Annotated in this window: 116 protein-coding genes and 1 pseudogene (2 of these 117 running past the window's edge); 48 read left to right on the top strand and 69 right to left on the bottom strand. The window is 34.7% G+C overall.

The genetic code is table 11. The features are described from left to right. From NBRC110019_RS03750 to NBRC110019_RS03775, 6 genes are all read right to left on the bottom strand, one after another. Window positions 1-483: the 5' end (the start) of a DUF2586 family protein gene (locus tag NBRC110019_RS03750; RefSeq protein ID WP_281752523.1), read on the bottom strand. 699 nt of this gene lie to the left of the window's left edge; only the first 483 of its 1,182 coding nucleotides appear in the window; the start codon lies at window positions 481-483; its stop codon lies beyond the left edge, outside the window. Between the two features lie 2 nt (window positions 484-485). Continuing rightward, window positions 486-854: a hypothetical protein gene (locus NBRC110019_RS03755; RefSeq protein WP_281752525.1), complete on the bottom strand. Its 369-nt coding sequence runs from the start codon at window positions 852-854 to the stop codon at window positions 486-488. Further along, on the bottom strand, window positions 851-1,345 hold the full coding sequence (locus tag NBRC110019_RS03760; RefSeq protein ID WP_281752526.1) for a hypothetical protein: 495 nt from the start codon (window positions 1,343-1,345) through the stop codon (window positions 851-853). Before NBRC110019_RS03760 ends, NBRC110019_RS03755 begins: the two co-directional genes overlap by 4 nt. 3 nt (window positions 1,346-1,348) lie before the next feature. Then, window positions 1,349-1,747, bottom strand: coding sequence for a YcbK family protein (locus NBRC110019_RS03765; RefSeq protein ID WP_281752528.1), 399 nt, complete (start codon window positions 1,745-1,747; stop codon window positions 1,349-1,351). 86 nt (window positions 1,748-1,833) lie between these two features. Beyond that, a complete protein-coding gene (locus tag NBRC110019_RS03770) occupies window positions 1,834-2,850 on the bottom strand; it encodes a hypothetical protein (protein WP_281752530.1) in 1,017 nt (338 codons plus the stop codon). A 70-nt stretch (window positions 2,851-2,920) separates the two neighbouring features. Next, entirely contained in the window at window positions 2,921-4,057 is a 1,137-nt protein-coding gene (locus NBRC110019_RS03775; RefSeq protein WP_281752532.1) for a Clp protease ClpP, read from the bottom strand. 156 nt (window positions 4,058-4,213) lie between these two features. Here NBRC110019_RS03775 and NBRC110019_RS03780 point away from each other — a divergent pair, with 156 nt between their 5' ends. The 8 genes from NBRC110019_RS03780 (at window position 4,214) to NBRC110019_RS03815 (ending at window position 10,622) form a co-directional block, all read left to right on the top strand. Further along, on the top strand, window positions 4,214-4,747 hold the full coding sequence (locus NBRC110019_RS03780; protein ID WP_281752534.1) for a terminase gpP N-terminus-related DNA-binding protein: 534 nt from the start codon (window positions 4,214-4,216) through the stop codon (window positions 4,745-4,747). Beyond that, complete coding sequence (locus tag NBRC110019_RS03785) at window positions 4,744-5,010, top strand: hypothetical protein (RefSeq protein ID WP_281752536.1); 267 nt, start codon at window positions 4,744-4,746, stop codon at window positions 5,008-5,010. The genes NBRC110019_RS03780 and NBRC110019_RS03785 overlap by 4 nt, the downstream gene beginning before the upstream one ends. After that, on the top strand, window positions 4,994-6,529 hold the full coding sequence (locus tag NBRC110019_RS03790; RefSeq protein WP_281752538.1) for a hypothetical protein: 1,536 nt from the start codon (window positions 4,994-4,996) through the stop codon (window positions 6,527-6,529). The genes NBRC110019_RS03785 and NBRC110019_RS03790 overlap by 17 nt, the downstream gene beginning before the upstream one ends. Beyond that, window positions 6,526-6,945 (top strand): phage protein Gp36 family protein, encoded by a 420-nt coding sequence (locus tag NBRC110019_RS03795; protein ID WP_281752540.1) that lies wholly within the window; start codon window positions 6,526-6,528, stop codon window positions 6,943-6,945. The genes NBRC110019_RS03790 and NBRC110019_RS03795 overlap by 4 nt, the downstream gene beginning before the upstream one ends. A gap of 2 nt (window positions 6,946-6,947) precedes the next feature. Then, complete coding sequence (locus tag NBRC110019_RS03800; protein ID WP_281752542.1) at window positions 6,948-8,207, top strand: phage portal protein family protein; 1,260 nt, start codon at window positions 6,948-6,950, stop codon at window positions 8,205-8,207. Between the two features lie 151 nt (window positions 8,208-8,358). Beyond that, window positions 8,359-9,546, top strand: coding sequence for a phage minor head protein (locus NBRC110019_RS03805; protein ID WP_281752544.1), 1,188 nt, complete (start codon window positions 8,359-8,361; stop codon window positions 9,544-9,546). A gap of 65 nt (window positions 9,547-9,611) precedes the next feature. Beyond that, the gene (locus NBRC110019_RS03810; protein WP_281752546.1) at window positions 9,612-10,100 is read left to right on the top strand and encodes a phage virion morphogenesis family protein; all 489 of its coding nucleotides are present in this window, start codon (window positions 9,612-9,614) and stop codon (window positions 10,098-10,100) included. A gap of 6 nt (window positions 10,101-10,106) precedes the next feature. Beyond that, window positions 10,107-10,622 carry a hypothetical protein gene (locus NBRC110019_RS03815; RefSeq protein ID WP_281752548.1) on the top strand — a complete coding sequence of 172 codons (516 nt, stop codon included), beginning with the start codon at window positions 10,107-10,109 and terminating at the stop codon, window positions 10,620-10,622. Here NBRC110019_RS03815 and NBRC110019_RS03820 read toward each other — a convergent pair. The 14 genes from NBRC110019_RS03820 to NBRC110019_RS03885 all read right to left on the bottom strand — a co-directional run bounded on the left by NBRC110019_RS03820 (window position 10,619) and on the right by NBRC110019_RS03885 (window position 16,610). Beyond that, a complete protein-coding gene (locus NBRC110019_RS03820; protein ID WP_281752550.1) occupies window positions 10,619-10,837 on the bottom strand; it encodes a hypothetical protein in 219 nt (72 codons plus the stop codon). The genes NBRC110019_RS03815 and NBRC110019_RS03820 overlap by 4 nt on opposite strands. A gap of 81 nt (window positions 10,838-10,918) precedes the next feature. Beyond that, a complete protein-coding gene (locus tag NBRC110019_RS03825; RefSeq protein ID WP_281752552.1) occupies window positions 10,919-11,614 on the bottom strand; it encodes a hypothetical protein in 696 nt (231 codons plus the stop codon). Between the two features lie 16 nt (window positions 11,615-11,630). Beyond that, window positions 11,631-11,855, bottom strand: coding sequence for a hypothetical protein (locus NBRC110019_RS03830; RefSeq protein ID WP_281752554.1), 225 nt, complete (start codon window positions 11,853-11,855; stop codon window positions 11,631-11,633). 17 nt (window positions 11,856-11,872) lie between these two features. After that, window positions 11,873-12,250, bottom strand: a complete 378-nt coding sequence (locus tag NBRC110019_RS03835) for a hypothetical protein (RefSeq protein WP_281752556.1) — start codon at window positions 12,248-12,250, stop codon at window positions 11,873-11,875. Continuing rightward, complete coding sequence (locus NBRC110019_RS03840; RefSeq protein ID WP_281752558.1) at window positions 12,247-12,594, bottom strand: hypothetical protein; 348 nt, start codon at window positions 12,592-12,594, stop codon at window positions 12,247-12,249. The genes NBRC110019_RS03835 and NBRC110019_RS03840 overlap by 4 nt, the downstream gene beginning before the upstream one ends. A gap of 207 nt (window positions 12,595-12,801) precedes the next feature. Beyond that, window positions 12,802-13,326, bottom strand: coding sequence for a hypothetical protein (locus NBRC110019_RS03845; RefSeq protein WP_281752560.1), 525 nt, complete (start codon window positions 13,324-13,326; stop codon window positions 12,802-12,804). 2 nt (window positions 13,327-13,328) lie between these two features. Further along, complete coding sequence (locus tag NBRC110019_RS03850) at window positions 13,329-13,706, bottom strand: hypothetical protein (RefSeq protein ID WP_281752562.1); 378 nt, start codon at window positions 13,704-13,706, stop codon at window positions 13,329-13,331. A gap of 21 nt (window positions 13,707-13,727) precedes the next feature. Beyond that, a complete protein-coding gene (locus NBRC110019_RS03855; RefSeq protein WP_281752563.1) occupies window positions 13,728-14,123 on the bottom strand; it encodes a nucleoside triphosphate pyrophosphohydrolase family protein in 396 nt (131 codons plus the stop codon). A gap of 290 nt (window positions 14,124-14,413) precedes the next feature. After that, the gene (locus tag NBRC110019_RS03860) at window positions 14,414-14,863 is read right to left on the bottom strand and encodes an LvrA C-terminal domain-related protein (protein ID WP_281752565.1); all 450 of its coding nucleotides are present in this window, start codon (window positions 14,861-14,863) and stop codon (window positions 14,414-14,416) included. Next, a complete protein-coding gene (locus NBRC110019_RS03865) occupies window positions 14,860-15,171 on the bottom strand; it encodes a hypothetical protein (protein WP_281752567.1) in 312 nt (103 codons plus the stop codon). The genes NBRC110019_RS03860 and NBRC110019_RS03865 overlap by 4 nt, the downstream gene beginning before the upstream one ends. Next, window positions 15,168-15,503: a hypothetical protein gene (locus tag NBRC110019_RS03870; protein WP_281752569.1), complete on the bottom strand. Its 336-nt coding sequence runs from the start codon at window positions 15,501-15,503 to the stop codon at window positions 15,168-15,170. The genes NBRC110019_RS03865 and NBRC110019_RS03870 overlap by 4 nt, the downstream gene beginning before the upstream one ends. Window positions 15,504-15,506: 3 nt before the next feature. Then, on the bottom strand, window positions 15,507-15,686 hold the full coding sequence (locus NBRC110019_RS03875; RefSeq protein WP_281752571.1) for a hypothetical protein: 180 nt from the start codon (window positions 15,684-15,686) through the stop codon (window positions 15,507-15,509). A gap of 128 nt (window positions 15,687-15,814) precedes the next feature. Beyond that, window positions 15,815-16,228, bottom strand: coding sequence for a hypothetical protein (locus NBRC110019_RS03880; RefSeq protein WP_281752573.1), 414 nt, complete (start codon window positions 16,226-16,228; stop codon window positions 15,815-15,817). Between the two features lie 178 nt (window positions 16,229-16,406). Next, window positions 16,407-16,610 (bottom strand): hypothetical protein, encoded by a 204-nt coding sequence (locus NBRC110019_RS03885; protein WP_281752575.1) that lies wholly within the window; start codon window positions 16,608-16,610, stop codon window positions 16,407-16,409. 130 nt (window positions 16,611-16,740) lie between these two features. On the opposite strand from NBRC110019_RS03885, the gene NBRC110019_RS03890 reads away from it, so the two are divergent. Continuing rightward, window positions 16,741-16,881, top strand: coding sequence for a hypothetical protein (locus NBRC110019_RS03890; RefSeq protein WP_281752578.1), 141 nt, complete (start codon window positions 16,741-16,743; stop codon window positions 16,879-16,881). Between the two features lie 31 nt (window positions 16,882-16,912). Here the strand turns inward: NBRC110019_RS03890 and NBRC110019_RS03895 are convergent, their stop codons facing one another. From NBRC110019_RS03895 to NBRC110019_RS03930, 8 genes are read right to left on the bottom strand one after another with little or no spacing between them, the layout of a single operon-like run. Then, window positions 16,913-17,593, bottom strand: coding sequence for a DUF3164 family protein (locus NBRC110019_RS03895; protein WP_281752580.1), 681 nt, complete (start codon window positions 17,591-17,593; stop codon window positions 16,913-16,915). A gap of 1 nt (window position 17,594) precedes the next feature. Beyond that, window positions 17,595-17,804 carry a hypothetical protein gene (locus NBRC110019_RS03900; protein WP_281752582.1) on the bottom strand — a complete coding sequence of 70 codons (210 nt, stop codon included), beginning with the start codon at window positions 17,802-17,804 and terminating at the stop codon, window positions 17,595-17,597. Between the two features lie 5 nt (window positions 17,805-17,809). Next, window positions 17,810-17,956: a hypothetical protein gene (locus NBRC110019_RS03905; protein WP_281752584.1), complete on the bottom strand. Its 147-nt coding sequence runs from the start codon at window positions 17,954-17,956 to the stop codon at window positions 17,810-17,812. A gap of 2 nt (window positions 17,957-17,958) precedes the next feature. After that, window positions 17,959-18,333, bottom strand: a complete 375-nt coding sequence (locus NBRC110019_RS03910; RefSeq protein WP_281752586.1) for a hypothetical protein — start codon at window positions 18,331-18,333, stop codon at window positions 17,959-17,961. 3 nt (window positions 18,334-18,336) lie between these two features. Beyond that, window positions 18,337-18,951: an ATP-binding protein gene (locus NBRC110019_RS03915; RefSeq protein ID WP_281752588.1), complete on the bottom strand. Its 615-nt coding sequence runs from the start codon at window positions 18,949-18,951 to the stop codon at window positions 18,337-18,339. 14 nt (window positions 18,952-18,965) lie between these two features. Continuing rightward, window positions 18,966-19,919, bottom strand: a complete 954-nt coding sequence (locus NBRC110019_RS03920) for an AAA family ATPase (RefSeq protein ID WP_281752590.1) — start codon at window positions 19,917-19,919, stop codon at window positions 18,966-18,968. Then, complete coding sequence (locus NBRC110019_RS03925; RefSeq protein WP_281752592.1) at window positions 19,919-22,021, bottom strand: hypothetical protein; 2,103 nt, start codon at window positions 22,019-22,021, stop codon at window positions 19,919-19,921. The genes NBRC110019_RS03920 and NBRC110019_RS03925 overlap by 1 nt, the downstream gene beginning before the upstream one ends. A gap of 3 nt (window positions 22,022-22,024) precedes the next feature. Further along, entirely contained in the window at window positions 22,025-22,207 is a 183-nt protein-coding gene (locus NBRC110019_RS03930) for a hypothetical protein (RefSeq protein WP_281752594.1), read from the bottom strand. 60 nt (window positions 22,208-22,267) lie between these two features. Between NBRC110019_RS03930 and NBRC110019_RS03935 the strand changes: the two genes are divergently transcribed. Then, the gene (locus NBRC110019_RS03935) at window positions 22,268-22,978 is read left to right on the top strand and encodes a LexA family transcriptional regulator (RefSeq protein WP_281752596.1); all 711 of its coding nucleotides are present in this window, start codon (window positions 22,268-22,270) and stop codon (window positions 22,976-22,978) included. A gap of 682 nt (window positions 22,979-23,660) precedes the next feature. Then, entirely contained in the window at window positions 23,661-24,278 is a 618-nt protein-coding gene (locus NBRC110019_RS03940; protein WP_281752598.1) for a YceI family protein, read from the top strand. A 104-nt stretch (window positions 24,279-24,382) separates the two neighbouring features. Here the strand turns inward: NBRC110019_RS03940 and NBRC110019_RS03945 are convergent, their stop codons facing one another. The 5 genes from NBRC110019_RS03945 to NBRC110019_RS03965 all read right to left on the bottom strand — a co-directional run bounded on the left by NBRC110019_RS03945 (window position 24,383) and on the right by NBRC110019_RS03965 (window position 32,797). Further along, the gene (locus tag NBRC110019_RS03945) at window positions 24,383-26,191 is read right to left on the bottom strand and encodes an acyl-CoA dehydrogenase FadE (protein ID WP_281752600.1); all 1,809 of its coding nucleotides are present in this window, start codon (window positions 26,189-26,191) and stop codon (window positions 24,383-24,385) included. 461 nt (window positions 26,192-26,652) lie between these two features. Further along, complete coding sequence (locus tag NBRC110019_RS03950; protein ID WP_281752602.1) at window positions 26,653-27,834, bottom strand: acetyl-CoA C-acyltransferase; 1,182 nt, start codon at window positions 27,832-27,834, stop codon at window positions 26,653-26,655. Window positions 27,835-27,929: 95 nt separating this feature from the next. Next, entirely contained in the window at window positions 27,930-30,335 is a 2,406-nt protein-coding gene (locus NBRC110019_RS03955; protein ID WP_281752604.1) for a 3-hydroxyacyl-CoA dehydrogenase/enoyl-CoA hydratase family protein, read from the bottom strand. Window positions 30,336-30,359: 24 nt separating this feature from the next. Further along, window positions 30,360-30,818, bottom strand: coding sequence for a MarR family winged helix-turn-helix transcriptional regulator (locus tag NBRC110019_RS03960; RefSeq protein ID WP_281752606.1), 459 nt, complete (start codon window positions 30,816-30,818; stop codon window positions 30,360-30,362). A 209-nt stretch (window positions 30,819-31,027) separates the two neighbouring features. Next, window positions 31,028-32,797: an AMP-dependent synthetase/ligase gene (locus tag NBRC110019_RS03965; RefSeq protein WP_281752608.1), complete on the bottom strand. Its 1,770-nt coding sequence runs from the start codon at window positions 32,795-32,797 to the stop codon at window positions 31,028-31,030. A 308-nt stretch (window positions 32,798-33,105) separates the two neighbouring features. On the opposite strand from NBRC110019_RS03965, the gene NBRC110019_RS03970 reads away from it, so the two are divergent. Both NBRC110019_RS03970 and NBRC110019_RS03975 read left to right on the top strand, forming a co-directional pair. After that, window positions 33,106-34,707 (top strand): aspartate:alanine exchanger family transporter, encoded by a 1,602-nt coding sequence (locus NBRC110019_RS03970; protein WP_281752610.1) that lies wholly within the window; start codon window positions 33,106-33,108, stop codon window positions 34,705-34,707. Between the two features lie 87 nt (window positions 34,708-34,794). Further along, complete coding sequence (locus tag NBRC110019_RS03975) at window positions 34,795-35,529, top strand: M15 family metallopeptidase (protein ID WP_281752612.1); 735 nt, start codon at window positions 34,795-34,797, stop codon at window positions 35,527-35,529. Between the two features lies 1 nt (window position 35,530). Here the strand turns inward: NBRC110019_RS03975 and NBRC110019_RS03980 are convergent, their stop codons facing one another. The 9 genes from NBRC110019_RS03980 to NBRC110019_RS04020 all read right to left on the bottom strand — a co-directional run bounded on the left by NBRC110019_RS03980 (window position 35,531) and on the right by NBRC110019_RS04020 (window position 44,580). Then, the gene (locus tag NBRC110019_RS03980) at window positions 35,531-38,443 is read right to left on the bottom strand and encodes a serine hydrolase domain-containing protein (RefSeq protein ID WP_281752615.1); all 2,913 of its coding nucleotides are present in this window, start codon (window positions 38,441-38,443) and stop codon (window positions 35,531-35,533) included. Between the two features lie 148 nt (window positions 38,444-38,591). Continuing rightward, window positions 38,592-39,077, bottom strand: a complete 486-nt coding sequence (locus tag NBRC110019_RS03985) for an ABC transporter ATPase (RefSeq protein ID WP_281752617.1) — start codon at window positions 39,075-39,077, stop codon at window positions 38,592-38,594. Between the two features lie 3 nt (window positions 39,078-39,080). Next, window positions 39,081-39,539: a hypothetical protein gene (locus NBRC110019_RS03990; RefSeq protein WP_281752619.1), complete on the bottom strand. Its 459-nt coding sequence runs from the start codon at window positions 39,537-39,539 to the stop codon at window positions 39,081-39,083. 53 nt (window positions 39,540-39,592) lie between these two features. Next, complete coding sequence (locus NBRC110019_RS03995; protein ID WP_281752622.1) at window positions 39,593-39,724, bottom strand: hypothetical protein; 132 nt, start codon at window positions 39,722-39,724, stop codon at window positions 39,593-39,595. A 3-nt stretch (window positions 39,725-39,727) separates the two neighbouring features. Beyond that, window positions 39,728-40,522 (bottom strand): (Fe-S)-binding protein, encoded by a 795-nt coding sequence (locus tag NBRC110019_RS04000; RefSeq protein ID WP_281752624.1) that lies wholly within the window; start codon window positions 40,520-40,522, stop codon window positions 39,728-39,730. Between the two features lie 50 nt (window positions 40,523-40,572). Then, a complete protein-coding gene (locus NBRC110019_RS04005; protein WP_281752626.1) occupies window positions 40,573-41,022 on the bottom strand; it encodes an HAD family hydrolase in 450 nt (149 codons plus the stop codon). A 33-nt stretch (window positions 41,023-41,055) separates the two neighbouring features. Next, on the bottom strand, window positions 41,056-42,390 hold the full coding sequence (locus tag NBRC110019_RS04010) for a 4Fe-4S dicluster domain-containing protein (RefSeq protein ID WP_281752628.1): 1,335 nt from the start codon (window positions 42,388-42,390) through the stop codon (window positions 41,056-41,058). Window positions 42,391-42,398: 8 nt separating this feature from the next. Continuing rightward, on the bottom strand, window positions 42,399-43,346 hold the full coding sequence (locus tag NBRC110019_RS04015) for an MlaD family protein (protein ID WP_281752631.1): 948 nt from the start codon (window positions 43,344-43,346) through the stop codon (window positions 42,399-42,401). Between the two features lie 52 nt (window positions 43,347-43,398). Next, window positions 43,399-44,580, bottom strand: a complete 1,182-nt coding sequence (locus tag NBRC110019_RS04020; RefSeq protein WP_281752633.1) for an N-acetylmuramoyl-L-alanine amidase family protein — start codon at window positions 44,578-44,580, stop codon at window positions 43,399-43,401. A 245-nt stretch (window positions 44,581-44,825) separates the two neighbouring features. Here NBRC110019_RS04020 and NBRC110019_RS04025 point away from each other — a divergent pair, with 245 nt between their 5' ends. Together NBRC110019_RS04025 and NBRC110019_RS04030 are read left to right on the top strand one after the other, a co-directional pair. Beyond that, a complete protein-coding gene (locus tag NBRC110019_RS04025; protein ID WP_281752635.1) occupies window positions 44,826-47,531 on the top strand; it encodes a putative LPS assembly protein LptD in 2,706 nt (901 codons plus the stop codon). A gap of 10 nt (window positions 47,532-47,541) precedes the next feature. Further along, a complete protein-coding gene (locus NBRC110019_RS04030; RefSeq protein ID WP_281752637.1) occupies window positions 47,542-47,928 on the top strand; it encodes a RidA family protein in 387 nt (128 codons plus the stop codon). Window positions 47,929-48,020: 92 nt separating this feature from the next. Here the strand turns inward: NBRC110019_RS04030 and NBRC110019_RS04035 are convergent, their stop codons facing one another. From NBRC110019_RS04035 to pfkA, 3 genes are all read right to left on the bottom strand, one after another. After that, the gene (locus NBRC110019_RS04035; protein WP_281752639.1) at window positions 48,021-48,878 is read right to left on the bottom strand and encodes an N-acetylglucosamine kinase; all 858 of its coding nucleotides are present in this window, start codon (window positions 48,876-48,878) and stop codon (window positions 48,021-48,023) included. 79 nt (window positions 48,879-48,957) lie between these two features. Beyond that, window positions 48,958-49,959 carry a type I glyceraldehyde-3-phosphate dehydrogenase gene (gene gap / locus NBRC110019_RS04040; RefSeq protein WP_281752641.1) on the bottom strand — a complete coding sequence of 334 codons (1,002 nt, stop codon included), beginning with the start codon at window positions 49,957-49,959 and terminating at the stop codon, window positions 48,958-48,960. 47 nt (window positions 49,960-50,006) lie between these two features. Beyond that, window positions 50,007-50,993, bottom strand: coding sequence for a 6-phosphofructokinase (pfkA, locus tag NBRC110019_RS04045; protein WP_281752643.1), 987 nt, complete (start codon window positions 50,991-50,993; stop codon window positions 50,007-50,009). Between the two features lie 116 nt (window positions 50,994-51,109). Between pfkA and NBRC110019_RS04050 the strand changes: the two genes are divergently transcribed. Continuing rightward, window positions 51,110-52,846: a sodium:solute symporter family protein gene (locus NBRC110019_RS04050; RefSeq protein ID WP_281752645.1), complete on the top strand. Its 1,737-nt coding sequence runs from the start codon at window positions 51,110-51,112 to the stop codon at window positions 52,844-52,846. 6 nt (window positions 52,847-52,852) lie between these two features. On the opposite strand, the gene NBRC110019_RS04055 is transcribed toward NBRC110019_RS04050, so the two are convergent. After that, a complete protein-coding gene (locus NBRC110019_RS04055) occupies window positions 52,853-57,418 on the bottom strand; it encodes a translocation/assembly module TamB domain-containing protein (RefSeq protein WP_281752647.1) in 4,566 nt (1,521 codons plus the stop codon). A 25-nt stretch (window positions 57,419-57,443) separates the two neighbouring features. On the opposite strand from NBRC110019_RS04055, the gene tsaD reads away from it, so the two are divergent. From tsaD to NBRC110019_RS04090, 7 genes are read left to right on the top strand one after another with little or no spacing between them, the layout of a single operon-like run. Then, window positions 57,444-58,466, top strand: coding sequence for a tRNA (adenosine(37)-N6)-threonylcarbamoyltransferase complex transferase subunit TsaD (gene tsaD / locus NBRC110019_RS04060; protein WP_281752650.1), 1,023 nt, complete (start codon window positions 57,444-57,446; stop codon window positions 58,464-58,466). A 29-nt stretch (window positions 58,467-58,495) separates the two neighbouring features. Beyond that, the gene (locus NBRC110019_RS04065) at window positions 58,496-59,203 is read left to right on the top strand and encodes a 16S rRNA (uracil(1498)-N(3))-methyltransferase (protein WP_281752653.1); all 708 of its coding nucleotides are present in this window, start codon (window positions 58,496-58,498) and stop codon (window positions 59,201-59,203) included. Next, window positions 59,203-59,844, top strand: coding sequence for a DUF4159 domain-containing protein (locus NBRC110019_RS04070; RefSeq protein ID WP_281752655.1), 642 nt, complete (start codon window positions 59,203-59,205; stop codon window positions 59,842-59,844). The genes NBRC110019_RS04065 and NBRC110019_RS04070 overlap by 1 nt, the downstream gene beginning before the upstream one ends. Beyond that, window positions 59,844-60,356, top strand: coding sequence for a TrmH family RNA methyltransferase (locus tag NBRC110019_RS04075; protein WP_281752657.1), 513 nt, complete (start codon window positions 59,844-59,846; stop codon window positions 60,354-60,356). Before NBRC110019_RS04070 ends, NBRC110019_RS04075 begins: the two co-directional genes overlap by 1 nt. Window positions 60,357-60,376: 20 nt before the next feature. Next, on the top strand, window positions 60,377-61,465 hold the full coding sequence (locus tag NBRC110019_RS04080; RefSeq protein ID WP_281752659.1) for an AI-2E family transporter: 1,089 nt from the start codon (window positions 60,377-60,379) through the stop codon (window positions 61,463-61,465). Between the two features lie 5 nt (window positions 61,466-61,470). Further along, window positions 61,471-62,652 carry a THUMP-like domain-containing protein gene (locus tag NBRC110019_RS04085; protein WP_281752661.1) on the top strand — a complete coding sequence of 394 codons (1,182 nt, stop codon included), beginning with the start codon at window positions 61,471-61,473 and terminating at the stop codon, window positions 62,650-62,652. A gap of 7 nt (window positions 62,653-62,659) precedes the next feature. Further along, on the top strand, window positions 62,660-63,568 hold the full coding sequence (locus tag NBRC110019_RS04090) for an alpha/beta hydrolase (RefSeq protein WP_281752663.1): 909 nt from the start codon (window positions 62,660-62,662) through the stop codon (window positions 63,566-63,568). Window positions 63,569-63,612: 44 nt separating this feature from the next. On the opposite strand, the gene NBRC110019_RS04095 is transcribed toward NBRC110019_RS04090, so the two are convergent. From NBRC110019_RS04095 to NBRC110019_RS04110, 4 genes are all read right to left on the bottom strand, one after another. After that, the gene (locus NBRC110019_RS04095) at window positions 63,613-64,395 is read right to left on the bottom strand and encodes a hypothetical protein (protein WP_281752665.1); all 783 of its coding nucleotides are present in this window, start codon (window positions 64,393-64,395) and stop codon (window positions 63,613-63,615) included. A gap of 21 nt (window positions 64,396-64,416) precedes the next feature. Beyond that, window positions 64,417-65,148 (bottom strand): MIP/aquaporin family protein, encoded by a 732-nt coding sequence (locus tag NBRC110019_RS04100; protein ID WP_281752667.1) that lies wholly within the window; start codon window positions 65,146-65,148, stop codon window positions 64,417-64,419. A gap of 21 nt (window positions 65,149-65,169) precedes the next feature. Beyond that, a complete protein-coding gene (gene glpK / locus NBRC110019_RS04105; RefSeq protein WP_281752669.1) occupies window positions 65,170-66,669 on the bottom strand; it encodes a glycerol kinase GlpK in 1,500 nt (499 codons plus the stop codon). A gap of 79 nt (window positions 66,670-66,748) precedes the next feature. Further along, the gene (locus NBRC110019_RS04110) at window positions 66,749-68,329 is read right to left on the bottom strand and encodes a glycerol-3-phosphate dehydrogenase/oxidase (RefSeq protein WP_281752671.1); all 1,581 of its coding nucleotides are present in this window, start codon (window positions 68,327-68,329) and stop codon (window positions 66,749-66,751) included. 248 nt (window positions 68,330-68,577) lie between these two features. On the opposite strand from NBRC110019_RS04110, the gene NBRC110019_RS04115 reads away from it, so the two are divergent. The 6 genes from NBRC110019_RS04115 to NBRC110019_RS04140 all read left to right on the top strand — a co-directional run bounded on the left by NBRC110019_RS04115 (window position 68,578) and on the right by NBRC110019_RS04140 (window position 73,013). Next, window positions 68,578-69,348 carry a DeoR/GlpR family DNA-binding transcription regulator gene (locus tag NBRC110019_RS04115; protein ID WP_281752673.1) on the top strand — a complete coding sequence of 257 codons (771 nt, stop codon included), beginning with the start codon at window positions 68,578-68,580 and terminating at the stop codon, window positions 69,346-69,348. 282 nt (window positions 69,349-69,630) lie between these two features. Next, window positions 69,631-70,257 (top strand): carbonic anhydrase, encoded by a 627-nt coding sequence (locus NBRC110019_RS04120; RefSeq protein WP_281752675.1) that lies wholly within the window; start codon window positions 69,631-69,633, stop codon window positions 70,255-70,257. Window positions 70,258-70,337: 80 nt separating this feature from the next. Further along, entirely contained in the window at window positions 70,338-71,465 is a 1,128-nt protein-coding gene (gene bshA / locus NBRC110019_RS04125) for an N-acetyl-alpha-D-glucosaminyl L-malate synthase BshA (RefSeq protein WP_281752677.1), read from the top strand. Then, window positions 71,440-71,889 carry a protease complex subunit PrcB family protein gene (locus NBRC110019_RS04130; RefSeq protein WP_281752679.1) on the top strand — a complete coding sequence of 150 codons (450 nt, stop codon included), beginning with the start codon at window positions 71,440-71,442 and terminating at the stop codon, window positions 71,887-71,889. The genes bshA and NBRC110019_RS04130 overlap by 26 nt, the downstream gene beginning before the upstream one ends. Window positions 71,890-71,928: 39 nt before the next feature. Continuing rightward, window positions 71,929-72,378, top strand: coding sequence for a hypothetical protein (locus NBRC110019_RS04135; protein WP_281752681.1), 450 nt, complete (start codon window positions 71,929-71,931; stop codon window positions 72,376-72,378). Then, window positions 72,375-73,013 carry a SanA/YdcF family protein gene (locus NBRC110019_RS04140; RefSeq protein WP_281752684.1) on the top strand — a complete coding sequence of 213 codons (639 nt, stop codon included), beginning with the start codon at window positions 72,375-72,377 and terminating at the stop codon, window positions 73,011-73,013. Before NBRC110019_RS04135 ends, NBRC110019_RS04140 begins: the two co-directional genes overlap by 4 nt. Window positions 73,014-73,052: 39 nt before the next feature. On the opposite strand, the gene NBRC110019_RS04145 is transcribed toward NBRC110019_RS04140, so the two are convergent. Then, entirely contained in the window at window positions 73,053-74,807 is a 1,755-nt protein-coding gene (locus NBRC110019_RS04145; protein WP_281752686.1) for an alkaline phosphatase D family protein, read from the bottom strand. A 239-nt stretch (window positions 74,808-75,046) separates the two neighbouring features. Between NBRC110019_RS04145 and NBRC110019_RS04150 the strand changes: the two genes are divergently transcribed. The 4 genes from NBRC110019_RS04150 to NBRC110019_RS04165 all read left to right on the top strand — a co-directional run bounded on the left by NBRC110019_RS04150 (window position 75,047) and on the right by NBRC110019_RS04165 (window position 77,240). Beyond that, complete coding sequence (locus tag NBRC110019_RS04150) at window positions 75,047-75,844, top strand: HAD-IIA family hydrolase (protein WP_281752688.1); 798 nt, start codon at window positions 75,047-75,049, stop codon at window positions 75,842-75,844. Between the two features lie 145 nt (window positions 75,845-75,989). Further along, window positions 75,990-76,598, top strand: a complete 609-nt coding sequence (locus NBRC110019_RS04155; RefSeq protein WP_281752690.1) for an Ig-like domain-containing protein — start codon at window positions 75,990-75,992, stop codon at window positions 76,596-76,598. Next, the gene (locus NBRC110019_RS04160; protein WP_281752692.1) at window positions 76,582-76,788 is read left to right on the top strand and encodes a hypothetical protein; all 207 of its coding nucleotides are present in this window, start codon (window positions 76,582-76,584) and stop codon (window positions 76,786-76,788) included. The genes NBRC110019_RS04155 and NBRC110019_RS04160 overlap by 17 nt, the downstream gene beginning before the upstream one ends. Beyond that, window positions 76,758-77,240: a hypothetical protein gene (locus NBRC110019_RS04165; RefSeq protein ID WP_281752693.1), complete on the top strand. Its 483-nt coding sequence runs from the start codon at window positions 76,758-76,760 to the stop codon at window positions 77,238-77,240. The genes NBRC110019_RS04160 and NBRC110019_RS04165 overlap by 31 nt, the downstream gene beginning before the upstream one ends. Here the strand turns inward: NBRC110019_RS04165 and NBRC110019_RS04170 are convergent. From NBRC110019_RS04170 to NBRC110019_RS04200, 7 genes and pseudogenes are all read right to left on the bottom strand, one after another. Beyond that, window positions 77,233-78,096, bottom strand: coding sequence for an aldo/keto reductase (locus NBRC110019_RS04170; protein WP_281752695.1), 864 nt, complete (start codon window positions 78,094-78,096; stop codon window positions 77,233-77,235). The two genes, NBRC110019_RS04165 and NBRC110019_RS04170, sit on opposite strands and share 8 nt — an antisense overlap. A 176-nt stretch (window positions 78,097-78,272) precedes the next feature. Continuing rightward, entirely contained in the window at window positions 78,273-78,407 is a 135-nt protein-coding gene (locus NBRC110019_RS04175; protein ID WP_281752697.1) for a hypothetical protein, read from the bottom strand. A gap of 320 nt (window positions 78,408-78,727) precedes the next feature. After that, window positions 78,728-79,954 carry a DUF3999 family protein gene (locus NBRC110019_RS04180; RefSeq protein ID WP_281752699.1) on the bottom strand — a complete coding sequence of 409 codons (1,227 nt, stop codon included), beginning with the start codon at window positions 79,952-79,954 and terminating at the stop codon, window positions 78,728-78,730. Further along, complete coding sequence (locus NBRC110019_RS04185) at window positions 79,947-82,322, bottom strand: DUF2339 domain-containing protein (protein ID WP_281752701.1); 2,376 nt, start codon at window positions 82,320-82,322, stop codon at window positions 79,947-79,949. Before NBRC110019_RS04185 ends, NBRC110019_RS04180 begins: the two co-directional genes overlap by 8 nt. 155 nt (window positions 82,323-82,477) lie before the next feature. Continuing rightward, window positions 82,478-83,659: pseudogene (locus NBRC110019_RS04190) on the bottom strand (carbohydrate-binding domain-containing protein); the annotation flags it as partial. 149 nt (window positions 83,660-83,808) lie between these two features. Further along, window positions 83,809-84,255, bottom strand: coding sequence for a hypothetical protein (locus NBRC110019_RS04195; RefSeq protein WP_281752703.1), 447 nt, complete (start codon window positions 84,253-84,255; stop codon window positions 83,809-83,811). Beyond that, window positions 84,252-84,812: a hypothetical protein gene (locus NBRC110019_RS04200; RefSeq protein WP_281752705.1), complete on the bottom strand. Its 561-nt coding sequence runs from the start codon at window positions 84,810-84,812 to the stop codon at window positions 84,252-84,254. The genes NBRC110019_RS04195 and NBRC110019_RS04200 overlap by 4 nt, the downstream gene beginning before the upstream one ends. A 256-nt stretch (window positions 84,813-85,068) precedes the next feature. On the opposite strand from NBRC110019_RS04200, the gene NBRC110019_RS04205 reads away from it, so the two are divergent. From NBRC110019_RS04205 to NBRC110019_RS04220, 4 genes are all read left to right on the top strand, one after another. Further along, window positions 85,069-85,770, top strand: coding sequence for a type 1 glutamine amidotransferase (locus NBRC110019_RS04205; protein ID WP_281752707.1), 702 nt, complete (start codon window positions 85,069-85,071; stop codon window positions 85,768-85,770). Between the two features lie 167 nt (window positions 85,771-85,937). Then, window positions 85,938-86,828: a helix-turn-helix domain-containing protein gene (locus NBRC110019_RS04210; RefSeq protein ID WP_281752709.1), complete on the top strand. Its 891-nt coding sequence runs from the start codon at window positions 85,938-85,940 to the stop codon at window positions 86,826-86,828. A gap of 93 nt (window positions 86,829-86,921) precedes the next feature. After that, entirely contained in the window at window positions 86,922-87,776 is an 855-nt protein-coding gene (locus tag NBRC110019_RS04215; protein ID WP_281752711.1) for an SDR family oxidoreductase, read from the top strand. A gap of 11 nt (window positions 87,777-87,787) precedes the next feature. Next, entirely contained in the window at window positions 87,788-88,621 is an 834-nt protein-coding gene (locus NBRC110019_RS04220; RefSeq protein WP_281752713.1) for an SDR family oxidoreductase, read from the top strand. A gap of 9 nt (window positions 88,622-88,630) precedes the next feature. Here NBRC110019_RS04220 and NBRC110019_RS04225 read toward each other — a convergent pair whose 3' ends face one another. Further along, on the bottom strand, window positions 88,631-89,011 hold the full coding sequence (locus tag NBRC110019_RS04225; protein ID WP_281752715.1) for a ribosomal maturation YjgA family protein: 381 nt from the start codon (window positions 89,009-89,011) through the stop codon (window positions 88,631-88,633). 153 nt (window positions 89,012-89,164) lie between these two features. Here NBRC110019_RS04225 and NBRC110019_RS04230 point away from each other — a divergent pair, with 153 nt between their 5' ends. Then, window positions 89,165-90,031: a helix-turn-helix domain-containing protein gene (locus NBRC110019_RS04230; RefSeq protein ID WP_281752717.1), complete on the top strand. Its 867-nt coding sequence runs from the start codon at window positions 89,165-89,167 to the stop codon at window positions 90,029-90,031. A gap of 35 nt (window positions 90,032-90,066) precedes the next feature. After that, window positions 90,067-90,696, top strand: coding sequence for a nitroreductase family protein (locus NBRC110019_RS04235; protein ID WP_281752718.1), 630 nt, complete (start codon window positions 90,067-90,069; stop codon window positions 90,694-90,696). Between the two features lie 84 nt (window positions 90,697-90,780). Here the strand turns inward: NBRC110019_RS04235 and NBRC110019_RS04240 are convergent, their stop codons facing one another. Further along, the gene (locus NBRC110019_RS04240; RefSeq protein WP_281752720.1) at window positions 90,781-92,559 is read right to left on the bottom strand and encodes a hypothetical protein; all 1,779 of its coding nucleotides are present in this window, start codon (window positions 92,557-92,559) and stop codon (window positions 90,781-90,783) included. Between the two features lie 185 nt (window positions 92,560-92,744). On the opposite strand from NBRC110019_RS04240, the gene NBRC110019_RS04245 reads away from it, so the two are divergent. Beyond that, entirely contained in the window at window positions 92,745-94,616 is a 1,872-nt protein-coding gene (locus tag NBRC110019_RS04245; RefSeq protein WP_281752722.1) for a M1 family metallopeptidase, read from the top strand. A 48-nt stretch (window positions 94,617-94,664) separates the two neighbouring features. On the opposite strand, the gene NBRC110019_RS04250 is transcribed toward NBRC110019_RS04245, so the two are convergent. Further along, window positions 94,665-95,249, bottom strand: coding sequence for an acyl carrier protein phosphodiesterase (locus NBRC110019_RS04250; RefSeq protein ID WP_281752724.1), 585 nt, complete (start codon window positions 95,247-95,249; stop codon window positions 94,665-94,667). A gap of 76 nt (window positions 95,250-95,325) precedes the next feature. Here NBRC110019_RS04250 and glmM point away from each other — a divergent pair, with 76 nt between their 5' ends. Beyond that, a complete protein-coding gene (glmM, locus tag NBRC110019_RS04255) occupies window positions 95,326-96,717 on the top strand; it encodes a phosphoglucosamine mutase (protein WP_281752727.1) in 1,392 nt (463 codons plus the stop codon). Window positions 96,718-96,783: 66 nt separating this feature from the next. On the opposite strand, the gene NBRC110019_RS04260 is transcribed toward glmM, so the two are convergent. Together NBRC110019_RS04260 and NBRC110019_RS04265 are read right to left on the bottom strand one after the other, a co-directional pair. Beyond that, window positions 96,784-97,467 (bottom strand): SIMPL domain-containing protein, encoded by a 684-nt coding sequence (locus NBRC110019_RS04260; RefSeq protein ID WP_281752728.1) that lies wholly within the window; start codon window positions 97,465-97,467, stop codon window positions 96,784-96,786. 41 nt (window positions 97,468-97,508) lie between these two features. After that, window positions 97,509-98,159 carry a rhomboid family intramembrane serine protease gene (locus NBRC110019_RS04265; protein ID WP_281752730.1) on the bottom strand — a complete coding sequence of 217 codons (651 nt, stop codon included), beginning with the start codon at window positions 98,157-98,159 and terminating at the stop codon, window positions 97,509-97,511. 62 nt (window positions 98,160-98,221) lie between these two features. On the opposite strand from NBRC110019_RS04265, the gene NBRC110019_RS04270 reads away from it, so the two are divergent. Next, the gene (locus NBRC110019_RS04270) at window positions 98,222-99,118 is read left to right on the top strand and encodes a lysophospholipid acyltransferase family protein (RefSeq protein ID WP_281752732.1); all 897 of its coding nucleotides are present in this window, start codon (window positions 98,222-98,224) and stop codon (window positions 99,116-99,118) included. Window positions 99,119-99,136: 18 nt separating this feature from the next. On the opposite strand, the gene NBRC110019_RS04275 is transcribed toward NBRC110019_RS04270, so the two are convergent. Further along, window positions 99,137-100,624: an aminotransferase class V-fold PLP-dependent enzyme gene (locus NBRC110019_RS04275; RefSeq protein WP_281752761.1), complete on the bottom strand. Its 1,488-nt coding sequence runs from the start codon at window positions 100,622-100,624 to the stop codon at window positions 99,137-99,139. Between the two features lie 171 nt (window positions 100,625-100,795). On the opposite strand from NBRC110019_RS04275, the gene NBRC110019_RS04280 reads away from it, so the two are divergent. Then, the gene (locus NBRC110019_RS04280) at window positions 100,796-101,245 is read left to right on the top strand and encodes a VOC family protein (RefSeq protein ID WP_281752734.1); all 450 of its coding nucleotides are present in this window, start codon (window positions 100,796-100,798) and stop codon (window positions 101,243-101,245) included. Between the two features lie 86 nt (window positions 101,246-101,331). On the opposite strand, the gene deoC is transcribed toward NBRC110019_RS04280, so the two are convergent. Next, entirely contained in the window at window positions 101,332-101,994 is a 663-nt protein-coding gene (gene deoC / locus NBRC110019_RS04285; RefSeq protein WP_281752736.1) for a deoxyribose-phosphate aldolase, read from the bottom strand. A 223-nt stretch (window positions 101,995-102,217) separates the two neighbouring features. On the opposite strand from deoC, the gene NBRC110019_RS04290 reads away from it, so the two are divergent. Then, window positions 102,218-103,195 carry a bile acid:sodium symporter family protein gene (locus NBRC110019_RS04290; protein ID WP_281752738.1) on the top strand — a complete coding sequence of 326 codons (978 nt, stop codon included), beginning with the start codon at window positions 102,218-102,220 and terminating at the stop codon, window positions 103,193-103,195. Between the two features lie 36 nt (window positions 103,196-103,231). On the opposite strand, the gene NBRC110019_RS04295 is transcribed toward NBRC110019_RS04290, so the two are convergent. After that, window positions 103,232-104,770: a SulP family inorganic anion transporter gene (locus NBRC110019_RS04295; RefSeq protein ID WP_281752740.1), complete on the bottom strand. Its 1,539-nt coding sequence runs from the start codon at window positions 104,768-104,770 to the stop codon at window positions 103,232-103,234. Window positions 104,771-104,944: 174 nt separating this feature from the next. Between NBRC110019_RS04295 and NBRC110019_RS04300 the strand changes: the two genes are divergently transcribed. After that, complete coding sequence (locus NBRC110019_RS04300; protein ID WP_281752743.1) at window positions 104,945-105,391, top strand: hypothetical protein; 447 nt, start codon at window positions 104,945-104,947, stop codon at window positions 105,389-105,391. 347 nt (window positions 105,392-105,738) lie between these two features. Here NBRC110019_RS04300 and NBRC110019_RS04305 read toward each other — a convergent pair whose 3' ends face one another. Continuing rightward, entirely contained in the window at window positions 105,739-108,291 is a 2,553-nt protein-coding gene (locus NBRC110019_RS04305) for an ATP-dependent Clp protease ATP-binding subunit (protein ID WP_281752745.1), read from the bottom strand. A 258-nt stretch (window positions 108,292-108,549) separates the two neighbouring features. Between NBRC110019_RS04305 and gyrA the strand changes: the two genes are divergently transcribed. Together gyrA and NBRC110019_RS04315 are read left to right on the top strand one after the other, a co-directional pair. Next, the gene (gyrA, locus tag NBRC110019_RS04310; protein WP_281752747.1) at window positions 108,550-111,075 is read left to right on the top strand and encodes a DNA gyrase subunit A; all 2,526 of its coding nucleotides are present in this window, start codon (window positions 108,550-108,552) and stop codon (window positions 111,073-111,075) included. 28 nt (window positions 111,076-111,103) lie between these two features. Then, window positions 111,104-112,375, top strand: coding sequence for a tetratricopeptide repeat protein (locus NBRC110019_RS04315; protein ID WP_281752750.1), 1,272 nt, complete (start codon window positions 111,104-111,106; stop codon window positions 112,373-112,375). A gap of 54 nt (window positions 112,376-112,429) precedes the next feature. On the opposite strand, the gene NBRC110019_RS04320 is transcribed toward NBRC110019_RS04315, so the two are convergent. After that, window positions 112,430-113,176 (bottom strand): C40 family peptidase, encoded by a 747-nt coding sequence (locus NBRC110019_RS04320; protein WP_281752751.1) that lies wholly within the window; start codon window positions 113,174-113,176, stop codon window positions 112,430-112,432. A 90-nt stretch (window positions 113,177-113,266) separates the two neighbouring features. Continuing rightward, window positions 113,267-114,445 (bottom strand): acetyl-CoA C-acyltransferase, encoded by a 1,179-nt coding sequence (locus NBRC110019_RS04325; RefSeq protein ID WP_281752753.1) that lies wholly within the window; start codon window positions 114,443-114,445, stop codon window positions 113,267-113,269. Between the two features lie 126 nt (window positions 114,446-114,571). Between NBRC110019_RS04325 and NBRC110019_RS04330 the strand changes: the two genes are divergently transcribed. Continuing rightward, window positions 114,572-115,343, top strand: the start of a protein-coding gene (locus tag NBRC110019_RS04330) for an HD family phosphohydrolase (protein ID WP_281752755.1). The gene runs 1,271 nt beyond the window's last position; the window shows 772 of its 2,043 coding nt (coding positions 1-772); its start codon is at window positions 114,572-114,574; its stop codon lies off the right edge, out of view.

Here is a 115,343-nt window from a genome sequence, read left to right on the forward strand (position 1 = left end):
ATCGTCCAAGCCATTGGCACCAATCAAAGCGAAATCTAGTAAACGGTTTTGTGCTGCAAAGCCATTGATAATGGTTTGCTGTCCGTTAATAGTGGTTACTAAGTTTGGTGTTTCACTATCATAGGTCATGTAAATACCGTAACCTTTTACCTCTTTGTTTTGGCTGATGAATGCCTGAATATCTGCCACCACATCACTGTTGAACAAATACAACGTTGCTTCTGGTGCTAAACGGAAAAACTCCGTAATATCCTGGTGCAGCGTTAAACTGTTGTTGGCATCATAACTTTCATTGATGCCTAACTGTTCAGCATCGTATACTGCAGTAATAGCCACACCTTTTCCACCATTGTTCACAGCAGTTGCAACGGCGTCTGCAGGCATACCAATTACAATAAGGCCTACATGGTTGTCTGTACCATTGGCCAAACGTTGTAACCCGCCCTGTAGTTTTTCAATATTTACCCCGTCTAACTTTGCCATGTTTACTCGTTGGTATTAGTGGTGAATTCTTCTTTCTTTTTAGCGTAAGCAGCTGCTACTGTTTTACGATCATCAGCTTCAAAACCTAACGCCTCAAGCTCTTCAATAGTTGCAGCGTTTTCAATCAAACCAATAGCATCTACTGCAGACACTTTGGTTTTAGTTTCGTCTGCATTCGTATCCTCTTTTGTAGGCGTTTCGCGTTCAAAAGTGTATACAGTTCCTTTAGCACCTGCATGCAAGCCCGCATGGTTTTTATTGCGGAAAATGTTCCCATCTACCGTAGCAAACACTTCTTTATCATTTGGGTACTGTTCTAAAACTTTAGCGGCCTTTTCCTTGAGATCCGCTTTGGAATATGTTTTTTTCATCCTCTTATGTTGTTAATGATTTTAAATATGAAATAGCCAACAATACAGGCTATGATAATTAGGAATAGTTTTCCCATTGTGAGGTATAGTTTTTGAAACCAGGATAGCTCCGCAGGAACGATCACCGGCACTTCAATTTCTATCTTCTCTTTTTCATAGGTACTTTTCCATTGTGCAAAAAGCTCTTCCGCTTCCGCTTCACAGTCTACGTTTAAATTGCCCTGATCATCTAGGTTAACCTTTGGCTCTTTTAATTTGCGCCCTGGTTTACTTTCCGGATCTTTTAAAACAGGTTTACCATTTACACAATCAATATAGGCGCGGTAATAGCTGCTATCTTTCTCTACTTGAAAAACCGTATCGTGTACCGTTTCGGTAATGGTTTTGGTGATTTCCTTTTCAATGATCATTGGCTTTTTAGTTCCACAGCTTACCATCCATAAGACGGTAAACAAGAACAAAAACCATATAGCTATAACTCGCTTTTTCATAGTTTAACGATAATCCCATCTTGCACGATATCCGCGGATATCGTAGTGAATAAATGTTTTATAGATACCTACACCTCCTTGCTTCATCTTACCAGTAGCAATTAAATGTTCAATAGCGCTTTTAACTTGCAAAGGAGACTTTCCTTGAGCTTTTATATCACCAGCCTTACCTTTTTTATGTTGGCTGTTTTTAGAGGTTTTATAACCTCTTGATGGAAGTACTACATCATTGTAATGTGGACTTCTATAACCGTTGGTAAGAGTGATTGGAACTCCTAAATAGTCTCTTAAAACTTGAAGGTTTTTTGCTAGCTCCTTTACATTCTGCAATACACTATAAGGCATCACGGAACCATCTTTACATTCAAACTCGGACTTATTGAAATTCTCTGTTAATTGCATCTGTGATTGTTTTATTCCCCCTTGAGGGAGCGGCCGAGGGCTCTACCTACAGCCGCCTGGCTAATTCAGAAATCTAGTTTATAACTCTATGCTGCTTTCCCCGAAATGATTGCAGCAGACCCTTCAATTCCATAGGCAACAATGATGTTGTACAATCTGAAGCCTATTGTGTTTTCTCTGTTTTCTGGATCTTCTGTATCGGCACGTGCAAAACGCTTGACAGTTCCGTTTGCTTTGGCAGTTGATCCTTTGTGGAATACTACAGAACTCTTACGTCCGGAAGTCTCAGAACCAAAAGGTATTTTTTCTAAGGTAGTATCATCGTACTCTGGAGTCGTTGAATCTTCATAGATGATGAATCCGTAGTAATTACGGCTAATAGCACCTTCTTTGTGGTTATGATATTGCGTGTAGAACTTTCTATCTTCATCTAATAGATCAGAACAATGATCATCTGACAATACTAGAATGCGCCCTTTCTTGGAAATACCGGCCTTATTCATTTTGGCTTGTAAAGTTCTCAAGTCTTTACTAGTCAATTTTAAGCGCCCGGTTCCATCATCTTCACCAGTGGTTTCTAATACAAAAAGGTTTTCCGTTTCATCAGCTGCTTGTGGCGCTAAACCATGCAACCCATATTCTGCAGTGGTATCCTCTAAAGTTTCACGGTGCTGCATTTGCACATCGTTTACTTTTTCATAAGGTAAGGCGTTTAGTTCGTCATCAGTCACTATAGTGTTTTCGGTATCGAACTTGTGCAAAGCCACTACTACATGGCTGTCATCTCTTTGGTTGCTAACAATAGGATAATTGGTATTATCAATTAAGACTTTAGGCGCTGCACCTCGTTTGGGAATTTTAATGGTATCGTTGTTTACCCAACTTTGTTTAGATCGTATTTCGCTTACCCACGTATGCTCATGGCGTAATTGTTTGATCATTTCCCGCTCGGCTAATTCATTTTTAACCGGTAATGCTACCGTAGTAGCAGCTGCCATTGATACAGTGCCGCCTGAATGCGCGTCTCCTGTAAAGGCATAACTAGCACCTGTAGCAATGGCTACAATTGCAATAAATAATAGAACTCTTAAGAACTTTTTCATCTGTTTTAAATTAAAGTTTAGTTTAAGTGGTTAGGCTGTTGTAAGATTTTGTTATATGTTTCTTAGCTTTTTAGTTACCGAAGTAAGCAGCTTCTAAGGCTTCCGCTTTCTCAGGATCATCTACCTTCATTTGTTCGTAAGCTTCCGGGTCTTTGCTGATGTAGTCATCCAACGTCCAATCTTTACGAGCTGCCTCAAGGTTTTTATCAGCTGGCTTTTTGGTTTTGTTGCTTAGTTTCTCTAAAGATTCAAGCCCATCAATCAACTCTTCAGTTGCTTTGTAATCGGCAGCGGCCAATTTCTCATACTGCGAAACCTGTGCTGCAGTAATCTTTTTGTCTTTTAAAGCACCGGCAACAAGTGTTTTGGCTTTGTCCTTTTTCTTGTCGTCGTCTTTTTGCTTTTTACTAGCCACAGCATCTACATGTTTAGCAGCATTCACCTTCATTTGGTTTTTAGCAGCTTCTATCTGTGCATCGGTGGCGTCTGCAGGCAATCCTAGCCATGCAATTAACTCCTCTCTGTTCATATGATAATCTTCGTTTTTGTTTGAATTAGGTTTACGTAGCTCAGGAATATTAGGAGCTCCACAAGCGACTAATGCTTGTTTCATTTCGGCATTGATTTCTTCCTCTTCATCCAAAATGAAATCAATAAGCCCTTTTTCTTTGGCCTCGGTTGCGGTCATCCAGTAATCACCTTTTGCCCATAGTTCTTCAACTTCGTCTTCAGAAATACCCATCTTTTTGGCATAGGCCTTTTTGTAAGCAGTAGTAGTATTACGCAACATTTTAAGATCGCGCTCTACTTCATCTTCATTACCACCGGTCATAAGCATTGGCTTATGAATCATAAATTGGCTATTTAAATATGCGCTTGTGGGGAAACAAGCAGCGAGGTAAGTTCCGGCACTGGCACACAATGCACCCACCGTAATTTGTACACTTTTAAAGCGCTTTAATTGGTTTACAATTTCATTAGCTTCAAACACACTACCGCCTTCTGTATTCAAATACAAATCGGCATGCGTATGTTTTTTTAGTAAATCATCTACCAAACGAGTAAATTCTTTACCGTTGTTTTCGTTCCAATTGCTAATTGCGCCTACAATGCGTAGGGAAGCTTTTCCGGCTTTACTTTCTGCAAATAGTTCTAGTTTTCTGCCTGCAGCGCCACTACCTATTATGAGTACTTTTCGACTTTTCACATGACAAAATTGAGCCTTAAAAAGGAGGCTTGAAAATTGCTATTTCTTATTAGTGGTAAATCACACCTAATTTATTTACAACCACTTACCAAATAGAAACTATAAATTTCAAGGGCGGTATTATATGTAGACTTTTGTCTTGTAAAACAGTGATACATGGCAAAAGATTCTGAAAGAAGTGTCGCCCGAATTCTATACATAGACCAGGGAAAAAGCAATAAGGAAATTGCAGAGAAACTTGGTGTACAAGAAAAAACGGTTGGCAACTGGGTTAAAAAATACGGTTGGAAAGAAGAGCGTGATGCTCGAGATAATAACGTAGATGCGCGTATTGAAAATATCAAGGCGGTAATAGATGATATTATTGCAGATAGAACAAGTGCTAGGTTAAAAATTAAGCAAGTTAAAATAGACTTAGAACACCCAAGAACTCCAGAAGACGAGGCCAAAACATTACGAGATGAATTGAGCACTTTAAAAAAAGAAATTGTTGGCTACGATGATTCCATTAGCAAATGGAATAAAACGCTTGACAACTTCAACAAAGAAAACAAGGTTTCTTTAGCCACGTATTTACATGTGATGGATGAGCTGTTTAAAGACATGCAAGCTCATAACCAGGACCTATATTTAAAAACGCTCGATTTTCAAGAGCAACACATTAGCAAAGTAAGCGTACAATTAGGATGATACTAAAAAGACTCATAGGCCTTTTAATACAAAAGGCACCGAAGGAACAATTCTATCTTGAATTAGGTTCATACTTTATAAGAAAGGGAACCGGCTACCAAGTTGGAGATGCTTTTGAATACAAACAACGTAGAACTGGCAAAGCCAAAACACTACGCATTCAAAACCTATTCTACAACTTTAAAGAAAACCGAATCACATACCGATTCGATAAGAAACCCATTTTAAACAGCGAAGCAGCAGGAGTTGAAGAGAGAGGATAAAATAGCATTAGAACGGTATAAGAAACGTTTGGAGTTTGCGCGATCAGCAGGACAAATAAATCCTTATGAAACAAAAGATGAGCAAAAAGCACGTATAGAACGTGCTAAACGTGATCCTGAATATTTAGTACAGGAGTATTTTCCTCATTATGCAACTGCAGCATGTGCAGACTTTCAAATAGAGAGTGCCATGTTAACTCTTAAAAATCCTACTATTAAATTATTTGACCAATGGGGTCGCGGTTTAGCCAAATCTGTCTGGGATGATATTATAAAACCTTTTTGGTTATGGATTCAAAATGAAGCTCATTATATGGTTGTTGTAACCGTAAATAAAGATAGAGCCGCAGAACTTGCTGAGGATTTGCGGGCAGAGTTTGAAGCTAACCCTAAAATAATACATGATTTTGGGGAACAATCTAAATCAGGCCAATGGGAAAAAGGCTTCTATATTACTAAAGACGGATTCATTGTTAAAGGGTTAGGTGCTGGGCAAAGTGTACGGGGACTTAGGGTAAAAAGTCGTAGACCTGATTACATTGTAGTTGACGATTTAGAGACAAAAGAAACAGTAAAAAACCCAGCAAGGCAAGATGAATATGTTAAATGGATAGAACGGGATTTGATACCAACAATGGACGGAAAAATCCGTCGATTTTTGTATGCTAATAATAGGTTTGCTCCGGTAATGATCCAAACTAAACTACAGGAAAAGCACCCTAAATGGAAGGTGCTACAAGTTAATGCTTATGACCCAGTGACGTATAAACCTACTTGGTGGCAAAAATATGATGACGATTATTACAGAGAGCTTGAAGACCCCGATGAAGGAATCGGAATTTTAGCTGCTCAAGCCGAATATAACAATAAACCTCATGTTGAAGGAACAATTTTTAAACAGGAAAATGTACAATGGGGAAAAATGCCTAAAATCAATCATTTCAATATCATTTTTGGTTTTTGGGATATAGCCTATGCAGGTACTAAAACAAGTGATTACAATGCTATTGTTTTACAAGGCGTAATTAATGGTGATTATTGGATTATTGATAATTTTTGTAAGCAAAGCAAAATGGCTGAAGCCGTAGCTTATATGTGTAATATTACTAAAGATTGGCTTAAACGTGCACCAACTGTAACCATACACTGGAGGTATGAGGCGCAATTTTGGAATGATGAAGTTGAACGTATTATACAAGAAGGGCAAAAACTATACAATGTAAAACTTAACATCTCTAGGTTTGATGGTCCTAAAACAAAAAAGTACGATCGTATTTTACGCCTACACCCATATTACCAAAGTGGACGTATTTATTATTCCGATAAGCTGAAAAGTAACAATGATACCCAAACCGGTATTGCTCAATTAATGGGAATAGAGCCGGGTTACAAAACACATGACGACTGGCCAGACGCCCACCAACAAGGTATTGCTTTACTAGAACCTTACAACGGTAAAGGCAAAGGAAATGGTAAAATGAAACAAGGCCGTATGAAGCCAAAACACGCTAGAATATGATCTACTTAACCAACGATGATTTAAAAGCAGATAGCATACAGCGCTATATTGATGAAAGTACAGCCGACTATACTGATGCTATAGATAAAGCTGAAGAAAAAGCAATTTCTCTGGCTAAAACGTATTTGTCCGGACGGTATGATGTAGCCACCATTTTTGATGAAGATTCACCCGTCATTGATGGGTTGTTGGTTGATATCCTGGTGAAGATTACATTGCATAAAATCTTTGGTAGAAATGCAGCGCGTAGACTTCCAACCGATATCAAAGAAGAATATGATTGGGCGGTAGCAACCTTGGAGAAAATAAACTCAGGGAAGCTTACCATTCAACTACCCAAAGCCACCGATGAAAGTGGTAATACCAAAAGCACTTCCATGTTTGGGAGCAACCGAAACGATAATTATTTCATATAACTATGTGGATACCAAAAACTATACATAACGCCATTGTTCGCTATACTTTTAAAAACACTAGTGAAGCAGCATTACGTGTCATGGCCGAAACAAAAAGTGGATCAAAAAAAGCATTGTCTGATAAGTACAATAAAGAAGCCATTACCATGGGCGTGAAAACTTTGGAAGATTGGAAGATGGGGCTATTGTTGGCAAGTGATCCTGATTCGCCTTCCTGGTACCAGTTGCAACAAGTGTATGACAACATGAAGTTAGATTTACACTTGATGGCAACAATCGACAACCGCGTGGAACCGGTACAAGCTACTCCGTTTAAATTTACGGACAAAGATGGCAATGAGGTTGAAGAGGTTAAAGAACTCTTCGAAAACATGTGGTTTATTGATTGGATTGGAATAGCACTACGCTCTAAATTTGAAGGTGTCAAAGTAATTGAAATGTTTGATCTTGATGACAACTTAGAGCTGAAGGAAGTTACCGAAATTGATATGGGAAATGTGATCCCACAAAAAGGAATTGTTACCGAAGATGCTGGAGGAGAAAGCGGATGGAACTATAAAGAAGGAATCTTGGCTAACAATTATATGCAAATTGGAGGCGATAACTATTTAGGTATGTTTGCCCAATTAACTCCTATTGTACTTGCTAAAAAACTCGGTCTTGGTTCCTGGTTAGATTACATTGATAAGTTTGGAGTTCCGGCGGTGTTTGCTATCACAGATCGTGAGGATCAAACCCGACTTGATGAACTGTTTGAGGCGCTTTCTAACTTCAAAAGCAACAATTTCATGGTTGGCCGTGGTAACGAGAATTTTCAAACCATGGAAAGCGGCAAAACTGATGCCTACAACACATTTGATAAATTGATTGATCGTGCTAACTCAGAATTGAGTAAGCGTATTTTGGGCGGTACTGGTATTACCGATGAAAAGAGTTTTGTAGGTGCTGCAACTGTACAGGAAAAAGGACTGCAAGCAAAAATCAAACTCGATAAGTTTTTCATAAGAGTATTAATCAACAAAGAATTAATACCGCGATTAGTAAAGCTTTCACCTGTTTATAAACCTTTGGAAAACCTAAAGTTTGAGTGGGATGATGCAGAATCGCTCAGCATCAAAGAATACATAGAAGCTATAAAAGACTTGTCTCAATTCTATGAGTTTGACTTGGAAGAAGTATCTCAATTGTTAGGTATGACCATCACCGCAGTAAAAAATCAATTAAACACCGATCCTCAAGACGGTGAAAAAAAAAAAGCCTGAACCAGACGTAAGCGCAATTCTTAAAGAGATTACTGCAACCTATCATGGAGCAGATTGTACTTGCGGTATGTGTTCTGGTTCTGGAGCTGCTACCATTGAAGCGCTGAGCATTGGTCAGTACGAAAAATTGATCGATACCATTGCAAAGCAATTGCATGAAGGAACTTTGAAGCCTGAACAATTAAACCAGGAACTCATTACCGAAACTTACAATGATATTGCCAAAGCAGCTAAACAAGGCTACGGGAAAGAATGGACAAGCTTTCCTGCAGATGGCAAAGGCAGCTTACCAGCCGAGCTGAAGAAAAACATTTATGCGTTTTCAGGTGTCAAAACCTATGCACAGTTAGAAGCTATCAATGAGCTGTTATACGATAAGGACGGAAAGTTACGTCCTTACAATGAGTTTGAAGTGTTGGCACGCAAACACAACCGCCAATACAATAAAAACTACCTGCAGGCAGAATACCAGACTGCAAGAACCGCAGCGCAAATGGCTGAAAAATGGGAACGCCTTCAGGAAAGTAAACACTTATTTCCAAACCTCAAATATCAAACCGTTGGTGATGATCGTGTGCGTGCGGATCATGAACGCCTGGACGGAATTATTAAACCCATTGATGATTCTTTCTGGAGTAAATACTATCCGCCTTTAGATTGGCGTTGTCGTTGCGATGTAGTGGCTACTGCAGAACCAATAAACCAATACAAGGAGGAGGATTTGCCTCCGGTACAATTCAAAGGAAACGTAGGGAAAGATAAAGAGATCTTCACGCGTAAAGGAAACTTCTTTAAACTCGCTGCAGGGAAAGAGAACGTACAACGGAACATGGAGCTTTCAAAACTGAATGCGCCCTATGAAACGGCTTTTAAAAGTGGCGGTAAAAAAGTACAAGTAAGCTTGTTTAAAGATGAAGAGGATTTTGAACAAAACTACAATGCAGCGATGGTTTTGGCCGATCAACTTGCTATAGATGTTTTCATTCGTCCGCATATCAATGTAGACGGTCATAAAAACCCTGAATACTTGATCAATAATAAACTAAGTGATCTTAAGTGGAAGTTTAAAACTGACAATTACAAAGGCATATCAAACGCTTTTAACGCTGCCAAAAAACAAGATCTGGAAAGCATTGTTTTCGATTTTTCGTATGCTTTTAAAAATCTAGATATTGAAAAAGTTAAAGACGCTGTGGCAATGAAGGTTAACGCTAATAGCGGTAAACGTTACGAAGGTTTGTATTTTATCTACGGATCTAAAGCGGTGTATGTAACCAGGGAAGAAATTTTAAATAATCAGTTATTAGAAAAACTTAAAACGATAAAAGCCGACTCATAAAGAATCGGCTTTTACGACGAAGCTTGAGATTACTCCCGCGCTTCACTGCAAATATACAAATAATTATGAGCAAACTACAAATACCTGATTTTTTAGGCATTGCAACACAATTAAAAAAAGATACACGGCTATATGCACGGAGGTATTGTTTGCAATGGTTTGATGATAGTTTCAAAAATCAAGGGTTTACAGATGCAGCTTTTGAAGCATGGCCAAAACGAGATCCTGATAAAGATCCGGGTAGAGCTATTTTAACAGACACCACTTTTCTCCGGAGAAGTTTGGCCGTACTTAATGAAGATGCTACCAGTATGCAATTTGGTACACACGTACCTTATGCAGCGGTTCATAACGATGGCTTACGCGTTAGAACTGTGCAAAACGTTAGAGGTTTTCACCGCAATAGAAAAGGCAAAAGAGAACAGGTAAAACCACACACCAGGAGACGAGATACTAAGTACAAGCAACGCAAATTTATTGGCGAAAGTAAACAGATGATGGATAACCTGGACCAATGGCTTTTAAACGAGATTGAAAAACGCTTTAAACAGTAATTAATTATGAATTTTAGCAACCTTTATAAAGAACTATCTACCATGATCACCGATACCATTGACGGTATTCGTTGGGTAGACTTGTGGAACTCTCAAGTGTATAATTTAGACACCGAAGCTCCTTTTCCTGCACCTGCAGTATTCATGGCTTTTAGAAGTAACACGATGCAAGACATGAGTGCCAAAGTGCAAAGCGTACAACTGCAGGTTGATTTCTTTCTGTTTTATGAGACATTCCTGGATACTTTCAACGGAGCCTACAACCAAGATGAAGCGCTCAGTTATTTGGAGCATTTAGACAGCTTAAACGCTTTATTTCATGGAAGCCATGGAGAACACTACAGCAACATGAAACGTATTAACTTTAGTCCGGTTGATACCGGTGGCGCTGGTAATTTATACAGCGTAACCTATACGTGTGATTTTGTTGATAGAACCGCTCAAAAGCAATGGGATGAAGGAAGCTTTGCAGATCTTACAATTGATCCTGCTGCAGAAGGTAATAAGTTTATTGTTGATTAAAACTCCACTTTTAGCTGTGAAATCGTGGGTAGTGGTTTTCTATTGAATACAATGTTTTCAATTGTTTTGGGCGATTTGTAGAACTTTTTCGCAATCGCATTCAGAATGTAGGCAGTAGTGAACTTTTGCACTCCATACTCTTGTATGTTGCTCATACGGTCAAACTCACTCTTGATATCCTTGTGCAAACGTATTGTTGTCTCCCTCACTGCCATTATGACAAAGATATATGAAAAAGGGAATAAAAAAAAAGCCACTGTAGTAGTGGCTTTTTTTATGTATATATTTAGAAGGCTTTATGGTATTGTTGGTCCTCCAATTTTATTCCATGTGTTTTGTAAGGCTTCTGCAAAAATTATACTTTCCTCAATAGCCTTTTTATCTCTTGATGAAAGTGTGAAATCTTCAATATTTTGCTCTCCCTGAAATCTTACTTTTACAGGCTCTTTACCTGTATAGTGTGCTATTGCTTTTGCTACATCTGGCGAATTATTGGTGTATTGATTCACCTCCCAAACATCGCCTCCGCTTAAATCTGTTTTATGTCTTTTATCAAAGGTGTTTATATTTTCAGATGTAATCACATCATTTCCGAGCTTTACTTTTATATTTTGATGGAATACCCAATCACTACCATGATAATTACTCTGTAAGTAGTAGCTTCCATCTTTTCTAATATATACTACCAATGCATTCCTGTTTGGCCAATACTTTCCAAATCGTTTGTGGTTAATCCACACTTGATCATTAAATTCATCCTCTTCAAATAAAAAGTCTTTTTTTAATGAATCTACTATGCGAACATTTTTTTCAAAAATAGCTGCGTCTATTTTTTTTTGTTCTGCAAGTTTTTCAGCTTGTTCAATTGAGTCTTGAACTTTTTGCTTTTTAATATTAGCCTCATATTCCGTTTCGGGAGCTAAAAGACCAAACAAAACGAGGAAAATAAAAAGCCCCACAAATGATAAAATAATAATTTTTACTGCTTTCATAGTTTTTATTTAAAAGTTAATTATTTATTTCTTTAAGCCATACAATAGCATAATAACCATTGTGTGTTTGGGCTTGTGGTTGTTGAGCATAGTAACTTATATCTTCAACAACAAAACCATTCTCTGTAGTATTTAAATACCACTTACAAGTTTTCTGGGGGATTTCGGAACTATTGTCTATCTTTTCTTCAAAGATAACATTTCCATTTATAATATTTTTATACTGAACAAAGTAACTCATGTTTCAAATATATGGTATTATTCACTTATACTTTTACGGTAATCCGCAAGTGATATTTCTTTGTAGATTGTTTTTATTGAAGCATACGTATTCTCAGGAGCTGCTATTATCACTTTATCCTCATATCCTGTTTCTATTTTAATGCCTTCAAACATCAACGTAGGGTCATATGGTGACTCTAATGCTAAAGCATGGTATCTGACTTTTTCAAGTATTTCATAAAAGTAGTATGGGATGAATATCTTTAACTTTGTAGATGCTTCTAATCCCAACTCATATTTTAATTCATAAATGGATCTTGAAATTTTTCTAAAAAGTTTATCCTGGATGACTTCATAAGAAAACAAATATTCCTCACCATAAATAGCTACCGATATTCTTGGGTTTGTATTCATAAATCAAATTTAAATTCGTTAGGGTTAAATTGAACTGTGTAGTTGTTGCCAATCATTTTTTTGCTGATCATTCCGAGTTGCACATTATCATAACATAAAATATATTGTGCATAACCTGCTGATTGATGAAAAACGCGTGTTATTTTGGGAGTATCATTTGCTTTGCTGAATGGCCTTTTTGTGTAGTTGGCAATGACTTCTTTAATCACTTCCTCTTCGGTTTTAATCATGGCGGTGTCTATACCACTATCTAAATCATAAAAATCCGGTAGGTTTTTTAGGGAACCATCCAGTATCATTTTAAGAGCTTCTGAAGCTCTACTTAAAAAAATGGCTTTTTCCATACTTATTCAGTTGGCGGATTAAGCACAAACCTTGCTTTGGCTCTGCACCAGGTTTCGCATTGGTTTACATCATGGCAGGTGCATTTTGGTAGTTGATGTTGTATAAGCGCCTCGGCTTGGCACTCTTCCCAAAACTCCATGATCTTCTCTGTAGTGAAACCGAGCTCCAGTAGAACCCGGTTTATTTTGACAACTTCTTTACGAAGTTTATTGAGCTTTTTGTTGTTCATTTTCTTGTAGCTTTTGTTCTAATTCTTCTCTCTTAATAAGAAGCTCCTGAAGTTCTATTTTATTCTTGGTGAGCTTACTTTTTCCAAATAGGTAGGTTTCATCTGTATAATCAGGTATTAATAGTTCCTTTTGTTTCAATTCATAGCATGTAAGCGCCTTAGTTACTTTGGTTATAACGCCTTTCTTTGCACTGATTCTATTTTTCAAGTGCTGAATATCCTCTTGAAGTATTTTAAGGTTATCTTTTTCTTCTTTCCTGATTTTGACAAACCTCACCAAGTTTTTAGGATATTTTATTTGTAATAAACAGGCTCTATACCTAAAGTACCATTCCCATTTCATAAACTGGTCTAGCTTATAACCTTCCCATTTATACTCTTCAATAATATTCCCATTGTGGTATTTACCATCCCAAACGGCAATATGAGCAGAAAACACAAGTCTATCTACTCCCGGATGGGGCGTTAACTCTTCAGGTATTGGGCGTTGATCTGTAAACATGGTTAAAACATACTTGTTTGTGTTCCTTCTGGGGTTGGGTAAAAAATAGTATCGGTTCCTAGAGTTACATAGTGTTCGGTACCGTAAGTAAATAATTGTGCTGCGTAACCACGATCTCGTAAACCTTCGTTTACTTCTATATTGCTTTGATTGTAGTTTAAAGGTTTTAGAGTTCCTTTATATTGTTTTAGTGGCACTACTTTACACGCCGTTGCCCATAAATATCCAGATACTCCTGAAGATGCATAACCTGTAATAACATACAAAGCATTAGCATAGGTAAACAGCTTCTTTGCTTTATTATTAGAAAGTTCTTCCACACTGCTATGTCTACAAAAATTTTCTAATACTGGGTAGGGTATATAATGTTTGTTACTCATACTTAAAATCTGTCCATTGAATTAATATTTTTTGCCATGCTTGTAAGGTCTAAGACTATTGTATCTCATTTTCGCTTTTATGTGTTGTTCTAAATCCACGCCTTTAAATGCTGCTAAATCCATAACACGTATCATGATATCAGCAAGTTCATCCTCAAAAGTATCTTTACATGACATCTTAAATATTACAATAAACTGGTCATCATCTTCAATATTTAAATCTTCCTTCAATGTTCTCCCGTCAATAGTCCAGTTTTCATTGTGTAAATCACAATATTTTTGGTTTCTATCGGCTTCTAAAGCTTCGCTTACTTCACTATGTATAAGGCAAAGCATTTCACCAACATTTTTCTTATCCTCATAAAAGCCTTTTGCTTTATTATTACTGTGTATCTCTTTTGAAAGTTCGTTAATCATAATTTTTACTATTTTTAAGTGTGATTTTTGAATGGCTTAAATATCAGTTGTTTGGCTTTCTGCGGTGTATTTATGAAATAGTTCGCGGGTTTGTGATCTGCGTACTTATTATGACCGCTGTTTTATTGGCTTTTTGGTTTATTATCATCTGGCCATATCATTATTTGTGATATCTGGTAAAAAGCCGATATTATGAATTATCGGATATTTAGTAGATATAAACCCTGTGCCGGGGAAAAAAGCATTTCGACTTTTGTTTGGGTTTGGTGACACAGGGTTATGGTTGGGGTTTAATATTCGTCGTTATATCTTTTCTGGTTTAACCAGGTTACTAAGTGTGCTTTGGCTTCTCTGCTGCGTTGCAAGTAGGCATCGTAATGAGGCAATTGCATAAAGCATTTAATCTTGTTTTCCTCACTCAGCTTGTTCCATGCTTTCTGGCTGTGTTCTTTTTTCACTTTCTTGTCGTATAAGTTCCAAAAGGCATCAAAAGAAATATCTGCAGGGGAACGATCTACCTTGAATACTTTTTTGTAATTGGGAAGCTTCATCCATTTTTCACGCATCAAAGATTCCTTAGCGGGGAAATTCTCGCTGTAAAGCCAAAACATCTGCTTATCGCTCATTTCCCCCTCTTCAATTTGAAACGCTCTAAGAATGCCGTTTAAATCATATTTAAACAAGAATACAAGACCGTTTGCTAGTCCGGTTGCGCGATATGTTGTTAGGGGTTGTTTCATGTTAAATACTTTAGAGTGTCAAGCATGATAGCAACTAACACTCTCGAATTTTTTGAAGTGTGTTTGACAGTCACTATTTGATCATCCTTTATTAAAATTTGCATTTCCAGATAGGTGTCGTTCACAAAGTTCACCTGTATTGTCCAAAGCTTTTTAAGTTTAACCTTGATCGAGTTATCTTCATTTTTTACGATGGTTCGTCCCCACGTGAGTAAACATACCTTGTTTAATTTATTCATCACATCAATCCACTCAGCTCCAAGCTCAGGATTGATTCCTTCATCTTTCCAATCGTTTGCTGTCATCATAATTTTTGATTGATTTCATTAATCGTTTTTTGAATCAGTGTCTTTTGGTAGGTCGTATCAGCGGTTCCTATAAGGTCTATAAGAATAGCATGCAGCGACCAAGCTTCATAATACTTGAATGAGATCTTAATTTTCTTATCGGCTTCAAACAAGTTGTGTTTCTTGAGCTGCGATTTCACTTTCTTTTCAAATGTCTCTGCTAGTTGAAATCCGATCGACTTATGCACTTTTTGCAACACCTCAATATTTCCAATGCTAAAGCAATACACGTTTTGCAGTACATGGCTAATGGCTATCAAAGTATCTGGTGATAGTTTCAGTTCTACTTTCATATATTAAAGTTTTAACCATCTTTTGGCTAGGCTTCTATACTCAGATGCATATTGCCTTACATTACCTTTAAAATCAATTTGCAAACATTGCCATTTACCTCCTGGTTGTTGTGCTATAAAACGACCAGCTTTAGGGTTTTCAATAAGCGCATTCATTTCTTCTATGGTGATTTCGTTTATCATTTAACAATCTGTTTTAGGTTCGGTTAAAAATTGATTACACACCAGGCATTTTACTCTGGTGGTCTCGCAAGTGGCCATGTGTTCTACAACTACAATGGTTTGCTGATCTTCTGGATGGCTGCATTTTTCTACTTCCATATACTTTTGAAAAGGCCTTTAAGTGCCTTGATGATTTTCTCTAGTTCAGTATTATTCATGTCCAAAAGCGGTTTTTTAACCGGTGCTTTGTACTTGAGCCATTTGGCAAAGCGTTCTAAATCTGGTACCTCTTTACCATTTACCTCGCAGGTGTATTGGCATTGGTACAACAAGGAAAGAATCAACTTGTGTTTGGGGTTGCTCTTGGAAAAGTTCCCCCAGTTCTCAGGTTTGTGTGGTCGTTGGCCAAGCTTCTCAAGGATCTTGTTAGCCTGGTCAAACGAAAGATCGTTGGTTGAGATCTTGTTTACATCTTCAGTAGCCCATTGCACAAACTCTTCTTTGATATCGCGTGTAGGAGCGTTGATGTGTATGAGTTGTTTTTGCTTTTTAGTTGCTTCCATTTTTGCGTTGTTCTATGATTAAGAAGATGATCAACGGTATTGCGATCATCCATGAAATGTATAAGACTGCTTCTTGCATTGTTTTCTATTGTTCCCCGGACAGGATTCGAACCTGTATCTCTCCGCTGATATTTGAGCGCTTCGTTACCTATTACACCACCGGGGTTTAGGTTATTTCTTAGACTTGTTTTTCTATAATTTTTTCTTTAGCTCTTTTGAGTTCTTGTACATCACTTTTTATTTCCTTTTTAATAATTTCATGACGGTACTTAAATTCTGCTTCCGTTCGTGAATCAAAAGTTGATTCAACATATTCCACATATCTAAAAAGTTGAGATTTAAGTTCTATTCTTTCATTAATGGCTTTTATTGCTTCTTTCATTATTTCTTAGACTTGTTTTTCTTTTTAGCTGCTTCTTGCTGCTTGGCTAATTGGAGCGCTTTCAAGGCTTCTTGTCGGCGCTCCTGGTTGTATGTGTAACTATTGGGTATCATTAGTACGTTGCTTTACAATGTTTCTTAAATCGTGGATTGTTAATTACATGATTGTAATACCTGGTCCAAGCTTGTTGTTCTTGGTGAGTGAGTTCGGTTCTGCAGATGTACTTATCGTTACCTTCTTTAAAGATGTGCTTGCCATTGATTATATATGACTCATGATCTGTTACGGGTATTATAATGATGTTATGCTTTCCCATCTTTCTCAGGTATTAAGAATGAAACATCAAACTCTTCAGGAAAAGGAACGGAGGAAATGTTCAAGGGTAGCTCCATCTTGTTCCCATCCTTGTCTACCGTGTTTGCCTTAATGAAAAAGCTAGTACGATTGGGAGCATAACTATCTTTTATAATTTGAATACCGTCTGTAAACGTCTCGTTATTTAGCTTGTCTGCTAGACTGATTAGCTCTAAAACTCGAGAGCTTTTTAAATTACCTTTTGCATCACGCTTTAAAAGTTGGTTGATGATGGTAATGGTTTCAGCATCGGCATCTTTAGAGGCTAAAGATTGAATGTACTGGTTGATTTTAGCTATACCGCTGTTTACGGTGTCATCCCAGTTGTCTACAATATTGTAGCCTATGGTAACACTGCGGCCTTTAGCGTCTGAAAAGGTATGTGTTTGTTGCTCTTCTTTTACTCCGTATACTTCATACTTCATTTCTAAAATAGACTGCAACTGTGTATACACGTTCTTTTTTACCTCCATCAGCTTTGCAGTGGCCTCGGCAATGGTATCAATCAAAGCCGGAACCGTTTGGTATACCAACTCTTTATAGGCTTTTCTATCCTTTTCTCTTTCGGCACGTTTCTCTCTCAAGGCTGCTGCCAATTCTGCTTCTGTAAATCCGTTTAATGTGCTCATATTATTTGATTAATTTTTTTAATGTTGTGTAAATAGTTTCTGCGGTGGTTTGGGTGGCTAGTTCAAGAGCCAATCGAGGGGAACCGCTGTGTTGTATAGATGCTTCCTTATCTTTAAACTTGGCTGAGATGATTAGCTTCTCAGCACCGTTAATAGCATCTTTTTTTATTTTATAAGTAACCTCCCCATCTTCTACATTAAATCTTTTCATAAGGGTTAGGCTGCTTTTTCTTTTTCTGCTAACTCACGCTCAGCTTCTCGTTTATCCTTTTCAATTAATACTCTGTTTGGGTGGTTTGGGTTGTTTTGTAACCACCAAGACAACTCTTCAATTCTGTTTTTCAACTGGGTTGGTGTTCTCATGTTTAATTGATGTTTAAATGACTAATCAGTGTTAATTTCAGGGGAGCGCTATATTGTAGAGCTGTTTGTTTGGCTCTGTGTATTTCGTCTAACATTGGGCGCTTGTTTAAAGCTCCATGCTCTAAATATTCCATGTACATGGTAAACATGGCCTTGGTGCTTAAATGCTGACTGGCTGTGTTGGCTACTTCTAAGAACTTAGCTGTTTGACGCTGTATATTAGCGTTGAAGAAATTACTAATGGCTGTGTTGGCTAGCATGTTTTGGAATCCTCTAAGATTGGGAGACCAACGATTGCACCATTCGATGTACAGATCAAGCATAAACTTCTCTAGCTTGTCTGGTGTTAAACCTAAGATTTCATGTAATTGTTTCATTTTCTATTCTGAATTAGTACCGTTTACTTTTTCGTATCCTTCTTTCCAAATAATGAATTGACCACCGTTAGGTCCTATGGTTCTACCTTTGCAGCTGGCTAAGTAGCCGCTTACAAAAATTTTCATCTTAGCATCATACATGATACTCTTTTCAAGTTCCGATCGTGGTTGGCTTCCTTGTGCATGACCGGTAATGATTAAGATCTTGTTTCTGTGTTTCCTTTTGAATTGTAAGTACTCTTCAAAGTTTTTAAAGAAGTACACACCCGAATCTATGATGCCAACCTTGGCGCTTCGCTGTTTACTCAGAAAAGCATCAAACTCTTCCATTGGGTAGGTCTGAGCTTTGAATTTATCTTCTACATCTACCATCTGTACAAGCTCAGTTCGCTCTATGAATTCTGCGTCATCCGTTTCCTCTTCCAAAGGATTGTAATGCACACTTTCATGTTTTGCGATTTCCTTTGCTAATTGCATAATGAACGTACTCTTTCCACTTCCTGAACCTCCCCAAACAAACCACACACCTCTGTTTTGTGGTTGGCTAAACGCTTCATAGAATTCACCTTCAAAAGGCAGTCGCTCAATTTTTTGATTGACAATATTGGCGACTGTCAATGCCTTTTTTAGCTTCATACATACATAGTGTCTGGAATTCCTAAAACTGTTCTCACCAAGTTCTCTGTCAATGGTTGCTTGGTTTCGTCTGCTTCTCGTAAAGCTGGCACCAGGGCATCGTGTAACTCTCCATAGTTTTCACAATTACGCTGCAAAAATGTTCGTAACTTTCTGTCGTTGATATCCGTTAAAAAGGTTGCGAAACTGCGATCTATTGGAGGTAATTGGCGAATACCAAATTTGATACGTCTGTAAAACTGTGGTATTCCGGCCTTGTTACGCTTACGAAGGCGATCAATGTTATCTATTAACTGATCTGTACCGATCAACACTAAAGAACAATGCTCATGAATGTTATCATACAACTCTTTACACGCGCATAGCGCAGGTTGTTTCATGTATTCAGACTCATCAAAAACGATCATCGGAGAGAAGCCTAAAGCCTTTAACTCTCTTAGCTTTTTAGCGATGTCGCGAATCTTTTTAGACTTGGTTTTACCTGTTGAAATGTTTAATTGCTCAATGATCTTATCAATCAAATCTCCTAAGTTATCAGAGCTACCAACTTTAAGCGTAAACACATCTTGCGGATGTTTTTTAGCAAACAGATCTAGAGCGTATGTTTTTCCTGCACCGGTGTCACCAATAATTACATTGGTAGATCCGTTTTGTTTTGCAGTTTGAAGATTGGATAAAATTGTGTTCAATTGATCGGTTGGTTGAAGCTCCCAATATTCCTTTTTGGTAGAAATACCAACCAACTCGGCCAAAGCGTAAAAGTGTTTTGCAGGAATCAATCCGGTTTTACCACCGGCATCATACATAAAGTTGCTCTCTTCTTTGATGATGATATTTACATACTCTTTACGAACACCGCTTTTTTTGGCAACGTCGGCTTGAGATATACCGTGCGTAGTAATAAAATCTCTAACTCCTTGTGCAATCTGTTGTTTAAGTGTGGTTTCCATTATAGATAATCGTTTAGGTTCACTTTATTTTTATGATAAGCAGCTTGGTTCTGGTTCCAAGACTGCTGCTTTTCTTCTTGTGTTTTGTTGTGCTCAACTTCAATAAGCTCTCTGGAACGTCCGGAAACTTGGTTGCGTTGGTTTTTGTGTTGTCCGTGGCTGTCTACGAGAATCAATTTTGCAAGGGTGTCTTGTAGTGCTGGCTTTTGAAATAAATCATCCAGGATATCGTAGTTCTTGCTGCGTGTGTCTGTGATATATTGCATCACATCGCTGTTGAATTGCTTCACCTGTTCCAGTTGCTTGGCATCGTCCTGTTGACGATCGGCCAAAGCCATAGATTGAACATATTTCTGTTGTAGTATAAATTGATAGGTTCCTATCTCTTGTTTAATCTTGCCACCTTTAACCTCTACATTTACAGCTAGTACTTTGCTTAGGTCAGCAGGATCATACTTGATCATCCAGTCAAGGTGTGATTGCTTTCTGAATTCCATATCAAAAGAGTCAAAACACAACTTAGCTCCGTTGATGGTAGGAGTTAAACCTTCCGGCATTAGTTTGTTGCTGTATCCTGTGGTATCTCCTAAGAAATTCAAATAGGTTTCAAAACTCATTTGGCTGCGCATTTCCTGTGCTACTGCTTGCCATTGGTTTACGTAGTCTTCGCTCTTTTTGGCTCTGTCTTGTTCAAGAGCGGCTTCCAACTGTCTACGACAACCCGCTTCATCTGGAAACTGGTGGCGTAATTTGTTCAACATTTCATCGTTTGGTTGGTTAGCAGATCCGCTGCTAACATTATGACCAGACCAATTGTCAAACATTTGGCAGTATTCTTTATTAAAGCGGTTAAACCAAGGCTCAATCACTTTAGATTTTGCATTTTTCACCTTTGCAGGTGTGTAGTGTGTGCTACAAGCTTCATATATTGGGGTTAAGTTTCCTTTTCCGTAGTGGTCAGATTGCAGTTGATATGGTCTGTAGAAATTACCAAACAACTCCTGAGTATGTTGCATAGCATTTCGTAAAGCTTCCTTAATCAATTGCGGGTTCTCGTGCGTTCCTATGGCATATCCAACCGGATATTTATTGAACGGATCTAACACTACAACCATGGTTAAGCGGTTGGTGTAAGTGGTAACTGCATAACCGGATTTATTGGTAGTGCTTTTTTGATAAAGCAACTCAGCATCCCAACCATCCAACGTCCAGTATAACATTGGAGCACTTGGTTTCATACGTTTGTTTTGCATCAGCACTTTATTACTTAGTGCGTTCGCTCCATTTCTACCTGCAAATACAACAAGGTTGTTTTCCTCTTTACGATTGGCTACGGTTTGTGCGGTGATGGTTTTCCAACCAATTCGCTCCGATACCGTATTGTAAAGACTTGCCACTTGCATATTATCAAGGTTGGTGTGTTTAGCAAGCAACTCATCAAGTAGAGCAAGTTGTTCATCTTCTTTCACCTTAGCAGCGTTGTTATTGGTCAGTTTTTTAGAGACCAGGGAAATGTATCCCTCATTTTGGTAAGCATTCACTTTTCTACGCAAACCGCCCGGTGTATTAGGAAGGTTGTGATCTACATCTCTAAATGCGTTTACATCTTTGCTCAGGCTTTCCCAAATGTTCAAATTAGCCACACCCAAGGCTTTTGCATACGCTTTTCGGTTGGTCTTAATTTTGATTACAGTATTCAACACACTGGCGTTGTAGGTGTAGCGCTCAATAAATGTGGTAGACAGCTTTTTCTCATTATTGTCTCCGTATCTGTGTGCTGCATAGAAATCAAAAGCAGCACGATCACTGGAATAGTTAGCAGCGAACCAACTTCTTTTAACTTCTTTCTGAGGTTCACCAAATCGAAGATTTAAACGATCTTTAAATTCTTGTGATAAAGAACTGTAAAGTACAAGCCCATCAAAATTGAGTGAAGCTCTGCGCAATTGCTTTTCTGTACATGTGGCACTTTTAGTGCGTTTGTGTAAAGCATTGTAAGAGATAAGCTTTAAGCTTTCGTCAACCGCATTTCTATCAGAAATGAGAAAGCTAAGCTTAACGCCTAGTTTATTTTCATAATATTCATACGGGGTTCTACGCATAACTTATAGGTTATTCAACAAATTGGTTACTTCATCTTCCATGATCTTGTAATCACTCTTAATCTTCTCAGAAGTCTCTGATTCTCTACTACCATTTAAGCTCATGGTGATAAATCTTTTACTTACTCCATACTTCTCAATTAATCTATTGAGGATTTCCGCATTGTATGTTTTGGATTTATTCATAGTTTTGTTCTCGTTATAGGAACAAATATACAAAATATTGAATACTAAACAATATATTGAATGAATAATTTTGAAGAAATTGGTGCTCGATTCCGTATTTACTTAGAATATAAAGGTATAGGAATCAATGAAGCCGCTAGGAAAACTGGTGTTTCAGGTAGTCAGATAAGCAATATTGTGAATGGAAAGAACTTTGGTACCGATAAATTATTCAATATTTTGAATGTATTTACAGATTTAAGTTCTGAGTGGTTGTTTTTTGAACAGGGCGAAATGATAAAATCTGAAGATGTAGTTAGCGAACCAAATAAGGTTTACAAATTAAAGACCGATACCTTGGTGAACTCTCAAGAGATTCCTTTGTATAATGTGGAGGCATCGGCCGGAATAGTTGGTTTGTTCAATTCTCATAATGATAAAGTGCAACCAGTAGACTATATAAGTATACCAAACTTACCTAAGTGTGATGGAGCTCTGTATGTTTCTGGAGACAGTATGTATCCATTACTTAAATCAGGTGACATTGTTATGTACAAAGAGATAAATGATATTATTAATAATATCTTTTGGGGAGAAATGTATTTGATCAGCATTGATGTAGATGGTGAGGAGTATGTATCAATTAAATGGATTCAAAAAAGTGATAAGGGAGAGGACTTCATACGCTTAGTAAGTGAAAACAGGCACCATCAACCAAAAGACATTCCTTTAGGAAAAGTACGTGCCATGGCATTTATAAAGGCTAGCATTCGTATAAATTCTATGATATAAATATTAATTAATTGATTTACAGTTAATTAATTAAAAAATCCTATAATTTTGTTGTACTTACGGGGTGTAACTCGGTATGTTTTTTTGATGTTTTAGCTATCAACTGTGTATTATAGGTGTCAACTAAAGTGCTTTTTAAATCACTTTCAGGCTACCCATTAGGCTACCCAATAGGCAACCCATACTTTTAAATTGTACATTTTTGGAAAGTAGATGAAGAGCGTTTAAACCATGATGCATGATCGTTTAAATACAGTTGAAACCAGTAATTAAACTTGTTGAAATAGCTTATTTTACGGCCTTTAAGGCGTTTTTGTGTATCTTGTAACGGTGAGATAGTAAAAAAGCGGCATAGAGCCGCTGTAATGGTTTTTAAAATGGTAGTTCAATGGTACTAAATGGTGCTTATTGTACCGTTCGTATTTTCGACCTTTTTGCACCTTTTTATCTTGAAAGCCTTATAAACACTAGCTTTTTCGACCTTTTTATATATTAAGTACTATGTACATTTTGTTTTAGCCCCTATACAAATAACTAATAGTAGCGTATAAGTAGTTGATTTAACCTTTATTAAAGAATAAGTTTATAATTATGTTAGGAAATAGCTAAAATTAATTTGAGCACTCTTCTTTTTTGTAACTTGTGCCTACTTTAATAAACCAAATAAATTAAAAATTATAATATGAAAAAATTTATTCTAACATTCATTATAGCAGCTTCTCTTATGGTGAGTTGTAATACTGCTCCTAAGGAAAAATCTACAGAAAAAAAATTGGATATGAGCATGGTTCCTGCGGCTAAAATAGATTCGTTAAAATTAGAATGGACAGGTTATAAGACAACTGCTAAAACTCCGGTTTCTGGTGTGTTTAAAGAAGTGTCTGTTTCTGGTGAAAATAAAAAAGCTGCAAGTCCTGAAGAAGTACTTAACGGAGCTACATTTACAGCCTCTGTTGCAAGTTTATTTTCGGGTAATGAAATTAGAGACCCAAAATTAATAGACATCTTTTTTGGTACTATGGTTAATACACCAGAGTTAAAAGGAGTATTGCATTTAGAAGAAAAACCATTTTTATCTATTACTATGAATGATGTAACAAAAGAAGTGCCAGTAACTACTTCTTTTAAAGATGGGGTATATAGAGTAGAAGGTGATGTGAAATTAGCAGATTTTAATGCCATACCGGCTGTAGAAGCTATAGCTAAAGCATGTTATGAATTACATACAGGTATTGACGGTGTTAGTAAAACTTGGGATGAAGCACACTTTAAAGGATCTGTTTATTTTGCTCAGAAATAATTAGTTTAGAGATACCTTTAAAAGGTTTATATATGAAATCGCCCTGTAAGGATATACCTTGCAGGGCGATTTTCTGTTAATTATTCAGTTAATGCAAAATATTTTTAAAAACAGTATTTGTTTTCTTTAGTAATTTTTTCTGCTATTTGGTTTTTAAGCGCTATTACATTAGGCATATTGGTATACTTTGTAAAGCGTTTTAGTCCCATAAGCATCATACGTTGTTCATCGCCTTCAGTAAAGGATATAATTGCTTCTTTACCTTTTGTATTTATTTTTTCAACTGCATTGAATAAATATAGTTTAGCCATGGCAATTTGAAGACTTTGATTTTCTTCACCAAACCGTTTTGCATTTTTTTCAGCTCTTAATAGGGTAGACTCTGCCATATATATTTCAATAAGAATATCAGACGCAGACATTAATAACTGTTGGTGTTTTTCTAATTCTACTCCATATTTTTGAGCAGCTGCACCAGCAATCATTAAAAAGGCTTTTTTAAGTTTACCTAAAAGCTCTTTTTCTTCAGATAATACTTCTGTATAATCAGGAATATCAAATGAAGGAATTCCCATTAAATCGTCTTTTACAGCCACTGCAGGCCCTAGTAAGTCTACATGTCCTTTCATTGCTTTTTTCATAAGCATACCAATGGTAAGCATACGGTTAATTTCGTTAGTACCTTCATATATTCTAGAAATACGAGCATCTCTCCATGCAGCTTCCATTGGAGTATCTGCAGAGAATCCCATACCTCCAAAAATTTGAATACCTTCGTCAGTACATATCTGGCAATCTTCAGAAACGGCTACTTTTAAAATAGAACATTCAATTGCATATTCTTCAACACCTTTTAGTTCTGCTTCTTGATGACTGTTACCACTAGCAATTCTACCTTCAATACGATCCTCAATATCTTTAGCAGCACGATAGCAAGCAGACTCATCTGCATATGCGTTTGTAGCCATATCTGCTAACTTAGCTTTTATAGCACCAAATTGTGAAATAGGAGTTTTAAATTGAATACGTTCATTGGCATATTTTACAGACTCTGTAATCACTCTTCTTTGTGCATCTAAGCAAGCAGCAGCTAATTTAATTCTACCTACATTTAGTGCATTCATAGCTATTTTGAATCCGTTTCCTCTTTCAGATAACATATTTTCTACCGGAACTTTAGTCTCGCTAAAAAATACTTGACGGGTAGAAGAGGAGTGAATTCCTAATTTATGTTCTTCTTCTCCTAATGTTACACCATTCGTGTTTTCAGGATCGTATTCCACAATAAATCCGGTAATGTTTTTATCATCTTCAATACGAGCAAAAACAATCATAAGACTACAGAAACCAGCATTTGAGATCCACATTTTTTGCCCGCTAATACTGTAATGAGTACCATCGTCAGAAAGTACTGCTTTTGTTTTACCACTATTTGCATCAGAACCTGCACCGGGTTCAGTTAAGCAATACGCTCCAAACCATTCTCCAGTAGCCAGTTTTGGAATATATTTTTGTTTTTGTTCCTCAGTTCCGTAAAGTAAAATTGGTAATGTACCAATGCCTGTATGAGCACCAAAGGCTGTAGCAAGCGAACCAGTAGCACCAGAGATATAATCGCATACCAACATAGTAGTAACAAATCCCATTCCTAATCCTTCATATGCTTCCGGAACGGCAATACCTAATAAACCTAGTTCTCCTGCTTTACGCATCACTTCTTCTGTAAATGCATAATCTTTCTTTTCAAATCGGGGTTTGTTTGGCCATACTTCTTTATCTACAAATTCTTTAACAGAATCGCGCATCATTTGTTGTTCTTCCGAAAAATCTTCGGGAGTAAAAATATCTTCGCAGGCAGTATCTTTAACTATAAACTGACCACCTCTTGTTACATCTTTTTCAATTGCCTCCATAGTGTTTATTTTAGATTTTGAATTTTGAATTTTGAATGAAGTTTAAAATGTTTCTCAGTTTCACTGCTTTTAAACTTCATTCAAAATATCAATCTCAGTTTTCCTGAGAGGTTTTAACTATTTTCGTACTTATATTTATAATTCGTTCTATTTCTTCTAAGTAATTTTTACTCAATAATTGAGATTAAATGCTCCTAGACTTGTCTCGAAATAGAAATGCAATGCTTACCAAATGCTTCGTGGACTTGCCCCGAAGTAGTTTTCTGATAAAGTCTCTTTTAGATTGAGCCGCAATGGCTTACTCTAAATTTGTACCAATATCGGTAGCGGATCTTAATAATTGTTAATGAATTCTCCTTCTTCCGAAAGAAGCTTATATGATGAAATAATAGTTATTGCGAACCAAAATGTTTTATTAGCAATAAGATTGTTTTTATCAACTTCTTTCATTCAAAATAGTCTTAAAGAATTTCATAGATGCCTGCTGCTCCTTGTCCGGTACCTACACACATGGTAACCATACCATATTTGTTTCCTCGTTTTTTCATCTCATCAAATAGTTGAACAGATAGCTTAGCGCCGGTACAACCTAATGGGTGCCCTAAAGCTATAGCTCCCCCATTAACGTTTACGATATCTGGGTTAAGACCAAGTTCACGAATCACAGCTAATGATTGAGAAGCAAAAGCCTCATTTAGTTCAATAAGATCTATTTGGTCTTGTGTCATTCCTGCTTGCTTTAAAGCTTTTGGGATGGCTTTTACAGGACCAATCCCCATAATTCTAGGTTCTACACCTGCAGCAGCGTACGAAACCAATCTGGCAATAGGTTCAAGATTTAATTCTTTTACCATTTCTTCACTCATAATCATAACAAACGCAGCACCATCACTCATTTGCGATGAGTTACCGGCAGTAACGCTACCGTCGGTAGCAAAAACCGGACGCAATTTATTAAGCACAGGAACCGAAGTATTGGCTCTTGGTCCCTCATCGGTATCCACTGTATATGTTTTGGTTGCCTTTTTACCATTGGAATCAACATAAACATGTTCAATCTCTATAGGTACAATCTGATCTTTAAATTTATTTTCCTGGATAGCTTTTAAAGCTTTTTGGTGAGAGTTATAGGCAAACTGATCCTGATCTTCTCTACTAACGTTAAATTGTTTTGCAACAGCCTCTGCTGTAAGTCCCATTCCCCAATAGTAATCTTCGTTACCTTCTTTAGCAATCTTATAATCAGGAGTGGGTTTGTACCCCCCCATAGGAATGTAACTCATGCTTTCTACACCACCTGCAATAATACAATCTGCCATACCTGATTGAATTTTCGCAGTAGCAATTCCAATGGTTTCAATACCAGAGGCGCAGTATCTGTTAACAGTAACACCAGGTACATCTTCAACTTTTAATCCCATTAAAGAGATTAAACGTCCCATGTTTAATCCTTGTTCGGCTTCTGGCATTGCATTTCCCACAATTACATCATCGATTCTGGTTTTATCAAAATCGGGTAATTCGTTCATCATGTACTGAATAGTTTCGGCAGCAAGTTCATCAGGTCTTTTAAATCTGAACAACCCTTTTGGAGCTTTCCCAACAGCAGTACGATAGGCTTTTACTATATATGCGGTTTTCATTATTTTTTAGTGTTACGTATTGAGGTTAACATGTGAAATACTATTCTCAATTAAGTACTCAATAACTGGTTTTACAATTATCTGATGGCTAAAATTTAATTTCTTAATGGTTTTCCTGTTTTTAGCATGTGCTGAATACGTTCTAATGTTTTACGCTCAGTACATAACGATAAGAAAGCCTCACGTTCAAGATCTAATAGGTATTCTTCAGAAACCAATGAAGGTTCAGAGAGGTCACCTCCAGCCATTACATAGGCCAGTTTGTTTGCTATTTTCTGATCGTGTTCAGATATATAATGTCCGGCTTTCATAGAATCGGTTCCTACTAAGAACATACCCAAGGCTTGTTTACCAAGTACCTTTACATTTTTGCGTTCAATAGGTTTTGTATATCCGGCGTCGGCCATAATACGTGCGTACTTTTTAGCTTCGGCAAGCTGACGATCTTTGTTTACAACCACTACATCTTTGCCTTGTTGCATAATACCTAAATCAAATGCTTCATAGGCAGAGGTAGATACCTTAGCCATACCAATAGTTAAGAAGTATTCTTGTAGTACATTTAATTCAACATCATTTTTTCTAAAGATATCTGAAGCGCGTAGTGCCATTTCTTTAGAACCACCACCACCAGGAATAACACCAACACCAAATTCAACTAACCCAATATACGTTTCTGCGGCAGCAACAATTTTGTCGGCATGTAGTGATAACTCACAACCACCACCAAGGGTCATACCATGCGGTGCAGAAATTACCGGAATAGATGAATAACGCATGCGCATCATAGTGTTTTGAAACAGCTTAATGGCAAAATTCAATTCATCATATTCTTGCTCTATAGCCATCATAAAAATCATGGCAAGGTTAGCACCTACAGAAAAATTGGCTGCTTGGTTACCAATAACCAATCCGTCAAAATCTTTTTCAGCTAGGTCTATAGCTTTATTTAATCCCGCAATAACATCACCACCTAGGGTATTCATCTTAGATTGAAATTCACAGTTAAGAATTCCATCACCTAAATCTTCTATTACAACACCGCTGTTTTTCCATACTTCATTAGATTTTCTAATGTTGTCAAGAATAATAAAGGCATCTTGACCCGGCTTTTTAATATGAGCTTTGGCTTCAATATCGTAATAGTAGGTGGCTCCATCTTTAACAGTATAGAAGCTGTTAATTCCTTTTTCTAGCATTTCTGAAACCCAGTCTGTAACTGCGAGATTTTCAGCTTTCATTAATTCAATACCCTTGGCTACTCCAATAGCATTCCATATTTCAAAAGGACCATTTTCCCACCCAAAACCAGCTTTCATGGCATCGTCTATTCTATATAATTCGTCTGATATTTCAGGAATTCGATTTTGTACATAAGCAAAAAGAGCGGCAAAGTTTTTACGATAAAATTCAGCAGCCTTGTCTTTTCCTCCAACTAATACTTTAAAACGATCTATTGGTTTATCAATCGTTTTAGTAAGTTCTAACGTAGGAAAGTTAGTTTTCTTCTTAGAACGGTACTCCATAGTATCAAGGTCTAATACTAGAATTTCACTCTTTCCATCTTCATTTTTAACTTTCTTATAGAAACCTTGTCCTGTTTTACTACCAAGCCATTTGTTTTCCATCATAGTAGCTATAAAATCGGGTAGTTTAAACAAGTCGTGGGCTTCGTCATTAGGGCAGTTTTCATATAACCCGTTAGCAACATGTACCAAGGTGTCTAAGCCAACTACATCAACCGTTCTAAAGGTAGCCGATTTTGGTCGCCCGATAACTGGACCAGTTAACTTGTCTACTTCCTCTACGGTTAAGCCTAATTCTTTTACCTGATGAAAGAGACTTTGAATACCAAAAATACCAATTCGGTTGCCTATAAAAGCAGGGGTGTCTTTTGCTAAAACAGCAGTTTTACCTAAAAATTTTTCTCCATAATTCATTAAGAAGTCAACAACATCTTGTTTACAATCAGGACCTGGTACAACTTCAAAAAGTTTTAAATATCTAGGAGGATTAAAGAAGTGAGTAACTGCAAAGTGCGCTCTAAAATCTTCTGATCTACCTTTATTCATAAACTTAATAGGGATACCTGAGGTATTAGAAGTAATAAGGGTACCAGACTTGCGGTATTGTTCTATTTTTTCAAAAACCGCTTGCTTAATGTCTAAGCGCTCTACAACAACTTCAATAATCCAATCTACTTCGCCTAATTTTTTTACATCATCTTCAAGATTACCAGTTGTGATTCTCGAAGCAAACTTTTGATTGTAAATAGGTGATGGCTTAGATTTTAAAGCCATGGTTAAATTCTCCGTTGCAATCCGGTTTCTTACAAGTGGATGTTCCATTGTAAGGCCTTTAGCTTTTTCCTTATCTGAAGGTTCTTTGGGAAGTATATCCAGTAGCAATACTTCTACACCAATATTAGCGAAGTGACATGCTATACCACTTCCCATAATACCGGAACCAATGACTGCAACCTTATTGATTCTTCTTTTCATTATTAATTCAGTTTTATTTTGGTTTTATTTTTCTTTTGAATCATTGTTAGTGTAAATCTTTTTCTCTGATATTAATCCATTAATTAAATGAATTACTTCAAAAAAATGATCTAATTTTTCGGTGGAAATATTGTTGCGCACTGTTTCATTAAATTGCAAAACCACTTTTTTAGAGAAATCTCTTTTTTCTCTTCCAAAATCAGTTAAACAAATAAGTACGCTTCTACCATCATTAGGATTAGGTTTACGTTGAATAAGCCCTTTGTCTTCCATATTTTTTAGTATTCTGGAAAGGCTTGTTGCTTCCATACCCATTTTGGGACCTAAAGCGGTTGATGGGGTACCCTTTTCTTTATCTATACTTAAAAGGGTAAATCCGGTGGCCATTGTAGATTCAACTTTACCGGCTTCTTCATTATACATTCTTGCTACGGCTTGCCATGTAGCTCGTAATGCATGATCTATTAGTTCGTCTTTTTTCATCTTATATTTATGAAAATCTTTTCTCAAATATAAACAATTTTACTATGCATGCATAGTAAAATAAAGTATTTTTTTGAGAATTTAAGATTAAAAGATAGTTTTGGTAGCAATGTATATAAAAAAACTCCTCAAATATTGAGGAGTTTCCTTGTTTCTTGTTTTTGGTTGAATCTTAGTACAACTGTACTATAAAGGTTTTAAATACTATGTTATCTATATATTTTATCATATAGATGTTGATATTTTTGTTTAATGATTCTACGTTTTAATTTAAGCGTAGGAGTAAGGTGACCGCCATCTATACTCCATACGTCTGGAGTGAGTTCAAAGGCTTTAACTTTTTCCCAACGGCCAAACTTTTCGTTGAAGAAGATAATCTCTTCATGTATTCTTTGAATTACGTGATTATTAGTGGTAATTTCTTCTAAACTATCACCAATATTAAATCCATGTCTCTTAGCCCATTCTTTTACAAACTCAAAGTTTGGTTGAACCAAAGCTGCCGGCATTTTTTCTCCTTCACCTACAACCATTATTTGTTCTATGAAACGTGATTGTTTCATTTCGTTTTCAATAATTTGAGGTGCAACATATTTACCGCCGGAGGTTTTAAACATTTCTTTTTTACGGTCAGTAATTTTTAAGAATCCCTGATGATCAATTTCACCAATATCTCCTGTGTGAAAATAATTATCGGTCATAACACTATTGGTAAGTTCTTCATCTTTATAATATCCCATCATAATGTTAGGACCTTTACAAAGTATTTCACCGTCTTCTGCAATTTTAACTTTTACATCTGGTATCATTCTTCCAACGGTTCCAATCTTCCAACCGTTGTTTCTTTGGTCGTTTACAGCTATTACAGGTGAAGTTTCTGTTAATCCGTATCCTTCCATAACCGGTAAGCCTGCTGCTCCAAAAATTCTAGCCAATCTTGGTTGTAATGCCGCACTACCTGACACCATAATTTTTAGATTTCCTCCTAGGGCTTCTTGCCATTTACTAAATATTAGTTTACGCGCAATTTTAAGTTCTAGGTTATAAAGGATCCCGTTTTTCTCGTCTGGCTCAAACTTTTCAGCAACATCCATTGCCCAGAAAAATAGCGCCCTCTTAATTCCTTTAAGATTAGACCCTTTTTCGTATATTTTATCGTATACTTTTTCTAAGAGCCTTGGTACAACAGTCATTACCTCTGGTTTAACCTCTTTAAGATTATCACTCATTTTATCAATAGACTCGGCAAAATAAATAGAGATGCCGTAGTATTGATATAAGTATACTACCATGCGCTCAAAAATATGGCATATAGGTAAAAAGCTAAGTGCTTTTGAGTTTCCTGCGTTTAGCGGAACCCTTTCTTTACTAGCCAATACATTAGAGACTATGTTTTTGTGGCTTAGCATAACACCTTTTGGTCTGCCTGTAGTACCTGAGGTATAAATTATAGTAGCTAAATCTTTTGACTTTACTGCTTTTTTACGAGCTTCAACTTCTGGTTGAGTACTTTCATCTTCTCCCTCCTCTAACAATACTTCCCATGAAGTTTCATTATCAATAGCATCTAAGGTAAAAACCGCTTCTAATGTTGTAGATGCTTTAATACTATTTAATTTTTTGAGTACTTCACTATCTGAAACAAAACAAAAACGAGCCTCAGAATGATTTAAGATGTACCCATATTCTTCTTCCGATATCGTTGGATATATAGGAACGTTTTGTGCTCCTATTTGTAAAATTCCAATATCTATAAAATGCCACTCCGGGCGGTTATTAGATGAAATAACAGCAATTTTATCATTAGGTTGAATCCCTCTTTTTAATAAGGCTCTACTAATTTTATTGGCATTGCTAATGTAATCCTCAGAGCTGGCTGTAATCCATTCACCATCTTTTTTCATGGCAAAGGCATTTTTTATATTGTAATGCTCTCTTTGATAGTAAGGGATATCAAATATTCTTGTTATTGTTGTCATTTATATCTTTAAATAATATAATTGCAAATTATATAAATAATAAGCTTTTTCAAATAAAAATTTGTAAAAATAAGCTTAAAAAAAAATAATATGATAAATTTTAAAGGGTAAAAATTATTATTATGTGCCGTAATATCGCATAAACACTTTGTTTTTGGAGGATACAAAGCTATTATCTTGTTTGTAATTATTCTTAATATCTTACAAAAATTATGTAATTTTTGGTGATAATTGTCAGTTTCATCTATAAGGTTTCCTGTACCTTTGTTTCAAATTAACTAACTAACACAATAAAAAAGAATACTTCTATGGATATTCTAAACACGAGCTATCTTGCACTTTTTTTAATTATCAGCCTTGGTTTCATTGTAGGTAATATTAAAGTTAAAGGTATATCATTAGACATTTCAGCAATTATTTTTGTGGCATTGTTTTTTGGTTATCTTGGCGCAGAATTACCCAATATTCTAGAAAAAATAGGGCTTATTCTGTTTATTTATACCATTGGCTTACAGGCAGGCCCCGGTTTTTTTGAATCGTTCAGAAATCAGGGTAAAAACTTAATTATAATGGCTTTTGTAGTGGTTGTTTCGGCTGCTATATTAACTTTTGGGGCTATTATATTTTTAGATGTTGATAAACCCATTGCTATTGGTTTATTAGCTGGAGCGTTAACAAGTACTCCTGGTTTAGCTGCGGCCATTGATGTTACGCATTCTAGTATGGCATCTATTGGTTACGGTATTGCTTACCCGTTTGGGGTTATTGGTGTAATCTTATTTGTTAGATTATACCCTAAGTTATTTAGAGTAAATATTAAGAAAGCTGAAGAGGATTATAAATCTGAAACACAGGTTGGGTTTGAACCTTTGCAAACTAGAAACTATGTTGTAGAAAATGACGGAGCTATTAACCGTACTATAGGAGAGTTACGAGTTCGTTCTATGACTAAGGGGGTTATTTCAAGAGTTAAACATGGAGAATCTGTATTTACCCCTAATACACAAACGGTTCTGCATAAGGGAGACTTTATTAAAGCAGTAGGAACCCAAGAGGCATTAAGAAGAATAGAATTGTTAATTGGGCCACCTGAAGAAGTTAATATTCCATTAGGTAAAAACTATGTTGTACAGTCGTTTTTAGTTACTAAAGCCGAGTTGGTAAACAAAGCACTAGGAGAACTTTATTTACGATCTAAATATAATGCTACAGTAACCAGATTAAGACGTTCGGGTATTGAACTTGCACCGAGTCCTAATATTAAATTACAAATGGGTGATAAGTTAATGATTGCCTGTGATAAAGAACATATAAAACAAGTTTCAGACCTTTTAGGAGATAATAACTCTAAATTATCTGATACCAACTTTTTCCCTATTGCAACAGGTATTGTACTCGGAATTGTATTAGGAAAAGTGTCTCTTTCCTTTGGTACTTCTTTTGAGTTTAGTTTAGGACTCACTGGAGGTATACTAATTATTTCTATGATGTTAGGGAGACTTGGTAAAACAGGTGCTGTACTTTGGACTATGAGTGGTAGTGCTAACCAATTACTTAGACAATTAGGGTTGATGCTTTTCTTAGCCTCGGTGGGTACTAAAGCTGGAGCAACCATTGTTGAAACTTTTGATAAGTATGGTATCGAATTATTTGTTATTGGTGCAGGTATTACTTTAATACCAATGATTTTGGGTACCATAGTAGCTAAGTTTTTCTTAAAAATAGATGTTTTATCTATGTTAGGTACGTTAACAGGAGCCATGACTAGTACACCAGGGCTTGCGGCTACCGATTCTATGACAGATAGTAGTGCTCCATCTATAGCATATGCAACTGTATATCCAATTGCCATGGTTATACTTATAATATGTGCTCAGTTGCTTGGCTTAATGGGCGTATTATATTTTTAATAAAGGACATCGGGTAGTTTGTCCGTTTTTTTAAATTACGTTCTCTAAATTTAAATGCTTATTTTTAGGGAACGTAATTTTTTTAATATGTTTAAATTCTTACTTCTTTTTTTAAGTGTACTAATTTTTTCTTCTTGTGCAGATAAAACAATAGTAGAGAGCCATGCAATAACCAATATAATTGCAGATACAGGGAAGGTGCTGGTTATGCATCCTGTTGCGATGGATAGTGTTAAACCTAAATTAGAAATGAAGGATTTAGAGTTAGTACCAGATACCACATTTGTACGCTTGGCTGATTACAGTGATAATTTTGTTTTTGATATGCGTTATGCTACCCCTAATAATTTTTTAAAAACCACAGTATATGATTGTGCAGAATGCTACACCCGATCAAAAACAGCACAGCAGTTAATAAAGGCCAATAGAAGTTTATTGACTAGAGGTTATAAAATTAAATTTTTTGATTGTTATCGCCCGTTAGATGTACAGAAAAAAATGTGGAAAATTGTACCTAATCCTATGTATGTTGCAGATCCTGCTAAGGGGTCTATACATAATAGAGGTGGGGCAGTAGATATTACTTTGGTAGATAGTTTAGGAAATGAATTACCTATGGGTACTGGTTTCGATTTTTTTGGTAAAGAAGCACATCATACTTATACAGATTTGCCTCAGGAGGTTTTAGATAATAGAAAATTACTAAAGACTACTATGGAAGCTTATGGATTTAAATCTATAGAAAGCGAATGGTGGCATTATAACCTAGCCTCTATGATTGGTGCTTCTGTGGCAAACTTTGTTTGGGAATGTAAAGATTAAATTAATCTTCAATAGCTTCGTAAATAATTTCCTGAATGTTAGTTCTAATGTTGTTACTAATAAGTTTTTGGTTTTCCTGTGTAGGATACGTTCTATTGCTTAAAAAAATATAGACAATTTCATTATCGGGGTCTGCCCAGGCGTAGGTTCCCGTAAAGCCGCTATGTCCAAAACTACTTAAAGGCACACATCCGCATGTGTTACTTGCATGTCCATCAGGTTCAGGTTTATCAAACCCAACACCTCTTCTAATTTGTTTGCTACAATAATAGCAATGATTAAACTTTTTAATAGTTTCTGGAGTAAAATATCGTACTCCTCCATAATACCCATTCTGTAGATAGGTTTGCATTATTTTGGCAATGTCATTGGCATTGCTAAAAATACCTGCATGTCCACCAACACCATTTAACATAGCAGCTCCCATATCATGTACAAATCCATGAACCTCGTTATACCTAAAGTACATATCATTTTCAGTAGGAACTATAGATGCTTTTGGAAATCTTTGTAGCGGATTGTACAGTGTATAATTTGCTCCTAAAGATTTATAGAAATGATTTTGAACCAAGGTATCTAAACGCTGACCGTAGTGTTTTTCTATATATTTCTTCATTAAAAAATACCCTAAGTCACTGTATTTATATCCTTTTTTAGCAAGTAAAGGACTCTTAAAAACCTGTTGATACATGGAGTCTATATAATCTTTACGCATATATAGACTATCACTAACCTGCACGCTAAAGCCCACTTCTGGTCGCGTTCTGTAATATAACGTATCTGGTTTCTTTTCTCCATTTAAGGTACTTATATAGAAAGGTATCCATGGTTGTAAACGAGCCGTATGTGATAATACATCTAATAGTTTAATGGAAGCCTTATTAGTACCTTTTAATTCAGGTAACATATCCTGTAATTTGGTTTCTAGTGTAATATTACCATTTTCAACAAGCTTCATGATTTCTGGTAGCGATGCCAGAATTTTGGTTAAAGAGGCAACGTCATAAACATCGGAGTTTATAACAGGAACTTTCTTTTCATAGGTATGGTAGCCAAAGCTTTTATTATAGATAACCGTACCTTTACGGGCTACTAAAATTTGTACTCCCGGTGCCATTTTTCTAGCAATAACATTTTCTGCAATAGCATCAATTTCAGAAAGTTTTTTAGAATTCATTCCTACACTTTCTGGAATATCATATTTTAAACGCGATAATGGATTGGTGGCTATGCAGGTATTTACTGGAAAATCTTTATTGGCTGTAACTGGTAGTTTACCTTTTGCACCGATAGCCCCAAAGATGATTTCAGCTGATTTTTCTTGAGCAATATCACTATTTTGGTAACTAACTACCACTGTATTTAAATTGGTGGTTGAGGTTAGGTATAATAATGCATAGGGGTTTACAAAAAGATCTAGAATAACATCTTTCTCTCTTGATAGTTCATAAAGCCAAACCAATTCTTGCTCAGTAAATTGATAATCTTTCCAGGGAGAATCATTAGATCTGTGAAAGCCAATAATTACTGTATTGTAATCTTTTAATTTGTCTTTCATTTTGTCTAAACGTTCTGTAGAAATGGTGTCTACTTTTGCATATAGTTGCAAGGTATTCACAAAACTTTCTCCAGAATCATCTCCTAAGCCTACATAAGCTATTTTTCTTTTTTCCAGATTACTTAGTGGAAGTAACGAATTTTCGTTTTTAACGATGGTTATGGCATTTTCCATAACCTTTTCATAAAGGAGTGTATCGTAAATAGTATTTAAATCTTCTCTTAAATTTGTAGTGTCAACAGGTGTATAATGGTTTAAACCAACTTTATATTTAGCTTTTAGTATTTTCTTTACAGAATGTGCTAATCGATCTTCAGTAATTACATTTTGGTGGTATGCATCTTTAAGTTTAATACATGCTTTTGGGATATCTTTAGAGATGAGTAAGACATCATTACCTGCTAAGAATGCTGCTAAATCGATATCTCCCGGTTCCGAAAAATTGGAGGCACCTTTCATACTTAGTGCATCGGTAAAAATAAGCCCGGTAAAGCCTAATTTCTTCTGAAGTAGGTCGGTTACTATTTTTTCAGAAATAGAGGAGGGGTAGTTATTTCTACTTTCTAAGGCAGGCACGTTTAAATGCGCCACCATAACACTTGAGAGTCCTTCGGTAAATAATTTTTTGTACGGATATAATTCTACAGAGTCAATCCGAGCTTCATCAAAATTTATCGTTGGCAAGGTTTTATGTGAATCCTTATCGGTATCTCCATGTCCTGGAAAATGCTTAGCATTTGCTAAAACTCCTGCACTTTGCATCCCTTTCATAAAGGCAATAGCCTTTTCGGTTACATTTTCTTTGTCTTCTCCAAAAGATCGGCTGCCAATAATAGGGTTTTTAGGGTTGGTATTAATATCGCTAACAGGGGCAAAATTAATATGTACACCTAACCTTTTGGCATGTAAACCAATACGGTAGCCAACTTCTTCTATGAGTTTGTTGTTTTCTATGGCTCCTAAAGTCATATTCCATGGGTAGGCAAAAGTATTTTCTAGGCGCATCGCTAACCCCCATTCGGCATCCATACTAACCATTACTGGTATTTTAGAAGCCTTTTGAAAATTATTATTCATTTTAGCTTGGCGGATAGGGCCTCCTTTTGAAAATATAACACCACCGATATGATTTTCATTAATGAGTTTTAGAATACGGTTTTCTTCAGGTTGTCCTTTAGAAGAGAACACATCTACCACAAAAAGCTGTCCTATTTTCTCCTCAATAGTCATGCTATTATATATGCTATCTACCCATTTTGTTTGGGCTTCGGCGTCAATTGCTAAAAGCGGATCTTGTATTTGAGCATTGGTTAAGGAAACGATCAGAAAACTGAATAATAAAAAAACTTTTTGCATAGAAAAATTAGTATGTATTACAGCGAGTAATGAAATTATCTTGCCAAAGACTATTGTAAACCGAAATATAGTCACTAGCTATTAAAATAAAAAGCCAAAACTGTAGTGTTTCTCTACAATTTTGGCTTCTTCTGTATATTTAACATTATTAGCTCATAAATCGGGCGTGCCAGCTATCAGAAGCAGGTACTTCCCAAGAATTTTCGAACTCATATTTGTTCGTAACTAGGTTATTAAATACAATAGTTTTCAACGAAACTGATTTGCTTTTAGCCATCTTTTTAAAGTCGGCTAAGGGTTTGTAAGCTATAAATTCTCCTTGCTTATAACTCACGTTCATTTTATCCATTAGATCAATATTATACTCTTTTTCTAAAGACTGTATAAAGTTAACAGAATCATCTATAGAACAACCTGTAGCGGCTTGGGTATCTTGATTTATAGCTATAATTAAAAACCTTTTATATTTAGTTAGAAATGAAGCTTCTAATTGTGCACCATGTGCAGCCCAGTTGTTTAAAAATACTTTTGTTTTTTCTTCAATAGCACTCAGTTCTTCTTCAGTAAGACTGCGGTTGCATTGGTATATCCAGATTCTAGAGTGCTCTGGTAAACTATCAAATTCTACGTACATTATTTATTCTGCTTCTGTAACATTACTTAAAACTTTGTAATCTCTATATTCTTTTATGTTTGGGTCAAATAACTCAATGTCTACATATTCAAAAATATAGATATTTTTATCTTTCTTAGTAAGGGCATTAAGAATTATATTGTCTCCTTCAAAATAATCTAACCAATATAATTTTGTACGCTTACCAGATGTTTCCTTAATTTCAACAACAATAAATTGATTATCGGTAACACTTACTATTGTTCCGATTATAGAAGGAACTTCTTCTTCATGGTCATAGTTCTCTTCATTGTCATCAACTTCATCAACATATTGCATACCAATAGCCAAAATAATATCAGGGCAGGTATTTAACATTTTCATAGCAACACTTTCTGCAAATTTCTCCATATTCCCCGTTTCTATTAAAATATTTCCATATGCTTCAGTGATGTTGCTTTTATCATTTTGGTAGGCTTCCATAATACACATACCAAGTTCCAATTGTAAATCATCTTTTGAGATGGTTTCAATGTCTACATTTTTTTGCTAAAACAGTCACATGTAAAGGCGGCTGCTTTATTAAGTAATTCTTCATTTTCTTGACTAAAAGCTGTGGTAATAGTTACTAATGCAACTAAAACTGTGGTTAGGATGTTTTTTTTCATTATTTAAAGGTTGTTCGCATTACTTATTAGTTCGGCTATATCATATACTTTAACTGTATCTTCTTTTTCTTTTGCTTTTACGCCATCGGTTAACATGGTGTTGCAGAAAGGACAACCTGCAGCAATAATTTCAGGTTTTGTTTCTAATGCCTGTTCAGTTCTTTCAACATTAATGTCTTTAGTTCCTTTTTCGGATTCTTTAAACATTTGCGAGCCGCCGGCACCACAACATAATCCTTTTTGCTTGCAGTTTTTCATTTCTATTAATTCAGCCTCTAATTTCTGAATTAACAAACGGGGAGCTTCATACACATTATTGGCTCTTCCTAAATAGCATGGGTCATGAAAGGTAATTTTCTTACCCTTATAAGTACCACCTTCAACAGTTAATTTACCTTCCTTAAGAAGATCGTTTAAAAATTGTGTGTGGTGAACAACTTCATAATTGCCTCCTAATGACGGATACTCATTTTTAAGCGTATTAAAACAATGTGGGCAGGTAGTTACAACTTTTTTTACTTCATAAGCATTTAAAACTTCAATATTGGTCATTGCCTGCATTTGAAATAAAAATTCGTTTCCTGCTCTTTTTGCAGGATCACCGGTACAACTTTCTTCAGTACCTAAAACTGCAAAATTAATATTGGCATTGTTTAATATTTTAACAAAAGCCTTTGTTATTTTTTTTGCCCGATCATCAAAACTACCGGCACAGCCTACCCAGAATAATACTTCGGGAGTTTTCCCAGAAGCCATTAGTTCTGCCATAGTAGGCACATATAAAGTGTTATTACTCATAAACTACTATTTAGTGCTACATACAACTATACAAGTAGTACTAGCATATATTAATCATCGTGTTCACCATCATCAAAAACTTCGATGGTTACTTCTTTTTCAATAAGATCAGTGAATTTACCTCTGTAGCGAGTGGCTCTTACTAAGTGATTATCTACCCAGTGATAATTACCTCCTCTTGGTTTATTCATTAATAAACCATGATATTTAAAGCCATGCTTTTTTAACCATACTTCGGTTACGCCTCTATGTTCTTCAGTTCTTGAAGTAAAGAAGGTGATAATATGTCCTTCGTCAAACCATTTGTTTAAGGTAACAAGGGCATCAGGAAAAGGTAAGCAGGTAGCCATTCTTTCCGGTTCTTCATTTGGCACATCTTCTGTAACAGTACCGTCAATGTCAATTAAATAATTTTTAACTCCTTCCGGTAATACAGGACTAATGTGTTCTCCGTTCTCTACTTTGTCATGTAATAATTTTGATACTTCTTCCTTTTTCATGATTGAAATGTAATTTGTACTTGTGGGTTTTGGTTATGCTTCTTCTTTCCAATTAAGGCGATCCATTTGATTATAAGGCCATGGAGCTCCATTATTTTCTATATTGGTCATCATATTATTTAATTCTGTAGGAGCCGCAGACTCTTCCATTACCAAATACCTTCTCATTTCCGTAATAATAGATAATGGATCTATATTTACAGGACATGCTTCAACACATGCATTACAAGAGGTACATGCCCATATTTCTTCTTTAGAAATATAATCATTTAATAAGGTTTTACCGTCATCAACAAATTCCCCGTTGTTCTTATTAATACTATTTCCAACTTCCTCTAAACGGTCTCTTGTGTCCATCATTATTTTTCTAGGAGACAAAGCTTTACCAGTTTGATTAGCAGGACATTCACTAGTACATCTACCGCATTCGGTACACGTATAACTATTTAATAATTGTACCCAATTTAGGTCGGTTACATCACTGGCACCAAACTTTTCTGGTTCCCCTTCATCTTCACTTGTAGCAAAGGGATCTGCATCAGGATCCATCATTAGTTTCACCTCGTTGGTCACTGCTTCTACATTGGTAAACTTTCCTTTTGGTTCAAGGTTGGCAAAGTACGTATTTGGAAAAGCTAATAAAATATGTAAGTGTTTTGAATAATATAAATAATTTAAAAACACCAAAATACCTACAATGTGTAACCACCAACAAACTCTTTCTATAATTACTAAACTGCCATAATTCATGGTAGAAAATAAATTACTGATATAACTGCTTATAGGAAAGGCACCGGCTATAGCATAGTGATGATTCTCTGTGAAGTGACCATGTTGAATAGCATAATCTGCAGCGTTCATGGTTAAGAAAAGTGTCATTAACACCATTTCGAAATAAAGAATAATGTTACCATCATTTTTGGGCCATCCCTTCATTTCAGGTTTCCAGAAACGTTGTAATCTTACAATGTTTCTACGAATCCAGAAAACAACAACGGCTACAATTACAAGGAATGCAAGAATTTCAAAACTCCCGATAAGAAAATTGTAAAGTGTTCCAAGAAAACTAAATACTCTATGGGTATTAAACAACCCATCTATAATAATCTCAAGAACTTCAATATTTATAATAATAAAACCTACATAGACAAAAATGTGCAAAATACCAGCAACAGGTCGTCTAACCATTTTTTGTTGCCCAAGAGCTATTAAAGCCATGTTTTTCCATCTGGCTTTGCTGTTATCATATCGGTTTACCGATTTCCCTAATTTAATATTTCTAACAAGTTTCTTAACATTAAGAATAAAGAAACTTACGCCTGCAAATAAAACTATTGCAAATAGGATATTGTCTATTAAATGGTCCATATGTTTTACTATTCGTTTTCATCAGTAGGGGGCTGATAATCTTTGTTTTTTTTACCAAAAATTGAGAAGTGAACGTATCTTTTAGGATTTAATTTCATGTCTTGTAACAGTTCTTCCATTTGTTTGGAAACACCATTTAAATGTTTATAAAGCGCTTCGTCTTTTAATAGTTTTCCGATGTTGCCTTCACCGTTATCTATATTTATCATAATACTATCTAAACGAGTCATTGAGCTATTGAATTTTTCAAGGGAGCCTTTGATATTTCCTTCAGCAACCTGATTCGTTATACTCGCTAAATTCCCACTTATAGTTTGAATACTATCTAAGGTAACTTCAATTTTTACCTTGTTGTCATCTAACACTGTATTTAGTTTGTTAGAAGCAATTTTGAAATTCGTTATAGTAGCACTTAAATCATCTATTCCGTTTTTTAAACTAGCTTTTCTTTGGTCATCTAACAAGCTGTTTAAGTTGTTTATTAGAGTATCTGCACTGGTTAATGCCTTTTCCATTTTAAGTCGTAAAGGATCTAACTGATTGGTGATTGACTCTATCATTCCTGTTTGAACACGGCTTTTTAACCAAGATCCTTTAGGTGCAGGTTCAGCACCGTCATTTGCAGGTATAATTTGTAGTTCTGCACTACCTAAAATACTTTTATATAATTCGGCAACACTATTTTTTGAGAATTGAAAATCACTATCAACATCAAAGGTTACAATAATTTTAGCATCTTCCTGACGTAGCTCTACCTCTGTAACAGTACCTATTTTTTTGCCATTTACAACAACAGGAGTAGAAGGTTGAAGACCTCCTGAATGATTAAATTCTGCGTAATAGGTCCTTGCATTGCTAAATATGGAATTAGACATTAAAAAGTTAATACCTAAGATAAATAGAACTATTCCACTAAGAACAATAACCGCTGTTTTTATTTCCTTTGAAATTTTCAATGCCAAATTTTTTAGTTAAACAAATGTAGAAATTATTTTTAAAGATACCTTTTTAATTTGAGGCAGATTTTAGAGCATTTGCAACGCTTATTTTTTCACCGTTTTTATAGGCCACAACGTAAGCATCTTTAAACCCAGCGGTTTTGGCTTGGGTAAGTAAAACCTTTGCTCTATCGTAGCTTCTGGTTTCACCATAAAAGTATTTGTACATAGTACCCGATTTTTCTTGACTAATAGGAGATAAACCGTTAAAATTTTCTGGCTTTAAAGGAAGGTTTCTTGTGCTGGAAGCAATTTTAACCATAAATGATATGCCATTGGCAGAAGGTAATTCCTCTTTATTAATTTCTGTAATGGGTGTAGCAACAGGGGCAGATATATCTAATAATACACTACCTGTATTCTCTTCTAACATGGTTTTGTATGTATAAATTGCTTCTACAATAGCATGAGATATTTTAGATTGACCATTGGTCGATTTTAAAAAGTTACGCTCTTCGGTATTGGTAATAAACCCGGTTTCTATCAATACACTTGGCATAATAGTTTGGTGAAGTACCACAAAAGCTGCTTGTTTTACACCTCTGTTTTTTCTCTTTAAAGCATTGGTGAATTTATTTTGGATGTACTTAGCCAACTCAATGCTTTGGCTCAAGTTTTCTTCTTGACCAATGGTTATATTAATAGTAGCCTCTGGTGAGTTAATATCAAATCCGGCATAATTGGTTTTGTAATTATCTTCCAGAAAGATTACTTCGTTTTCTGACTTGGCTACCTCAAAATTCTTTTTGTTACCGTGTAATCCTAAAACATAGGTTTCGGTGCCTGAAGCATTGGAATTGTGAGCATTACAGTGAACAGAAATAAATAGGTCTGCATTTGCTTTGTTTGCAATTCTACCGCGTTCTACTAATTCAACAAAAACGTCCGTTTTACGGGTATAGACAACTTTGATTTTAGGATCTTTTTCAAGTTCTTTTCCAATAGCAAGTACTATTTTTAGCGCAATATCTTTTTCATTATATCCATGCGAAACTTTTCCGGGATCTTCCCCCCCATGACCTGCGTCTAACACTACTACAAATTTGCCATCATCAGGCGGAGGTGTGGCATGTGAAAAAGAAATTCCTACTAATAATGCGATTACAAGTGCTGTAATTTTATAAAGATGATTCATTTGATTACTGCTTTTTTTGTTAAAAAACACATAATATGCCAAAATGTGGTCCTTCATAAATTTTTTGGTAAAATTTTTGATAAAAATAGTACTAATTCGGAAAAAAATATGTTTAAAGAATGGTAAATTATTGTTAGTGTCTTATACCTGACCAAAAAAATATGCGTATGTTTGGCTCGTTAATTGAGTACTATAAATATAAGTGTTCAATTTTGAGTTAAATGCTTTAAATTTTGTTTTATATCCTAAATTTAACTGTGCTTTTAAGAAGCGATGTTTAAAGTAAAAAGTAGTTAAAAAAGTTGAGATACCCAGAGAAATATTTTTTTGTTGTTTTGTTTTTTCTGTTGTTTGGGTCGGTAGTAATGGCTCAGGAAACAGGAGATAAGAATGATGTAAAGATTGAGCCAGAAATTAAAAAGGTTGCTACAGACAGTATGCCTACTTATGAAATGCCTGTTAATTTGGCTGTTGTTGATACCGTTAATATAGACTCTGTTAAAACGGATACCCTTCCTAAAAAGAAGCCTTTGTTGGAGGAGAAAGTATTAGATAATGCAAAAGGGTATAGAAAGTATAATACCAAGGAAAATAAAATATACCTATATGATGAAGCCTATTTAAAGTATGGCGACATGGAACTTACTGCGGGTATAATTATTGTAGATTTAAATAAAAATGTTGCCTATGCTAAGGGTATTGTAGATAGTACTGGTACGTATACGCAGATTCCGGTTTTTAAACAAGGAAGCCAAGATGTTAATCCTGATTCGTTAGAGGTAAATATTAAAACCCAGAAAGGGTTGGTGTATGGGTCAAGAACGGTACAGGGAGAAATGAATGTGCGAACTCAAATTGTAAAGAAAGAGAACGATACCTTGTACTATATATATAATACGAAGATAACAACATCTTCTCACCCTGATGATGACCCTGAATACTATATTAAAATTAAAAAGGGTGTTTTAGTTCCTGGGGTTAAAGTAATTGCGGGGTTTAGTCAAATGTATTTTTATGATGTGCCAACGCCAATTGCCGTACCGTTTGCATTTTTTCCAATGACTAGTGAACAAAAGTCGGGTTTAATTTTTCCAACTTTTGGAGAGGGGAGCAGGGGGTACTTTATACAAAATGGAGGGTATTACTTTGCATTAAGTGATTATGCAGATTTAGCTATAACAGGAGATTATTATACCAATGGTAGTTACGGGCTAAATACGCAATCTGCTTATGCATTACGATATAAATTTAAAGGAAGTTTCTCTTTCAACTACGAAAACTTAATTAATGGACAAAAAGGTTTTTCTAGTTACGCTAGGACTTCCATTTATAACTTACGATGGAGTCATTCGCAAGATTCAAAGGCAAGTGCCAATTCTAGATTCTCTGCTTCGGTTAACTTAGGTAGTAGTAAGTATTATAAAAACTCCTTAAACCAGAGTAATACGTCTAATTTTCTTAATAATACAATGTCTTCTTCTATTTCTTATTCTAAGACATTCCCTGAGTACCCATCTGTAAACCTGTCTTTAACGGCAACACATTCTCAGAATACCAATACAGAGGTTGTTAGTTTAACATTGCCAACGTTACAAGCTAGTGTAGAACGTATGTATCCGTTTGCACCAAAAGAAGGATCAAAAAAAGGTATTTTTCAAAATATAAACTTCCAGTATACGTTAAACGGAAGTAATAGTATTGAGACGGTAGATTCTTTATTTATGAAGAAAGAAATGTTTGATGATGCTGAGTTAGGATTTAAACACACAATTCCTGTAACAACCAACTTTAAATTGTTCAAGTATTTTAGTGCTAGCTTGAATTTTAATTATAATGATGTTTGGGAATTTCAAACGGTGCGCTATAATGATTATGATACTGGATTAAACGATGTAGTGATTGATACTATTAGAGGTTTTGATAGATTTGGAACCTATAATATGGGAGCTAGTTTAGGAACCACAGTTTACGGTACGTTTAACTTTGGAGAGGATAAAAAAATTCAGGCTATACGTCATGTATTAAGACCTTCTGTTAGTTATTCATATACGCCTAGTTTTGATAATTATTACGATTATTATATTGCAGATGCGGAGGGTACAGTGGCAGATTATACGCGTTTTTCGGGCGGTTTATATGGTTCGCCTGGTAAATCATATTCTAACTCAATAGGCTTTACACTTAACAATACCTTAGAGGCTAAAGTTCGGGATCGGGACTCAACTGCTACCGAGCCTAAGAAAATTAAGCTTTTAAATAACCTTAATTTTAGTTCGAGTTATAATATTGCGGCAGACTCACTTGCGTGGAGTGCTGTTACAATGACAGGTAGTACTCAGTTTTTTGATAGTAAAATGACCGTAAACTTTGGGGCTACACTAGATCCTTATGCATTGGATGCTTCAGGAACCCGAATTGATAAGTTTAATATAGATAATGGAGGAAGTTTATTCAGATTAACAAAGGCTAATTTATCTACGGGGTATTCTTTCTCAAGTAAAGATTTTGGTAAAGGAAAGAACGAGGAAGAAGAGGAAGAGGCAAACCCTCAAAATGCGGTTACAGGGGGTAGGACTGATGACCTCTTCGGGGTCTCTCAGGATTTTACTGATAGTAGGGCTATGGGAAGAGATGAAGAAAATGATAATGAAATTTCTAATGAAAGTTATAATAATAGTATTCCGTGGGATTTAAAGTTTAGTTATTCATTTACCTATACCAATAGTGCAAGGCAGGCAAAGATAAGTACCAACTCCTTAATGTTTTCGGGTAATATAGAGCTTTCACCTAGATGGAAAGTAGGGGCTTCTTCCGGATATGATTTTAAAGATCATGGATTTACCTATACACAGTTTCGTTTTCAGAGAGATCTAGAGAGTTGGCAATTAAACTTTAATTGGGTACCTTTCAGTACTAGAAGTTCTTGGTATTTCTTTATAGGTATTAATTCATCGGTATTAAGTGATCTTAAATGGGAGAAACGAAGACCTTCTAATCAAACATTATAATTTAGTAAACATGCAAAAGAAAATCATTACAACAAAAAATGCTCCTGCTCCTATAGGACCATACAGTCAGGCTGTAGTGGTGGGTAATATGTTATATACATCAGGACAAATAGCTATTAATCCGGAAAGTGGAGAATTAGTGAGTGGTTCTATAGAAGAAGAAACTACACGGGTAATGCAAAATATTAAAGGTATTTTGGATGAAGTAGGTGTTACTTTTGAAAACGTAGTTAAAACAAGTATCTTTTTAAGTGATATGAATCAGTTTACAAAAGTAAATACTGTTTATGGGACGTATTTTAATGAAGAAACTGCACCTGCAAGAGAAACTGTAGAGGTGGCTAATTTGCCTAAGTTTGTAAACGTAGAAATTAGTGTTATTGCTATTTTAGAATAGATCCTACATTTTTTAGAAAATATAGAGATTAAAAAAAGGAGGTTAATAACCTCCTTTTTTAATATTTTAATATATGTGTAATGAATAAAATACTATTCAAACATTAAGTTTTTATGGTATTCTACAAGACCATCAATTGGTTTTCTTAGTACTTTACCCATTTTAAGATTGTTCTCTTCTAAAATGGCGTTTAATTCATCTTTCAGATAGAAAGCAATACTTCCTATAAAATGAACTGGCACACGCTCTGCTTGCTCAAATTGTCTGATAGAGTTATCTATGAATAATTGCATACCCTTTCTAATAAGTTTAAGCATATATTCTTCTTTTTTGTTCTCTATAACAAATCGTGCAAAAGTTGCTAAGTATGTATTAGGGTTTGGTTGTCTGTACAAATGGTTTTTAATAACATCTGCTTCCATATCGTAATTTTGAGCAAACTTGCTTGCAAGGTGTTTCGGAATTTTGTGATAATAATAATCACGTAATAACTGACGTCCGAAATAGTTACCACTACAGTCGTCCATTAAGATGTAACCTAATGAATCAACTTTTTGAAATAGTTCATGACCGTCCCAGTAACTGCAATTAGAACCGGTACCTAAAATTGCAACAATAGCTTGCTCCTCAATAGTAACTGTAGCGTATACCGCAGCATAAGTGTCTTCTTTAACAATGATTTTTCCGTTAGGGAAATAAGCTTGAAAAATGTCTCTTAAAAAGTTTCTCATTCTAAGAGTACCACAACCAGCTCCATAGAAGAAAAGTTGTGTAACTTCTTTTCTGTGTTTGAAGAGCTCAAAGTTATTAGCTAATCTTTCATCAATTATTTCTCTCGGTAAAACCTCTGGGCTTAACCCTAATGTTTGTGTAAAAAATAACTGATTACCATTTTCGTCTAATGCTATCCAGTCAGCTTTCGTGGCGCCACTATCTACAATTAATATCATATTAAACTATTTAGGTTAAAAACATTGCTCTTGTTACAGAGCAATGTTTATGTATAATTTGTTTGTTTGTTAATGCATCTTATAAAGAAGATACGTGTAAAGCTAAGTCTACAAGCTTGTTAGAATATCCTGTTTCGTTATCATACCAAGATATTACTTTAAAGTAAGTAGCGCTTAAACCAATACCAGCACCCGCATCAAATACACTAGTTTGAGTTTCTCCAACAAAGTCTTGAGAAACAACAGCTTCAGTTGTATATCCTAGAACACCTTTCATTGGTCCTTCAGAAGCAGCTTTCATAGCATCACAAATTTCTTCGTAAGAAGTTTCTTTTCCTAAACGAACTGTTAAGTCAACAACAGAAACGTCTGTAGTAGGAACTCTAAATGCCATACCAGTAAGTTTTCCGTTTAATTCAGGAATTACTTTACCTACAGCTTTAGCAGCACCAGTAGAAGATGGGATAATGTTAGCAAGTGCACTTCTACCACCTCTCCAGTCTTTTCTAGAAGGTCCATCAACAGTCATTTGAGTAGCTGTTGTAGCGTGTACTGTAGTCATTAACCCTTCAACAATTCCGAAAGAATCATTTAATACTTTAGCGATAGGAGCTAAACAGTTAGTAGTACAAGAAGCGTTAGAAACAATTGTATCAGCCGCTGTAGCTTCTGTATGGTTAACACCCATTACATACATAGGAGCATCTGCAGATGGAGCAGAAATAACAACTTTCTTAGCACCAGCGTTGATATGGAATTGAGCTTTTTCTAAAGTAGTGAATATACCAGTACATTCAGCAACAACATCAGCACCTACTTCATCCCATTTTAAGTTGTTAGGATCTTTCTCAGCAGTAATTCTAACAATTTTACCGTTAACTACTAAGTTTCCGTCAACAACTTCAACAGTTCCTTTGAATTTTCCGTGTACAGAATCGTATTTTAATAAGTAAGCTAAGTGATCAACATCTAACAAATCGTTGATAGCTACAACTTCTACATTTTCTCTTTCAGCAACTGCTCTGAAAACGATTCTACCAATTCTACCGAAACCGTTAATACCTATTTTTAAACTTGACATAATTTTAAATTTATATTAATTTTTGTTAGTTAGTAACTCTATATTATTTAAACAGACATGATGTCTGATACTCTTAATAATTCTCTATCTATCTCTGTATGGCCTTTTACAGCTTGCTCAAGCGGCGTAAGGCACATTTTATCTTGCAATAAACCTACCATAAATCCAGATTTACCATCTAAGATACTTTCTACAGCTTTCACTCCCATACGAGAAGCTAATACTCTGTCAAAGCATGTTGGAGAACCACCACGTTGCATGTGTCCTAAAACAGATACTCTAACATCGTAGAAAGGTAAGTGTTCGTTTACATAATCTTTTAATTCAAATACGTTTTTACCAATATTGTCACCTTCTGCTACAATAACAATACTTGATGTTTTTCCTGATCTTCTACTTTTCTCTAAAGATTCTAATAAACGATCAAGTCCTAAGTTTTCTTCAGGAATAAGAATTTCTTCTGCTCCTGCACCAATACCTGTGTTTAGTGCAATGTGTCCAACATCACGTCCCATTACTTCAATAAAGAAAAGTCTGTCATGTGAACTTGCAGTATCTCTAATTTTATCAATTGCGTCAACAACAGTGTTTAAAGCTGTATCGTATCCTAAGGTATAGGTAGTACCTTTAATATCATTGTCAATTGTACCCGGAATACCAATAATAGGAATGTCGTACTCTTCACTAAAAATCATAGCTCCTGTGAAAGTTCCATCACCACCAATTGCTACTAATGCATCAATTTCGTTTTCTTTAAGGTTGTTGTATGCTTTAGCTCTACCTTCAGGGGTTTTAAACTCAAGAGAACGTGCCGATCTTAAAATAGTACCTCCACGGTTAATGATAGCTTTTACACTTCGGGCATTCATTTCCTCAAAGTCTCCTTCAATCATTCCTTGATAACCTCTGTGTATAGCTACACATTGTTTATTGTGGTAAGCACATGTTCTTACGACAGCTCTAATTGCAGCGTTCATTCCCGGTGAATCTCCTCCCGAGGTAAATACCCCAATTTTTGTTATGTTTGTTGACATGAATTTATTATTTAGGTGTATAAATTTACTAACTTATTTTAATATAAAAGCTTTACTATAATTTAATTTTCGTTAGTTAACATTTTCAAACGTTGTCGTTAATAAATATTTAGAATATGACCCTCTCAAATTTAGATTTTGCATTATTAGGTGCCTTTTTTTTACTATCTCTATTAATTGGTGTGTTTTTGTCACGAAAATCAGGAACCTCTTCTAAGTCATTTTTTCTATCAGATAGTAATATGCCGTGGTGGCTTTTAGGGGTTTCTATGGTGGCTACAACTTTTGCTGTTGATACTCCTAATTTGGTGGCCGGAATTATTAGAGAGGATGGTGTGGCCGGTAACTGGGTATGGTGGAGTTTTTTGCTTACCGGTATGTTAACGGTTTTCTTTTATGCCAAATTATGGCGAAAAAGTGGAATTACAACCGATCTTGAATTTTACGAAATGCGGTATAGTGGAAAACCTGCCGCTTTTTTAAGAGGGTTTAGGGCGCTTTACCTTGGGGTGTTTTTTAATGTAGTAATTATGGCAAATGTTTGTGTGGCAGCTATTAAAATAGGTCATGTAATGTTTGGTTTTAGTAAATATGAAACGTTGTTAATAGCATCTGTAATTACGGTGTTTTATTCTATGTTAGGAGGTTTAAGGGGAGTAGTGATAACCGATTTTGTGCAGTTTATTATTGCAATGGTGGGAAGTATTTGGGCGAGTGTATATATTGTTAATTTACCTGAGATTGGTAGTTTACATAACTTGTTTAGCAATGAGTTGGTGCAAAGTAAAATGGATTTAATGCCAGATTTTGGAAACCCGTCTGTATATATACCTATCTTTTTGGTGCCATTGGCTGTGCAATGGTGGAGTGCTTGGTATCCTGGTGCTGAACCAGGTGGAGGAGGATATGTGGCACAACGAATGTTAGCTGCTAAGAATGAGAAGCATGCTACTTGGGCAGTATTGTTTTTTAATTTTGCTCATTATGCTATTCGTCCGTGGCCGTGGATTTTGATAGCATTGGCATCGTTAATTATTTTTCCCGATTTGGGAGCCCTACAAGGTGCGTTTTCTGGACTAGATGCTTCGTATATTAAAGATGACTTATCATATCCAGCCATGCTTACATTTTTACCGTCAGGATTGCTGGGTATTGTGTTGACCTCGTTAGTTGCAGCGTTTATGAGTACTATCTCTACGCACTTAAATTGGGGGAGTTCATATGTAGTGAATGATTTTTATGTTCGTTTTGTAAGTCCGGATGCTTCTGAGAAGAAGAAGGTGTTGGTAGGAAGAATTTCTACTTTTATTTTAATGGTATTAGCGGCCATTGTAGCGTTATATGTATTAGAAGATGCTAAGGAGTCTTTTGATTTGTTATTGCAAATAGGAGCAGGCACAGGACTCTTGTTTATTTTACGTTGGTTTTGGAAAAGAATTAATCCGTTTAGTGAAATAGCAGCTATGATAATTTCATTTTTAATAGCTATCGTGTTTTTTATAGACACTAAATTAGAGTTACACTGGTTTGATACCATACCTGGTCATTGGAAACTTGTGATAGGAGTAGGGATAACTACTTTAGGATGGGTGTTGGTTAGTTTGTTAACCAAACCTTCTGACAATAAAACTCTTAAACAATTTGATGAGAAAATATTTGGAGACTCTAGTAAGAAGTTTGAAAACTTAGGATATAAAATAGGTGCTTTTTTTATTGGTACAATAGGTATCTATTGTGCGTTGTTTGCTACGGGTAATTTTATTTATGGAAATCTTCTTTACGGATGGATTTTGTTGCTCGTATTTATCGTAAGTTTTGTACTTATATATAGATTCAGGAAAAACTTGTTTTAAAACTTACTATTTAGAACCTTCTTCTTTAGAAGAAGGTTTGTTTTTTAGTTTTACTAATCCATCACCTTGTACTTCTACGCTTTCTTTTTTAGCTTGCTCTTGTTTACGTTTTTCAGCAGCCTCACGAGCTCTTTTTTCTTGGTCTGGGTCGTTATCTAAATATTCTTCCTCTTCTTTTTTACCTTTAAAAATGATTTTCCAAAGTTCTTTAAACGAATTGAAGTCTACTTGATAAGACAAACCAATCCCTTGTGTATATCCTTGAGTACTGGCAAGAAAGTCTTGTATTTCTGTTTGCTTGTTGAATACTTTAGCACTAAGCGTACCTTCTTCGTTTAGCAATATTTGTACTTCTGCGTCACCGGCCACAACGGTTTCAGTAACACCTCCTACTGGTACACCTACTTTACCATTAAATAAAATACGATCGCTTATTTGGGTAGAAATAGTAACGGCAAACTGGTCATCTGTTCTATAGTCGTAGGTTGTATTTCGTTCTCCTATGTCATAAGATAGTGCAACATTAATCTTATTACTATCTCCTCCTAATGAATTATTAATCTGACTAAATAATGATTCTGAAACTAAATTGTTTGCAACCCCCTGCAGTGCGGTATTATTATCTTCCCCAATAAAAGTACCACTAGAAAGAAGGTAGATAGCCTGTCTTTGTCTTCTGTCTTCATCTTGTAAACGGTAGTTAAGTTCAGATGCCATTACAGGATTGGTATCTGGAAACTCAATATCAAAACTTGTGGTAGGGTTCATTAGTTCCCCTTGAAGGTTAATAATTACATTGGTACGTATTTTTCTATTAAACTGATTGTTTTCTAAAAGTAATGATGGGTTAGCACTTAAAGGGTAAACGGCCTTTAAGTCTCTTAATACTGCTTGTGTAGGGTCGCCTTCCCAAGTAATACTACCTCCTGGTTGTAGTGTAAAGGTTTTATTTATTAAGCTGTAGTTTTTAAAGTTATAAGTACCTTCTGTAGTAATGAAATCTCCCCACATATTAAATTTACCATTGGTGTTTATTTCCATGTATAAGGTACCTTCACCACGTCCTTTTAATGTACTACCTGTTTTTCTATCTGTTACAATTTCAATTTCTGCTTTTGGGGTGATGGTTAAATCAAAACTAAGCTCTAAGCCGCTGTATTCTTTAGTAACACGTTTTTTAGCACCTTCTTTGGTTTCGTTTTTACTAATAAATTCTATAAACGAATCATCTCCAATTGATACGGCATCGTTAATTGGTATTTTAAAAGCAGTTCCTTTTTCTGTAACACCGGCAACATCTATATTAAGAGCATCTACAGAGCCGTAAATATCTGCCGATCCCCTTAAAAATGCTGTACCATAGAATAAGGTTTCTCCATCATCTTTGGTGTTAAGTACCAGAAAGCGCTCGTTATTAGTTACTAAGCCTAGGTTAAGAGCCCAGTCGTTAAATTTATTATGTGTGATGCTACCGTCTAATGAGGCAGAAGTACGGTATTTAGTATCAACGATGGTCACATTGTCAAAATCAAAAGAATCTCCTGTTAGAATCACTTTAGAGGCTTCTGAGAAATCAATGTCTAATCCGAGGTAAGGAATTTTTAATCCAGCTCCGAAAAGGTTTAGTAAACCATTTATTTTAGGGTTTAGTACTGTACCTGTAATCTTAGCATCCCCGGTAACATAACCCCGCATATCTGAAATAACAATACCGCCCAACGGACTAAAGGGAGCTAGCTTTAAATTACTCAGATAGAGATTCAGATCCAGCATATTATTAGGGTTGTCTAGATTTACCGAGCCTATTACATTTAAGTTTTTGTTTTCATCGTTAATCACTTCAAGATTGAGATTGTAGTTAGTAAGTGATTTGTTACCTATAACATCCATCTCAAAATCTCCCAGAAGATTGTTGTTTAAAACAAAGTCTTTAATCGTTAAGTTAGAAGTGGGTAGATTGACGGTGTTTTTCTGAAAAAGTTTAAAATTACCATTGATGATTCCCTCCATACTTAAGCTGTCAATATCTGGTGTTATGTGTTCTAATTGCACATTACTAAATTGTAGACTCAAGTCTTTATAGGTACTATCAATTACTTTTCCTTTAAAATTAATGACTTCATTTTCATGATTCATTACAATTTTATCTATTAATAAAGAATCAAGGTTTCTATCGAAAACAACTCTGTTTTCAGTATTACCTTCTTCATTTAAAAACCATTTATTTCCTTTAATAGTAAGGTCAGAGGTTTTTAATCCTATTACCGAAAGGTGTTCTTTATTAAAAGTATGATAGAAATTCAGATTATATAAATCGGTATTTTTTTTACCTCCTGAAAACTCTGTCCTAAAAAATAACGTGTCGTTAATAGTAGAGTTAATAAGACGAAAGTCGTTTATGTTGTAGTACTCAGTTTTAATGGTATTTACTTCTATAAAGGTATTGTAAATAGGATTTTTATTATCAACCTGTACATCGATATCATCTAGTATATACCCAAATGCATCAATAGAAGGAGATTTAAAAGTAAGTTTAAATTTATTATCTTTACTTACAATATTACCTCTAATAGTAGTATTCGGAGCAAATTCAATTTCAGGATAAAAAACATCTACAATCTTATCGTAAATTTTAAAATTGAACTTTACGAATTGAGTAGAGTCAATTTCATGAGGTTGGTAATTAGGGTAAATACTTCCAATAGAGTTTTCTACCATTGGTAGAATTTGATTAAATTTAAACTTACCGGTAACATTACCAGAAATAATATCTCGAGAGGTAACCTTAATGGTTCTTATATTGTCTTGATCAAACGAACTAATTACCGCAAAATCATCAAAGTAATATTTGTTGTTCTGATTGATGTAGCTTGTTTTTTCAAACTTAACAGAGCCTTTTAAATTGTCTATAGTGTTACCCTGAACGTTTATGACAATGTTTCCTTTAAGATTAGAAATGCTGTCTCTTTCTATAATGTGAAGGGCATTTAAATTAGCATTGGCAACAGAGGTTTTAAACTCAAACGAGTTATTCTTAGAAGCTAAATCAGCCAGCCCTTCAAAGGTGAAGTTTAGGTTTTCATCATATGACTTTAAATACCCATTAAAGAGTTGGTTTTTAACTTGTCCTCTTACAATAATATCTTTATAGGTATACTTGTTGCAATATAACTTGGTTATTTTACCATTTAAATTTGTATTTAAATGCTTTTGATCAAATCCTTTTCCATCTACATCTACCGCCAAAGAAACCTTGCCTAAATTTTTTTCATTAATATATTTCCCAATATTAAAATCGTTAAGAATAATATGTCCTTTATACGATGCATTATCAATATCCTCAATATTTGTAATGGTTAAATCGGAAATAGCACTTCCTATTTCAGTTGTTAGTCGTACATCAGTAGTTAGGTAATTTTCGGCTACAGTGGCTTTACCGTTGATAGAAAATTTTCCGAAGCGAGTAAACGTACTAGGAAGTCTTTGTCCTAATAAATTAGGGAGTAATCCTGTAAGCTCATGGTAGTCCGATGCTATTTGATCTATAGTACCTTCAATAATAAAAGGCTTGTCGCTTTCAAAAAGGTTAGTAAATGTATAGTCGCCTTTTATGATTGAATTGTCATAAGAAGCATTCAGTCCGGTGGTTTTTAAATTATTTAAAGTACCTGATATAGACGAAGAGGCACGAACAACTTTATTCTTACCAAATTCATTGTAGAACAAATTAATATCATCTAGATGTATGTTAGAATCTTTTAGTTCCCCAGATACATGTACCAAGTTTAAGAAATCTAAGAAATCTTCAATCTTATAATCAAAAAATAGCGATCCTTTTACACTAGACTTATCTGTACGTATATCAAAATTTGTTAATTTCATTCTGGTTTTGCTATATCCAAAATCACCTTTTAGACTAGCAACTTGTAATCCGGTTTCTGTTTTAAAACCTAATTGTTCAATGGCAATATCTAAATTGGGTCCTTTTAGTTTAAAGGCACCTGTGTTAATATTAAGATCGTCAAAATTGAGAACTACCGGACGCTCTAAATTATCATCAATATATTTAAATCTGCTATTAGAAAGATTAATCTTAGAAAACTTTAATATAAACGGATTGGCACTAGGGGTGGTATCACCACTATCTAATTTGTTAACAAAAATGTCAAGATTCGATTTTTTTGCGCCTTTGTAGGTTTTAATTTTAACCAATGCATTATCTATATCTGCGTAGCCGAAATCTAATTTATTATCAAATATGTTGCGAGCACTTAAAAGCGATGTAGATATTTTTTTTACAGCAATTAAAGTGTCTTTTTTGTAGTCTTCTATATATACACTTTTTAAATCGACAGACCCAAAAAAGGTAATGTGAATTTTATCGATATTTATATTGGTGCTGTAGCTCTCATTTATAGAGTTTGTAACTTTTTTTGCAATATACGATTGCACCGGAGGAAGTGCTAGAATGGTAAATACGAGTGTAAAAAATAGTAGTATACCTAGTAAAACACGTAAGAGTATTTTCCTGTATTTTTTGATACGACTATATGTTTTACCTTTGTCTTCCAAATTTATCTAGTATTCCGATTATTATATGAGCACTAAAGACTGTTATATACTAGCCATAGAATCTTCTTGTGATGATACCTCGGCTGCTGTTTTATACAACGAAAAAATACTCTCTAATGTTGTGGCAAGCCAAAAAATACATGAGGCATACGGAGGTGTAGTTCCAGAACTTGCTTCAAGGGCGCACCAACAAAATATAGTACCTGTTGTTCATCAGGCTTTAGCTAAGGCAAATATCGATAAAAAAGAGTTATCTGCCATAGCTTTTACTCGTGGTCCTGGTTTAATGGGGTCTTTATTGGTTGGAACGTCATTTGCCAAGTCATTAGCGTATGGTTTGAACATTCCTTTAATTGAGGTAAACCACATGCAAGCCCATATTTTAGCTCATTTTATAGAAGAAGCAGAATATGAAAAACCTACCTTTCCCTTTTTAGCTTTAACAATTAGTGGCGGACATACACAAATAGTGAAAGTGAAGAGCTATTTTGATATGGAAGTAATTGGTGAAACGATTGATGATGCGGTTGGAGAAGCCTTTGATAAAAGTGCGAAGATATTAGGTTTGCCTTACCCGGGTGGTCCGTTGATAGATAAATATGCACAGGAAGGAAATCCTAAAGCTTTTCCTTTTACAAAACCAAAAGTAGCCGGTTTAAACTTTAGTTTTAGTGGTTTAAAAACGGCTATCATGTATTTTGTACAAAATAACGTAAAAGAAGACCCCGATTTTATTGAAAAGAGTTTAAATGATATTTGTGCATCTATTCAGTATACCATTATTAACATACTTGTAGATAAACTTAAAAAGGCGGTAAAAGAAACCGGAATAAAGCAAATTGCTATTGGAGGAGGAGTTTCAGCGAATTCAGGAATTAGAGCAAGCTTAAAGGAAGGAGAAAAAAGATTTGGTTGGAAAACGCATATTCCAAAATTTGAATATACCACAGATAACGCTGCTATGATTGCCATAGTAGGTTATTTTAAATATCTTGAAAATGATTTTGCAGATGAAAATGTAGCGGCAAAGGCTAGATATCATCTATAAATTGTATCTTGCTTATAAATAAGAAATGAATGCAACTTTTTTATAATTCTGATATAAAGGCAGATACTAAGCAGTTTTTTTTTGATAGTAACGAGAGCAAGCATATCATTAAAGTTTTGCGCAAAAATGAAGGTGATTTGTTGCACATTACTAATGGAGAAGGATACTTGTTTACCGCTAAAATAGTTTTTGCTAATCCAAAAAAATGTGAGGTTGAAATTATAAAGGCTGAGCATACGCCGAAACGTTCGTATTACTTACACATGGTAGTGGCACCTACCAAAATGAACGATAGGTATGAATGGTTTTTAGAAAAAGCGACCGAAATAGGGGTAGATGAAATTACTCCGATTATTTGCGATCATTCTGAACGTAAAGTAGTGAAGGAAGAGCGTTTTGATAAAATTATACTTTCTGCTATGAAACAATCGTTATCTTGTTATAAGCCTATTTTAAATAAGGCTATTAGTTTCAAGGAGTATATAGAACAAAATCATGATGGATTGTGTTTTATAGCGCATTGTGAAGAAGGGGAAAAGGCGAGTCTTAAAAGAAAGGCAGTAATAGAGAGTAAAGTTACTATTTTAATAGGCCCTGAAGGAGATTTTTCGCCGCACGAAATAACCTTAGCGCAAGAAAAAGAGTTTGAACCTGTAACTTTAGGAGAACAAAGACTACGAACAGAGACAGCAGCTATTGTGGCTTGTCATACAGTTGCTTTAAATAATATGCGCTAATGAAATATGTAGTATTCATAGGTATGCTGTTAAGTTCTTTTGGTGTTTTTTCCCAAGAGATAGCATTGTTAAAATATAAAGGAGGTGGCGATTGGTATGGTAATCCAACGTCTTTACCAAACCTTATTCAGTTTTGTAACGAACATATTGGTACGCAAATACAAGAAAAACCTGTTACCGTAGAAGCGGGGAGTGTAGAGATGTTTGAGTACCCATTTATTCATATGACGGGTCATGGGAATGTATTTTTCTCAGAGCAGGATGCCGAGAATATCAGGAAGTATTTGCTCTCAGGTGGTTTTATACATGTAGACGATAACTATGGTATAAAGGAATATTTAGAACGCGAATTGAAGAAGGTGTTCCCAGATAAAGAGTTGAAAGAGCTACCGGTAACACACCCTATTTTTCATCAAGTGTACAATTTTCCGAACGGATTGCCTAAGATTCATGAACATGACGGTAAGCGCCCTCAAGCTTTTGGCTTGTTTGAAAAAGATAGATTAATTTTTCTGTTTACCTATGAATGTGATTTAGGAGACGGATGGGAGAATAAGGAGGTTCATAATGACCCTGAAAATGTTCGTACCAAGGCATTACAAATGGGAGCAAACATTATTAAATATGTTTTTGAAAATTAATGCAGCAGTTAACACATCATCAAAATAGATTTACAGCTAAGAAATTTCCGGTAACGGTTGTTTGTGATACAGTTACATCTCCGGCAAATGTGGGTACTATTTTTAGGACAGCAGATGCCTTTGGGGTAGAGAATATTATTTTTTGTGGTGCTGTACCAGATTTTGGAAAGCGAATGCAAAAAACATCCAGAAGCACTGAGAAGTATGTACCTTTTGAATATAAAGAGGATATTCTGGATGTAGTAGCAGATTTAAAAAATAGAGGTTATACGGTATGCTCAGTAGAGATAACTGATACTAGTATTCCGTTACCGGAAGTGCCATTTAAGTTGCACAATAAGATAGCTTTAGTAATAGGGGCTGAAAATTATGGCGTAAGCGAAATGGTGCTAAACCAATCTGAATATATTACGCATATAACAATGTATGGTGCTAATAGCAGTATGAACGTTGCTCAGGCACTTACGCTAGCGTTGTATGAGTGTACTAAGATTTTTGATGTTGTTAAATAACCTAAAACCAGTTACAAATAATGAATTCAAAAATAATTTCTAGTGGTATTTTAAGGGCTTTTTTTATAATAGCCGCCATTGTATTGGGTATTAAGTTTATAGAACAAATACTTCCGGTAGTTGTTTATATAATATTAGCTATGGTTATAAGTTTGATGGGAAGACCTTTAGTTTCTTTTTTAAAGGAAAAGGTAAAATTCCCTAATACGTTGGCGGTAGTGGTAACCATGCTACTGTTAGTGCTTCTTGTTTTTGGATTTGTTAGTATGTTTATTCCGTTGATATCTACTCAGAGTGAAAACTTATCGTTATTGAAAATGGAAGATTTTAAAAGCAATTTTGATAGTCTCTATTTTGACATTAAATCATATTTAAACTCAAACCATATTGATATTGAAAAGGAAATTGAAAGTGCACATTTGCTTAATGGATTAAATTTTGATTATATACCAACTTTTATTAATGGGTTTATTAGTTTTTTAGGGTCTTTTACTATTGGATTATTTTCTACGTTATTTATTACATTTTTCCTTCTTAAGGACGCTAAATTAGTGGAACGAACCATTATGGCGATTGCTTCTAAAAAGCAAAAAAGACGTTTTAAAAGAGCCATGGATATTGTGAAAAATTTATTGTCTAGATATTTTATAGGACTTGGTTTTCAGATATTAATTTTATTTGTGATTTACACGGTGACCCTTTTAATATTTGGAATAGAAGATGCTGTGGTAATAGCCTTTATATGTGCATTACTTAATTTAATACCTTATTTGGGCCCTTTAATTAGTTTTTTCTTAATGATTCTATTAACTATGGTTAGTAATATAGGGTTAGATTTTAGTACCCAAATTTTACCCACTACCATGTATGTGATGGTTGGTTTTATAATAGGTCAGTTAGTAGATAATTTTTTTAGTCAGCCTTTTATTTTTTCGAATAGCGTGAAAAGTCATCCGTTAGAGATTTTTCTAATTATTATTATTGCAGGTTTAGTTTTTGGTCCTATAGGAATGGTATTTTGTATACCTGCTTATACGGTTATAAAAGTTGTTTTAAAGCAGTTCTTTCCAGATAATGTTGTGGTTCAGTTGCTTACAAAAAATATGTAATACTATTGAATAAGGCTATTTTAAATAACAAAGTACAATCTTTTCTTAGTGAACACTTAACAGCTAATGTAACTTCTATATTGCTAAGCAAACCGTTATTTGGTGAGGTGACGAATGCGGAATTGGTAGATCAGATAGAAGCAAAGAAGCGTACAGAAAAGAAGTTACCTTTATGGTTTGATACGAAAGGAATTTACTATCCAAATAAATTAAATATAGAGCAAACATCATCTGAACGTACGGCCTTGTACAAGGCTTCTTTGGTTTCAGGTAACAGTTTAATTGATATCACCGGAGGGTATGGTGTAGATGCATACTATTTTAGTAGAAATATAACTGAGGTAGTGCATTGTGAGATAAATGAATATTTAAGTGATATTGTAGATTATAATAGAGATCTTCTTAATGCTAACAATATTACTTGTGTAAAAGGAGATGGTGTTGCATATTTAGAAAATACAATTACTTTTTTTGATTGGATTTATATAGATCCTTCTAGGCGTAATGACAAAAAGGGAAAAGTATTTATGTTATCTGATTGCTTACCGGATGTACCGAAACATTTAGAGCTACTTTTTTCTAAAACAAATAAGATACTTGTTAAAACGTCGCCGGTATTAGATATTTCTAAAGGTTTAGAGGAACTCACCAATGTGTTAGAAATACATATTGTAGCTGTTAATAATGAGGTAAAAGAATTACTATGGATATTGGAAAAAGATTTTACTGGTGTTCCTCAACTAGTAACAGTTAATTTAACGCATACTAAAAGAGAGGAATTTACATTTAGTTTAATGGCTGAACAAGGAGCGGTATCTACCTTTGCAGAACCACAGAAGTATTTGTATGAACCTAATGCAGCAATCTTAAAATCAGGGGCTTTTAAACTTATGGCAAGTCATTTTAAAGTCAATAAATTGCATATGCATTCTCATTTGTATACTAGTAATGATTTAATAGACTTTCCTGGAAGAAGTTTTAGAATTGAAGAAGTTATTCGGTTTCAAAAGAAAGTGATTAAGCAACGTTTTCAGAATACAAAAGCTAATATTACCGCTAGAAACTTTCCTGATAAGCCAGATGTTTTTAAAAAGCAGTTTAAAATGAAGGATGGTGGAGAGGTGTATCTGTTTTTAACTACTGATATGAATAATAAAAAAATAGTTATAGTAGCCAGTAAAGTTTAGAGCACCAATGAAAAAGTTTTTAAAGAATATAGTTAGGGTTATTTTATTTCTTTTAATTATAGCTGCAGGAGTAATCTATTTTTATGTGCCTAGGTTGGTGATAGAAATGAAAAACCCTTTATTGTATAAAGAGCGTCCGATAGATGTTACGTACTCTGAAGTTTTTCCAAATGGTGAGGAAGTTACTATTACATCGTATGACGGAATACTTTTAAATGGGTATTTTGTACCTGCAGAAAGAGATACCGCTAAGGGAACTATTATTTTGTTACATGGTATTAGAGATCATAAGGAGAGTTATGAGGAGCTTAGTAGTAAGTTAAGCAAAGAAGGATACAATACATTTGCATTGGATTTAAGAGCGCATGGTAAAAGCGAAGGGGAGTTTAATACCTATGGAGCTAAGGAGCGTAAAGATGTTAGTGCTGTGGTAGATTATTTAAAAGAGAAAGGCTATAAGAATATTGGTGTTTGGGGTCGATCATTAGGAGGTGCTATTGCTCTGCAAGCTTTAGGAAGCGATTATAGATTGGGGTTTGGAGTGATTGAAAGTACCTTTTCTGATTTTAATACAGTGGTACATGATTATACAAAGTTATTTGTAGGGATAGATAGTTATCTGTTTTCAGACTTTTTGGTAAAAAGAGCAGGAGAAATAGGTGAGTTTGATCCTACGATAGTAAAACCGTTAGCATCTTGTAAACATATCAATCAACCGGTTTATATGAGTCATGGTACGGCGGATGATAGAATTCCATTTACCAACGGACAACAAAACTTTAAGGCATTAGCAAGCGCGCAAAAGGAATTTGAAGCCATTCCTGGGGCAAACCATGGGAATGTATGGTATATTGCCGGAGATGCCCATTTTTATAAAATAATCAATTTCTTAAACAGTACTACCTCTAAAAAATAAAAGCCACCCTGTTAAGGTGGCTTCTAATACATTTCAAATTAAACCTAAAACAAATTCACTGCTACTTGCATAGCACCGTATTTTTGTAAAGGATTCCACATTGCTGTGGCAGACACAGGTAAAGTTACTTTATCAAGAATATTTAAATCTCTGTTATATACTAATCCAACATTATTTATGCTACTCTTGTCCCCGTAAAAATTACTTTCGTCTATGTCATTTGCAAAAGAGAAAACTCCTCCAACAAATGCACTTAAAGACCAATTAGTTTCTTTTCTCAAAGTATATGATGCTTCAACATAATTAGAGAAGGCATTTTTCAATTCTCCGTTTTCGTCCATATAGGTATCTCTACCTTGAATTATAGTACTCCATGATAATTTCAATGGTATTTTCTGAAACTGATGTGCAAGTGTAACATCTATAAAGTGAGATGTTTTACTTATATCATAGTTGAAAATTTCAGCATCAGGATACGCACTATAGTTGTTAATATCCCATATAGCTAAAGACCATCCGCCTGTGGCATAGGATATGTAATAATCAAATTCATGATAGTCTCCGTTGAAACCTGAACCACCCCATAAACCAGCTTTGAATTTACCGTTTTTAGAGGTATAGTTTACGTCACCTGCCGTCATTGGCGCATCAGTAACACGGTATCCTCTCCAAAGGTGCATGTTTTTAACCTGTAGATTAAAATTAAATGGTTTGTAAGTATTCATAGTTTCGGAAGGTATAGAATCCGAAATCGTTTGAGAATTTGACTGTGAGAATCCTACACTAGTCCCCAATATTAAAATGGCTATATATACTAATTTTTTCATGAGTTTATTTATTAGTGTGAATTAAGAAAGTGCTAAAAATAAATAAGCAGCTATGGCTCCCCCAATAATAGGGCCAACCACAGGAATCCAAGCATATCCCCAACCTCCGTCTGTTTTACCTTTAATAGGTAATATAGCATGCATTATTCTAGGTCCTAAATCTCTTGCAGGATTTATAGCATATCCGGTAGTACCACCTAATGATAAACCAATAGCCCAAACTACAAATGAAACTGGGATGGCTCCTATAGAACCTAAACCTACTTTAGTACCGCTAGCATCACTAATTTCTGCTCCAGTGAAGTAGAATACACAAATGATAAGTACAAATGTTCCTAAAATTTCACTAATAAGGTTTCTAGTTACATTTGGAATTGCTGGAGCAGTACAAAATACGGCTCTTTTTGCTCCTCCATCTTCCGTAGCATCAAAATGATCTTTATACATCATATACACTAAGGTTGAGCCTAACATAGCTCCTAAAAATTCTCCACCTAAATAAGTCGGTACGTCAGCCCATTGGAATTTTCCGGCAATTGCTAAAGCTATTGTAACAGCAGGGTTTAAATGTGCTCCACTGTAAGGGCCTGCAACTACAACCCCTACAAATACAGCTAATGCCCAACCTGTTGTTATTACGATCCAGCCACTATTTTGGCCTATTGCTTTATTTAAACTAACATTGGCTACAACTCCTCCTCCCAAAAGAATTAAAAGCCCTGTCCCTAATATTTCTGCTATAAATGGTGTCATCTCTTTTCTAAATATTAATTATTATTCTTCGTCGTTACTCCAGGCTTGTAAAGCTTTAATAGCTCTGTACCAACCTTTAATTCCTTCATTAATTGGTTCTCTGTCTTCGGTAGGATGGAATTGTACATCTTCTTCCCATATATCCTGAATTTCATCCATACTATCCCAGTATCCAACTGCCAAACCGGCTAAATAAGCAGCACCTAATGCGGTGGTTTCTGTTACTTTAGGACGAATAGTAGTAACGTCTAATACGTCTGACTGAAACTGCATAAGCATATCATTTACAGTAGCTCCTCCATCAACACGTAGTTCTTTAATGTCTATTTCAGAGTCTGCGTGCATAGCCTCAAGAATATCCATTGTTTGGTAGGCAATTGCTTCTAATGAAGCTCTGGCAATATGAGCATCGGTAGTACCTCTTGTAATTCCGAAGATAGTACCTTTAGAGCTTTGGTTCCAATAAGGTGCTCCTAAACCGGCAAACGCAGGAATAAAATATACACCGTCTGTAGATTCTACAGAAGCAGCAAGTTTCTCTACTTCACCAGATTTTACAATAATACCTAAACCATCTCTTAGCCATTGTACTACAGCACCACCAATAAAGATACTTCCTTCTAAGCAGTATTCTGTTTTTCCGTTGATACGCCATGCAACAGAGGTAAGAAGGTTATTTTTAGAAATAATTGGTTTTTCACCAATGTTCATTAACATAAAGCAACCGGTACCGTAGGTGTTTTTAACCATTCCTTTTTTGGTACACATTTGTCCGAATAATGCGGCCATTTGGTCTCCTGCGATACCAGCAATCGGAATTTTAGAAGCAAAAACAGTTGTTTTAGTATATCCGTATACTTCACTAGAGTCTTTTACCTCTGGTAACATGTTTTTAGGAATGTTGAACAATTCTAATAATTCATCATCCCAATCCATTGTGTGAATGTTGAATAACAATGTTCTACATGCATTTGTTACATCGGTAACATGCAGTTCACCTTTGGTGAAGTTCCATATTAACCAAGTATCCATAGTACCCATTACAAGGTCACCTGCTTCCGCTTTTTCTCTGGCACCTTCTACATTATCAAGAATCCATTTAACTTTGGTTCCTGAGAAATATGAATCGATAACCAGTCCTGTTTTTTGTTGGATTAATTCTGTTTTACCAGCAGCCTTTAATTCTTCGCAATATTTAGCCGTTCTTTTGTCTTGCCAAACTATTGCGTTGTAGATAGGGGACCCAGTTTTTCTGTCCCATACCACTACCGTTTCGCGCTGATTGGTAATACCGATAGATGCAATATTAGTACCATTTAATCCTTTTTTAGTGGTTGCCTCTGCGGCAACACCAGCTTGTGTAGACCATATTTCAAGTGGGTCATGTTCAACCCATCCTGGTTTGGGGAAATATTGGGTAAATTCTTTTTGAGCAACTGAGACAATTTCTCCTTTTTTGTTAAACAAAATAGCTCTGGAACTCGTAGTTCCTTGATCTAGAGCCATTATATACTCTTTCATAATTACGCTAAATTTAGTATAGGCTTCCTTGCTGAATAAATTTCAAGCCTACTGGTTAAACAAATTTATAAGTGGTTTATTAGCTAGCATATCGTAAAGAATAATGCTTAGCGATTTTTGTAAATTTCTGTATTTGATCTTTTTTCCATGCTTCATCATAACCGAGTTCTGTCATTAGAATTTCGGCTACTTTTGGAGCCATTTCTATAGCTGCATCAGCATCTAAAAAGAGAGCTCTTACTCGTCTTGCTAAAATGTCTTCAACTGTTCTGGCAAGTTCATATCGAACAGCCCAAACAACTTCGGCTTCAACATAAGGTAAATTAGGGTGTAGTTTAGTGCCTAGTTCGGTGTTTTCTTTAATCAACTGGTGGATTTCTTTTTGATCGGTACCATAAATGTACAAATGATCTGACCAGTCGGTTGTTTGAGTTGAACCATGAATAGGCAAGTGAGCTGTTTTACAAGGTTTCTGTGGTAATAGATTAATTTCCATTAATTTATCTACCGTATCTTGAGCCATTCTTCTAAAGGTTGTCCATTTTCCTCCGGTTATAGTTACTAATCCAGAGTCTGACACTATAATTTTATGACTTCTTGAGATTTCTTTTGTTTTTTCTGAACCATCTTTTGGTGCAGCCAACGGACGTAAACCAGCGAATATACTTAGTACATCTTCTCGGGTTACAGTTTTAGTAAGATAGTTGTTGGCAGTATTAAGAATAAATTCAATTTCTTCTTCTAGTGCAGTTGGTTCTAAACTATGTTCGTTTAAAAGAGTATCTGTAGTACCTACTACTACTTTATCATGCCATGGCACAAGGAATAATACACGTCCATCATCTGTTTTAGGAATCATGATGGCATCTTTACCCGGTAGAAACGATTTGTCTAACACCAAGTGAACACCCTGGCTAGGGCGAACCATGTTTTTGGCGTTTGGATTATCCATTTTTAAAATGTCATCAGTGAAGATTCCTGTGGCATTTACAACAGCTTTTGCTTTTAGAGTGTAGGTTTTTCCGGTTTCATTATCTTTCGCAGTAATACCATCTACAGTACCAGCCCCGTCTTTTGTAATATTCTCTACTTTAAAGTGGTTTAATACGGTAGCTCCCTGTTCTATACATGTTTGAGCTACGTTTACCGCTAGTCTCGAATCGTCAAACTGTCCGTCATGATAAACTACCCCGCCTTTAAGTTTAGAAGGTTTAACTGTACTAATACGCTTAATGGTTTCGTTTTTACCAATATGTAACGATTTACCTAAACTAAGTTTTCCTGCTAAAAAATCGTATACTTTTAAACCTACAGTGTAGAAAACACCATCCCACCAACTATAATTTGGTATTATAAAGGATTGGTCTTTAGCTAAATGTGCTGCATTTTTTAACAGAAGCCCTCTTTCGTATAGAGCTTCTTTCACAAGGTCTACATTTCCTTGTGCTAAGTACCTAACCCCTCCATGCACAAGTTTAGTACTTCTGCTAGAGGTTCCTTTTGCAAAATCTTCCATTTCTAGTAACAAGGTTTTAAAGCCTCTTGTTACACTGTCAAGAGCAACACCTAAACCCGTTGCTCCACCGCCAATTACGATGACATCCCAGTTAGAATTGGTTTCTAATTCTTTTGTTAAGGATGTTCTGTTATATGTTTTCACTTTTGAAAAGTTTTATTAAGTTTCATTTGATTTCAAATGTAGTGTATAAAATTAATATTCCAAAATAAAATCATATAAAAATGTTATATTTAGAAAATTAATGGTGTTTTTTTAAGATACTCATAATGATGTTAACAGCTTGTTTCTATTAGTTATGCTGCTTTTGTAAAGGTTTTTAGGGGTGTTTACAGATTTTAGTTTCGTTATGTTTCGTTTTTGTTTCTGTTGGTTAACTTTAATATATTTGTATGAATAGAATTATTATGAAAAGGCATCAAGTCATTTTAAATAAAATAGAAGAAGAAAAATATGTAGAAGTAGCTGTGCTATGTAAAGAGTTGAATGTATCAGCGGTAACTATTCGGAAGGATTTGAAATTTCTAGAAGAAAAGGGATTGTTGTACAGAACGCATGGAGGTGCTTCTTTTGAAAATCCGTATATAAGTGACCGTTCTGTAAATGAAAAGGAGAAGATAAGAGTAGATGAAAAATCTAATATTGCAGAGGAAGCTGCCAGACGTATTACAGAACATGATTCTATTTTAATTGCCTCGGGTACTACTGTGCAGGCTTTGGCCAGAGCTATAGAAATTAAAGAGAAGCTAACCGTAATCACGGCCTCTTTGAATGTGGCTTTAGAGTTGATAAGGTATAAGTATATTGATGTATTGCAGTTGGGAGGGTATGTTAGGCATAGTTCATCGTCTGTAGTTGGTAATCAGGCGTCGGTTATTCTTGATAATATTTCATGTAGTAAGTTGTTTTTAGGAGTAGATGGGATAGATTTAGAGTATGGCTTGAGTACTACTCATTTAGAAGAAGCTCAATTGAATCAAAAAATGTTGAAATCGGCACAGCGTACTATAGTCTTAGCAGATTCTTCTAAATTTGGGAAAAAGAGTTTTGGCAGAATTTGTAGTCTAGATGAAATAGACGAGATAATAACTGATAAAGGGATTAATAAATCGATTCTTCCATATCTTGAGGAGAAGGGAATAGCTGTAACCATTGTAGATTAGTAATATGAAGACATTTTATTCTTTAGTAGGGTTTGCCGTATTTTGTATTGTCTGTCTTTTCTTACTAACATTATTTGGTGTTTACTTTGCACTTTCGATACCTTTATTAATACTTATCTTTATTATGATATCAGAATTAGTGAAGAAATATTGTTAGTATACATATTGTATGAAGGTTACTTTTTAACTTAGTTTTAATACTTATTTAGGATATATCGTAAGTTTTAAACGATAAATAATTTTTAGCTTTGAAAATTATTAGAAACGTAAATTTAATTAGCTGTGGATATAAAGAGTATATTTGAGAAAAATAAAACTTGGGTTCAAGAAAAATTACAAACAGATAGTAATTTTTTTAATGAACTAGCTAAAGGGCAAAGTCCTGAAATTCTTTATATCGGTTGTTCAGATAGTAGAGTTACAGCGGAAGAGTTAATGGGGATATCTTCAGGGGAAGCTTTTGTGCATAGAAATATAGCGAATATGGTTCCTAATACCGATTTAAATGCTATGTCTGTTATCAATTATGCAGTATCTCATTTAAAAGTGAAGCATGTTGTGGTGTGTGGTCATTACAATTGCGGAGGTGTTAAAGCAGCTATGCAGTCAGAAGATTTAGGGTTGTTAAATCCTTGGTTACGTAACATACGTGATGTGTATAGATTGCATAAAGATGAGTTGAATGCTATTGAAGATCAAACGGAAAAATACAATCGTTTGGTAGAGTTAAATGTTCAAGAGCAATGTGTAAACGTCTTGAAAACGGCAGATGTACAAAAAGCTGTAAAAGAAAGAGAGATCACTGTACATGGTTGGGTGTTTGATTTACATACTGGAAACTTGATTGACTTGAACATCAACTTTGAGAAGATACTAAATGAGATTCGTGAAATTTATAGATTAGGCTAATAGGTAATTATTAGTTTTTTCTTTTTATATTAATTTAGATTAAACTTCTTTTCTTAAAAGAAAAAAGTATATACTGAGAGATGAAAATAGGTATTGTTTGTTATCCTACTTTTGGAGGAAGTGGAGTAGTGGCAACAGAGTTAGGTATGGCACTTTCTAAACGTGGACACGAAGTACATTTTATAACCTATAAACAGCCTGTAAGACTGGCTTTATTGGGTAGTAAAATTCATTTTCATGAGGTGCATGTTCCTAAATATCCTTTGTTTCATTATCAACCTTATGAGCTGGCTTTGTCTAGTAAGTTGGTAGATATGGTGAAGTTGCACCAAATTGAAATATTGCATGTACATTATGCTATACCACATGCGTATGCAGGGTATATGGCAAAGAAAATGTTACAAGAAGAGGGAATTATGATTCCTATGGTAACCACCTTACACGGTACAGATATTACCTTGGTAGGAAATCATCCGTTTTATAAACCTGCGGTTACTTTCAGTATCAATAAATCTGATATTGTAACTTCGGTTTCCCAGAGTTTGAAGGAAGATACCTTGCGTTTATTTGATATAAAAACAGATATACACGTTATACCAAACTTTATAGATGTGCATGAAGCTCCTAAAACGTACACCGATTGCCAACGTAGTATGATGGCTAATGAAGGGGAGCGCATTGTTACTCATATTAGTAACTTTAGAAAAGTGAAACGTATACCTGATGTAATCAATGTATTTTACAAAATACAACAAAAGATACCTGCTAAATTAATGATGGTGGGAGAAGGACCTGAAAAGCAACAAGCGGAGTATCTATGCGAAGAATTGGGTATTGAAGATAAAGTAATGTTTTTGGGCAAAAGTAATGAGATAGATAGAGTGCTTTCTTTTTCAGATTTATTTTTATTACCCTCAGAAACCGAAAGTTTTGGGTTGGCAGCATTAGAAGCTATGGTAAACAGAACTCCTGTTGTTTCTAGTAACACCGGAGGAATACCAGAAGTTAATAAGCATGGAGTGTCTGGATTTTTAAGTGATGTTGGAGATGTAGATGAAATGGTCGAAAATGCAATTAAGATATTAGAAGAAGATGATGTTTTAGAAAGGTTTAAAAAAGGAGCTAGAAAGGAAGCTGAAAAATTTGATATTAACCATATTTTACCTTTGTATGAAGCAATTTATGAAGAAGCATTTAAGCTCGCTTAGTGCCATTTGTGTGTTTTTAATTTGTAGCAGTGCAGCAATACCTGCGCAACAACAAGTTGCTTGGGAAACCTTAATGCAAAGTTCTACCGGTGGATCTGATACCCCACAAATTATAGTAGCCAAAGAACCAACAGTTGTAGCTGATTTTTTTAGAAAGGTAAATAAGAGTGGTGATACGCATTTGGCGGCTCCTAAGGTAGATTACAATACTGAAATGCTACTTATTCTTTGTATGGGTCAAAAACGTACCGGAGGATATCAGATAAATGTAAAGTCTATTGAAGAAAAGGGACAACTAATAGAGGTAACAGTAGAGGAAACCGTTCCGGCGGAAGGTGATATGGTAACTATGATGACTACAAAACCATTTACCATTGTAAAGCTTAAGTCTACAAATAAGAAGCTTCTATTTAAGAAGTTATAACCATTGGTAAGGAGACAGTTTCATAAAAATAATTTTTTTATGCATACATATTGTGTGTTTAAAGAGGTTAAGAACCTTGATTTTCCTTTTTTAAATAATAAGCCTGATTATATAAGTAAGTCGGGTAGTATGTATTATTATACAGAGATAGGAGTGTATCGGTTATCTAACCATTGGGGTAGAGCAGCAAATTGTAGATGGAGATTAGATGCGTTAGCTACTAAGAATACAAATGATATACATGTAGGGTATGCTGAATGGAGTAATTTTTATGATGATAACGATACTGATAAGTTGTATTGTATTGTAATGACTGATGTAAAGCCTATGTATCATCATAAAGAAGAGCAAATTGCCGAAGGACGAATTTTAAGAACTGCTTCTGAAACTCATAAGGCTATTAAGCAAATAGAAGGTATAAAGAAGAGAGCTAAGTATCTTGAAGTTAAGCAGCTTAATGAGCAAATAAATAAACTGATATTTAAATGAAATTAAAGAAGTTATTCAGTTATGCTTTGCTATTACTTATTACCGTTGGGGTAGTAGTTTTTTGTATTGATTATTATGTGAAAAAGAAAACTGAGGCTGCTGTTTATACTCAAATAGAAGAGGTGCCTTACAATAGAGTAGGCTTGCTTTTGGGAACAGGTAAATACCTTAGCAATGGAGGAGTTAATTTGTATTATCAATATCGAATTGATGCTGCTGTTGAGTTGTATAAGGCGGGTAAAATAACCTATGTTTTAATAAGTGGGGATAATGGTTCTAAAGATTACAATGAACCCATGGAAATGAAAGCAGATTTAAAGGTTGGAGGAATCCCCGAAGATCATATTTTCCTAGATTATGCAGGGTTTAGTACATTAGATTCGGTAGTTCGTTGTAAAGAAATATTTGGTCAGGATAAAATTACGGTTATTTCGCAACGGTTTCATAATGAAAGGGCTATTTATTTAGCTGCCTCAAACGATATACAAGCTGTAGGTTTTAATGCGAAAGATGTGTCAGTCAATTATGGTTTTATAACCATGCAACGAGAAAAATTAGCACGTTGTAAAATGATGCTGGATTTGCTATTTGGTAGTGAACCCAAATTTGGTGGAGAAAAAATTGAAATTCCTTAAATAAAAGTAAGGCTTCCTTTTTGGGAAGCCTTATTATTTTTAGATGCTATAAGGAATTTGATTTTCTGTAGTAGGAGTGTACGATTCTGAGAAAACACTGTCTACATAAATATATTCTGCGGTAGCATCACTGGTAGTAAAGGTGATTTTTACAAACCCTCTTTGCGACGCATCTACATATGATAAATCATCAATTAAAGCTGTGATAGCTTGTTCAAATCCAGCAATAACTTCGGCACCTGCTAATCCTAAATAGTTTTCAAATCCCGGAGAACTTACAGAAGTAGTAGCAAACTCTTGAGCTACCTGAATTTTGTTTCCTGAGCTATCTACTCTTGTAAGTGCTGTAGCCCATGAGTTATGCGTGTCTCCTGCTAAACAAACCACATTTTTACCTTCAAAGGCGCTTAATATTACCTCACGCTCGTAAGCGTATCCGTCCCATGCGTCTAAGTTGTAAGGAGCTACGGTTTCTATTCTTGTGGTTTCTTCTGTAGTTAATGGAATTCCGTTCTGTTGTTTTAGTTTTATGGTAACTAATTCGGTCATTAAAGTTGTAAAGGCGCTAAAAGTACCATCTGAAACACTACCATATGTTTCAAGCTCAACTAGCATAGAGTTCATAGCTAATAATAGTTCCATTGGAATTAGCATTTTACCCATTAATACTTGTTGCCCTACCACTTGCCAGGTAGTTGCACTTGAAGATAGCTCGTTTAAGAACCATGCTCTTTGTTCTGTTCCTAAAACAGTTCGGTTAGTGTCATATAAATCTGATTGGAATCCGGCAGCATTAATACTTCCGTCAGCGTTTAAATAATCATAATAGCTTAGTTGTTTATCTCTTCCAATAATTCGAGTATCAAGCATTATTAAATTAATAAGATTACCAATATTAAAGCTTCTGTAAATTTTAGCAGCATCTTCTGTTCTAACAGCTATATATTCGCTGTAAGCTTGAATAGCAGCAGCTTTTCTGTTATCAAAACTACCTTCATCGGATTGATGATTTTCAGCACCATTTTGGTAGGTGTCATTAGCAACTTCATGATCATCCCATACACAGATAAATGGTTTTTTCTGGTGAGCTAACTGTAAGTTACTATCAGAACGGTATTGTTTGTAACGAGTTCTATAATCTGTTAATTCTAAAAGTTCGTTTGAGGGACTATGGGTTCTTCCTAAGGCAGTTGTATAATCATTTGTTCCATATTCACCTTCACCATATTCATATATATAATCACCTAAATGCACAATTACATCTGCATTTGAATTGGCCATTTCTTTGTAAACATTAAATAATCCGGCAGGAAAATTAGAACAAGAGCAAATAGCAATAGTAACCTCGCTTGCATTTTCAGGGAAGGTAATAGTTTCTCCAACAGGTGAAACAGTTTCATCGTCAATTTGAATAAATCTATAATATAGTTTTTGACTTGGGTCTAATTCTTGAACTTCTACAGCAATGGTATAATCTCTGTCTGCAGTTGTTGTTACTTCACCAGATCTAAGAATATCTTCAAAATTTTCATCAGTAGAAATTTGCCATGTGATAGCTACACTTGAAGCTTCTGTTGTGTATCTAGTCCAAATAATAACCTGAGATGAGGTTGGGTCAAAACTGGCAACTCCATAATCGAAATTATTTTCAGTTAAATCTTCAGGGATGGAACCTGATGGTGCAGTATCATCATCGTTTTTACAACTGATGAAATTAGCAGATAGCATTACACCACCTGTAGCAAGTAGGGAGCGGTAAATAAATTCTCTTCTAGAATTGGTTTTTTGGTTCATTTTGCGATTGTTTTATTTAATTAGGAAAAGTACAACAAGCGTATTAGTAGAATATATTGGGTGTCTTAGTTTATTGTTAACAAAATGTATTTTGTGTTAGAAAAAAGTTACAATTTATGTAGTTTTTAAGAATTCACCAGATGCAGATATTTCCTGATAATAAATAATCAGACTAAAGCGATGAGAGTTTGCTAATTAGTAAAATTAAATTAGTAATTTCGAACCCTAAATTAACTAACATGAGAAAAGGTTTTTTAATAGACATGGACGGTGTTATTTATGGGAATAACACTTTAATACCAGGTGCCGATAAATTTATTGCCCAATTACAAGAGAAGGAAATTCCGTTTTCTTTTATGACCAATAATAGTCAAAGAACTCCTTTAGATGCCGTTAATAAATGTGCTCGCTTAGGAATTCATATTAAAGAAGAAAATGTGTATACCAGTGCAATGGCTACCTCTTGGTTTTTGTCTTTTATGAATCCGAATGGAACAGCTTATGTATTAGGTGAGGGCGGACTTATTACTAGTTTACTGCAACAAGGCTATGTAATGGTAAACCAAGATCCTGATTTTGTGGTAGTAGGAGAGGGGAGAAACTTTACCCTTGAAATGGTGAATACAGCTACAAACATGATTTTGAATGGGGCTAAATTAATTGCTACCAATCTTGATCCTTCTCCAAAAATGAAAGGTTGGGATAGTTTAGGAATTAAGGCTATTGTAAAAATGATTGAGGAGGCTACAGGTAAGCCTGCTTTTTCTGTAGGTAAACCTAGTCCGGTAATGATGCGTGCGGCAAGAAAGCATTTAGGATTGGAAGCCAGAGAAACTATTATTATTGGAGATACTATGGATACCGATATTTTAGGAGGTGTTCAATTGGGATATAAAACCATTTTAACCCTATCTGGGGTAACTAGAAAAGAAGACCTTGGTAACTATGCTTTTAAGCCAAATATGGTGGTAAATTCTTTGGCAGATTTAAATTTAGACGAAGCCTTGAAATTACTCGACGTACAAGACAAATATTAAGACTTTATTTTGCATAAAAAAGCAACCTAAAGAAGTGTTTTGTATCTTATAATAAAGTAATTTAATTTATTATGAGGAGATTTTGCACTACTATGTGTTGTCTTTTTTGTGGCTCTTATGCAGTTCTAGTTCCTGTGATCATGTATTGGATAATACTAGGACATACTTTGAAGGAACAATTACTGATGAAAGTGGAAACCCACTAGAAAATATTCCTGTAACATATAAAGGTGGTGGTTTAGTTTTAGGTTATGACTATACCGATGAAAATGGTATATATAGTTTTTATTCTTTAGAAACTTCTTCAGATAGTCCGTGTCCGTATTTTAAAGTAAACGACATAAATGAAGCGTATGACCAATCTTATAGTTCTTATACCTATAAAGAAAATACAGATCATCAAGATAGGGCGTTATCTACAACCTATGATATAGCATTAAAAAAAATCGTGCAACTTGAAGTGTCGGTTATAAAAATTTCTACTAGTAGTGATACATACTTAGATTGGACAATTTCTTTTCCAGATGATAGTTGCTTTGAGGTTAATTCTACGGAGGATGAATATTATAATCAATGTTACTCAGAGCATACAGCATCTTTTAGCCAAACTCCGACAAATCCAAATACAACTGAAACTATAACAACAGTATCAGGTGAGACGGCACAGTTTTCTTACAGTATTAATGATGGAGCTGTAACGTATATTGATATTCCCCTAACCCAAGAAAATACCACCTATGAATTTGAGTATTAAGAATATTGTGTTACTTGTTATTGGGGTAATATTTGTACAGTTTTTACCAGCGCAATCAGATAAAGAAAATATGGCTTCAGTACGTAAACAGAGTCATAAAAACCTACGAGAAGTAGGCTTTGGAGGGATATATGTTGGTTATTCACTCCCTGTACCTTTATGGAAAAGCATTCGTATAACAGTGGTCTAGATTATTCGGACGGGATGAGTTTTCGATTTTTATTTGGTTTATCTAGAATTATACCTATTGATGGTATAATGGTTGGCTATGAATTACAAAAGTTATCAGCGACGGTGTCTAACGTGCAAATTATGGGTAACTATGAAGGAACCGATATTTATAATTATAAATTCTTGTTTGGCTATGGAATAAATCTTTCCAATCGTTGGCAGGTTAGTTTGTTACTTGGAATAGGAATTACTACTTATAAAAATTATGGTCCTGAATCGTTTAAAGATAGCTCTGATACGTATTCTGTGTTGCCCGAAATTAAGTTTAAATTAAATAAGCATGTAGGTTTTTATATAAATTCCGAATTTAGAATGGAAAAGTTTGATAGTTTTTATTATGAATATCATGGAGGACCAGATTTTAGTAAAAATACCTTTTGGGTTCCTACCATTGGTATTTATATTAGGTAATACCTTTTTCCTTTTTAGCAAAATGTTCAATAAAATGATCGGGGTGTGCCCCGGTGCGTTCATTGGTGTTGAGGTTATCTATAGTTGCCACTTCTTCACTAGTTAACTGAAAATTGAATACATTAGCATTTGAACTAATTCGCTCTGCATGAACACTTTTAGGAATGGTGCATACCTCTTTTTGTAAATCCCATCTAATGATTATCTGTGCGGTGCTTTTGTTATATTTTTTGGCAATTGCCACTAAAGTTTCATTTTCAAGAATACGTCCTCTCATTAAAGGCGACCATGCTTGAAAATGGATGTTGTTGTCTTTACAAAAATCTAGCACGTCTTGTTGAACTAGCCTAGGATGAAATTCATTTTGTAATACCATTGGTTTTATACTACATTCCTTAATTAAGGATTCAATATGATGTGGCATGCAGTTACATACCCCAATGGCTTTTACCAAACCTTTTTTATAAAGATATTCTAGGGCCTTCCATGTTTCAATGTACACGTCGGGCATGGGCCAATGAATCATATACATATCAATATAGTCTAGGTTTAGCTTTTTTAAGGAAACATCAAAAGCCTTTAGTGTGATCTCATAACCATGGTCAGAATTCCAAACCTTGGTGGTTACAAATAGCTCTTCTCTAGGTAGATTTGAATCTAGTATAGCTTTACCAACCCCTTCTTCGTTGTTGTAATAGCTGGCGGTATCAATTAATCTATATCCTTCTTTTAAGGCTGCTGTAATAGCATTGTATACTTCATTTCCATTTTTAGATTTGTAAACACCTAGCCCAAAGTAGGGCATTTGTATTCCGTTATGTAACGTAACTGTTCCGTTGCTATTTGTAATATTCATTGGTTGATTATTTAAGATAATGTATTATAGACTTTACTTATTAATAAACCGCTACCACCACTGTAATGTTGAATTACCGGTACTTTTGGGGGTATAGTATTGAAAAAGTTTCTTGGTTCTTGCTCACTCTCTATAGAAATACTACTACCAAATAATATAATATCAAATTTAGATTTTTAAAACTTCTTTTTTGCTTCGTCATCTGTCTGTACAACAGTTCTATACTGTCCTTTTGGTCTGCTAATAACACGCTTAATGGTTTCATAAATCTCAGTATTTCGATTAATATAAAGTAAGGTGATTGAATTCATAACGATTTTCTTAAACAAGTGTAAATCCAAAATTAACTAATATTCAAGTAGCATCAAAAGAAGTAGATAGAATCAAAGATTTTTAGAGAAATTTGAGAATACAGTCATATTTATATCTTAAACCGTTTTGTCTTACATGTTCTGGTTTTTTAAAAAAGCATAAGATGAAAAGGATAAACTATGTTTGGTAGGGAACTTAAAAAGTGATTGTATATGTTGCTATGTTCTCGAAGAATTAGGGCAAGTAACATACTTAAAAGTAGAAGAGTAACTGGTATTATTTTTAAATTTTATTTTTATACAAGCCATTGAATAGATTGCTATTTTTCTTGAAGCATTTTAAAAGTAAAGAAACCTAAAATAAGGATAATAAGAACCATAATACCCCATAGCCAATAGGTGTTGAAAAAATCTTTCTCAGGTTTTTTATCTTCTTTAGAACCGATTTTAAGTTCTTTTTCAACTTTTAAGATTTCTAGTGCTTCTGGTATTTTTTCTTTAAATCGGGTAATATCATAATTTGGATGTGAAGCATTTTTATTTCCGTAAGCCAGGTAATAAGTAGCATCTTTTGTACACCTAACAATTAACTCATAAGGAGAGCTTTCTACTTGCACATTCTCTATAGTTAAGGGTTCATTGTCGTAGTTTTTAATTATTAATTGAAATTTATTTCCCGTGGTACTATTAAATTCAAATTTGGTTGTATCTAGTGAACTTAAAGTACTTTTTGTTGAGATATAATCTGTTTTATAAGACCAGATGCTGTCAAGTTTAATACTATCTACTACTTTAAGTATTGAGACTGGTCTGTAATAATCAAAATGATTAGATACTATAGGATTTAGTTTTGATACAGGAACTTGCATAGGAAGTTCTATATCTATATGGGTAGTTTTAAATTTAGGTAGCTGTTGTACCTTTAAATTCTTTAGAGGGTAATTTTTGTAAGTTCCTTTTTCTAATCTACTACAGGTAATAGAAGATGAAATTAATTCAGCCTTATCTTTTGTTCTTACCAAAAGCCTCAAAAATTTAAACTTACTATCTGCAAAATTTAGATTTGTAAAACTGTAATGGGTATGTTTATTATGGATTGAAAGAATTCGGTAATCATCTAAAATTTGAAACCATTCTTGCTGATCATTACTTCCTTCTAATGTAATTTTCCAATCGAAATTCTGATTGTTAAAAGTTAGATCAATGTTATTTACTAATTGTTGATTTTCTAACTCAAAGGTGTAGTAAAAACCATTTGATCCTTTAGTTATGTTAATGATATGAAATGGTACTTTTTCATGTATTGTTTTTTGGGTATTTTGTTGTAAAATGTACGGAGCTTCTATGGTATCATTCTCGGTTACTGCAAATACTCTAATATCTGATAGGTGTTCTTTTGCTTTTCCATAGACAGCGTCAGGTAGTGTAAAACGATGCCACATGGAGTGTACGCCGCATAATTTTCGTTTATATGTATAGTTGCTCAACTGAGCAGAACAGGTTAGTCCAAATAAACTTATTAATATAGATATCCAAAGCTTATTCATCAGAAATGAGATGTTTGTATTTGTTATATAAAAAAGAAATAATGAGAAGTAAAACTCCTAAGGATACAAAAACAATGGTTTTTGATATGGTATTTAATGTTTTAAGATCGTAGAAGAATAGTTTTAACAAGGTGCCTCCAAATAAGACGATGGCTCCAATACGTAGGTGTTTTTTCTTCTTATAAATACCCAATATAATTAGTAACAATGCATAGACACCCCATAATATACTTAGCACAATCTTATAAGACTCTTGCGAATTAAACATAGTTAACCAATTAATCATTTCGCTACTTACCACCCAAATAATCACTGTATGCAAAATTAAATCGAATGGAATTTTAAACTCAATTTGCATAAATTCATTATTTCTGTATTTAGACAATCCATAAATTGTTAGGCCTAAAAATAGGAGTGATATATACTTTATATAAATAGCAAATTGGTTTATTTCTTCTATTTGATAACTTTTAAGATAGATGTCTCTTACCTCACTTATTTCGTAGAGCCCTTTTGTTAAGAAAAGAAGAATACCTAAGAGCAACAGACCTAAATTAACGAAGCCAAATAGCTTGTTTTTTAGTTTACCAAAGTTAAAAAATGTCAAACCAGAAATAAATAATAAGGAGTAGTTGATAATCCAAATAGATTCATAACTATTAAAGAAATGGTTAATGGTATATTTATTAACATTTTTTACAATAGTTGCGTTTGATGATTGTAAATAATAGTATAACGATATTTCATTTCTAAACGTAAAGTATAGTGTAATTAAGAATATAAAAGGGATACCATATATTACTATTTGATTTACTATTTTGAGAGATACCGAGGCATTGGTATATTTTTTTTGATAATTAATATAAGTAATAAAACCAAATGCACCTGAACATACTAACGAGGAAATAAAATTTCCGTTTAATAACAAAAGGGGCTTATCATTTCCTAGATAATTTGTTAAAAACCAATTTAGATCCATCCAATCATCCAACAGACTACAGAAAGCGAGTGCTATTAATGGGTAGGCACTTCTTTCATAAAATTTGATTTGTTTGGCTCTTCCAATATAGAATAAAATGGTAGCTTCTGCAGCCCATAGCATAGTAACCCATTTACCATCTAACTGTACTGGCATAGTAAGTGTAAGGAAGGTTAGCACCAATCCGGTTACCATATAAAATAAGTTTTTGTCAGCCAGTTTTTTACGGTGAATAAGCACACTTACTATAAAATGTATAATTCCCATCCCTAGTGTAAATAGCCCTAAGAGTTTTGATCCTGTGGTTGTACTATCAAGTGTAGTATATCCGAAACCGTAAAAAAGAAAACTATTAAAAAGGATGAGTAAGATATCAACTTGATTGAATTTTTCTTCTCGCCAAAGTTTGTATAATAAAAATACCATGTAGAAGATGGCAAAAAATATAAATGCAAATAGGAGGGCAGTTGTAAAGTGTTCATCTGCATTATATGAAGTACTATACCATGTTAAATAGATAAGCCATGTTATACCAAAAGAAGTATAGTAAAGTAATTTCCAGTATTTTTTTAAGGCGATAACCAAAATTCCGGCGTTGATAATACTGGTATAAGAGAATAAAATGGTAACATTACCAGAGTTGTCACTTAGTAAAAAAGGTACCGAATACGCCCCAACAAGTCCTATAAGAGCAATGATTTGATTATTGTATTTTAGTGCAGAAAATACCGTAAATAGGGTGAAAATGAGCATTAATCCAAAAGTAATCTCTTTAGGGATGAGTCCATAATAGGAATAGGCTGCATACGAAATAAAATAGAGAATAGCCATAGAACCACTTAATAGTACGGCACTAAAATTTTCATATTTTTCTTTTAGCTTAATGGCAAAAACCATAAGCCCCAAACCTGTAATATATCCCAAAATAATGCGAGTTACTGGACTCACTAATTCATGTTCTATGGCATATTTAGTTCCTATTGCCACCCCTATGATTAAAATGGCAATGCCTATTTTATTGATTAGATTTTCACCAATAAATTTTTCTAAATTACTTTTGTAATCTAGACCTTTAAAAGAGGATGTTTTTGTTAAAGGCTTTTCTTCTATTATTTTAGATGAAGGAACAATAATGTTTTTTTGTAAAGGAGTACTTTCTATTTCTGTAACCGTTGGTGTTTTTTCAACTCTAGACAATGAAGCCTCTTGCTTGGTTGCTATGTTAGTATCGACTTCAGTATCTTTTGTTTTTTCTTCCTTAGCAGTTTCCTTTAAGGCAATTAACTCTTGGCGTAAAGAGAAAATTTTACCAGAGATGGAATATTGTTTATCAGCTAAGAGGTTTAACTTTTCAAGAAGTTTTTGAATCTGTTCTTCATGATCGGTCATAGGTTTATATGTTGGTTAGTTTATAATAACGTTAAAAGTACAAAAAATAGTATTTTTATAAGTGTCTGTTTGTGCTGTAAATAAAAAGCTCTCGAGAAATAATTTCTCGAGAGCTTCCTGAATTAAGGTTATATAGAATTATTAATTTATAGTGATTATAGTGTTAGATACTGTAAACGTAGTGTAGGTTGTTCCTCCACTGTACGTTGCATTTGTGTAATACCCATCCTCTTCGGTACCCGAAGTGCGATGGTGTAGGTTTCTCCTTCGGTTAAATCAGAAGATGAGAACGCCAACGACTGATAGGTTTTAGAAGGGGCAAATGTAAGTATGTTAGTTCCGCTGGAATCTGATATATTAATTAGGGTGTTTGCCTGTTTAGAAGAATTAAATTTTATCAGAAGGGCATTTTGAGCAGAACCCTGACTTGCTGTTTGAGCCATACCAGACGATCCTGTAGCTACAAAAGTACCTCCGTTTACGGTAAAACTATCATCATAATCTACAGCACCATTACCGTTGTTGGTAGGGCTATTTACCAGTAGTGTACCGTTTATCATAATAATAGAACCATTGGCATCTATTCCGTCACCAGAAGCAGTAACAGCAGTATAACCACCAACAATATACATGGTATTGTCAAAGTCATCTCCTGCAGCGTTAATACCATCATCACTAGATGTTATCTTATTCGTACCTCCTGCAATAATTACAATAGCACCTTCTATACCTTCGTACGATTTGGTAACGGTTATAGTACCGTCATAAATAGCAGTGCTATTATCTGCATGTAAGGCATCATCTCCTGTTGCAAGATTTAAAGTACCTCCATTAATCACCAAGGCATCATTAGAATTAAAAGTATCATCCGCAGAGTCTATGGTAAGCGTCCTGTCATCAACAATAATGTATGTTTCAGCTTTAATTCCTTTTGCAGAATCAGTATCATCTCCTAAAACAACACTGCTTCCGCCACCTGTGGTTATGTCAATAATACCACTGGCAATTAAGGCGTCAGATTCAGCTTGTATACCGTCATTCAAGGCATCAATAGTAATATCAGAATTTAAAATATAGATGTATCCATAAGTAGTATCATCATCGTTATCAGATTTTAATCCGTCACCTGATGAGGTAATATCAATGGTAGCATCTTCAATGACTAAGTAATCTTTACCTCGTATACCGTCATCAGTTGCAGTAACATTTATAATTGCACCGTCGTTAATAAGTAGTCCATCTTTACTGGCTATACCATCGTTATAATTTCCTGTAACAGTTAAGGTACCGCTACCAGTAATAGTTAAATCAGTTTTACTAAAAAAAGCACCATTAGGTTCGTCATCATCATCTTCGAATACATATCGGTATCATTACTACAAGACATCAAGAGAATTAGTAATGAACATAAAAACGGTTTTATAAAATATCTTACTTCCATAAGTTTAAACAATTATTTAAACTTTAAATTACGCGATGTATTTTATCAATTATTCTTATTTCGACCAAACAGGAATTTAGCAAGACTAATAAGTCCATTTCCTATAGATTTTTTAGAGAAAAAAGTAGGTATACTCATAGCTGTTAACAAAGAAATACAAGCAGATGTGCCTAATGCACCACCGTACCCACTAAAAAAGGCACTTGTATTTAAGAAAATAATAGAAAAAATAATACCTGAAATGGCTATAATTATATAGTTGTTAACCACCTTATGAGAGACCATACCAATAAATGAAGCCCCTATAAATACTATCGGAATTTTTTGAGAAAGTGTCTCGTTTAAGATTTCAGGAAACAAATAAAAAAACAATGCTACTACAAAAGATAGCAATGCAGACGCTCTCACTGCTCCTTGTTTTAAATGTGTATTCACATAAAAAGTTAGCACTGCACCTAATATGCCTGTAATGATAAGAATTATAGAATTCATTGAGATAATAGAAAAAAGATAAATGAGGTTAAGGCTACACCACCAAAGGCTAAGGTTCCTAATTTTCCGCCAACTCCTGTAAAGAGACTTTTACTAAGACTTAAAAAGATGGCAGTAATAATACTTGCTGTTATAATAAATGCTAATGAAGAGGCTACATTAGTACCGCTCATTCCTACAAAAGCGCCACAATAAAGTGCCGGAGGGAGTGATTTTAAGTATTCAGATTTTTTGTTTAAATGCGGAATAAATGAAGCTGCTAGCCCAAAACCTGAAGCAGCCAATACAGGCCCCAAGCCGGTATCTACATTTAAAAAATAGGTGCATAGAGCACCTACAGGTACCCACAAGGTTACCAAAAACTTTTCGTATAAATGATCATGATGATGTAATGGGAGTTTTGTGTATCCTATTAATACCATTATTCCAATTATAGAGATTGTTATAAATACCCAAATCGAGGCTCTGTTTTCATACACAATGGTATATAGTAAGGCTAATTGTAAAAATAAAAAAAGTAGTATGGTACTTATTTTTATTATTTTGGTTTTGTTCATAAAGCAAAAATCATAAAAAAACTATTGACAATTAAATTTTTACAATGGTTTTTGGCTTTTGTAAAAGCAGTACTTGATAAGATGTCACAGTTGCATGGATAAAATGTAAGTAGTAGTTTTATAAAAAATCTTTCTGCGTTATCTCATGAATATATTTTTAGTGATACCATATGTGGTTGTGGTATTTTCGGGTGTTGTTCAAGGACTTACAGTGGATAAGTTGGTGAAGGGCTTACAAATAAAATCTGAGGAGTAAATGAAAAAATGTAGAGTACATTATTTGCAACATGAACCTTTTGAAGGTATTGGATGTATAGCCAAGTGGGGTGGTGAACGTGACTACGAGGTTACTGGAACACATTTTTATAAAGGAGATGTATTACCACAACCAAATGATGTGGATTTGTTAGTGGTTATGGGAGGTCCCATGAATATTTATAAAGAAGATAAACACCCCTGGCTTAAAGATGAAAAGGTGTTTATTAAGGAGGTTATAGGCTTGGGTAAATATATGGTAGGTATATGTTTAGGGGCGCAACTTATAGCAGATGTATTAGGAGCTAAAGTAATTAAGAATCCGGTGAAAGAAATAGGTTGGTATCCGCTACAATTTAATTCGGTAGCTAAAGAAATGCCGTTATTTAAGAATATCCCTGAAGAATTCTTGGTTTTGCATTGGCATGGAGATACATTTGAAATTCCCGAAGGAGCGGTTCATTTAGCGAGTTCTGAAAACTGTGTACATCAGGCTTATTTGTACAATGAGAAAGTTTTAGGTTTTCAGTTTCATATAGAAGTTACACAGGAGTCTTTGGTTGCAATGATAGAAGAAATGAATGATGAATTGAATGAAGGAGGACCGTTTGTACAAGATATTTATCAAATGCATGAAGGCGCCAATTATATAGTAGCTTGTAATGGTTATATGTTTGGTATTTTAGATAGATTGCTAATGTAGAAGAAGACTGATATAGAGTTTTTATATATGCCAAGGAAGAATGTTATGAATAACGCTATGTTTGAATTTTACAGGGTTTAGTTTGTTTTATACAACTAATTACTTGTTCGGAAGCTGTACTTTTGCTATTTGGTTAATGTATTGATTATATTTAAGGTATGGTGAAAATGCAGTCGATAGAAGAGTTTCATAAAGAAAAGGCAAAATGGTTACCCAAAAATCTTAGTCAAGAGTTAGGGCAATTTAATGTTTTTAAATTGGAAGAACGTGGATCTTGTAGTCCTAATCCTGTGCATTATCAGCGTAGAGATTTTTATAAGATTGCTGTGTCTAGTGGTACTTATGTGTATCATTATGCAGATAAGAGTATTAAAGCGGACGGTCCTACCTTAATGTTTTTCAATCCGCAGGTACCATATACCTATGAGGCATTCCCTGGAGGTTCATTGGGGTACTTTTGCATCTTTAGAGATGAGTTTTTCACAGAGCATATACGTAATGGTATTCATACGTTGCCTATGTTTATTCCGGGAAATAATCCTTCTTATAAATTAACCGAAGCGCAGTTTACAATTGTGTCTGGTATATTTGACAAAATGCTGAATGAAATAAATTCTGATTATAAATATAAATACGATTTGATTAGAAATTATGTGACCGAACTGATTCATTTTGCTTTAAAAGTACAACCTACTGAAACATTATATGAGCAAACAGATGCCAACTCAAGAATCACGGCAGTATTTACAGAATTATTAGAACGACAGTTTCCTATAGAATCATTGTCTCAAAGATATACCATGCGTTCTGCTAAAGATTTTGCATCGCAATTGTCGGTACATGTAAATCATCTTAATAGAGCTATACGTGCTACTACAGGGAAAACCACTACAGAACATATATCAGAACGTTTGACTAGTGAGGCCAAAGCCTTATTAAAGCATACCTCATGGAATGTTTCTGAAATAAGTTATGTGCTAGGATTTGATGATCCTACACATTTTAATCATTTCTTTAAAAAGCAGACAGCTACTACGCCTACCCAATATAGAAGGTGATTGTTTGAATTATACAAGTAACCGTTTGATACGCTCAATGAGCTTGTAGTTTTGGCTACTACTTTTGTTTTATAATTAACAAATAAAAGAATTATGAAAAAAGTATGGTTTATAACGGGAGCTTCTAAAGGGCTTGGGCTTGCGTTGGCAAAAAAACTAATTTGGAATGACTATAGGGTAGTCGCCACTTCTAGAAATATCTCTGGCTTAGAAAAGGCAATAGGAGAAACTTCTGATAATTTTTTACCTATAGAGATGTGTATTACAGATACTGCTGATGTCTCTAAAGCAATTCAGACTGCTAAGGAGTATTTTGGTCAGATTGATGTGGTTGTAAATAATGCAGGTTATGGGGTAACAGGAGCATTGGAAGAACTTACTGACGAAGAAGTTAAAGAAAATTTTAATGTAAATGTATTTGGTGCTATCAACGTAATACGTTCTGTTATGCCTATTTTACGAGCTCAAGGAACCGGACATATTTTTAATATTGCCTCTGTTGGCGGTTTTTATGGAAATTTTCCAGGATGGGGAGTGTATTGTGCTACGAAGTTTGCAGTACATGGATTCACAGAGTCGTTGGCTGCAGAAATTAAAGAATTTGGGTTATTGGCCACAGTAGTATCTCCTGGATATTTTAGAACAGCGTTTTTAACATCAGGTTCTATGACTACACCTAATAATGAGATGGAGGTTTATACCAAAGTAAGAGCATCGCAAAAACTTCATGCAGATCAAATAAATAATAATCAGCCAGGTGATCCTGAAAAAGCTGCTGATGTACTTATCAAGGTAGCCAAAATGGAAAATCCTCCATTACATCTTTTCTTAGGTGAAGATGCTTACCAATTGGTAGATACGAAAATAGAAACTTTGAAAAAAGATTTAAAACTTATGAAAGGTAGCGCAGATGCTACAAATTTTAGTTTAAACTTAAGTAAAAATTAAAAACATGCACCATGAAAAATGAAGTATGGTTAGTAACTGGAACCTCTAAAGGTTTTGGGCTATCCTTAGTAAAAAAGTTAATAGAACAAGGCTACAAGGTAGCAGCAACAAGCAGAAATATTGCAGCTTTAAAAGACGTGGTAAAGGTTAATACGGCCAACTTTTTACCTTTAGAAGTAGATTTAATTAGTGAGCTGTCTATAGCGGAAGCAGTGGCTAAAACTGTTGCTACTTTTGGGGAGTTAAATGTGGTTGTTAATAATGCAGGATACGGAATTGGAGGCACTATTGAAGAATTAAGCACAAGTGAGATACAGCAGAGTTTTGGGATTAATGTTTTTGCACCCATTACGGTAATGCAAAAAGTGTTACCCATTTTCAGAAAACAAAAGTCTGGTGGTTATATTATAAATATATCTTCTATAGCGGGCTTTAATGCTACTGCCGGCTGGGCTATGTATGCAGCTACTAAATTTGCCTTAACAGGAATGACGGAAGTATTAGCAATGGATTTAGAGGGTATGGGGATTTATACCACGGTGGTAGCGCCAGGAGCGTTTAGAACAGCTTTTTTAAGCTCCGATTCTTTGGTGTTGTCTGAAAATAAAATTGAAGATTATACTGCTGTAAGAGCTTCCCATGAAAAATATGCAACTATGGATGGTAAACAATTAGGAAATCCAGATAAAGCAGCTGATGTTTTTATTGACTTATCTAAAATGGAGGTACCTCCCGTAAGGTTGTTTATGGGAACAGATTCTTATAATAGAGCTAAGAATAAAATTAGCATATTAACGGAAGAATTGGAAAACCTGAAACATATAAGTGAGAAAACAGATTATTAAAAAAAGCCCTTATTTAGGGCTTTTTTTATTTATAGCGTTGTATTCTATATAATAAATAGTGAGCACTCCTAAGGTATAAGCTAACATATCTACCCACTCAAAGGAAGAACCTAAAATGAGTTTGGTGGCCAAATTAGGTTGTATATTTAAGATTTTTAGAATGTTTATGTATTGTGTTATTTCAACTGCATAGGCAAATAAAATGGTAATTATAATAGCAGTTATCGGTTTAAATTTGATGACTGTTTTAAGACCACAATATACTAGAAATACAATCAGATAATCTCCAAAGATGGGGCGTATAAACCTGTCATGAAAAAATAGAGCAATACAAATTTCTACAACAAGAAAAAATACAGTAAGATACAGATAGTGTAATTGTTTAAGCATTATAATATTGATTAGGATGGGGAATGTACTAAAAATAGTAATACGTTTATGTACTAATAGTTGAGCTTTACGGAATAATAATTTGAGCCAAATAGAATAGTTTTAGGAAGTATTACGCTATATCTTTGCGATGTAATATTATTACCAAAGGATATGTATAAATGTTCAAAATTACCATCAGCAATAATCAATAAAGTTCAGAATGATGTTATTGAGGCAGATAATTGTTGCAGTTTGGTAAGGAACAAAGTATTGGTAAAAGAGCTTATTGAGGATAAGATATATCTAGAATCGCATTTATTATGTTATATAGAAACTGGAGCATTGGCATTTAAAACAGATTATAAAGAGTTTAAGGTACATGCTGGGGAGTTTGTTGTATTACATAAAGCTCAAACAGCAAGCTTTTATAAAATAGGTAACGAGCAAAACGAGTATAGATCATACTTAGTGTTTTTTACCGATGATTTTTTGGTCAACTTTATAGAGTCAGTTAAAGTACTACCGGAAAAGTTAGAGGAATCGGTTTGTTTATCGGTAAATAAGGGTAACGAACGAATCCAGACAATGTTTAGTTCTGTAGATCATTATTTTGAAGAACAAAGTGAATTTGATGGTCCGATACTATCTTTGAAGTTAAGAGAGTTGTTTTTTGAAATAGCGAATATCAATAAGCATATGTTGTTGCAGATTTTTCAGGCAAAACAACAAGTTAGGTGTAACATTTATAAAGTAATGGAAGAAAACTTTTCAAAACCTGTTTCGGTTGCAGATTTAGCGTATTTGTCTGGAAGAAGTTTGGCTTCCTTTAAAAGAGATTTCAAAAAAATGAGTGAGAGGTCACCAGCTGAATGGATGAAGAACCGCAGGTTAGAAGAAGCTGAAAAGTTACTGTTAACTTCAGACCTTTCTATTACAGATATTTGTTACCAGTTAGGTTTTGAAAACACAGCACATTTTTCAAAAATATTTAAGAAGAAGTTTCTAAAAACGCCTTCTGATGTACGTAAAACAATATAATTTCCTCAAACATAAAATTAATAAAATAAACTGTTATGAATTTAGTAGAATTAGAAAAGTGGCGTTATGCCACCAAGGCAATGAATGACCAAAAAGTAAGTCAGGAAAACATAGACTATATTTTAGAAGCGATTCAGTTAGCACCAACCTCAAGCGGAATACAGCCTCTTGAAGTGTTTATTATTAAGGGAGAAGAGCTTAAAAATAAGATATTTTCATTATCTTTTAATCAAACGGTAGTGAAAGATTGCTCGCATTTGTTAGTTTTTACTGCTTGGGATAATTATACAGAAGCACGTATTAATGAAGCTTTTGAAAATATGTTTGAAAAGCGTGGAGCAAGAGATGAGCGTTGGGATGCGTACCGTCAACGAATTGTTGATTTATATACCAATAAACCAGCTGAAGAAAATTTTGTACACACAGCTCGTCAGGCTTATATAGCATTTAGTTTTGCCATTATGGCTGCAGCCGAATTAGGATTAGACGCTACACCAATGGAAGGTTTTGATAGTGCTGCCTTAGATGAATTACTTGACTTTAAAAAACGAGGTCTTAAAAGTGTAACCATGTTACCAATTGGTTACAGGGCTGAAGATGATTGGAATCTGAATATGAAAAAAGTACGAAAAGATAAAGAAGTACTATTTACAGAGCTAGACTAATTTGTTTATTTCTCAATAAAAGATGCTAACCGGATACGTATAGTATAATACACTCCGGTTAGCTATGAACAGGTTAACTTAAGCCTAGGCTAAAACAATCTCATTTTCTAAAGCATTTAGCGTTGCTATTTGTGCTTTTAATTGTTCCTTGAAAAGAGTGTTGTTGTTAAATAGTATTTGATAGTATTGAATACCATCATCTAGGTTTTTCTTAAATCGTTTTGCTTTTTTAGTGGCTTGAATTCCTGGGTTTTTAGAAGCCTCTTTAAGTGTTTTCTTATAAGCATCAATATATAAACTAAGCTCTTTTATAAACATATTAGGACGGTCTTCATTGTGCATGATATTAACATCACCGTTAATATGTTGCACCATTTTTTCTAAACTTACAGGTTCATCAAAATAAGCAATGTTGGGGCCGGGACAAATGACAACACCTTGTGCTTCTCCTTTAACAGGCATGTCGTTTTCCAGATATGCTGCATTCGCTAATCCGGTACACAAACAAGATTTTTCTGTAATAGCAAATCTTCTTTCTTCATATTCTTCAGCAGAAATATCAAGCGAGTCTAACTGAGCAAGCGCATCTTCTTGAAATTTTCTAGAAGCCGTACAAATTTGCTCGTCGTTTTTTTTATGTAGCGCTAAGAATTTTTTAGGACAACTACTCCCGGCTCTACCTTTATCAATACGTTGATTTCTCAATCGTTCATTGGAGGTGTTTCGTATAGCGTTAAAAGAAACTCCTAATGGAGAGATCTCACTTAGGTACAGATCTTTTTCTTGAGAATCTGCCAATAATTGTCTGGTTTCGTCATCTACACAAGTAGCTTCTTTCACAAGTAAGAAAGGTGACCCCCAACCCACACTGTCAACTTTATATTGTTGCAGTAAAAATTGATGTTCATCATGTGTACCAACACCTCCCTGAACCGTAACTTTTAATTCAGGAATTTCATTCGGGATGGTTCTTTCTTTAGTTTCAAGTGCTTTTGTAAGCATTTCAAACATCCCTGTTTTTAACTCTTCTTTCTTGGTTTTAAATTCTTCAAGAATAGGACCTAATAGGTAACCGTCACTAGCAAATGCATGACCTCCGCAGTTTAATCCAGATTCTATTCTAAACTCAGAAACCCATAGCCCTTTTTGCGCTAAGAATCTACTTTGTATTTGAGCAGAACGGAAATCACTTACCTTAAGAATAATTTTTTTGGTAAGAGAGCCTGCTTCAGAAGGGTAAAAATCCTCAAAGTTTTCAATGTAGCTATACAAACGAGGGTTCATACCTGCAGAAAGCACAATAGAAGAAGATAGGTTGCTATTCGCAAATCCACGTAAGGCAGCATGTGCATCGTTAAACTCTTGCGGAAGTACTTCTTTTTTATCAAAGTTCTCTTTGTCTAACTTAGTCATTATATTCACATCAATTGCACCGTGGTGCAATACTTCGTCAATATAATCTACCAACTTAGACTTTAATGCTATACCATTGTTAGCAACTTCTTGAAGTTTCTTTTTTAGTTCGTTTCCTTGCGGTAATAGGTTACCAAAATATTTTTGAACATTTGTATTTACAGTAAGCTCTTTTTTAAATTCAGTAAATTTTTGCTGAACAATTTTATCTACTAAATTCAAGTAATTTGTAATTCTTTTGGCTCTGTAATCAAATGCTTTTTTGGTAACCTCTTGATGAGGAAAATTAAATTTCTTGGCGTAGAAAGCACTCATACGTTCTATGAGTTCATCGTCTACAATCGAAATTACTGAGTCAATTCCGTAATGAGCCACTCGTATAGGAGAATCTACCGTAAAGGCTAACCCCATTACTGGAATGTGAAATGTATGCACTGATTTTAAATTCATTTTTTCAAATTGTATAGAAAATTGATAACAAAGTTTAGGTTATATTTTCAGGCATTAAATGATAATTGTCATACTAAAGTTTAGATGGCTTTAAAAAAAGAAGTATCTTAAAATTTTCTTAATATAAACTAAGAGTTTTATAAGCCTGTGTACTTTAGCTATTAGTTCACTTAAAAGGAGGTATTATGAATCAAAAGTTGATGTTGTTACTGCTACTATCAGTAGGAATGTATTATGTAAATGCTCAGGAGTTGTATATTCCTAGAGATGTTAAAAAGGCGTATCAAAACAACACAAGAAGTAAAACAGGTGCACCTGGTAGTGCATACTGGCAAAATAGAGCGGTCTATGATATAGATTTAAAAATAGATCCCCCAAATAGAACAGTTTATGGGGCCGAAACTATTACCTATACCAATAATAGTCCTGATACATTAGATGTATTAATGTTTAAATTGTTTTTAAACAATCACCGACCAGGTGCTATCAGGCAAGGTATGGCATATCCTGATTATTTAACAGAAGGGATTCATATAGATAGTTTTGCCGAAAATGGTACACCAAAAAAAATAAAGGAAAGTAGAGGTACAAATAAGGGTATTAAATTAGCACAGCCATTAGCCCCTAATAGCAGTGTTGAGCTAGCTTTTAACTGGCATTACGATATGTCTGTACAAAGTGGTAGAGAAGGGGCTATTGATAGTACTACCTTTTTCTTGGCTTATTTTTTTCCAAGAGTATCTGTGTATGACGACTATAGAGGTTGGGATTTAATGACGTTTACAGGGGCACAAGAGTTTTATAACGACTTTAATGATTATACATTTTCGGTAACTGTACCAAAAAACTTTATAGTTTGGGCTACAGGTGATTTGCAAAATCCGGATGAGGTGTTACAACCAAAATATGCCAAACTGTTAAAAGAATCTATGAGCAGTGATGAGGTTATAAAAATAGCAGGTCAGGAAGATTTAAAGGCTAAACAAATTACAGCTCAGAATGAAACAAACACCTGGAAATGGGCTACCAAAAATATTACAGATATAGCTATAGCATTAAGTGATCACTATAACTGGGATGCAGGAAGTGTTGTGGTAGATAAAACTACTGGAAGACGTGCAAGTGTGCAAGCAGCTTACGATGAAGCTTCTGAAGATTTTAAAGAGATGGTAAACTTTGGTAAGCATTCGTTAGATTGGTTTTCTAATAATTATCCAGCAGTGCCTTACCCGTTTAGTAAGTCAACTATTGTAAGAGGGTTTGCAGACATGGAATATCCTATGATGGTAAATGATAGCTCGTTCCCTAATTTAGAGTTTACTCGTTTTGTAGTAGAACATGAAATTGCACATACGTATTTCCCTTTTTATATGGGGATTAATGAAACTCGTTTTGGGTTTATGGATGAAGGCTGGGCAACGGCATTAGAGTACTTGATTGGTATAGAGGATCTTGGTAAAGAAAAGGCTACGAAAAACTTTAAACAGTTTAGAACTCAAAGATGGGCCAATGATGATAATATGGAACAAGATTTACCAATTATTTTACCTACCAACAGCTTAACAGGAGTTGCCATGGGAGTGAATGAATATGGTAAAGCAGCTATAGGATATTTGGCAATGAAAGATATGTTGGGTGATGAGCTATTTAGCAAAGCCTTAAAAGGATATATGGATAGATGGAATGGTAAACATCCAATTCCATGGGATTTTTTCTATTCTTTTAATGATATTACAGGAGAAAATTTAAACTGGTTTTGGGATAGCTGGTATTTTAGTCATGCCTATATAGATATTGCCATTACAGATGTAACAACAAAAAAGAAAACAGCTACGGTGGTTTTAGAAAACTTAGGAGGTATGCCTGCTCCAGTAGATGTAATTGTAACGTTTAAAGATGGAACAAATAAGGTGTTTCACCAAACACCTCGTATTTGGGAAAGCAATATAAATAAAGCAATTATTACCTTAGAAGGTGTAAAGAATATAGAGAAAGTTTCTTTAGATGGAAGCATTTGGATGGATGCTGATACTTCTAATGATAGTTTTAAATTATAAAATTGAATACATTAGTATTTGAAGAGGCTGCCAACGGACAGCCTTTTTTTATAATTGGGATAATGTTTCTTGAACATGATTTTCAAGATCTTTAAAGAATAAGAAAAATTCTTCTTCAAATGCGTTATAATGTTGCTGTAAACTCTCACCTGCAATATCTAAACTACCTCTAAATTTAGTACGGTGATGCATTTGTTTTAAGATGGTATCAATACCTTCTAAACTTTCATACATCAACAACCAATTATAGGTTATCATAGGTTTCATAAGTTTTAAAATACGCTCAGGTAAAATAGCTTTTTGTTCTGTCAGTGTTTTATAGAAATCATCAGCATAATCTGGGAGTGGAGTAGTATGAAACTGTTTCCAGTTTTTCGCCAAAAAGTGGTCGTAGTACATATCTACAATTACACCACTGTAATGTCCGTGAGTGGCGTGTAGTTTTTTGGTACTTTGTTTTACTACGACATGAGCATCTGTATAGGTATCTATGGATCGGTGTAATAATACTCCTTTTTGTATGGTCTCTGGGTACTCAAGGTACTTCTTACCTTTAATACCATCGGCAATAAAATTTCCGATTTTCAGTAGGTCGTCCTCTCCTGAGAGGTAGATATGGGCTAAATAGTTCATTTCTTCTAAAATTACAAAAACTAATATAAGAACGTAATGCTAATTAGTATATTTGTTTAAATACAAAAAAGAAATAATGACACTAATAAAATCAATCTCAGGAATCAGAGGAACTATAGGAGGAGCGGTTGGAGATAACCTTACTCCCTTAGATGCGGTGAAATTTGCTGCTGCTTACGGAACCTGGTTAAAGAAAACATACCAACATAGACCCAATATAAAAGTAGTAATAGGTAGAGATGCAAGAATTTCTGGTAGTATGATGCAGGAATTAGTAGTGAATACTTTAGTGGGGTTAGGGATAGAAGTAGTGTCTTTGGGACTTTCTACTACTCCTACCGTTGAGGTAGCAGTACCGTTAGAAAATGCTGAAGGAGGTATTATTTTAACGGCAAGTCATAACCCTAAACAATGGAATGCGCTTAAATTATTAAATCATAAAGGAGAATTTTTAAGTGCTAAAGATGGTGCTGAAATTCTTGAAATAGCAGAAGCAGAAAGCTTTGATTTTGCCGATGTAGATAATCTTGGAGAGGTACATATTAATGATGCTTATTTTGATATTCATATTGATGAAATATTAAATCTTCCGTTGGTACATGAAGAAGCCATTGCCAAAGCAAAATTGACGGTGGTTTTAGATGCGGTAAACTCTACAGGAGGTATTGCAATTCCGCTATTATTGGAAAGATTAGGAGTAGAAGTAATTAAGTTATATTGTGAACCTAATGGAGAATTTCCTCATAACCCTGAACCTTTAAAAGAACACCTTACTGATATTTGTGAAAAGGTAGTTGCTGATAAAGCAGATTTAGGAATAGTAGTAGACCCTGATGTAGACCGTTTAGCCTTTGTTGCAGAAGATGGTGAAATGTTTGGAGAGGAATATACCTTAGTGGCCATAGCTGATTATGTTTTAGGAAAGGAACCAGGGAGTACAGTTTCTAATATGTCTTCTTCCAGAGCCTTAAGAGATGTAACCGAAAAACATGGTGGAACTTATAAGGCAAGTGCAGTGGGAGAAGTGAATGTGGTGCAGATGATGAAAGATACTAAGGCAATTATTGGAGGAGAAGGTAATGGAGGGATTATTTATCCTGAATTGCATTATGGTAGAGATGCCCTTGTTGGTATTGCCCTGTTTTTATCACACTTAGCGGAACAAAAAATAAGCGTTAGTGAGTTACGTAAAACGTACCCTTCATACTTTATGAGTAAAAAGAAAATAGCGTTAACACCTCAAATTGATGTAGATGGTATTTTAGCAGAGATGACAAAGCGTTACTCAAGCGAAGATATTACGACTATTGATGGGGTTAAAATTGATTTTCCTCAAAATTGGGTACACCTTCGTAAATCTAATACAGAGCCTATTATTAGAATATATACAGAAGCAATGTCTCAAGAAGAAGCTGATAGTTTAGCAGATGCTTTCATCAAAGAGATTTCGGAAATTGCTGGTATTTAAAGCTTAAGAAAACACAAAAATAGGGACTCCGTTTGAATCCCCATTTTTGTGTTTTATATATGATAGTTATTTTAATTCAAAAACAACCGAAATATTTACAGTAATTTCTGTTTGTCCGGCAGCAATGGTTTCTTCTAATGGTCCATTTTCAACTTTTTCGAGCATATAGTTAGGGGAAGAAACATAATTCGGTATACTGGTTTCTGATATTTCTAAAGCTTTTCCAACTTGCTGATCTAGTACAGAAACATATTCCTCAGCTTTTGTCTTAGCGTTTAAAATAGCTTTTTTACGAGCCTCAGATTTTAGTTCTTTTATTTTAGAAGAAGTAAAGGCAACATTGTTAATATTGTTTACGCCGTTCTCAAATAATCCCTGCATGATTTCTTCGTATTTAGAAAGATCATCTAAATGAATTACTAAAGATTGACTGGCAACATATTTGTATTCTTTTGTTTGATAGTTGTAGTTCTTATTAATTCTAATATAATCCGTTTGATACTTTTTAGGGTTAATTTTTGATTTTTTCAAAAATTTTAATGAAGCATCAATGCTTTGATCATTCAATTGTTTTACCTCCATAGCGGTAGTACCTTCATTTTCAATTTTAACGTTAATAGTTACACCATCAGGAGTCATGTATACCGTTCCGGTTCCGGTAATAGAAACTGTTGGAATTTTTGAGCTCATACTTTGAGCATTCAATGTTGCTGTTGCCAAAATTAAAAACGTAAATAAAATCTTTTTCATAACAATTTTTCTAAATTTATTTTCAATTATAATGCCAAAGATTATAGCTTACCTAATTTTATTAATACAAAAAGAATAACAATAGGTAACGCAATAAGCCCTCTAATTAATAGATCTGTCTGTAATAGGGTTGGGTCAAATAAGAGTGTCATGAAGTAGCCTCCAATTGCACCACCAAAATGTGCTGTATGCCCAATATTGTCTCTTCTGACTTTCATCCCATATAGGGTATAAAGCATATAAAAAATTCCAAATAAATATCCGGGAATACCTTCTATAGGTAAAAACATTAAATATATTTTCTGAAACGGTTCTATTAAAATAGAAGCATATAAAATGCCCATAACAGCACCACTGGCACCTACAGCACTGTAACTGTACTCGTTTCTATGAAACCATAAAGCCATTAGGCTTCCGGTTGCTAAAGAAGCAATGTATATAAGTAAAAATTTTAAATCACCAAACTTCGAGATTACTTGACTGGCAAAGAAGTAAAGAGTAAGCATATTAAAAATAAGATGCGCTTCGTTTACATGTAAGAACCCCGAAGTGAACATTCTATCTTTTTCTCCACGTTGAATACCGCCGATATGAAACTTGTAACGTTCGAAAAAGGCATGGTCTTTAAATCCTTTATATGTAATGAGAATGTTTGAAGCTATAAGAGTAATGGTAGTGATGTTAAAGTCCATAAAAAATTAATGATTTTTAAGAGAATAAATATAACTATATTTGCACAAAATTGAACTTGCAAATGCACCTAATAGTTTACTTACTATTCTATGCTCTGTTATGGTCTGTGTCGATTTTACCATTCAGAGTATTGTATTTTTTTTCTGATTTGGCACGATTTGTTCTCTATACAATTGGACGTTATAGAGTTAAGGTAGTACGCAAAAATCTTCGATTAGCTTTTCCAGATAAATCTGAGAAGGAGTTAAAAACGTTAGAAAAAAAGTTTTACGATCACTTTTTTGATACGTTACTGGAAATGATGAAGTCGATGACTATTTCTCAGGAAGAAATTCACAAACGTTATGTGTTTACAAATCTTGAAGTTTTAAAGAAGTACGAAGATACTAACCAGAGCATTATGCTTGTAATGGGACATTACGCCAATTGGGAATGGGTAATGTGTATGGGGGATTTTGTGAAGCATGAAGGTTTTGGAATTTACACACCATTGGCTAATAAAAAAATAGATAGTCTTATTAGAAAAATAAGAAAACGTAACAACGCTGAATTAATATCTAGATACAATACGGTGCGAGTTATGTTAAAGCATAGAGCAGAACATAAATTAGCATTATATGGTTTAATTAGTGATCAGTCACCACAAATGCGTCACGCACATCACTGGGCTAAGTTTCTCGGGGTAACAGTTCCCGTTTATGCAGGCGCAGAAATTATGGCTAAGAAATTTGATGCAGCAGTTGTTTTTATGAAAGTAGAAAAAGTAAAGCGTGGATATTATAATGCTACATTTCAAGTAATTTCAGATACACCCAAAGAGGTTCCTAATTATCAGATAACAGATACTTTTAATCAATTATTAGAAGCGGAAATTAGAAAAAAACCTGAGTATTATTTATGGACACATAACCGATTTAAGCATAAGGATAAGGTGCCTGATGAATATAAACATTTGTAGTTAGCTGAAGTTTAAGTTTTAAAACTTAAACCAGCTTTGTACTTCTTCGGTAATGTTGTTTTTGTACAACTTATGAGTGAATTCATTTTTTGATTTATCATAGTCGTAATCTAGAGCCCATTCTTTATGGTTTTCAGCAAGGTCTTTAATGCATTGACAAATGTATTTTATTTCATTGCAAGAAAGTGTTGGGTGAATAGAAAGTCTAATCCATCCCGGTTTTTTAATAAGATCTCCTAGGGCAATTTCCTGCACTAGCATATTCGAGGTTTCTTTATCTACATGTAGTAAATAATGTCCGTAGGTACCGGCGCAACTACAACCACCTCTGGTTTGTATACCAAATCGATCGTTTAATAATTTAACCCCTAGGTTATAATGTAAATCATCTATATAAAAAGAAATTACTCCTAATCTGTCGGTATGTTCAGGAGCTAATAAATGAACCGATGGTATTTTGTTTACCGTATTAAATATTTGTTCAAGAATTTCGTGTTCTCTAGCTATAATATTTTCAACACCCATTTCGTCTTTTAACTGAATGGCGAGTGCTGTACGAATGGTTTGTAAAAAACCAGGAGTACCACCATCTTCTCTTCCTTCAATATCGGCAATGTACTTATGCTCTCCCCAAGGGTTCGTCCAGCTTACTGTTCCCCCACCCGGACAATCAGGAATCATGTTTTTATATAGCTTATTGTTGAATATAAGAACTCCTGAGGTTCCTGGTCCTCCAAGAAATTTATGAGGAGAAAAGAACACAGCATCTAAATATGCCTCTTCGTCTGTGGGGTGCATATCAATAGCAACATAAGGAGCTGAGCAGGCAAAATCAACAAAACAAACTCCTCCATGAGCATGCATTAATTTTGCAATGTCGTGGTAAGGAGTATCTAATCCCGTAACATTACTACAAGCGGTAATGGAAGCAATTTTAATAGTTTTATGATCGTATTTTTCTAATAGTGTTTGTAATTCTTCTATTGAAAATCTACCATCTTTTCCTGGAGGTACAACTTCTACCTTAGCAATAGTTTCTAGCCAAGACGTTTGGTTAGAGTGGTGCTCCATATGACTTACAAAAACTACAGGTCTTATCTCTTCTGGTACTTGCGTATGTTTCGATAAGTTTTCAGGTAGTTTTAATCCAAGTATACGTTGAAACTTATTGATAACTCCAGTCATACCGTTACCATCAATTATCAGTACATCATTAGCATTACTGTTTACATGTTTTTTGATAATGTTTCTGGCTTCATGGTATGCCATGGTCATGGCAGTACCTGTATAGGTAGTTTCGGTATGTGTGTTCGCAACATAGGGACCAAAAACTTCTTGCATCTTCTTTTCTATAGGCCCATATAGCCTTCCACTAGCCGTCCAGTCTGCATATACCACCTGTTGTTTTCCATACGGAGAATCAAATGTTTGGTTAATACCAATAATATGCTCTCTGAATTTCAGAAAATATTTTTCAAGAGAAGTTCTCGACTCTGTTACTACCATCATACCTATCATTTTTTACAAAAGTATCAAATTAGATATAAAGTTGGTTTTACATAAGGAATATTTTAAAAAAATGAATCTAAAGTGTTGGAAATTAACAGTAAAAAGGGAGGGGGATTATTTGAAAATTCTTAATTTTAGGAAAAACACATTTCTAAATTAAAATTTGCTATGGCTACTACAAATGTTTATTTAACGTTTAATGGTAATTGCGAAGAAGCTTTTTTGTTTTATAAGGCTGTTTTCGATAGAGAGTTTACTTATATAGGAAGGTTTAAAGATATACCTTCGAATGATGAATGTGAAGTTGATGCTGCTGAGGCTGAAAAAATAATGCATGTTTGTTTGCCTATAAGTACAGAAACCATGTTAATGGGAAGCGATACTACGGAAAAAATGGGGTGGGTTGATTTTGGTGATAATTTTGCAATTTCTATAAACACGGATTCTAGGGAAGAAGCAGATCATTTTTTCATAGAGCTATCAAAAGAAGGGGTTATTAAAATGCCACTTCAAAAGACATTTTGGGGAGCGCATTTTGGTCAGTTTAAAGATAAGTTCGGGATTAACTGGATGATTAATTTTGATGAACCCGAAACTATTACAATGCCTTTGGAGTAGAGAACGTAAATAATTTTTTATTTGTTTAAATTGTTTAGAAAGCTCCATTTGAATTGGTATATTCTAATGGAGCTCTCGTTATATTTTTAATATCCTTCACCAGTAGTTAACCCCTCAATAATAGCAATACCATTAGAAGTTCCAAGCCTTTCAACCCCAGCATCAATGTACATTTTAGCGGTTTCAAAATCTCTAACACCACCACTTGCTTTTAACTTAGCTTTATCTGTTACACTGTTTTTCATTATCGTTATATCTTCTATAGTAGCACCACCAGTACCAAAACCTGTAGATGTTTTTACAAAATCAGCATTTGCTTCAACAGATAGTTCAGAGACTAGTTTTTTTTCTTCATCTGTAAGATAACAAGTTTCTATAATCACTTTTAAAACATGGCTACCTATAGCTTCTTTTATAGCTTTAATTTCTTGCATTACGTAGCTTGCATTGCCAGCTTTTAATTGACCTACATTTATCACCATGTCAATTTCTTCCGCACCATCTGCAATGGCAGTTTTAGCTTCAAAAACTTTAGCTTCTGTGCTCATGGCACCTAACGGGAATCCAATAACACTACAAACTTTAGTTTCACTGTCTTTTACATATGAGTATGCTTCTTTTACATAGCAGCTATTTACACAAACAGAAAAAAAATTATATTTCAGCGCTTCGTTACATAGCTTTTTTATGTCGGTAGGGGTAGCAACAGCTTTTAAAAGAGTGTGATCTATATATCTTGCAATATTCATATTTTTTTATTTCTTATTTCTTGTACAAATATACTTTATCTAATAGTTTTAGGAGTAATTTAATGGTTGGCTACTCTAAATAAATGTATTTTTACTTAATAATTGAGATTAAATGCTCTGAGACTTGTCTCGAAATAGAAATGCAATGCTTACTAAATGATTTGTAAGCTTGCCCCGAAGTAGTTTACTTGATAATAGAATTTTAATTTTTGATAAAAAAGGTATGAGAATTAAGAGAGTACAGGTAAATGGTTTTATTGTATCGCTTTTAACAGCAATTATTATTGCGTACTTTTTTCCAGAGGGATCGGAGTTGTTACATGTTCATGAGATTACCAATATAGGTATTGGCTTTATCTTTTTTTTCTATGGGCTAAAACTTTCTTTTAAAGAAGTAAAACAAGGATTGTCAAATTATAGATTACACATTTTAGTACAGTGCAGTACCTTTATTTTATTTCCACTAATTGTTTTAGCATGTAAGCCGCTATTAGAATCTGGTATAGGTAATATGCTATGGATTGGTTTGTTTTTTCTTGCCGTTTTGCCATCGTCTGTATCGTCTTCGGTAGTAATGGTTTCTTTAGCGAGAGGTAATGTGCCTGGTGCTATTTTTAATGCTACAATTTCTGGTTTAATAGGAGTGGTAGTAACGCCAGTATGGTTAGGTATGGTAGTGCAAGAAGTAGGAAATGTATCTTTTTTAGATGTGTTTGTAAAGCTGTTGATACAAATTATAATTCCAATAACTTTAGGCCTTTTTCTGAACAAGAAGTTTGGTGGTATTGCAGCTAAAAGAAAAAATTGGATTAGTAATTTTGATAAGACAATTATTGTTTTAATTGTATATTCTAGTTTTAGTAATTCCTTTATTTCTCATTTATTCAGAGATATGGAATGGACACATTTTGTGTTTTTGTATGTGGCTGTATTAGTTTTATTTTTCGGAGTAATGTTTATTGTCTATATGCTTGCTAAAAAGGTTCTAAAATTTACGGTAGAAGATAGAATAACAGCTTTATTTTGCGGTTCTAAGAAGTCTCTAGTGCATGGCTCTGTTATGGTAAATGTAATGTTTGGGGCAACACCGCAAGGTAGTTTATTTATTATACCAGTAATGCTTTATCATATTTCTCAAATATTAATTATTGCTGTTATAGCTGAAAAAATGGCCAAACGAAAAGAAATAGCAATTGGATAGAATTAAAAAAGCACCCTAGAAGGATGCTTTTTTAATTTATAGTTCGTTAGTCATTACTTTGTAGTTAGGATCTTCTAGAATATTAACATCCACTATTTTGTCAGCATTTTTTAAGAGCTTAATACAATCTTGACTTAAATGTTTTAAATGGATTTTTTTACCTGCTTTTTGATATTTTTCGGTTAACGTATTGAGAGCTTCAATAGCAGACATATCGGCAACTCTACTTTCAGAGAAATCGATGATTACTTCTTTCGGATCGCCTTTAATATCAAATTTTTGATTAAAGGCTGTTGTTGAACCGAAAAATAGAGGTCCGTATATCTCATAGTGCTTAATACCGTTATCATCAATGTATTTTCGGGCTCTAATGCGTTTTGCATTTTCCCAAGCAAATGCTAATGCTGAAATAATAATTCCTATTAATACCGCTAATGCTAGGTTGTGCATAAATACAGTTACTGCCATTACAATAAGCATAACAATAACATCTGTTAACGGCATTTTACCAAATACTTTTAAACTGGTCCACTCAAAAGTACCAATAGCTACCATAAACATAACTCCTGTTAAAGCTGCAATAGGTAATAATTCAATTACAGGTCCTCCAACGATTATAATTATTAAAATAGTTAAAGATGCTACAATACCTGATAAACGAGCTCTTGATCCGGCAGATAAATTTACTAGTGTTTGCGCAATCATGGGGCATCCCCCCATTCCAAAAAAGAAACCATTCGCAATGTTAGCGGTTCCTTGCGCTACACATTCTTTATTGCTTCGTCCTCTGGTTCCGGTTATCTCATCTACTAAGTTTAGTGTTAAAAGGCCTTCGGTTAATCCTACCATTGCCATAATTAATCCATAAGGAATAATAATTTGTAAAGCTTTTAATGTAAATGGGATTTGAGGAATATGAAAAGGAGGCAAAGAGCCACTAATAGAAGCTTTGTCTCTTATTTGTTCGGTATCTATTTGAAAGAAGTATACAATAGCAAAAACCACAATAATGGCAACCAAAGAGGAGGGTACTGCTTTGGTTATTTTAGGTAGAATTAATATAATAGCTATGGTTAGAGCAACTAAGCCTGCCATTATTAGAAGTGGAGTGCCGCTTAACCAAGTAGTAACATCGTTGGATTCTACTTGAAATGGTTTTAACTGAGACATAAAAATGATAATAGCCAACCCATTTACAAATCCGTACATAACCGATTGGGGTACCAAACGAATGAATTTACCTAGTTTGAATAGACCTACAGCGATTTGTATAATACCTGCAACTATAATAGCTCCAAAAACATATTCAAGACCATTAGATTTCATTAGTGCAATAAGAACCACTACTGTAGCACCTGCACCACCAGATATTAATCCTGGGCGACCTCCAAGGATGGAAGTAATTAATCCCATGATAAATGCACCGTATAAACCAACTAAAGGAGGAAAGCCTGCGAGTAAGGCAAACGATAACGATTCTGGTATCATGGTCATAGCCACGGTTAAGCCGGCTAAAATTTCTGTTTTATAATTAACCTTTTGTTTAAGGTCGAATAAGTTTAAAAGTTGCTTCATAATTATATGAAATGGGGTTTTTGGTATAAAGGTGGCAAAAATACTATCTTGATTTAGAACTTGTTGGGTGAGTCTTATTTTTTTTACAATTTTTATGAAATACCCATTATACACGCAACTGTTTTTAAAAAATCATATCTAGTAGATAGAATGTTTAACGAAAAGAGCCTTAAAATGAAATCAATTACAACTCTAAGTATTATCGCGTTACTATTTTGTATCTGTTTGTTATCGTGTTCTGAAGACGATGCAAATACGGGAAATGTTAATCCCTGTAGCGAGAATTCTGTTTTAGTAAGTCCTACAGATTATTCAGCAACTCCATCTTATCAATCTTCTGTGGTCTCCGCAATTATAGATGGAGATTGTTTAACAGTTATGGTGTCCTCTTCAGGTTGCGATGGAAGTACATGGGAAGCTAGTTTTTTTGCTGCGAATCCGCAAACGTCTAATGGGCAAGTTACTTATGATTCAAGAGTAGATATAATTAATTTAGAGATATGTTTAGCATTGCCGAGTGTTGAGTTTGTTTTTGATTTAACCAATCTTCAGGTTGCAGGAAGTAATAGTGTAACACTCTCTATAGATGGATTAAATTCAGATTTGCTATATACCTACTAATTTTAAAGGTATTTACAAACTGTTTTTCGATTCAAATTATCTAGCCTTTATTATGTAAAGTAAGATTGGTGTATCTTGCAAGAGAGTCACCTAGAGGAGGAAACTACATGCCAACGGCAAAAAGGAGGCCTGACAAAAGAATCTCTTTCTTGTTTGTTATGGTAATTACAGTAGACACATTCTTGGTGAAACCTTTAGAGATAGTGTTCTTTATGTTATAGGGGTATTTGATTTGTAGAAATAAAGCCCCCGAAGATTTAATCTTCGGGGGCTACTTATTATTTAAACAATATTACTCTATAATCGAGATTACATACTTTGAGGAATTGCCTCAAAATAGATTATAATTAAGAAGATTTTTCAGCCTTCGTTATAGTGATGTTTAATTCATCTTCGCCATCTTCAAGATCCATTAGAATTTTATCTCCCTCGTCAAGTTTAGCAGAAACAATTTCTTCGGCTAAGGCATCTTCAATATATTTCTGAATGGCTCTTTTAAGAGGTCGCGCACCATATTGTCTGTCAAATCCTTTTTCAGCAATATGGTTTTTCGCTTTTTCGGTTAAAGTTAGTTCATAACCTAAATCTTTAATTCTTAACAATAGTTTTTCAAGTTCTATATCAATAATTTTAAAGATATCTTCTTTTTCTAAAGCGTTGAATACAATAACATCATCAATTCTGTTTAAGAACTCAGGAGCAAAAGCCTTTTTCAAAGCATTTTCAATAACACTTTTCTGGTGTTGGTCTGCTTGTGATACTTTTGCAGAGGTTCCAAAACCAACTCCCTGACCAAAATCTTTAAGCTGACGAGCTCCAATATTAGAAGTCATAATGATAATAGTGTTTCTAAAATCAATTTTTCTACCAAGACTATCTGTTAAAAATCCATCATCTAACACTTGTAGCATCATGTTAAAGATGTCAGGGTGTGCTTTTTCAACCTCGTCTAATAGTACAACAGAATATGGTTTTCTTCTAATTTTTTCAGTTAACTGTCCACCTTCTTCATATCCAACATATCCCGGAGGTGCCCCTACTAATCTAGAGATGGCGAATTTCTCCATATATTCACTCATATCAATACGTACCAGAGCATCTTCAGAATCAAATAATTCTTTGGCTAAAATTTTAGCCAGTTGAGTTTTACCAACCCCAGTTTGACCTAAGAATATGAAGGAGCCAATTGGTTTGTTCGGATCTTTTAATCCGGCTCTGTTACGTTGAATCGCTTTGGCTACTTTATTAACAGCTTCATCTTGCCCAATAACTTTACCTCTAATGTGTTCGGGTAACTTCGCTAATTTGTTAATTTCTTTTTGGGCAATTCTGTTTACAGGAATACCGCTCATCATAGAAACAACATCCGCTACATTGTCTTCGTTTACAGTTTCTTTATGAAGTTTAGATTCTTCTTCCCATTTTTCTTGAGCAATTAACAGTTCCTTTTCAATACGTTTCTCATCGTCTCTAAGCTTTGCTGCCTCTTCGTATTTCTGTTTCTTAACAACGGAGTTTTTAAGTTCTTTAACCTCTTCTAATTGTTTTTCAAGGTCTATAATTTGTTTAGGAACATCCATGTTTGTGATGTGTACTCTAGAACCTGCTTCATCTAAAGCATCAATAGCCTTGTCTGGTAAAAAACGATCGGTTATATATCTGTTTGTTAATTTTACACAAGCCTCAATTGCTTCGTCAGTGTACTTTACATTATGGTGCTCTTCATATTTTTCCTTAATGTTATGAAGAATCTGAATGGTTTCATCTACTGTTGTAGGTTCTACAATTACTTTTTGGAAACGTCTTTCTAAAGCTCCGTCTTTCTCAATGTATTGACGATATTCGTCTAGAGTGGTAGCTCCAATACATTGAATTTCACCTCTTGCCAATGCAGGCTTAAACATGTTAGAAGCGTCTAAACTACCTGTAGCACCACCAGCACCTACAATGGTGTGAATTTCATCTATAAACAAAATAAGATCGTCATTCTTTTCAAGCTCATTCATTACGGCTTTCATACGCTCTTCAAATTGTCCTCTGTATTTTGTACCAGCTACTAAGGAAGCTAGGTCAAGCGTAACTACGCGTTTATTATAAAGTATTCTCGATACTTTCTTTTTAATAATACGCAAAGCCAAACCTTCAGCAATGGCGCTTTTACCAACTCCTGGTTCTCCAATAAGAAGCGGGTTGTTTTTCTTTCTTCTACTTAAAATTTGAGAAACACGCTCAATTTCTTTTTCTCTACCTACAACAGGGTCAAGTTTACCTTCTTCGGCAAGTTGCGTTAAGTCTCTACCAAAATTATCTAAAACAGGAGTTTTAGATTTTTTGTTGGATTTAGAAGAGCTGCCAGAGGCACCCCCACCAAATGGGCCATCTTTCGAAAGGTCATCTGAATTCCCTGCATCATCAGAAAATGATTCAGCAGAAGGAGATTCTATATAATCATCGTCACTTGTTATCATAAGTTTAAATTGTTCTTTAACATTGTCATAATCTACCCTCAACTTGTTTAATAACTTTGTTGTAGGGTCGTTCTCGTTTCTTAAAATACAAAGTAGCAGGTGTGCTGTATTAATAGAAGAGCTCTGAAAAAGCTTAGCTTCTAAAAATGTTGTTTTCAGTGCACGTTCAGCCTGTCTTGTTAAATGTAAGTTTTGTTTGTTTTGCGATTGCGCGTATTCTGGATTGGTCGGACTTAGAATTTCAACTTTTCGTCTTAATAACTCTAAATCTATATCTAGTGCATGCAAAATGCTAATAGCTTTTCCATTGCCATCTCTTAACAACCCCAACATTAGATGCTCCGTACCAATAAAGTCATGACCTAATCGTAAGGCTTCTTCCTTACTATATGCAATCACATCTTTTACTCTTGGTGAAAAATTATCATCCATAAATTACTCCTTTCAATTATAAAATTTCAAAAATTTTAATATACCAATGGCAATAATTATACCCTAAATTGTCTTCTACTTGCTAAGTGACGAAAAATAATAGACAAAAACAATATTTGTAAGTGTGTTTTTTTAACCTTTATAATAGTTTTAACTGTTAATAAAATTGGGAAAAAAAGGATTTTTGTCTCTTAATACCCTATTTAAATTATGTATATTAGCGAGGTTAATAAATTAGCGTTTAATTAAATTTTTGATATGGCAGAAGGGGAAAAACTGATTCCTATTAATATTGAAGATGAAATGAAATCGGCGTACATTGATTACTCAATGTCGGTGATTGTTTCCAGAGCTTTACCAGACGTAAGAGACGGTCTAAAGCCAGTTCATAGAAGGGTTTTATTCGGAATGTATGAATTAGGAGTACTAAGTAACAGAGCCCATAAAAAATCAGCAAGAATAGTAGGAGAAGTTTTAGGTAAATATCACCCTCATGGTGATAGTTCGGTATACGATGCTATGGTACGTATGGCGCAAGAATGGAGCTTACGCTATATGTTGGTAGATGGTCAAGGGAACTTCGGATCTGTAGATGGTGATAGTCCGGCAGCAATGCGTTATACGGAAGCACGTATGCGAAAAATTGCTGAAGACATGTTGGCAGATATTGACAAAGAGACAGTTGACCAACAATTAAACTTTGACGACACCTTAAAAGAACCAATAGTTTTACCAACTAGAGTTCCTAACTTATTAGTGAATGGAGCGTCTGGTATTGCGGTAGGTATGGCTACTAATATGCCTCCTCATAACTTAAGTGAGGTAGTAGATGGGACTATTGCGTATATAGAGAACAATGATATTGAAATAGATGAGCTAATTCAGTATGTTAAAGCGCCTGATTTTCCAACGGGTGGTACTATTTATGGGTACGATGGTGTTAGAGAGGCTTTTAAAACCGGTAGGGGTAGAGTAGTGATACGTGCAAAAGCTAACTTTGAAGAAGTTCATGGTAAAGAATGTATAGTAGTTACGGAAATACCATATCAGGTGAATAAAGCGGATATGATTAAGAAAACGGCCGATCTTGTTAATGATAAGAGGATTGAAGGTATTTCTACAATCCGTGATGAGTCTGACCGTAAAGGGATGCGTATTGTATACGTGTTAAAGCGTGACGCTATTCCTAATATTGTTTTAAATTTACTTTATAAGTATACTGCATTACAGTCGTCATTTAGTGTTAATAACATTGCTTTAGTTAAGGGTAGACCACTTACATTGAATCTAAAAGATATGATTCATTATTTTGTGGAACACAGACATGAGGTAGTTGTTAGAAGAACTGAATACGAGCTACGTAAAGCAGAAGAAAGAGCTCATATTTTAGAAGGACTTATTATCGCATCTGATAATATAGATGAAGTTATTGCTATTATTCGAGGTTCTCAAAGTCCTGACGAAGCACGTTCTAAACTAATAGAGCGTTTTAGTCTGTCTCAAATTCAGGCACGTGCTATTGTAGAAATGAGACTTCGTCAGTTAACGGGGCTTGAACAAGATAAACTTCGTAATGAATATGATGAAATCATGAAGTTTATTGAAGAGTGTAAAGATATTTTAGCGCGTAAAGAGCGTAGGATGGATATCATTAAAACAGAACTTCTTGAGGTAAAAGATAAGTACGGAGACGAAAGAAGATCTGTTATAGAGTATGCGGGAGGTGACTTTAGTATGGAGGATATGATTGCCGATGAACAAGTGGTAATTACTATTTCGCATGCGGGTTATATTAAGCGTACACCACTTTCTGAATACAAAACTCAAAACCGTGGCGGTGTAGGGCAAAAAGCGTCTACCACACGTAATGAGGATTTCCTTGAATATTTATTTGTTGGTACCAATCACCAGTACATGCTGTTCTTTACACAAAAAGGAAAATGTTTCTGGATGCGTGTATTTGAAATACCTGAAGGTAGTAAAACATCAAAGGGTAGAGCAATACAAAACCTTATTAATATAGAAATGGATGATAAGGTAAAAGCATTTATTTGTACTCAGGATCTTAAGGACGAAGAATATATTAATAGTCATTATGTAATGATGGCTACTAAAAAAGGAGTTGTTAAGAAAACTTCTTTAGAGGCGTATTCAAGACCTAGACAAAATGGTATTAACGCCATTACAGTTAGAGAAGGGGATGAGTTGCTAGAGGCTAAATTAACTACTGGTAACAGTCAGGTAATGTTAGCGGTGAAATCAGGTAAAGCAATTCGTTTTGAGGAAAGTAAAACTCGACCTATGGGTAGAAGTGCTTCTGGGGTAAGAGGAATTACTTTGGCAGATGATGCTGATGAAGTGGTAGGAATGATTGCTATTGAAAACTCTCAGGAAGAAACTGTATTAGTAGTTTCTGAGAATGGGTATGGTAAACGTACATATATAGATGATCCAGAAGATGGGGAGCCTGTATATCGTGTAACCAACCGTGGAGGTAAAGGGGTTAAAACCATTTCTATTACTGAAAAAACAGGACAGTTAGTAGCTATTAAGAGCGTTACAGATAATGACGATTTAATGATTATTAATAAATCGGGTATTGCTATTCGTCTTGGGTTAGAGAATCTTCGTATTATGGGAAGAGCTACTCAAGGGGTTAAATTAATTAATATAAAAGGAAATGACTCTATAGCTGCTGTGGCTAAAGTAATGAAAGAGGAAGAAGGTGAAGAAGATATCACCGATGGAGTAGATGAAATTGAAAACGGAACAGATATTGATTAAACTAACGTAAATATAAATAGAAATTAAAATGAGAAATAAGCTAATAATGGGAGCTTTACTTTCATCAAGTATGCTTTCATTTGGTCAAAAAGACGAAATAAAAAGCGCAGAAAAAGCCTTGAAAAGTAATGATTATGAGGCGGCACTTTCTACTTTATCTTCTGTAGATGGAAATTCTGCTGATGCAAAATTAAAAGGTAAGTACTATTTTTATCTTGGGAAGTCTAACATGATGTTAGGTGCGCCTAATAAAGAAAGTATCAAAGTTGATTATGTGAAAAGCGGAATGGAAGCTTTTGATAAATTAGTTGCTTTTGAAAAAGAAAATAAGGCTAAGTATACTGACGAGGCTTTGGCTTTAAAGAGTGCAGTAGCTGATACTGTTAAAAACGCTGCTTTTGCTAGTAACGAAAAAAAAGAATTTGATGTTGCTTCAAAAGAATTTGAATTAGTATATAGATTAAAGCCTATAGATACGGCTAGTTACAGTAATGCTGCTATTACTGCAGGTATTGCTAAAGATTATGATAGGGCGATTAAAATTTACAACGATCTTTTAGAGATTGGGTATGATGGATCTACAGTGCAGTATTTTGCAACTGATGTAGCAACAAACGATGTTACTCCTTTTACAGATAAAAAAACAAGAGATTTATATGTAAAGAGTGGGGCTTATAAAGACCCTGAAGATAAGAAAACGCCTTCTCAAAGACCTGAGATAATTAAAAGATTGGCTTTGATTTATGTAGAGCAAGGAGAAAATGATAAAGCAATTGCTGCATTTGACCAAGCTATTGCAAATGAGCCAGATAATGTTGACTTAATTATGAGTCAAGCGTTTGTTTACTACGAAATGGGAGATAACGCTAAGTTTAAGGAGTTGATGCAAAGAGCTTCTGAAATGGCACCTGATAATGCTGAAATTCAATTTAACATTGGAGTAGCTAGTGGTAAACTAAAAGACTATGAAGGTGCTAAAGCTGCCTATAAGAGAGCGCTTGAGATTAAGCCTACTTATAAAGATGCTGCTACAAACTTATCTACTACTTACCTAGATGAAGGAAATGGAGTTATTGAAAAAATGAATGCTTTAGGTAATACGAAAGAAGATAATGAGAAATTTGAGGTGTATGCTAAGCAAAAAGAAGAGTTATACTATAATGCTGCAAATGTGTTAGAAGCGTATCTTAAGGAAACTGGAACTACAGACCCTAAGTTACTTGACTTCTTAAAGCAAATTTATGGAGCAGTTAGTGATACTGAAAACTTCAAAAGAATTAAAGATATGTTAGGAGAGTAATTTACTCACTAACTATTAATATACTAAAAACCCTCTTTTAAAGAGGGTTTTTTATTATATAATCTTTTTAATAACACGTAGTTGATGCGTGTGTTTCCGTAAATCTACGTTGAAGATGCCAGAATGATCTATACGGTCTATTCTAACCTTACCATGAGAGTGTATAATGTAGTTGTCTTGCATCATGACACCAACATGAATAATTTGTCCTTCTTCGTTATCAAAAAAGGCAAGATCACCTGGTTCGCTTTCTTCAATAAAACTTAAAGGTTCTCCTTGTGTAGCTTGTTGGGATGCGTCTCTAAGTAATTGATATCCGTTTAGTTTATACACCATTTGGGTGAAGCCCGAGCAATCAATACCAAAAGGTGTTTTACCACCCCATAAATATGGTGTATTTAAGTATTTAAAAGAGGTGTTTACAATTTGCTCTTTAGGTTGAACACCTGATATAAAAGCCCCATCATAAGATGCATTTAATATATTTGAGTTGCTTACTACGGCGCCTAGAGGGATATGTGCAAGCTGATTGTTGGTTTCTATAAATTCAATAATGTCAGACGAAAAAGCAGCAGTACTATTATCTATAGTTTTATATACTTCTTCTTCTATAAGTAGTAGTTGTTTGTTGTCAATCCAACCTTCATACGTATCGTATGCTACCCGAACTCGACTCCATTTTTTTCGTTGTTCAAGTATTTTAAAATGTTCGCCGTAAAGTATTTGCGAAACCATTTCGCTACTGTCTGATGGTTCTAATCGTAAAGGAACAATACTTAGGTTACAAATTCCGAATAGCATGTATTTAATTTAAATTTTTAACCCTTTTATGAGTTTATTACAAAGTGCTAATTAACTCATAAAAGGGTTTTTAACCAATATATTAAAAAGTTAATTTTTTTCTATAACAATTGCAGAAGCACCGCCACCACCATTACAAATTGCAGCAGCTCCAATTTTTGCATTATTTTGCTGCAATACGCTCAATAAAGTAATAATAATACGAACCCCTGAGCATCCTAGTGGGTGACCCAATGAAACTGCACCACCATTTACATTCACTTTTTCAGGGTCTAAATTTAATAATTTTGTATTTGCTAAACCAACAACTGAAAAAGCTTCGTTAAATTCAAAAAAGTCAACGTCTTCTATGGCTATATTGGCTTTGGCTAAAGCTTTTGGTAAAGCTTTAGCAGGAGCCGTAGTAAACCATTCTGGTTCGTGTGCAGCATCTGCGTATGCTTTAATGGTAGCCAATGGAGTTAAGTTTAATGCTTTCGCTTTTTCTTCACTCATTAATATTACCGCTCCCGCTCCATCATTAATGGTAGAAGCATTGGCAGCTGTTACGGTACCACCTTTTGTAAATGCAGGACGTAAGGAGGGGATTTTATCAAGCTTTACATTTTTAAATTCCTCATCTTCTGAAACAATAATAGGTTCACCTCTTCGTTGTGGAACTGCTACCGGAACTACCTCGTCTTTAAATTTGCCGGCTTCCCAAGCTTGTTGTGATCGGGTATAAGAGGTGATAGCAAAATTGTCCTGATCTTCTCTTGAGAAGTTGTATTCAACCGCGCAAGTATCTGCACAAACTCCCATCGCTTCATTATTGTAAGCGTCTAAAAGACCGTCTTTTTGCATACCGTCTATTAAACTGGTAGCACCAAATTTAACACCGTTTCTCATGTGTACGTAATGCGGTATCATGCTCATGTTTTCCATACCTCCGGCAACTACCACATCGGTATCGCCTAAGGCAATAGATTGAGCTGCTTGCATTACCGCTTTCATACCACTAGAGCATACTTTGTTAACCGTAGTACAAGGAACCGTATTTGGAATTCCGGCTAAGATAGCAGCCTGTCGTGCAGGTGCTTGTCCTTCTCCAGCTTGTACCACATTTCCCATAAGTACTTCGTCTACAAGAGTAGCATCTAAGTTAATTTTCTCTAACGCGCCTTTAATGGCAAATGCTCCTAACTGAGGAGCAGGGATACCCGACAAATTTCCCATAAAGCTTCCAATAGGAGTACGGGCTGCGGATACTATAACAACATTTTTTGTCATTTGTATAAAATCTTTTGTGTTTTGCGAATTTAATTAAATTATACAGAAATACATGGAGATATTCTGATTTTGATATGTGTGAGACTAAGTAATTTTAGTTATTTTTGAGATTCATAGCATAAGTTCATGAAGAAAATATCCGATCAATTATATAGAAATCAATCTTTAGTTTATAAGTTCTTTTTGTATGTGGCTACGGTAGTAGGTATTTTATATCTATTTCCTAAGGGAGGACAGTTTAAATATGAGTTTCAAAAAGGGAAACCATGGCAGTATGAAAACCTGTTGGCGCCATTTGATTTTCCCATACACAAATCTAACGATGAGATAGCTATAGAAAAAGATAAGGTTTTAAAAACCGTAAAACCCTATTATAATTACAATGCTTCTATACAGCCTATTGTAGAGGCAAAGATAGAAGAACAATTAGAAAATTATCTGTCTGATACCCTGCCAGCAGTGGTAAAATCTAAAATAGAATCGGTAGTAGCAAATGTATACAAGAAAGGAGTGGTGGTCTCTTTTGCTAAAGAAGATGCGGGTGTTATTAATTTAATAGAAGAAGGCAATAAGGTAAAAGAAGTAAAAACGACTTCGGTATTTAAATTAAGTCAGTTACACAATTTTGTTATTAAAACATTTGATAAGGAACCGTATGCAGATTATACAGATCATATCTACGAGTTGCTTATGGATGTTATGGAGCCTAATGTTAGTAAGAACGAAAACTTTACTAAAAAGGCCAAAGAAGAAGCCTTGAGTAAAATATCGTATACCCGTGGTACAGTGACTTCTGGAAAGCTTATTATTGTTAAGGGGGAAGTAGTAGAAGGAGAAAAATTCAATATTCTGAATTCATTGAAGAAAGAATATGAATCGCAATTGTGGAGCGAAAGTA

The sequence above is a fragment of the Neptunitalea chrysea genome (assembly GCF_027924145.1).
GTDB lineage: Bacteria > Bacteroidota > Bacteroidia > Flavobacteriales > Flavobacteriaceae > Neptunitalea > Neptunitalea chrysea.

Coding starts and splice junctions, on each gene's coding strand:
- NBRC110019_RS03755 (WP_281752525.1), bottom strand. CDS start 854: ATGAAAAAAACATATTCCAAAGCGGATCTCAAGGAAAAGGCCGCTAAA.
- NBRC110019_RS03760 (WP_281752526.1), bottom strand. CDS start 1,345: ATGAAAAAGCGAGTTATAGCTATATGGTTTTTGTTCTTGTTTACCGTC.
- NBRC110019_RS03765 (WP_281752528.1), bottom strand. CDS start 1,747: ATGCAATTAACAGAGAATTTCAATAAGTCCGAGTTTGAATGTAAAGAT.
- NBRC110019_RS03770 (WP_281752530.1), bottom strand. CDS start 2,850: ATGAAAAAGTTCTTAAGAGTTCTATTATTTATTGCAATTGTAGCCATT.
- NBRC110019_RS03780 (WP_281752534.1), top strand. CDS start 4,214: ATGGCAAAAGATTCTGAAAGAAGTGTCGCCCGAATTCTATACATAGAC.
- NBRC110019_RS03785 (WP_281752536.1), top strand. CDS start 4,744: ATGATACTAAAAAGACTCATAGGCCTTTTAATACAAAAGGCACCGAAG.
- NBRC110019_RS03795 (WP_281752540.1), top strand. CDS start 6,526: ATGATCTACTTAACCAACGATGATTTAAAAGCAGATAGCATACAGCGC.
- NBRC110019_RS03800 (WP_281752542.1), top strand. CDS start 6,948: ATGTGGATACCAAAAACTATACATAACGCCATTGTTCGCTATACTTTT.
- NBRC110019_RS03810 (WP_281752546.1), top strand. CDS start 9,612: ATGAGCAAACTACAAATACCTGATTTTTTAGGCATTGCAACACAATTA.
- NBRC110019_RS03815 (WP_281752548.1), top strand. CDS start 10,107: ATGAATTTTAGCAACCTTTATAAAGAACTATCTACCATGATCACCGAT.
- NBRC110019_RS03820 (WP_281752550.1), bottom strand. CDS start 10,837: ATGGCAGTGAGGGAGACAACAATACGTTTGCACAAGGATATCAAGAGT.
- NBRC110019_RS03825 (WP_281752552.1), bottom strand. CDS start 11,614: ATGAAAGCAGTAAAAATTATTATTTTATCATTTGTGGGGCTTTTTATT.
- NBRC110019_RS03830 (WP_281752554.1), bottom strand. CDS start 11,855: ATGAGTTACTTTGTTCAGTATAAAAATATTATAAATGGAAATGTTATC.
- NBRC110019_RS03835 (WP_281752556.1), bottom strand. CDS start 12,250: ATGAATACAAACCCAAGAATATCGGTAGCTATTTATGGTGAGGAATAT.
- NBRC110019_RS03840 (WP_281752558.1), bottom strand. CDS start 12,594: ATGGAAAAAGCCATTTTTTTAAGTAGAGCTTCAGAAGCTCTTAAAATG.
- NBRC110019_RS03845 (WP_281752560.1), bottom strand. CDS start 13,326: ATGTTTACAGATCAACGCCCAATACCTGAAGAGTTAACGCCCCATCCG.
- NBRC110019_RS03850 (WP_281752562.1), bottom strand. CDS start 13,706: ATGAGTAACAAACATTATATACCCTACCCAGTATTAGAAAATTTTTGT.
- NBRC110019_RS03855 (WP_281752563.1), bottom strand. CDS start 14,123: ATGATTAACGAACTTTCAAAAGAGATACACAGTAATAATAAAGCAAAA.
- NBRC110019_RS03860 (WP_281752565.1), bottom strand. CDS start 14,863: ATGAAACAACCCCTAACAACATATCGCGCAACCGGACTAGCAAACGGT.
- NBRC110019_RS03865 (WP_281752567.1), bottom strand. CDS start 15,171: ATGATGACAGCAAACGATTGGAAAGATGAAGGAATCAATCCTGAGCTT.
- NBRC110019_RS03870 (WP_281752569.1), bottom strand. CDS start 15,503: ATGAAAGTAGAACTGAAACTATCACCAGATACTTTGATAGCCATTAGC.
- NBRC110019_RS03875 (WP_281752571.1), bottom strand. CDS start 15,686: ATGATAAACGAAATCACCATAGAAGAAATGAATGCGCTTATTGAAAAC.
- NBRC110019_RS03880 (WP_281752573.1), bottom strand. CDS start 16,228: ATGGAAGCAACTAAAAAGCAAAAACAACTCATACACATCAACGCTCCT.
- NBRC110019_RS03885 (WP_281752575.1), bottom strand. CDS start 16,610: ATGAAAGAAGCAATAAAAGCCATTAATGAAAGAATAGAACTTAAATCT.
- NBRC110019_RS03890 (WP_281752578.1), top strand. CDS start 16,741: ATGTTTCTTAAATCGTGGATTGTTAATTACATGATTGTAATACCTGGT.
- NBRC110019_RS03895 (WP_281752580.1), bottom strand. CDS start 17,593: ATGAGCACATTAAACGGATTTACAGAAGCAGAATTGGCAGCAGCCTTG.
- NBRC110019_RS03900 (WP_281752582.1), bottom strand. CDS start 17,804: ATGAAAAGATTTAATGTAGAAGATGGGGAGGTTACTTATAAAATAAAA.
- NBRC110019_RS03905 (WP_281752584.1), bottom strand. CDS start 17,956: ATGAGAACACCAACCCAGTTGAAAAACAGAATTGAAGAGTTGTCTTGG.
- NBRC110019_RS03910 (WP_281752586.1), bottom strand. CDS start 18,333: ATGAAACAATTACATGAAATCTTAGGTTTAACACCAGACAAGCTAGAG.
- NBRC110019_RS03920 (WP_281752590.1), bottom strand. CDS start 19,919: ATGGAAACCACACTTAAACAACAGATTGCACAAGGAGTTAGAGATTTT.
- NBRC110019_RS03925 (WP_281752592.1), bottom strand. CDS start 22,021: ATGCGTAGAACCCCGTATGAATATTATGAAAATAAACTAGGCGTTAAG.
- NBRC110019_RS03930 (WP_281752594.1), bottom strand. CDS start 22,207: ATGAATAAATCCAAAACATACAATGCGGAAATCCTCAATAGATTAATT.
- NBRC110019_RS03935 (WP_281752596.1), top strand. CDS start 22,268: ATGAATAATTTTGAAGAAATTGGTGCTCGATTCCGTATTTACTTAGAA.
- NBRC110019_RS03940 (WP_281752598.1), top strand. CDS start 23,661: ATGAAAAAATTTATTCTAACATTCATTATAGCAGCTTCTCTTATGGTG.
- NBRC110019_RS03945 (WP_281752600.1), bottom strand. CDS start 26,191: ATGGAGGCAATTGAAAAAGATGTAACAAGAGGTGGTCAGTTTATAGTT.
- NBRC110019_RS03950 (WP_281752602.1), bottom strand. CDS start 27,834: ATGAAAACCGCATATATAGTAAAAGCCTATCGTACTGCTGTTGGGAAA.
- NBRC110019_RS03955 (WP_281752604.1), bottom strand. CDS start 30,335: ATGAAAAGAAGAATCAATAAGGTTGCAGTCATTGGTTCCGGTATTATG.
- NBRC110019_RS03960 (WP_281752606.1), bottom strand. CDS start 30,818: ATGAAAAAAGACGAACTAATAGATCATGCATTACGAGCTACATGGCAA.
- NBRC110019_RS03965 (WP_281752608.1), bottom strand. CDS start 32,797: ATGACAACAATAACAAGAATATTTGATATCCCTTACTATCAAAGAGAG.
- NBRC110019_RS03970 (WP_281752610.1), top strand. CDS start 33,106: ATGGATATTCTAAACACGAGCTATCTTGCACTTTTTTTAATTATCAGC.
- NBRC110019_RS03975 (WP_281752612.1), top strand. CDS start 34,795: ATGTTTAAATTCTTACTTCTTTTTTTAAGTGTACTAATTTTTTCTTCT.
- NBRC110019_RS03980 (WP_281752615.1), bottom strand. CDS start 38,443: ATGCAAAAAGTTTTTTTATTATTCAGTTTTCTGATCGTTTCCTTAACC.
- NBRC110019_RS03985 (WP_281752617.1), bottom strand. CDS start 39,077: ATGTACGTAGAATTTGATAGTTTACCAGAGCACTCTAGAATCTGGATA.
- NBRC110019_RS03990 (WP_281752619.1), bottom strand. CDS start 39,539: ATGGAAGCCTACCAAAATGATAAAAGCAACATCACTGAAGCATATGGA.
- NBRC110019_RS03995 (WP_281752622.1), bottom strand. CDS start 39,724: ATGAAAAAAAACATCCTAACCACAGTTTTAGTTGCATTAGTAACTATT.
- NBRC110019_RS04000 (WP_281752624.1), bottom strand. CDS start 40,522: ATGAGTAATAACACTTTATATGTGCCTACTATGGCAGAACTAATGGCT.
- NBRC110019_RS04005 (WP_281752626.1), bottom strand. CDS start 41,022: ATGAAAAAGGAAGAAGTATCAAAATTATTACATGACAAAGTAGAGAAC.
- NBRC110019_RS04010 (WP_281752628.1), bottom strand. CDS start 42,390: ATGGACCATTTAATAGACAATATCCTATTTGCAATAGTTTTATTTGCA.
- NBRC110019_RS04020 (WP_281752633.1), bottom strand. CDS start 44,580: ATGAAGGACCACATTTTGGCATATTATGTGTTTTTTAACAAAAAAAGC.
- NBRC110019_RS04030 (WP_281752637.1), top strand. CDS start 47,542: ATGCAAAAGAAAATCATTACAACAAAAAATGCTCCTGCTCCTATAGGA.
- NBRC110019_RS04035 (WP_281752639.1), bottom strand. CDS start 48,878: ATGATATTAATTGTAGATAGTGGCGCCACGAAAGCTGACTGGATAGCA.
- gap (WP_281752641.1), bottom strand. CDS start 49,959: ATGTCAAGTTTAAAAATAGGTATTAACGGTTTCGGTAGAATTGGTAGA.
- pfkA (WP_281752643.1), bottom strand. CDS start 50,993: ATGTCAACAAACATAACAAAAATTGGGGTATTTACCTCGGGAGGAGAT.
- NBRC110019_RS04050 (WP_281752645.1), top strand. CDS start 51,110: ATGACCCTCTCAAATTTAGATTTTGCATTATTAGGTGCCTTTTTTTTA.
- tsaD (WP_281752650.1), top strand. CDS start 57,444: ATGAGCACTAAAGACTGTTATATACTAGCCATAGAATCTTCTTGTGAT.
- NBRC110019_RS04065 (WP_281752653.1), top strand. CDS start 58,496: ATGCAACTTTTTTATAATTCTGATATAAAGGCAGATACTAAGCAGTTT.
- NBRC110019_RS04070 (WP_281752655.1), top strand. CDS start 59,203: ATGAAATATGTAGTATTCATAGGTATGCTGTTAAGTTCTTTTGGTGTT.
- NBRC110019_RS04075 (WP_281752657.1), top strand. CDS start 59,844: ATGCAGCAGTTAACACATCATCAAAATAGATTTACAGCTAAGAAATTT.
- NBRC110019_RS04080 (WP_281752659.1), top strand. CDS start 60,377: ATGAATTCAAAAATAATTTCTAGTGGTATTTTAAGGGCTTTTTTTATA.
- NBRC110019_RS04090 (WP_281752663.1), top strand. CDS start 62,660: ATGAAAAAGTTTTTAAAGAATATAGTTAGGGTTATTTTATTTCTTTTA.
- NBRC110019_RS04095 (WP_281752665.1), bottom strand. CDS start 64,395: ATGAAAAAATTAGTATATATAGCCATTTTAATATTGGGGACTAGTGTA.
- NBRC110019_RS04100 (WP_281752667.1), bottom strand. CDS start 65,148: ATGACACCATTTATAGCAGAAATATTAGGGACAGGGCTTTTAATTCTT.
- glpK (WP_281752669.1), bottom strand. CDS start 66,669: ATGAAAGAGTATATAATGGCTCTAGATCAAGGAACTACGAGTTCCAGA.
- NBRC110019_RS04115 (WP_281752673.1), top strand. CDS start 68,578: ATGAATAGAATTATTATGAAAAGGCATCAAGTCATTTTAAATAAAATA.
- bshA (WP_281752677.1), top strand. CDS start 70,338: ATGAAAATAGGTATTGTTTGTTATCCTACTTTTGGAGGAAGTGGAGTA.
- NBRC110019_RS04130 (WP_281752679.1), top strand. CDS start 71,440: ATGAAGAAGCATTTAAGCTCGCTTAGTGCCATTTGTGTGTTTTTAATT.
- NBRC110019_RS04135 (WP_281752681.1), top strand. CDS start 71,929: ATGCATACATATTGTGTGTTTAAAGAGGTTAAGAACCTTGATTTTCCT.
- NBRC110019_RS04140 (WP_281752684.1), top strand. CDS start 72,375: ATGAAATTAAAGAAGTTATTCAGTTATGCTTTGCTATTACTTATTACC.
- NBRC110019_RS04145 (WP_281752686.1), bottom strand. CDS start 74,807: ATGAACCAAAAAACCAATTCTAGAAGAGAATTTATTTACCGCTCCCTA.
- NBRC110019_RS04150 (WP_281752688.1), top strand. CDS start 75,047: ATGAGAAAAGGTTTTTTAATAGACATGGACGGTGTTATTTATGGGAAT.
- NBRC110019_RS04160 (WP_281752692.1), top strand. CDS start 76,582: ATGAATTTGAGTATTAAGAATATTGTGTTACTTGTTATTGGGGTAATA.
- NBRC110019_RS04165 (WP_281752693.1), top strand. CDS start 76,758: ATGGAAAAGCATTCGTATAACAGTGGTCTAGATTATTCGGACGGGATG.
- NBRC110019_RS04170 (WP_281752695.1), bottom strand. CDS start 78,096: ATGAATATTACAAATAGCAACGGAACAGTTACGTTACATAACGGAATA.
- NBRC110019_RS04175 (WP_281752697.1), bottom strand. CDS start 78,407: ATGAATTCAATCACCTTACTTTATATTAATCGAAATACTGAGATTTAT.
- NBRC110019_RS04180 (WP_281752699.1), bottom strand. CDS start 79,954: ATGAATAAGCTTTGGATATCTATATTAATAAGTTTATTTGGACTAACC.
- NBRC110019_RS04185 (WP_281752701.1), bottom strand. CDS start 82,322: ATGACCGATCATGAAGAACAGATTCAAAAACTTCTTGAAAAGTTAAAC.
- NBRC110019_RS04195 (WP_281752703.1), bottom strand. CDS start 84,255: ATGAATTCTATAATTCTTATCATTACAGGCATATTAGGTGCAGTGCTA.
- NBRC110019_RS04200 (WP_281752705.1), bottom strand. CDS start 84,812: ATGAACAAAACCAAAATAATAAAAATAAGTACCATACTACTTTTTTTA.
- NBRC110019_RS04205 (WP_281752707.1), top strand. CDS start 85,069: ATGAAAAAATGTAGAGTACATTATTTGCAACATGAACCTTTTGAAGGT.
- NBRC110019_RS04210 (WP_281752709.1), top strand. CDS start 85,938: ATGCAGTCGATAGAAGAGTTTCATAAAGAAAAGGCAAAATGGTTACCC.
- NBRC110019_RS04215 (WP_281752711.1), top strand. CDS start 86,922: ATGAAAAAAGTATGGTTTATAACGGGAGCTTCTAAAGGGCTTGGGCTT.
- NBRC110019_RS04220 (WP_281752713.1), top strand. CDS start 87,788: ATGAAAAATGAAGTATGGTTAGTAACTGGAACCTCTAAAGGTTTTGGG.
- NBRC110019_RS04225 (WP_281752715.1), bottom strand. CDS start 89,011: ATGCTTAAACAATTACACTATCTGTATCTTACTGTATTTTTTCTTGTT.
- NBRC110019_RS04230 (WP_281752717.1), top strand. CDS start 89,165: ATGTATAAATGTTCAAAATTACCATCAGCAATAATCAATAAAGTTCAG.
- NBRC110019_RS04235 (WP_281752718.1), top strand. CDS start 90,067: ATGAATTTAGTAGAATTAGAAAAGTGGCGTTATGCCACCAAGGCAATG.
- NBRC110019_RS04240 (WP_281752720.1), bottom strand. CDS start 92,559: ATGAATTTAAAATCAGTGCATACATTTCACATTCCAGTAATGGGGTTA.
- NBRC110019_RS04245 (WP_281752722.1), top strand. CDS start 92,745: ATGAATCAAAAGTTGATGTTGTTACTGCTACTATCAGTAGGAATGTAT.
- NBRC110019_RS04250 (WP_281752724.1), bottom strand. CDS start 95,249: ATGAACTATTTAGCCCATATCTACCTCTCAGGAGAGGACGACCTACTG.
- glmM (WP_281752727.1), top strand. CDS start 95,326: ATGACACTAATAAAATCAATCTCAGGAATCAGAGGAACTATAGGAGGA.
- NBRC110019_RS04260 (WP_281752728.1), bottom strand. CDS start 97,467: ATGAAAAAGATTTTATTTACGTTTTTAATTTTGGCAACAGCAACATTG.
- NBRC110019_RS04265 (WP_281752730.1), bottom strand. CDS start 98,159: ATGGACTTTAACATCACTACCATTACTCTTATAGCTTCAAACATTCTC.
- NBRC110019_RS04270 (WP_281752732.1), top strand. CDS start 98,222: ATGCACCTAATAGTTTACTTACTATTCTATGCTCTGTTATGGTCTGTG.
- NBRC110019_RS04275 (WP_281752761.1), bottom strand. CDS start 100,624: ATGGTAGTAACAGAGTCGAGAACTTCTCTTGAAAAATATTTTCTGAAA.
- NBRC110019_RS04280 (WP_281752734.1), top strand. CDS start 100,796: ATGGCTACTACAAATGTTTATTTAACGTTTAATGGTAATTGCGAAGAA.
- deoC (WP_281752736.1), bottom strand. CDS start 101,994: ATGAATATTGCAAGATATATAGATCACACTCTTTTAAAAGCTGTTGCT.
- NBRC110019_RS04290 (WP_281752738.1), top strand. CDS start 102,218: ATGAGAATTAAGAGAGTACAGGTAAATGGTTTTATTGTATCGCTTTTA.
- NBRC110019_RS04295 (WP_281752740.1), bottom strand. CDS start 104,770: ATGAAGCAACTTTTAAACTTATTCGACCTTAAACAAAAGGTTAATTAT.
- NBRC110019_RS04300 (WP_281752743.1), top strand. CDS start 104,945: ATGAAATCAATTACAACTCTAAGTATTATCGCGTTACTATTTTGTATC.
- NBRC110019_RS04305 (WP_281752745.1), bottom strand. CDS start 108,291: ATGGATGATAATTTTTCACCAAGAGTAAAAGATGTGATTGCATATAGT.
- gyrA (WP_281752747.1), top strand. CDS start 108,550: ATGGCAGAAGGGGAAAAACTGATTCCTATTAATATTGAAGATGAAATG.
- NBRC110019_RS04315 (WP_281752750.1), top strand. CDS start 111,104: ATGAGAAATAAGCTAATAATGGGAGCTTTACTTTCATCAAGTATGCTT.
- NBRC110019_RS04320 (WP_281752751.1), bottom strand. CDS start 113,176: ATGCTATTCGGAATTTGTAACCTAAGTATTGTTCCTTTACGATTAGAA.
- NBRC110019_RS04325 (WP_281752753.1), bottom strand. CDS start 114,445: ATGACAAAAAATGTTGTTATAGTATCCGCAGCCCGTACTCCTATTGGA.